Raw genomic sequence first — 115,343 nt, forward strand, 5'->3', positions numbered from 1 at the left:
ATCAATTTTAGTAGCACCGGCATCGATACAGTTCTCAACTAGCTCTTTAACAACTGAAGCTGGTCTCTCGACTACCTCACCTGCGGCAATTTGGTTTGCTAGTTGTGGTGGTAAAATTTGTATAGGCATCTAACTTGCCCTTTGTCTTTAAGTTCTTGGAATGGTTAAGCGCTGACCTAAACGAACAACATCAGATTTAAGGTTATTCGCTTTTTTTATTTTAGCTACAGATACATTATAACGTCTAGCAATTCGGGTTAACGAATCCCCTTTCGTGACTTTATGAATTTTAGGTGCACTCTGATTGGCAATTAATGTATCTGAAGGTGCATGCTTTTTAAAATAAGAGACAATACCTGTTTTTATAGCATTAGCCAGTTTTTGTTGATGCTTTGTAGAACGTAACAATCGCTCTTCTTGAGGATTTGAAATAAAGCCTGTTTCAACTAATAAAGATGGAATGTCTGGTGATTTTAATACACCAAAACTCGCTGACTCAGGGTGACGTTTATGCAGTTTGGTTACTCGACCAACTTGGCTAAGCACTCCATCAGCAATTTGATGACTTATCGCAAGCGATTTATCAGAAACCATGTCAATCAACGTCATTGCCAGATATTGCTCACTATCTGTATTTTCAATCGCATCTCCAGCACCACCTAATAGCTCAGAATGACGCTCTTTCTGCTCCAACCAACGTCCCATTTCTGACTTAGCTCGACGTTTAGATACTAACCACACTGACGCACCGCGAGGTTTAGGAGTAGTAAAAGCATCAGCATGAATCGATACTAATAAGTCTACTTTTTTCTTCCTCGCAATTTCAGTACGCCCATTTAAAGTGACAAAATAGTCACCTCTTCGAGTAAGAATCGCCTTCATTCCCGGTACTTTATTGATTAACGCTTGAGTGCGCTTAGCAATTTGTAGTACGACTTTTTTCTCATAAGTTCCTGCTGGACCAATAGAGCCAGGGTCATCGCCACCGTGTCCTGGATCGATGGCAATGATAATATCTCTGAGCTTTTTATTCGGTTTCGTTACAACTTTTACAGAAGAAGACTTACCTTTAGCTTCAATGTCAATAACAAGACGATCGCCATAAGGCTTTGTTGGTTTTAAAGAGAAAACCTTTGCAGATACAGCCTTATTGAGATCAAGTACAACTCTTAAGGTATTTTTTTTACTGGTTTTACTGTAACGAACTCGTTTTATAAGTTTGCTTGAATTTTTAATTTTGGAGAGTGACAACTTTGACTTCGAACCCTTTAAATCAACGACAAGTCGATCTGGTTTCGCTAAGAAGAAATAACTGTACTGAGGGTTATCACTTAAATCAAAAACAATTCGTGTGGAATCAGGCGCAGCCCAAATACGAACACCTTGCAAAGTATTCGCAAATGCAGAATGTATCGGCAGTAACAAAATAAAGACTATAAGCAGTCTTTTAATTAGGGCTATATTGGGCATAAAGTTAGTATTATTTTAATTGGCTTTTATTGTAAATGACTAAGCAATGCCTCACCAACCGGTGTTCTGGCTTCCATGACAACTTCTCTTCCTGAGTCAACATATTGAATCTCAATATGTATATCGGCTTGTGGTAATAAACCTTGACCATGTTCAGGCCACTCCACAATACACAAACTATCGTCTGAAAAATAGTCTCTTATTCCCATAAATTCGAGTTCTTCTGGGTCCATCAACCGATATAAGTCGAAATGAAATACTTTAAGATCATTCATTTCGTATGGTTCAACCAAAGTATATGTAGGACTTTTGACTGCACCTTGATGCCCTAATGCTTGGATTAAACCGCGTGAGAAAGTCGTTTTGCCTGCACCTAAATCACCCTCTAAAAATATCGTCAAAGGCGGCTTAACAACTTTTGCCAGTTTATTCCCAAATGCGACGGTAGCGTCTTCATTTGCAAGAGAAAAAGAGTATTGTTTCATTTGAGTACTTACGACAACTTAATTAGCGCTAATTATACTGAAAAAAAAACCGAAGTCTTTTTAACTTCGGTTTTCAGTAGAAAAATTTTCGAACTAAGATGCTTGTTGTGCTCGCTGCATATTCATTAGCCATTTACCATAAATATAAATACCTACGGCAGAAATTGAACCAATAGCAGCAATGATGTACCACGCAGCTCCAATATTATGAATTTGGTATAAGTATTGAGTTAAAGATTGAGCTGTTTCACCGGTAAATTGTACTGCTGTGGTAAATGCTTCACCTTCAGGAATCGCATCAACCTGGGATGCTGACATTCCTCTTTCGAGCAATAGCTCACGCGAAAACACCTCTTTTGATGCAAACGCTTCATATAATCTAGGAGCGTAACGACTTTCTAAACTCCACCCAATCCCTTGAGGAAGCATTACGAAACCTAAATACATAGCTTTTTTGCCTTTAGGAGCAATATTACCCATAAATTCGTTTTTCTTTGGGCTGATCATCATCTCGCCGATAGAAAACATAGCTATCGCAATCGCCATCATCCAAGCAGCATTGGTATAGCCAATAACAAGGAACGCCGCAATACTTAACAGACACCCTGCTAACATGGCTGATGTCACACGATACTTTGCTGTTAATCCTGCAATTAAGAAGCAACACGTCATGATCAACGCAGCGTTAATATTAATCATACCCTCTGGCATGATTTTAGTTCCAGCAAAGTCCATACCCAAAACAGTTTGCCAGAAGCTGCTTGATGTTCCGCCTTCACCAAATAAGCTGGTAACAATAACGCTGGTGTCCACCCACTCTGAAATATGAATCGGTAAAACATCAAATAACGCATTAAATAAAAACCAAAAACCAGAAAACACTAGCATGTAATAAATGACAATCGGCTTTTTAAGTTCGTGCAGTGCTTCTTTCCAAAGCACTTTTTGTTTAACTTCGCCACTGCGAACTTTGTCCATACGAGCTAAACGTTCTTCTTTACCTGGTTCTTTATAAGTCAGTAATAAGATGAAGTTAAGTGAGATAATAGCAGCACAAGCAAAGAACACATTCTCCCATGCTAACTGGCGCATATGAACAGCTACTAGTGGCCCAATAAAGCCACCAATATTTACTATTTGGTAGAAAATGCCCCACGCCATTGAGGTATTATTACGATTAGTAGATAAAACTAATGTACCTTGAATACCGGGTTTAAATATACCTGTACCGGTCGCAAGCAGCATAGCACCAAAGAAAAAACCCCAATAAGTTGGGAAAAACGCCATGACCATGTAACCAGAAATTTTGATAATGGTCGAAGCGAAAATGGTTTCTTTGTAGCCCACTCGGTCAGAAATACCACCCGTGAATACAGGAACAAAGGTTTGCATTAATGCCCAAATAAGAAGAATATCACTGTATTCTCTTAAGTTAATGCCTAGTCCACCTTCAGAAACTGGAGATTTCGCATAAAGACCAGCACTGGCTTTTACCCCATAATAAGCAACACGCTCAACCAGCTCCATACCACCCACAAGCCAGAATACGTAGCTTAAACTGACAATTGAAGCCCACATGCCTAACTGTTTAACTTCAGTTAAATCGTTTCCCGAAACTGAGCTGTTATTGCTCATATCCCGCTCCTTATTTTTATAGTTATTTACCCTTGCCACTTAGATGCGAGAAACCAAGCAGTTTCAAAGCATATTCAATCTATTTTTTAACAAATTTGCAGCAATTGTATACATAAAGCGGTTACTTTACAGAAATTAGGGAAAAAGGCTAGCAGAGGACGATGAAGGGAAAGATTTATATGTAATGACTCACAAACGTGAAAATTTATTTAGCCAATAGTTTTTGACTATTTTTAAATCTAGACAGATCCCTCGGATGTATGGGCGGAGCTGGCAAAGGTACTGATGGTGGAGCTGGCAACTCTCCAGTCTTGGCCTCAGGCCTATTTCGCACAGCTTGTTTAAATTCCTTATTAACATGTATTGCGAATCTTTCGAGCGAACTGAAGGGTACAGGTTCAAAACCAAATGTCCGTGAAAAAGGCTCTTTACCAACACTGACTACATTAGTTTTTAATTTGAGAGATGAATCTGAAGAGACTTCAGATGCTTCACAATTTTCTTTCTGGTCTTTCGCACTCAATTGAAAGTAATCACTTATTTGAGTTCTATGTAGCTCAGAGGAATGTCCTGAAGAATAACCTGCACTTTGCATACTGACACTATTGTCATCAGTATCTCTCTGTAAGGGTCTACTTTCAGGCAATAAACTAGAAGGTAGTGAATGATAGCCTTGACTTCGCATACTGAGACTCTTTTCATCAGTCGCTTTCGGTAAGAGGCTGCTTTCAGCCGATAAACTGGAAGGTAAGGACTGATGATCTTCTCTTGGTACACTGCGATTCGTTTCATCAGTAGCTGAAGGTGAGAAGTTACTCTCAGACGAAAAGCTGGAAGATACGGAACTATAACCATCATCACTAGAGTCGTTAGTTATGAACTGTCTTCTTATTTCGACAGCTCTAGTTGTTTCATACTTAATCAATGTTGATGAACCAATTTCATCATGCTCTAAGAACTCTTCACTGGTCTCTAAGTGATCTTTTTCATTAGGTGCATGCTCCCTCGCTAAACGATTCTCCAATTTGGGGTAACAATCTGGCTTCGAGGCTTTTAACACTTCAGGATGAAAAGATTTACTATGTTTGTCATTCAATAGCAGCCTTTGCTTTTCAGCAATCTTTAAGGCAGCTATTTGCTGATTATAACTATCAAAAAACACTCTTCCATTTGTAATTTCTGGACCTTCAAAGGTTATAGAGTTATTTTCATACTTTAACGTAATCTTCTTTTTTTCTAACAGGCATGTAAAAAATTCTTCCGTTTCAATTTCTTTTCCTGCAGATACAGTTTGTCCTTCTACTATCAATTGTACTGAATTTGCACTTCTCAGTGACCAACTCAATTTTGCTGCGTATTTTCCAAACTCTTGATTTGTTTTTGCAGAAGCCAGTTTACCAATAGCGTATCTACAGCTGTTTACGTCAGAAGGATGAAGTTTATATTGAAGGTAATTGAAGAGGTTAATTAAACTCTGCTTTAATCTGGTTGTTAACGGGCGAGTACTATGATCAGCTCCTACACTTTTCATGCCAACATCTGCACCTTGGTAATTACTCCAAGCTGGTAAGCTATTTTTTTGAGCTCCTACCATTTCAGTAGACACAGGTGATACAGACATAAACTTATACCAAATCTATAAGCTAAGTAATCGCCCCATGAAAAACTCAGCTTTGCAAACTTGAGTCTTATTCAACTCTATGAATAAGTGAACTGAGTTCCGACTGTATGTCAATTGCAAAGAAGTGTAAAGAAACATAAATTATAATTTACGTTTCCTATATATTTTTAATGAATATCAAAAAGTTAGAGCTTTTACTTTAGTTTGAGTTAGCTTTGATTTTTTATAGCGAAGAACAAAATAAAAAGCAGGTATATTCATCAAAACCCCATAGCACAATGAAATCAAGGCCAGCTCTGACCAGTTTAAAAGATCATTGGCGATATATATGCCCATTGCAGCATTCTGAATTCCAACTTCAATTTGTAAGGTTTTAGTTTCTCTTCTATCTAAATTAGCTTTTTTTGATATATAAAATGTAACCGCAATAGCAAGCACGCATAGGCTCAAGCAAAGAGCAGCCATCAACGCACCGACTTCGATCAACTTTGAGAAATTATTGCTAATAAGCAGGCAAACGATTACAACGAATAACCAAGATGAAATCGCTTCTGCACTGTTCTTATAGCGCTCACAAAACTCACTCGAAATATATTGTGTTGTCATTCCTAGTAATACGGGCAGTACTGTCACTAGCAGCAGCTTCATCGTTGTAGGTAAAATTGGAATTGAGAATCTATCAACTTGCGACCCAAGCAGTGATACTTGAAATATAAATAAACTCGGTAAGATGAACGGTATCACTAAACTTACAAAAGCCGTCATGGATAAAGATAAGGCACTGTTGCCACCCGACAACTGGCTGATAACATTTGATGTTGCCCCACCAGGACAAGCTGCAAGTAAAATTAATCCAACGCTTATCAGTAAAGGAACTTCAATAAACAAATTGGCAACAAGTATCACGCACCACGCTAAAGCAGGCAGTAATAAAAGTTGAAGAGAAACCCCTAAAAAAAATGCTTTAGGTTGTTGTTGTACTCCCTTGAAATCTTCGACTTTGACATTCATCCCGAGCACGAACATCATCAATGCTAAAGCAAGAGGTAAAAAGATTTGAAGCATTGATGTGAAATCTATCATTGAAATTATTACTGTAAGAGCAGAGAGCTGGATAAATTACAAAACATCAAAATAAAAAGCAATGATGTAGCGCAGAAGAAGCTGACTTTGTGTTTGTGTTCGAACAATATAAAGGCGATCAATTTGATCGCCTTATATAAAGTTCGAGACAAGCTTGGGTTAAAATCTATTTAAGCCAGTTTTGCAAACTCAGCTTTCGTCTCGTTAAGCTTGTCCATATCGCGCTCGAGATCAGCCAATTTCGCTTTCTCTTTATCGATAACCGCAGCAGGTGCTTTAGCAACAAAACCTTCGTTAGAAAGTTTACCTTTAATACGGCCAACTTCTTTTTCTAGTTTTTCAAGTTGCTTATTGATACGAGCAGTTTCCGCAGCCACATCAACTAAACCTGCCATTGGAATTAATAATTCCATCTCACCAATCAAGGCGGTCGTTGACATTGGTGCTTGCTCGTCATCTGCTAACACAGTCATTGATTCAAGTTTGGCCAGAGTTGCAAAGAAAGCTTGGTTTGCTTCTAAACGTGCTTTATCTTGCTCAGACACATTTTTCAGCATTGCACTTAGTGGCTTAGACGGAGCAATGTTAAGTTCGGCACGGATGTTACGCACTGCAACGATCACTTGTTTAACCCACTCTATATCCGCCATCGCCTGTTCATCGACTTTGGATGCGTCAAATTCAGGGAAAGCTGCCTGCATGATGGTGTCGCCTTCCACTTTTACTAATGGCTTCACACGCTGCCAAATCGTTTCAGTGATATACGGCATCATTGGGTGCATCAAGCGTTGCATGGCTTCAAGTACTGTCAATAAGGTATGACGTGTTCCACGCTTTTCAGCATCACTGCCGTTTTGCAATACAGGCTTGGTTAATTCTAAATACCAGTCACAGAATTGATTCCACGTGAACTCATAAACCGTGTTTGCAGCTAAGTCGAAGCGATAAGCAGCAATGTGTTCATCAAATGTCTTCACGGTATTGTTAAACAAGCTCATGATCCAACGGTCAGCTAATGAGAATGTCATCTCACCGCCGTCAAAACCACAATCTTCACCTTCAGTATTCATCAATACATAACGTGAAGCATTCCAAATCTTGTTACAGAAACTGCGGTAACCATCAAGACGTTTCATGTCCCAGTTGATATCACGACCTGTCGATGCCATTGCAGCTAGAGTGAAACGAAGTGCATCAGTACCGTGCGCTTCAATGCCTTCAGCAAATTCTTTACGAGTGCTCTTTTCAATCTTTGCCGCCAGTTTTGGCTGCATCATATTACCCGTACGCTTCGTCACTAATGACTCAAGATCGATACCATCGATCATGTCCAGAGGATCAAGCACGTTACCTTTCGACTTAGACATCTTATTGCCCGCTTCATCACGGATAAGACCCGTCACATAAACGGTTTTGAACGGTACCTGAGGTTTACCGTCTTCATCTTTGATGAAATGCATAGTCATCATGATCATGCGGGCTACCCAGAAGAAGATGATGTCAAAACCAGTTACCAGCACGTCCGTTGGGTGAAAGGTTTTTAAATCTTCTAAATTATCAGGCCAACCTAGGGTTGAGAACGTCCACAATGCCGAACTGAACCACGTATCTAATACATCATCATCTTGGCGAAGCACGACAGAATCATCAAGGTTGTTATTTTTACGAGCTTCAGCTTCATTGCGACCGACGTAAACTTTACCTGACTCGTCATACCATGCAGGAATACGGTGTCCCCACCATAATTGACGTGAGATACACCAATCTTGAATGTCACGCATCCAAGAAAAATACATGTTCTCATATTGTTGTGGTACAAATTTGATGTCACCATTTTCAACCGCTTCAATCGCAGTTTTCGCCATAGGCGCAACAGCAACGTACCATTGGTCAGTCAATAATGGCTCGATAACAACGCCAGAACGATCGCCATACGGTACTTTTAAACCATGCGGTTCAATTTTCTCAAGTAAGCCCAGTGTTTCAAATTCAGCAACAACGGCTTTACGAGCGGCAAAACGTTCCATACCCGCATAACGTTCAGGTAAGCTACCGTCAATCTCATTATTGATTGTGCCGTCAGTATTTACGACTTCTGCCGTTTCACGAATTGCCGCATCCATGGTCAAGATGTTGAACATTGGCATTTGATGACGTTTACCAACTTCATAATCGTTAAAATCATGAGCTGGCGTGATTTTCACACAACCGGTACCAAACTCAATATCGACATAATCATCAGCAACTATAGGAATACGACGGTTCACAATTGGTAGAAGAATAAATTTACCAACGAGATTTTGATAACGTTCATCATCAGGATGAACCGCAACGGCACTGTCACCCAACATCGTTTCTGGTCGAGTGGTTGCAACTTCTAGATAATCTTTACCGTCTGCGGTCAATTCACCATCAGCAAGTGGATAGCGAAGATGCCACATTGAGCCTTGCTTTTCTTTGTTTTCAACTTCAAGGTCTGAAATTGCCGTGTGCAGCTTTGGGTCCCAGTTTACTAGGCGCTTACCACGATAAATTAAGTCATCTTCGTATAATCTTACGAACACTTCTTGAACCGCTTTAGACAGACCTTCATCCATGGTGAAACGTTCACGATCCCAATCTACTGATGCACCCAAGCGGCGAAGCTGCTTAGTAATGGTGCCACCAGATTGCTTTTTCCAGTCCCAGATTTTATCAATAAAGGTTTCACGGCCAATATCATGGCGAGATTTACCTTCTTCAGCTTCAAGCTTGCGCTCAACCAGCATTTGAGTCGCAATACCGGCGTGATCAGTACCCACTTGCCATAAGGTATTTTTCCCTTTCATACGCTGGTAGCGCGTCAGGGTATCCATGATGGTATCTTGGAATGCATGTCCCATGTGCAGGCTACCTGTCACATTAGGTGGCGGGATCATAATAGAGTAATTGCCTTGGCTAGTATCACCGTGAGGCTTGAAATAACCTTGCTCTTCCCAGTTTTGGTAAAGCGATTGTTCAATTGACTGAGGATCGTATGTTTTTTCCATGGAATTTGGTCACTAAATTTTTAAAGGTTGCTGAGCGAGGTCGTGAGTGTTTAGCTTCACGCCCATTGCTTTATACTGGCGAAAACGACCTCTTGCGATCGCTTTTAGTTTTTCGTCTGCGGCAACAAAGTCGATAATTTGCCCGAAGTTTACCGCAAAACTGGGGGCTTGGTCTGCAAGATTTATCAGAAGATGACGATTTGTGCTGGGTCCAATTTGATCAAAGCCTATTTCGACTGGCGAACCGCCTTCTAATCCCTCACCTTTAAGGTTATGAGGAACAAAAGATTTCGGGTCAAATTGCCAAAGCGTCTCATCAATATCAAAAGCTGCAGTTCGACTACCACAATGTATGTACACCTTATTGTTTTGTCGATAATGATATTCAGCTAACTTGCAAGCTAACTCATGCACAGCTGTGAGCGCTGAATTTTGATTTGGAGATAATAGGTAGAAAGTTCCTTGCACTTTTTTTCCCTCTTCTGATCAAAAAGGCGAAGCTAATGCTTCGCCTATTTACTCTTGCTGCGAAGCATTATTCGCCTTGTTCGACGCCTGAACGATTCAACAAGAATTGTGACAGAATTGGCACAGGACGACCTGTAGAACCTTTATTCTTGCCACTGTTCCATGCAGAACCAGCAACATCAATATGCGCCCAGTTGTACTTTTTAGTAAAACGAGACAAGAAACATGCTGCGGTGATTGAACCTGCAGGACGACCACCTAGGTTGGTGAAGTCTGCAAATGGACTCTCTAGCATTTCTTGATAATCATCCCACAACGGCATACGCCATGCACGGTCACCACTTTGATCACCCGCATTTAAAATTTCGTGTGCCAGAGGATTATGCGATGAGAATAAACCAGAAGCGTGTTTGCCTAATGCAATTACACAAGCGCCCGTTAAAGTTGCTGTATCGATTACAAGTTCTGGGTCAAAACGCTCAACGTAGGTTAGAGCATCACACAAAACTAAACGTCCTTCAGCATCAGTATTTAATACTTCAACGGTTTGACCTGACATAGTCGTCAGAATATCACCTGGACGATAAGCATTACTGCCAGGCATGTTTTCACAACCTGCCAAAACGCCAATTACATTGACGGGTAGGTTCATCTCACACAAAGTCTTCATTGTGCCGATAACGCCTGCAGCACCACCCATGTCGTACTTCATTTCATCCATGCCTTCGCCTGGTTTCAATGAAATACCGCCTGAGTCAAACGTCAAACCTTTACCCACAAGAACGATTGGCTGATCATCAGCGTTTTCAGCACCTTGGTACTTCATTATCGTCATGATGGACTCGTTGGCACTGCCACGCCCTACGGCTAAATATGAATTCATACCGAGCTCTGCCATTTGCTCTTCGCCGACAGTAGTTACGTTTAAGTTGTCATACTGCTCAGCCATTTGACGTGCCTGTGACGCAAGATAAGCTGGGTTACAGATGTTTGGCGGCATGTTTGCCACATCACGACATAAACGCATCCCATCAGAAACTGCATTACCATGCTCAATCGCACGTTCACCAAAAGGCAATTCACGACGTGTTGGCACATTAAATACAATTTTACGTAATGGACGACGAGTTTCACCTTTTGACGATTTAAGTGCATCAAAACTGTATAAACTGTCATTGGTCGTTTCTACTGCTTGACGTACTTTCCAGTAAATATCGCGACCTTTAACGTGAAGTTCGGATAAGAAGCATACCGCTTCCATTGAACCCGTTTCATTCAAGGTATTGATTGTCTTAGCAATGATTTGCTTATATTGGCGCTCATCAAGTTCACGCTCTTTGCCGCAACCTACCAGCAAAACTCGCTCGCTCAATACATTAGGTACATGGTGCAAAAGTAGCATTTGACCAGGTTTACCCTCTAAATCGCCCTTACGAAGAATGTTACTGATGTAACCTTCACTGATTTTATCAAGTTGCTCAGCGATACCAGATAAACGACGAGGTTCATAAACACCGACAACAATACATGCTGAACGCTGTTTCTCTGGACTACCGCTCTTTACGCTAAACTCCATGAGCACTCCTAGATTCTTAAAGACAAATATTTTTATTTATAAGATAATGTCAAATCTGCACCGCTTATTGGGCTAGTATTACAGTTTAAATTGAATTTCTCTGTAAAAATGACATCAATAGATAATAAAAGCTCTGAAAGCAGACAGTTTACATGAAACTTATTCGTATTCCAGAAAAAAGACAACAACAATAGAGTCTAATACCCAGTGATTGTATTTAGATATTTAGTTAAAGAAGTTTTTAAGGCTCAAGCAGCGGTTTTAACCGTTCTTCTTACCATTTTTGTTAGCCAAAACTTCGTGCGTTTTCTCGGTGATGCCTCAGATGGTGATTTCTCTGGCACATTAGTCTTAAATTTTGTTGCTCTCAATTTGCCTGAGTTGCTCATGCTCATTGTGCCCTTAAGTTTATTCTTGGGCATCTTGCTCGCTCATGGTCGCATGTACGCAGAAAACGAGATGGTGATTTTTCATAGCGTTGGCATCAGCGAGTGGTACGTTACACGTGTCACCCTCATTCTTGCGCTCATCAATATGATTGCTACGGCAACCATCTCACTTTACGTCTCACCTTGGGCAGAAGAACAACAAAATGTTCTTCGAGAAAAAGCGAAAGCTGAGGCTGGTATTTCTGCCGTCATTGAAGGTCGATTCCAAAAAAGTCCTAACGGTCGTGCAGTATTGTTTGTTGAAGATAAAAACAAACAAGGCAACTTATCAAATGTCTTTGTTGCTCAACTGCCTGATGAAGATGACGTCAGTGGTGAAACCAATATCGTTGTCGCTAAACACGGTAAGGTCGTTGAAGAAAAAGATGGTGAGCAGCAGCTTAATTTAGAAGGTGGTACTCGCTATCAATTGAAACCAGATACTTTAGACTATCAGGTTATCCACTTTGGTGGTTACCAGATGCAAATCAAAGATCAAGAAGTTGAGGCTCGTCGCCGAAAACTTAATGCGATGCCTACGGCTCAATTGATAAGTACACCGGGCCCAGAAGCCGCTGCTGAATTCCATTGGCGTATTGCGATTCCGATTGCCATTTTAATGATGACTCTCATCGCTGTTCCAATGTCTCGAGTAAATGTACGCCAAGGAAAGTTTGCCAAAATGTTCCCAGCGATATTACTGTATTTAGGCTATTTCGGGATGCTTGTTGCAGGTAAAAAGGCCATTGCTGATGAAGTATTTCCTTCCTATTTAGGAATGTGGTGGATACACCTATCGGCCTTTATCATGGGTATGCTGTTACTCGGAAAGGAAAGACCAACAGGTGCGAAATTTGCTGGGTTTATTAAACAAAAGAGGGCGAAAAAATGAAGATAATTGATCTTTATATTGCCCGAGTATTAGTGAGTTCATCAGCGTTATGTTTACTCGTCTTGACTGGCCTTTCAAGTATTATTAAATGGGTCGATCAGCTTAGAGTTGTTGGCCGCGGCACATACACTATTGTTGATGCAGGGCTGTATGTGTTGTATCTGGTGCCTCGTGATATTGAGATGTTCTTTCCAATGGCAGTGTTGCTTGGAGGGTTGATTGGTTTAGGCATGTTGGCATCCAACTCTGAGCTTGTAGTAATGCAAGCGTCAGGTATGTCAAAGCTGGATATCAGTATTTCCACACTAAAAACAGCGATTCCATTAATGTTGCTCGTCATGGCGCTTAGTGAATGGGGTGCCCCAATTGCCGAGCAAAAAGCCAACGAACACAAAGCGATTAAAGTATCAGGCGGAAGTTTAATTAAATCTCGCCAAGGTGTATGGGCGAAAGATGGTGACCTGTTTGTCAATATTGGCCAAGTAAACGACGTTAATCGTATCAGTAATGTCACCTTGTACCATTTCGACGATCAACAACAGTTAACTAATTTGGTTTTCGCTAAAAATGCGGACTTTATTGATGGTAGCTGGAAAATGCACGATGTTACCCAAACCTCAATTACGCCAACTAAGGTGACGAAAAAACTTTCCTTCGAATACGAATGGAAGTCCACATTAACGCCAGACAAACTCAGCATCGTATCCGTTGAGCCTAAGTCTTTATCGATTGAGGGACTTTTGGATTATCTTGAATATTTGAAAGTGAATAAACAAGACCCAAGCCGCTATGAACTTGCCCTATGGTCTAAAATCATGCAACCCATTTCTGTTGCGGTGATGCTGCTCGTTGCGCTGTCATTTATCTTTGGCCCGTTGCGAACGGTAACAATGGGGGCAAGAGTATTGTTTGGTGTAATCGCAGGTTTCAGCTTCTATATCAGTAATCAAATTTTTGGTCCTGTCGTTATTGTCTATCAACTACCGCCGATCATCGGTGCAGTGGCGCCAAGTTTGTTATTTACCTGTATTGCAGTGTATCTAATACGTAAACAATAACGTTATTATTATTTGCTGCAATGTTAACCAGCTAACATTGCAGCTTTGATCCACTGCACAAAAATAAATCCATAGTTTTAAGTCACCTACCTACTTCTACTAATCGTTAGCTACATCACATTTATTCCAAATATTTATATCTATGATTCATCTGGAATAAAAAACCACACAGATTACAAGGTTGATGTAATGAAGTTAAAAGCAAGTTTAATTGCGACTGCAGTAAGTGCTATGTTATTAGCAGGGTGTAATTCAGATAACGACGATAACAAACAAGTGATTGACCAAACCGTAAGATTCGCTACTTTTAATGCTTCATTTGACCGCACGGCGGCAGAAGTACTTCCAGCAGAAATGGCTGCAGGTGATAACCAGCAAATTAAAAATGTCGCTGAAGTATTGCAACGTACTCGTCCAGATGTTGTTCTATTAAATGAATTTGACCACGACGGTATCGGTAAAGATGACACTGTTGTTAGAGACTTTATTGCTAACTACCTGAAAAAATCTCAAAACGGTGCTGAGTCTATTGATTACCCACACTTTTACATTGTGCCTACAAACACAGGACTCGCTGAACACGATTTAACTGATGATGGTGAAGTCACAGTGCCGGCTGATACTTACGGCTTTGGTTTCTATCATGGTCAATACGGCTTTATCGTACTATCAAAATATGAGTTAGATACTGAGAACTTACGCAGCTTCCAAAAGTTTTTGTGGAAAGACATGCCTGACGCTGCTTTGCCTAATAAGTTTGATGGTGGTGGTAATGACTTAGAAGAACCGTATTATTCTGACGCCACAATGGAACACTTCCGCTTATCGTCGAAAAACCATGTCGACTTACCCATTAAGGTGAGCGAAGACAAAACCATTCACTTACTCGCAATGCATCCAACACCACCTGTATTTGATGGCGTTGAAGATCGCAATGGCCGCCGTAACTATGATGAGATCCGTCTATTCTCAGACTACATCAGTAGTGATTACAGTCAAAACTCTTACCTCGTTGACGACCAAGGTAACAAAGGCGGTATTGGTGAAGATGCTTCCTTTATCATTGCAGGTGACTTGAATGCAGATCCTGTTGACGGTGACTCTTACGATTACTCAATCAAGCAACTACTTAACCATCCTCGTGTAGCACAAGAAATTGCTGTAGGTAATATGGTCCCAGCTTCAAAAGGTGGTAAAAACTACACTGATGAAAAAGCCGCAGACAACAAAGGCGTTGCTGACTACTGGACTCATACTTACCCGTTGCGTCTTGATTACGTTTTACCATCTAACGATCTAAACGTCGTTGATTCTGGTGTATTTTGGCAAGCTGACGGTGAGGACTACCGTTATTTGTTCATCAACGACGAAGGCGAACAAGGTAAATCAGTGACTTCTGATCATCGCTTAGTTTGGGTTGATATTAAAATTAAGTAGCATTTAGTATTACATTTATCTGTCAGGGGCTTATCAAGCCCCTTTTTTTATTCATTGTTTTCGTAATAAAAATCTAATAATCTGGTCAAATTAAAAGCAACATAAGGATATGTTGATGGGAATTTCCTGCATTTATACTCGTGCTAGTTGTGGTGTTGAAGCCCCGCTCGTCACGGTAGAAGTTCACTTAAGTAATGGATTACCTGCCTTTAACCTCGTTGGTTTACCTGAAACTTCAGTAAAAGAAGCAAAAGAACGCGTTCGCAGTGCCATCATCAATGCTGGTTTCGAGTTTCCAATGCAACGAATTACCGTAAACCTTGCTCCAGCAGACCTCCCTAAACAAGGCGGGCGCTACGACTTACCGATTGCCATTGGTATTTTAGCTGCTGCAAATCAGATCCCTTCTCAGTCACTCAGATTTCATGAGTTTGTTGGTGAGTTAAGCCTTTCAGGAAACGTGCAACCTTGTTTAGGTTTATTACCTGTAATTGTCGCCAGTAAAAAAGCTGATAGAAAACTGATCATGCCTTTAGCGAATCGGCATGAAGCAGAACTTGTTGATTATCATCAGGTGTTTTTTGCGAGCCAGCTTTCGCATATTGCTGCCTATTTGCACGGACAAGATAAATTACCAGGAATTGAACCAAATGCGGAGTGGATAGGTGAGTCAGAGTCAGAAACAAACCAACCCTGTTTGAGCGAAGTTATTGGCCAATACCAAGCGAAACAAGCTTTAGCGATTACCGCCGCAGGTGGACATAATTTACTGATGCTAGGCCCACCAGGAACGGGAAAGACGATGCTTGCAAGTCGCATTATGAGCTTACTTCCTCCGCTAAATTATGAAGAAGCTCTTGAAGTAGCGTCGATTCATTCAGTTGCAGGACTCCATCTGAAGCCACAATCATTTTTCAATCGCCCATTTCGATCTCCACATCATACAAGCTCAGGAGTCTCTTTAGTCGGTGGTGGCAGTATACCTAAGCCAGGAGAAATTTCTCTCGCTCATAAAGGCGTGTTATTTTTAGATGAAGTTGCAGAGTTTCCTCGTAAAGTTTTAGATTGCCTACGAGAGCCGATGGAAACAGGTGAAGTCATTATTTCTCGTGCCGCAGCTAAGCTCAAATTCTTAAGTCAATTTCAATTAGTTGCAGCGCTCAATCCAAGTCCATGTGGTGATGCAGAGCAAAGTAGAGCGACACCTAACGAAATTAAACGCTATCTGGGTCGGCTATCAGGCCCTTTCATCGATCGATTTGATCTCACCATCGATGTTCCCAAACTTCCTCAAGGCACACTCACTCAAAGTACATCTAACAGTGAGACCAGTGAAACCGTCGCTAAACGAGTCCTTCAAGCCAGACAAATTCAACTCAATCGAGCAGGAGTATTAAACGCTCACCTGAATGGGGGATTATTAAAACAAACAGGAGGATTCAAACAACAAGATTTAGAGTTTTTAGAACAAAGCGTCCATCAACTCGGACTCTCTGTTAGAAGTTACCACCGACTACAACGAGTAGCTCGAACGATTGCCGACCTACAAGCTGAAACGTCAGTTAATCGAAGTCATATTGCACAAGCTTTGGGATATAGGGCAATGGATAAGTTATTAAGTCGGCTCAATCAAAATTAAATAGCCTGAACGTACAGGCTATATTGATTTTGACTTATCGCTAGAAGCGGTATAGAACACCGAAATTAACCACCGGATACCACTTATACTCTTTAATGTCTTCTTCGAGCTTATCCTGCTCACTTTTTACATCAGCAAGTAAATTCGTACATAAATCAGCATCCAAAGCAGGGCCACAGGAAACATTAAGCTCAGCTTCTGGCGTACTTTGGTAAAACGCTCCAATTTCTGCAGTGAATGACCAGCTTGAAGTGCTTGTTGGAGCTGAGGCCCAACCTAATCCGATATAAGGTGCGAACTTTTTAAATTCAACCTTACCGTCAGCGCTACCCACATCTTCGACACGATACACATCGCCATTGAATTCATACTCACCATCAATCGCTCTGGCTGTCGCATTAACTTTACTGCCATTGTAATAAGCTCCAGCGCTTAATCGAAAACCTGAATCGCTCCAAGGGTGGTAATCAAAAATTGCAGAAGCGGTTCTTAATTCAAGCTCTGCATCATAGGTAATATCGTTTTCGGTGAAATCATCATCATATTGAAAATTATTGATACCGATTCTGAAATTAAAATTGTCAGAAAGACCAGCGTAATATTCTAAACCAATACCTGTCGCACCGGCTTTTAGGCCTACGCCGTTAGAATGGTCAGCAAGAGTTGGGGTGGAGTATACTAAAGTCGCAATGAGAGCCAGTGGGAGAACTGCAGATTTCATTTTGATGTCCTTAAAATCATTTTCATCTTCATCCTAAAAGCGTCCATAAAAAGTGAAATTATGAAACGCACTTCATCAATTATATCAATCTTTAAATATTATGAAGGTTAATTTTCATTCCTCGTACCACCTTTCATCTAAATATGGTTACAGGTAAAATAGTGCTCTTTTGAGTTTATAGTGAGACAATAAGTGGCGAGAATTAAAGGCAGTTTGGCCTTTCTTTGTTATGTGATTAACACCTTACTTTGGATGATCCCCATCCTGTTTTTTGGTTTATTAAAATTATTACCACTTAAAAGTGCTAAAAACTTAGGTTCTTCCATTCTTGATAATTGTGCTTCTGGCTGGATCAGTGTCAATGGCACTATCGAAAAAATATTCCATCCAACAAACGTTCACTTGTCAGGTAATTTGAATTTCAAGCAACGTGATTGGTATATGGTCATTGCGAATCATCAATCATGGGTCGATATACTGATTTTACAACGAGTACTAAATCGTAAAATTCCATTTTTAAAATTTTTTCTTAAAAAAGAGCTAATTTATGTGCCAGTTTTAGGGTTAGCTTGGTGGGCGCTAGACTTCCCATTTATGCGCCGTTATAGCACCGCTCAAATTAGAAAAAATCCAAAACTGAAAGGCAAGGATATTGAAATCACTCGAAAGGCCTGTGAGAAATTTAAGCATAAGCCAGTAAGTGTGATGAACTTTGTTGAAGGCACTCGCTTTACTACTGAAAAGCAACAGAAGCAGAATTCTCCATATCAATACTTATTGCGCCCTAAAGCAGGTGGAATGGCATTTACACTTGCCACTATGGGTGAGTGTATGAATACGTTAGTTGATGTCACTATCCATTACCCAAATAAGACACCAAGCTTTTGGGACTACATCAGTGGTCAAGTTAACGACATATATGTCCATATCGAACAAGCCCCTATCGGAGACGACTTGAAAGGTGATTATGTTAATGATCGCAGCTTTAAGCAATCTTTCCAGCAATCTCTTACAAAGCTATGGGAACAAAAAGATCGTAATTTTTCACAGTTAATGCGCAACTCAAAGGAAGGCTAGATTCTTTATGCTCAGTTTTTTACCTGCACCAGTTTTATTTATTATCAGTGCCATTTTATTAGTTATAAACACTTGCCTTTGGGCTGGCCTTATTTCGATTGGCGGCATATTAAAAGTATTATTGCCAATCAATGCAGTGAAAACCCAATTAACAAAAGTGATGAACGCTTTTATGTATGCTTGGGCATCATGCAATGGCATGACACTAAAGCTAACCTCTAATGTTGAATGGCAAATCGAAGGCTTAGAGAATGTGCATAAAGATTCTTGGTATCTCATTTTTAGTAATCACCTCAGTGGCTTCGATATTGCTGCTCAATCTTATATTCTGAGAAATCACGCTCCCATGCTTAAGTTTTTCTTAAAAAAAGAATTACTTTATGTACCATTCATCGGGTTAGGTTGTTGGGCTTTAGATATGCCCTTCATGAACCGAACAAGCCCAAAGAAGCTAAAAAAGAACCCAAAACTTCGTGGAAAAGATCTGGAGTCGACTCGTAAGGCTTGCCAGAAATTTAAACACCTTCCGACGTCTATCATGAACTATGCTGAAGGCAGCCGCTTTACTGAAGAAAAGCGTCAACGACAAAATTCTCCATATCAACATTTACTTCGTCCTAAAGCTGGCGGTATCGCTTTCGCACTTTCTGCGATGGGCGATCAATTCAGTAGCGTATTGAACATGACTTTAGTCTATCCTGATAATCCTGAAAATGTACTCGTCGATGCAATGTCTGGTCGTTTAAAACGAATAATAGTAAAAGTAGAAGCATTACCTGTCCCTCAAGTCGATGCAGACAAATACTCTACAAGTAGTGAATATAGGGTCGAGTTCCAAAGATGGTTGAATGATATTTGGCAAGAAAAAGACAAGGTTATTGGAGAGTTCAAACAAAAATAGTCCATTTTCAACCTTTCCAACCGGCGTGTTTAACTTCTGAATGCGCCTTTCAAATTGTCAACAATCTCATATTCAAAAATCAAAAATAGAATTAAAACACCATAAAGATGACGTTAACGTCAACTTATTGTTGACAATATTAAAAATAAACACTAGTTTAAATAGCAATCAACAACTGCTTATTTTAAGTACGCCATGACAGAGAAGTCGAAAACCCTTGTCGACCAAATATTGATTCAAATTCAAAACAGTATCATTACTGGTGAGATCCCTGCTGGCAGTAAAATCAACGAACAGTCCATTGCAAAACAATACGGTATCAGTCGTGGTCCAACTCGCGAAGCATTGCAAACTTTGGAACGTCAACGTCTTGTCGTTCGAGCTCCTCATATCGGTGCCCGTGTTGCTCAACTTTCAGTTAAAGAACTCAATGAGCTATATCAACTGCGCAGTGTTCTTGAAGGGATGGCTTGCGAACTCGCTGCAAACCGAATATCAGCATCAGAGATGCAATCTTTACAAGCTTTGTTAACTCGCCAAGAGCAGGCATTAGCTGACGGCGACCATGACTTTCAGCAGCAGAGTGAAATCGATTTTCATTACCAAATTATACAAGCGAGTGACAATCGTCACCTGCAAGAAACGTTAACAGGCAGTCTGTATCACTTGATCAGAATGTACCGCTTTCAGACAAGCGGTGATGAACGCCCGACCAGTGCCATTGCAGAGCACCGAAGAATTATTGATGCCATTGCCGACGGCGATGGCGAGCTAGCCAATTTACTGATGCGTCGCCATATCGAGCGAGGCAGAAAAAATACCGAAATAAAACTGATTGAGCGGCAAAAACAACAAGCCGCCGCAGAGTCGTTGTTAACCATAAACAACCTTTGATCTCTGCCCTACAAAAGGAAATTAAACATGAAAAAAAGTGCAGGTTTACGCTTCAGAGAAGCGGTCGCAAATGCCAACCCATTACAAATTGTAGGCACAACTAATGCGTATTTTGCATTAATGGCCGAACACACAGGCTTTCAAGCACTTTATTTATCAGGTGCTGGCGTAGCGAATGCCTCTTACGGCATGCCAGATCTTGGTATGACATCAATGAATGACGTAATCATCGATGCAAGCCGCATTACCTCAGCAACCGATTTACCTCTACTTGTTGATATCGATACTGGCTGGGGCGGCGCATTTAATATTGCTCGCACCATTCGTGAGTTTGAAAAAGCAGGCGTTGCGGCTGTACACATGGAAGATCAGGTATCACAAAAACGTTGTGGTCACCGCCCGAACAAAGCCGTAGTCAGTACTGAAGAAATGGTCGATCGCATTAAAGCGGCTGTAGATGCACGAACCGATGAGAACTTCGTCATTATGGCACGTACCGATGCTGTAGCTGTAGAAGGTTTAGAAGCGGGTATCGAACGAGCAAAAGCTTACGTAGAAGCTGGGGCTGACATGATTTTTGCTGAAGCCTTAACCGAACTTGAGCAATATCGCCACTTCCGCAAGCAAGTGAACGTGCCTATTTTAGCGAACATGACAGAGTTTGGTAAAACTGAATTATTTGATAAAGAAGCTTTGGCTGAAGCTGGCGCAGATATGATTCTTTATCCGCTCAGTACTTTCCGTGCGGCAAACCTAGCGGCACTGAATGTGATGAAAGCCCTGAAAGATGACGGCCACCAGCGCAATGTTGTAGACACAATGCAAACACGTGCCGATCTTTATGAACACCTTGGTTATCACGTATTTGAAAATAAGCTGGATGAGCTATTTAGCTCTGAAAAATCGTAACAAATAATTAATCTGTATCCGATACAAATAGACAAGAATAATAATTATAAAAAATTCAATAAATTTAAAGGAAAGATAGTAATGGTAGATAAAAAACTGAGTGGCGCCGGTCTTCGTGGCCAAAGCGCAGGTGAAACAGCCTTAAGTACAGTCGGAAAATCGGGTTCTGGCCTAACTTATCGTGGTTACGATTTAAAAGACTTAGCCGACAATGCGACATTTGAAGAAGTCGCTCACTTAATCCTTAAAGGTGAACTGCCAAATCAGGCTGAACTTGATGCTTATAAAACTAAGCTAAAGACTATGCGTGGTCTACCGCAAGCATTAAAAGAAGTGCTTGAGCGTATTCCTGCTTCAGCACACCCTATGGACGTGATGCGGACAGGTTGTTCAATGCTAGGTAATCTAGAAATGGAAGCTAGCTTTGAACAGCAAGGTGAAGCCGCAGATCGTTTGTTGGCAGCTTTCCCATCTATCATTTGCTATTGGTATCGCTTTACTCACGACAATGTTCGTATTGAAACTGAAACCGATGATGAGCAAATTGGTGCTCACTTCCTACATTTACTCCATGGTAAAAAACCGTCTGAATTACACGCTAAAGTCATGGACAGCTCATTGATCCTTTATGCTGAGCATGAATTCAACGCTTCGACGTTTACTGCTCGTGTTTGTGCATCAACTTTGTCAGACATGCATTCTTGTATTACTGGTGCTATTGGCTCATTACGTGGCCCATTACACGGTGGTGCTAATGAAGCAGCAATGGAGCTGATTGAAGGACTTAAAGACGAGCAACATGCACGTGACACACTTGCAGGTATGCTTGAGCGTAAAGATAAGATCATGGGCTTTGGTCATGCGATTTATCGTGAGTCAGATCCACGTAACTCCATCATTAAATCTTGGTCTGAGCAATTAGGTAAAGACTTCGGTGATGACCGTTTATATCGTGTATCAGCTGCTTGTGAAGCGTTTATGTGGGAGCAAAAGAAACTGTTCTGTAATGCTGATTTCTTCCATGCTAGTGCCTATCACTTCATGGGTATTCCAACGAAATTGTTCACGCCAATCTTTGTTTGCTCACGCTTGACAGGCTGGGCTGCACACGTAATGGAGCAACGTTCAAATAACCGCATCATTCGCCCAAGTGCAGACTATGTAGGTGAAGAGCCACGTGCGGTAAAACCAATCGCACAACGATAGTTCAACCAATCGCCTTGAGCCGTAAGCCTTGCTCACCCACCTTTTGAGCAAGGCTTCGAGGCAACCCAATTCTTAACTCAACCTTAGATTGAGATAAACAACGTGTGTGGATAGACTCATGAACACCAATTACCGTAAATCTTTATCAAATACTCAACTTGATTATTTTGATACTGAGGCAGCCATCAACGACATTACGGCTGACGCTTATAAAAAGTTACCTTACACCTCAAAAATCTTAGCGGAACAATTAGTTCGTCGCTGTAATCCGGAAACCTTAACGGATTCACTTAAGCAGCTTATCGATCGCAAACAAGATCTCGACTTTCCTTGGTATCCTGCTCGTGTGGTATGTCACGATATTTTAGGTCAAACGGCCCTAGTCGATTTAGCGGGTTTACGTGATGCCATTGCAGAAAAAGGTGGTGATCCTTCACTGGTTAATCCTGTGGTTCCGACACAGTTGATTGTGGATCATTCTCTGGCTGTTGAAGCGCCAGGGTTTGACTCTGATGCATTTGAAAAAAATCGTGCTATTGAAGACCGACGTAATGAAGATCGTTTCCATTTCATTGAATGGACAAAAACTGCATTTAAAAATGTCGATGTGATCCCTGCTGGTAATGGCATTATGCATCAGATCAACTTGGAAAAAATGTCACCAGTAGTTCAAAACCGTGACGGCATTGCCTTTCCAGATACCTGTGTTGGCACAGACAGTCACACACCTCACGTTGATTCATTAGGCGTAATTGCACTCGGTGTTGGTGGTCTAGAAGCTGAAACGGTTATGCTTGGTCGCCCATCTATGATGCGCCTGCCGAACATTGTTGGCGTTAAGCTTTCAGGAAAACGCCAACCGGGTATCACTGCAACCGATATCGTATTAGCCTTAACTGAATTTTTACGTGAGCAACGTGTGGTATCGGCTTACCTTGAGTTCTTCGGGGAAGGCGCTCGTGCACTCACTATTGGTGATAGAGCCACAATTTCAAATATGACCCCAGAATTTGGTGCCTCTGCTGGTATGTTCTACATTGACGAGCAAACCATCGACTACTTAAAGCTGACTGGACGCGAACCAGAGCAAGTTGCTCTTGTTGAGCACTACGCAAAAACAACCGGCCTTTGGGCTGATGATATGGTTGAAGCGCAATACGAACGTGTACTTGAGTTTGATATCTCAGCCGTATGCCGCAATATGGCTGGGCCATCAAACCCTCATCGCCGTTTACCAACTTCCGATCTTGCAAGCCGTGGTATTGCCAAAGAATGGCAACAAGAAGATGGTTTAATGCCTGACGGTGCAGTGATCATTGCAGCGATTACGTCATGCACCAATACCAGTAACCCTCGTAATGTTGTTGCTGCTGGGTTGATAGCTAAAAAAGCCAATGAACTTGGCCTCGTTCGCAAACCTTGGGTTAAAACCTCTTTTGCTCCGGGTTCAAAAGTAGCGAAACTGTATCTTGAAGAAGCAGGTTTGCTGCCTGAGCTTGAGAAGCTTGGCTTCGGTATTGTCGGTTATGCCTGTACAACGTGTAACGGTATGAGCGGTGCATTAGATCCAAAAATTCAACAAGAAATCATCGACCGTGATCTTTATTCAACCGCAGTATTATCTGGTAACCGTAACTTCGATGGCCGAATTCACCCTTACGCCAAGCAAGCCTTCTTAGCGTCACCGCCGCTTATTGTTGCCTATGCAATTGCGGGAACCATGCGTTTTGATATTGAGCAAGATGCACTTGGTTTTGATGACAACGGTAACCCAATCACACTCAAAGATATCTGGCCTTCTGATGAAGAAATCGATGCCATTGTGCGTGACAGCGTGAAGCCTGAGCAATTCAAACAAATCTACATCAAGATGTTTGATTTGGGCGAAAACGCACAAGCACCTAGCCCGCTTTATGATTGGCGCCCACAGACCACTTACATCCGTCGCCCACCTTATTGGGAAGGCGCATTAGCGGGTGAGCGCACCATGAAAGGCATGCGCCCACTAGCTGTATTGGGTGACAACATTACGACCGACCATTTATCACCATCAAATGCGATTTTAGCTACTTCAGCAGCAGGTGAATATTTGGCGAAAATGGGGCTACCGGAAGAAGATTTTAACTCTTACGCAACCCACCGTGGCGACCACTTAACGGCGCAACGCGCTACGTTTGCTAATCCGAAGCTGCTTAACGAAATGTGCTTAGATGATGACGGTAACGTCATTCAGGGTTCTCTGGCTCGTCTTGAGCCTGAAGGCCAACAAATTCGTATGTGGGAAGCGATTGAAACCTATATGGATCGCAAACAACCATTGATTATCGTGGCGGGTGCCGATTATGGTCAAGGTTCATCACGCGACTGGGCGGCGAAAGGCGTACGCCTTGCTGGTGTTGAAGCCATTGCCGCTGAAGGTTTTGAGCGTATTCACCGCACGAACCTAGTCGGAATGGGTGTTCTGCCACTTGAATTTAAAGCTGGCACTACGCGTAAAACGCTTGAACTCGATGGTACTGAAACCTATGACGTCATCGGTGAACCTGCACCATTAGCAACGCTCACATTACGTGTGACTCGTAAGAATGGTGAGCAAGTTGATGTGCCAATGACATGCCGACTTGATACAGCTGAAGAAGTCTACGTTTACAGCGCCGGTGGTGTCTTACAACGCTTTGCTCAAGACTTTTTAGAAGCGAACACCTAAGTAATTCTGCCCTTCCTATGAATTAAGAGGGGCATTTTATGAGTAATAAGGAATTAACCATGACCTTTGCTCCACAAATTAAGGTTGCTGCGACTTACATGCGTGGCGGAACCAGTAAAGGCGTATTTTTTCGCTTACAAGATTTACCACAAGCTTGCCAAGTAGCCGGTGAAGCCCGTGACAACTTATTATTGCGAGTGATTGGCAGTCCAGACCCTTACGCTAAACAAACTGATGGCATGGGTGGCGCTACCTCAAGCACATCGAAAACCGTCATACTGTCCAAAGCCGACGATGGCAAACACGATGTTAATTACCTTTTCGGACAAGTCGCTATCGATAAAGCCTTTGTCGATTGGAGCGGTAACTGCGGCAACTTATCTTGCGCTGTTGGTGCCTTTGCCATTCATGCTGGCTTGGTTGATAAAAGTAAATTGCCTAAAGATGGTTTAGCCATCATCAACATTTGGCAACAAAACATTGGTAAGACCATCGTTGCGAAAGTGCCGATGACCAATGGTGAAGTACAAGAAACTGGTGATTTTGAATTAGATGGCGTGACCTTCCCCGCCGCTGAAATTGAACTTGAGTTTCTTGAGCCTGCAGACAAAAGTGCTAACTTGTTCCCAACGGGAAATCTAGTGGATGACTTGGAAGTACCAGATGTTGGCACCTTCAAAGCCACCATGATTAATTCCGGTATTCCAACGATTTTCGTCAATGCTGAAGACATTGGCTATCAAGGCACTGAATTACAAGATGACATCAATAATGATGATACCCAACTTGCTCGCTTTGAGAAAATTCGTGCTTACGGTGCACTAAAAATGGGATTGATTCGAAAATTAGAAGACGCTCAAACTCGTCAGCACACACCCAAAATTGCATTTGTAAGCCCACCTAAAGCTTACTCAGCGTCAAGCGGTAAACAAATCAACAATACCGATATTGATTTGTTAGTAAGAGCGATGTCGATGGGCAAACTTCACCATGCAATGATGGGGACTGCGGCGGTAGCGATTGGTACTGCAGCGGCAATTCCAGGAACTTTAGTGAACCACGCTGCGGGTGGTGGAGAAAAACAAAGTGTTAACTTCGGTCACCCTTCTGGCACGCTAAAGGTCGGCGCTGCAGCATCTTTAGAAAATGGTAAGTGGAGTGTTGATAAAGCGACCATGAGCCGCAGTGCACGTATTCTTATGGAAGGTTGGGTAAGAGTACCGTTTCAATAAAATAAAAATAGGGCTTTCAACCAAGCCCTATTTTAACCTCGCAATGCGTTTATGCTGCACCTGCTGCAGCTCCTCCACCAGCAGATTGACCACTTCCAGTAATGTTCATCATTAATGCATGTAGTGATTGATCGGCATTATTCAGTAATTTGGTGTTGGTTCCTGCAGTAACCAGTTTTCTCACGGCTTCAGGGTTATCCATTTTCGCTGAAATTTGTGCTGCTGTATTACCATTTTGATCTTGGGCATCTAATGCATCTTGATTGGCATGCTTTACTAGAAAATCCACAATATCATTATTCTTTTTCTCAGCAGCAAGGTGAAGCGGCGTTTTACCTGCATCGTTACGAATAAAAGCATTATCACCGACTGCTTTCATCATTGCTTGAACGGTGGACAAAGATCCGCTTTTCACGGCTAAATGGAGGGCATGATTACCATACTCATCAAGCTGTGAGGCTGGAAATCTCGGCGAACGTTTCGCTGCTAACTCCTCAGCAAGTTCGGGATTACCTTTAAGAGCGGTAATATGCAACACATTTCGTCCATGAACATCCAATTCATCTGGGTTTATATTTTTATCTTTCACTCTAAGGAGGTTATGTGCCGTATCAAACTTATTATGATTCACTGCATGGAATATAGGGCTCTTTTCTGCTCGATCAGATTGATGCTTAGCGAACTGTAATGCTTGCTCTTGCGACGCCTTTAACGTTTGCAAAGCTTGTTCCATACAGAATTCAGCCCAAGCAGGATTGTTACCTTGCTCTGGTAAAAACAATATTGTTGAACGAATAATATCGTCCATCGGAATTCTCTCATCTGAATCCGCTAACGCTTCATTGAAACGATTAAAGTTTTTCCGCATTCCCGTATAGACATGATTTTTTAAATCATCATCAGAATAACGCTTGAACTTAGATTTACTGTCATCAAACGCCGCCGACATAAACTCTTCAACTTGCGTTGATAATACTTTTTTGGCGGCGTCGGATATCGGCAATCTGTGTTGAATTTGAGAATGTAAGCGTTTCGCTTGCTGCTTGTAACTTTTAGTAAATGGGACATATTTATCTGATGCTTTAAATTCATCAATGGTCATCCCATTCAGGTCAAAATCGACCTCATCCAAGATCTCTCTTTCTAGAGTGGTTTGCTCAAGCTGGTGCGCATAGTCTTGCCGAGCTAAACGCTCAGATGCAGAAACTCTTGTCGCTGCATTAATGGCTGGCATTATTGGCATACATCAATACCTAGATTTAAAAGCTTAAAGTTTCAAATTAGGCGATTTTTCGAGCATTATCAATAAAGATTAATGAAGTTTAAGTAAAAAAAAGGCGCTATCTGCGCCTTTTCAATAAGTTAATTACCTGCAATTTGTAATTCGCTTAACAAGATTCCGCCTGTTCGAATTGAAGAGCGTAAATCTCTGTCTTTTGCCACGGCTTGAATATTGAGATACATATCTTTTAAATTTCCAGCAATGGTGATTTCTTCCACAGGATGAACAATCACACCGTTTTCAACATAAAAACCAGCAGCACCACGAGAGTAGTCTCCTGTCACTGGATTAACACCTTGTCCCATTAACTCTGTAACAATTAGACCTGTGCCCATTTGTTTAATAAGCTCATCGAACGTCTGACCGGTATGACTTAATGTCCAATTGTATATACCACCAGCGTGCCCTGTATTGTTCATACTGAGCTTACGAGCTGAGTAACTGGTGAGGAGATAGGTTTGTAACTCACCAGCACTGACTATTTTACGCTCTCTTGTCACCACACCTTCTGCATCGAAATTCGCACTGGCTAAGCCACCTAAAAGGTGTGGCTGTTCATCAATGGAAAACCACTCAGGGAACACTTGAGTATTCAATGAATCAAGTAAAAAACTAGACTTACGATATAAAGAACTACCACTGATAGCACCAACAAAATGACCAATAAACCCTGTCGCAATTTCTGGAGACAGTAATACGGGCAATTTGCCTGTTGGAATTTTACGAGCACCGAGTCGAGATACGGTTTTCTCAGCAGATTTTTCACCAATGATATCTGGAGAGACTAAATCAGAATATTTGCGAGCAACGGTGTAATCATAATCACGCTGCATACCGCCTTGCTCATCGGCACCAATGCTGACGCAGCTTAAGCTGTATCGAGAACTGCAGTATCCCTCTAAAAAGCCATGGCTATTGCCGTACACTTTAATACCCGTGTGTGCATTTGCGCTTGCACCATCTGAGGCTTTAATATTTTTATCGAACGCCAAAGCACTGGTTTCAGCTTCTATCGCTAACTCCGTCAGTTGCTCGGCACTTAACTCTTCAGGATAAAACAGTTGTAAGTCTGGATTTTCAGTGGCCATTAAATCCAAGTCTGCAAGGCCATGGCATGGATCACTGCTGGTAAATTTCGCAATACTATCAGCAGCTTTTACCGCTTTCTCAATCGCATCAGGAGATAAATCGGAGGTTGATGAGCTGCCCTTTTTACCATTACGATAAACCGTAATGCCAAGTGCACCATCTTTATTAAATTCGACCGTTTCAACTTCTTTCATACGAGTAGAAACCGATAAACCTTGCTGCTTACTGATGGCCATTTCTGCCGCATCAGTACCTAATTGCTTTGCATAATCTAATGCTGTTGATACAGCATTTTTTAAACTATCTAATTCTTTATCAATTTGATGTGATGCCACGAATCTGCTCTTTGGATATTTATTCTATTGATTGAAGTATATCACCGTTTGTGCCGAAATATTTCCTGACGTGATATCATATGGTCATTGAAGTTTATGAAATGAAATCTTATGAAAATTATTGATGAAGCTGAGTTAAATAAACAGCCTTATGATGACAACGATGATTATATTAGTCGTGGGCATTACAAAAAAGAAAGTGCAGATATTCAAAAGTTCGGTGAGCAACTTGCAGCATTGAGCATGAAACAAATTGATGCACTCGATTTTGATGAGTTTTTTTACGATAACCTAGTAAAACTGAAGACCATTAAACCGAAAACTGAAGCATATCGTCGCCACCAGCAATTTATTGGCAAATTGATGCGTGATATTGATTTAGATGAACTTCAGACAAAACTGAATCAAGTAAAAAACACCTTAGGTAATGAAAGCGTACAAGTCGCTAAATTCGAAAAGCTCCAAAAGCAATTACTTGAAGGTGGTGATTCAGCAATCTTTGAGCTTGTGTCTGAACATCCAAGTCTAGACCGCCAGAAACTGCGTCAATTGGTTAGAAAAGCGAATAAAGAACTAGAGAAAGGGTCTGAAGCTAAGACAGCGAGAGAATTGTTTAAATACTTGAGAAGTGAAATCTAACGAGACTCTGTGAAAATTTCGGGGTAGTTAAGAAATTGTCTCTTAATTGCCCTTATCGCTCAGAGAATTTTAAAGAAGATTTCTTTATTTTAATTATCGAGTTACATTTCGACAAAAGCTCTTTCAGATCATAAGTCCCTTTATCCGCTCGTTGCTCAAAGTCTTCAAGCCCACCTTCAATAGTAGCACTTAACTTAGAATCAACTTCAAACCTTCTTTGTTTGGCTGTTTTGATAGTTTTTATCCTAAATTCTCGCTTTTTTAAATGATTTTTCAGTAGCTCACAAGAATCTAATATGTAACATTCACTTGGCATTCTACCGTTGGAGGCTTTAAATAATTGAAGTAGATTTTCACAATAGAGTTTTAAGGCATTAGATTCTAGCTCAAAGCTGCTTTCAGTTCTGTCGTACCCTTTGACCAAGGCTAAATTTAGTAACCTCTTATACAAAAACAATTTTTCTTGAGGGTTTGAGCTATTCGAATATTTTTCTTTCAACAAAGAAAGCCCTAAATCTAAATGTTTTAAAAGAAGCTCTCTGGCCTCAAACTTTCCTCCTCTGAGAGCAAACATACAGCCATAAATTTCCATATCAGGAACAAATCCCTGTAATTGGAAACTATATTTAGCAAGCCTCTGATATGACACTCCCAATTGTTCCATCTCTTTATAGTCATCTTTACAAAGTCGGTGTAAAGCATTCACTCCCCATAAAAGTGCCTGTTGTTTAGAGCAATTATCAAAATCTAAAAAGGGTAGAATGAAATCGCAGTTTTTATGCAATTTATCTTGTAAAGCAATTAAGAAATCTCTTTCTTCCTTATCAATTTTAGTCCTTGAAACTTCAAGATGCTGTCTTGACACCATTTTAGCAACTTCCAAAGAATGTGTTAGGTGTTCCCACGTTTTTTCACTATCGACTTCAGCATCTGTAAGTCCTCTTTCAATCAAGTCAGAGCTTATGCAAAGTTGCACTCTCTGCCACTCTTCATCTTGCTTTACATCAATGCAACACAAGTGTTTAAGGACACTCATTAGTATTATTTCTGAATCATAAGCACGACTCATTTGAGCTAAAGACACTTTAACAATTTCTTTATGCAAAGCAGCTTTTACAGCATCCTGTTCTTCTCTCGCAAAAGGTTTCACAGCTTTTGGGTTTAATAGATACCAATAAAGTAACTGTTGTTCATTTATGACAGACTTCGGAACCTCCAGTAAAACTTGCTTTCCTTGAACTTCAATAGTTTTCGCCGTAAGTCTTTCTTGTTTTTCCATGCATGTCTTTTTTGTATACTCATCAAATTCACTTAGCTCAATAATATGACCCAACCATAGTTCTCGCTGTGAATCATCAGTCGCCTTTTCTGCTTGAAGTAAACATTCTGTCAAAACGGATTGATACTTTTGTTCCAAAAAATACTCATCAGTTTGCAAACCAGCCCTCTTTGCAACCATCATGAGTTGACAACCTAAAACTGAAAATTCTAAAAATTCCTTTTCAGGGTAACGCTCTGCCATATATTGCCCAAGTTTTAAGTATGCTTGATTCACCTTAATTCGAGCTTTTGAGCTCTTTTCTTTTTCTAAGTTTTCAATGGTACATTTTAGGTTCCAAATTAATAGCTGTTGCGTTAACTCAAGTTCTTGTGCCTTGGCAATCTGTTCCTTTGTATAATTATTACTTGAAAAAGTTACCTTAAATCTATGAAAATCAATATCTGAGTTCTTATAACCAGATAGAGTCATAGCTACGTTTAGCCAATATATACATTCTTCGTATTCATACGTTACATCGCTATTTCCAATTGCAATTTCAAGAGCAGCTAAAACCCGCTCATCAACATTTTGCTCTATGAGTTTTTTACTCTTGGTACATCCAAGCTTTTCTGCTTTATGCCAGTTTTTAAAAGCTAAGACTTGTTTATTTTCAGAGTCAGTTAACGATTTATCAGAATTGAAATAAATACAACCCAAAGCAAAATAACAAGCTTGTAACTGCTTAGATATATCATCTGAAACGGCTAGCTTTTGCTCCGCAAGTTCGAATATTGATATAAACCAATTTAATACATCTACATTAGAAGGTGCTGAAGTAAGAGTAGGCAACTCTGCTTTAACTTTTCGTAATTCAGTTTCGTATTGCTTTGCTTTGCTAAAGGCTATATCCAACTCTCTTCTATTCTTAACATGCTCAAAACTCAACCTATAAAACTTTACATTAGATAGTTCAGATGAGCCCCTGTAGCTATTTTCATGAATACTCAGCGACATTAAACATTCACGTTTACTTGCACTCAATTTAGCGGGTGTAGAGTCCAAGCTTGTAGGCAGTGATTTTGTTGAGTCAATATGGGGAATATCAAATGGTAATGAATTGTTTACTAAAGAGTCTTTTGACAACCCCGTAGTGGCTGAACTTACATTTGATGAAATAGAATTAGAGCATTCACCATGTGAATTAGCTCCATCATGAAAACTTCCTAACAAACTCGCCAAAGGGGGTTGACTTATAGAGCTAGTCCTTGAGGAGTCAGATGGTCTATAGTCACTCGATGATGTAGCATCGTCTGCTTTTGCAACTTCTTCTACTGCAATAGATTCGCTTTCGAAAATATCATGATCAGCTTCAGAGTGTAGTTTTATAATAGGCTGAGCTACACGAAATCTTGAAATTATACTCCAACCTATCTTGCTCTGGGTGAGAGCCTGAACCGATTTGATTATTGTTTGCTTTGCTTCTTTCCTTAAAAACTCTAAATCAAAATCTTTGCTATTACTAAAACAAACAACCTCAGCAACTCTCCAATCTTTAAACTTAAATTGGAATTCTACTTCTCCTCCATCATTTGCTTTAAAAGATACACTGCCCTGATAATCTTTTTCAAGATTATCACCTGTTCCTAATTTTAGTCCTGCTGCACTAAAAGAAGAAATCGAGCTTAAATCAGTTTTAACTTTCGCCATAAAGCCTCAAGAAAGAACAAGCTAGAACATTTAAGAAAATTAAACCTATTAATTAACAGTTTAGATGAGAACAATTATTGAACGATAGAGATTCAAACTAAAGATTGCACGCTATATGAACAATGTTTAAGCTAGGGAAAATGTTGATGCTTTAAAGAAAAGAACAAAAAAAGCATCAACATAGATTTGAAGAGTTGAAAAAAGAAAAGTTAAGCTGTTCCACCTACAGTTAAACGATCTAGCTTCAGCGTAGGCTGGCCAACGCCCACAGGGACACTTTGACCATCTTTACCACAGACGCCAACACCTTTATCGAGGGTTAAGTCATTGCCTACCATACTGATTTGGCTCATAGCTTCAGGGCCGTTACCAATTAATGTTGCGCCTTTTACTGCTTGGGTGATCTCACCCTTTTCAATGAGGTAGGCTTCAGAAGCTGAAAAGACAAATTTGCCCGAAGTAATGTCCACTTGTCCGCCACCAAAATTAGGTGCATAAACACCGCTTTCAACAGACTTGATAATCTCCTGCGGATCAGATCCCCCCGCTTTCATGTAGGTATTCGTCATACGTGGCATCGGTAAATGCGCATAAGACTCACGACGACCATTCCCCGTTGATTTTTCTCCCATCAGGCGAGCATTGAGCTTATCTTGCATATAACCTTTAAGGATACCGTCTTCAATTAACGTCGTTTGCTGTGTAGGTGTACCTTCATCATCAATAGACAATGAGCCGCGGCGATTTACCATGGTGCCATCATCAATTACAGTCACTAAAGTTGAAGCGACTTGCTCACCAATACGACCACTAAACGCACTGGAACCTTTACGGTTAAAGTCACCTTCTAACCCATGCCCTACTGCCTCATGTAGTAATACACCAGGCCAACCGCTACCTAGTACGACGGTCATTTCACCAGCCGGAGCATCGATGGCATTAATGTTCACTTGTGCTTGACGAACCGCTTCTCGTGCAAACTGGAAACACATTGGTAAGCCATCATCAGCACTCGCCATCAACACACTGTAATCATGACGACCACCGCCACCAGAACCGCCACGTTCACGTTTACCATTTTCTTCAAGAATCACACTGCAATTAAAACGAACGAGTGGGCGAATATCGGCACTCAATGTTCCATCTGTCGCAGTTACTAGCACTTCCTCATGCACACCAGACAGACTCACCACAACTTGTGAAATCCGGCTATCAAGGCTGCGAATATACGCATCTGCTTGCTTGAGTAACTCGATTTTAGGCGTTTCGGCCATAGCAGCAATCGGATCATCTGCGGTATAAAGTGATTTAACTTTGCTTGCTTTGGCCACCTGAACTTGTGTTTCTCCACCGGCAGCGGCAATACCACGAGCAGCTAGGGCTGCAGATTCAAGTGCATCAGCGGTAATGTCGTCAGAATAGGCAAAACCCGTTTTCTCACCAGCAATGGCTCTAACGCCTACGCCGCTTTCGATGTGAAAGCTGCCTTCTTTGATAATGCCATCTTCCAGCACCCATGATTCATGACGGCTACCTTGAAAATACAGATCAGCAAAATCAATGTTGTGCTGATGAATCAATTTTAGGTAATGGTCTAAACCATCCAGACTCAGTTGATCACCGAGTAAACTTTTGCCCACTTGGGTTAACATCAAATTCAGTTCTCTTTTTATGATCTTAAACGATCGAATTATTTACTTTAGTGTAGGTGACTCAAAACGTTTTTGAGTCGTGATTGGCATTTGCTGCCTTACTAATTCTAATTGTGCCATATCAGGCGTAGCTTGTATCCAGCCTGTACCTTCTGGCTTTTGGGCGATAATCTCTCCCCAAGGATCAACAATCATACTTTGCCCCCAAGTTTCTCTTCGACCAGAGGCATGCTGTCCCCACTGTGCCGCCGCTAAAATATAGCTCTGAGTTTCAATGGCTCTTGCCTGCAACAATACTTGCCAATGCACTTTACCAGTCACTTTAGTAAAAGCCGATGGCAACGCAATGAACTCAGCCCCCTTTGCACGCAACGCTTGGAACAGTTCAGGAAAGCGTAAATCATAGCAAATTGCGAGCCCTATTTTACCAAAAGGTGTCTCAACTACAGTAACTCTTTCACCTGGACAAAAGGTATCACTCTCGCGATAGGTTTTCGTACCGTCGGCAACATCGACATCAAATAAATGGATTTTGTCATAGCTGCCAAGCACTTCACCTTGATGACTGAAAAAATAACAACGACTGTATACTCGATTGTGAAGCGCTTTTTCAGGGATAGAGCCTGCAATTAAATAAACATCATATTCTTTAGCGATATTAGCCAAGGCCTGCTTTAAAGGGTTTTCAGACCCATCACCTAAAGCAGCCAGCTGCATGCTCTCATGCCCACCAAATAATAAGACACATTCAGGTAAGACGACGAGCTGTGGTTCATCTTTGATTCGGGGTAACAACTCAAGCTGCGAGCGAATAAAGCTCAGGTTTTCCTGAACATCTTTGCTGCTTTGGCATTGCAATAGACTGATCTGCATAACGATACCCTCTCAGATAACTGATGTTCTGTTGTTGATTTTCTTCCAAAGGAATGTTGTTTGGGGATGTATTTTCTTTTTGTTCTTTACCGTTTTCAGCCTCCTTAATGGATGGCTGAAGAGGAGCGATATTCAGAATATTTTCTTTTGGCATAGCTTTGGATTCTTTCTTTTCAGACTGTTGATTCGAGTTATCGGCATCCAAACGACCCGTTTTTGCTCCCTCTAATTTAGTCTGCTTTTTCGCCTCATTTTCTTGTTTTTTCTTTAAGGCTTCTGGATAAGCTTTCTTTAAAACGGCTTCTGGAATTTCTATTTCTTTACTCTTACGTTCTAGCTCTTCCAGTTTTGGCTTAGTCATCGTCCCTGTTAGCCTAAAGCGAATTTCTGAAATCACCTCAATTACAGGTTCAAGAACCTTAGTGAGAGCAAAGGCGCCAATGCCTAACGTCCAAGCACTGGTACTGAGCAGTACCACCGTCGGAACACTAGAAGCCAACTTAGGTGAAAAGCGAATGTCGTAATTCAAGCTTTGTTGCATTAAGTCTGTATAACCACGCACTTTCATTGTGCCTGCTACCGCATCCATATTAGTATTCGTCGTTTTTACAACACCATCGTCTATTCTGAGATCGCCCTTAAACGTATTGTAATAAAGCCCTTTACCAAACACGTCTGAGAAATCAAAAGACAGTTTTCGTAGCAATGAATCTAAACTAAACAAAGAGAAGATCCGCGCCCCTTTGTCACTGACTTCTGATAAGTGACCTTTGTTTAATTTAAAATGAACATCACCATTAAGTCGACTTACATGAAAGTCATACGGTGCACCTTGCCACCTGAGTTTGAAGTCACCATTTAACTCTGAATCTCGAATACCAGGGTCAACATTAAATTGCTTTGCTAAGTCATCAAATTTGTTTGCATGAATTTTGAAGTGCATTTGCGTTGCATCAGTATCACTATTGTCTTTCGCAAACCATGTGCCTGTGCTGGTAATTTTAGTGTCTGGCGTTGCCAGAGTTAAACTTTCTACTTGGTAATCCTGACCGACTTTTCGCCCTTGGAAATTAATACTCCCAAGTTTATAGCCCATAAATGAAAAATCAGATGCTGTAAGCTCAATAGGTGGTATCACATCTAAGACTTCTGAGTTCTTTTTAATATCAATGGCAGGTATCACGTTCAGATTTTCAGAATCAACGGTCTCATCAAGCTTATTTAACTCATCATCAGCAAATAGATATAGCTTTTCTGCGGTTATCTTAATGCCTTGTTGTTCCCAGTCAGGATAAAAGTCAACTTGGCCTTTAAACTCATCCGAGTCAGCATTAAGTTGCCAAGTATTGTAGATTTTTCGTCCAGTCATGGAGAGCTGCTTTAAAGGTTGCCCAAAAACATTGAGTTCATCAGCTTTGACGACTAATTGATTCAAAGGCGGGAAAAAGCCATCACTCGACGCTTCATTATTTCTTTTGGCAGTAGTTTGCTCATTGCCTTTTTTTGATGTCGCAAAGCTATCTAGAATCGGTAACCAATCATTGAGGTTTGTTTGTCCCACATCCATATACAAATGACCATCATTCGTCATTAAACGATCACCCGGCTTAAACAAACGACCAATCATTAAATCGTAAGACTTCAGCTTATCGCCTGTCTTTGGATCTAACTGTCCCCAAAACTCAAACTGGCTACCTAACTTAAAACCTAATGTCGCATTGTCATTATTACTGACAAACTCAGCTTGAAACAGTCGTCGTTCATCCTTTTTCTTTAGGAAGTGATCTGGCAAATTAAGCTGAGTACCTAACAAATCTGAGTGAACATTGGCTTGTAAACTATAACCAGAGTCGTTGAACAAAACCTTTAATTTGCCTTTCCAATCTGCATTACCACGGTAGTATTCTTGCATTGGATTATTTAATGTTACTGGCAGTTTGTCTAAATTCCATTGTCCATCTAAGTTGACCACCAACTTAGTACCCGAGTGCATTGGCCCAGTATCAAATGAAAACTGCAAAGGTTGTTCAAATAGTTTGGCAGTGACATTGTCACCTTCGACGACATCATTATGAAATCGGATTTTCCCAGTTACCTTGACTAAATCAATCCCAGGCTTTGATACATAAACAGGATTATTCTTGAGTTCGACCTGGCCACGAATATTTTCTTTTCCACCTTCATAGAGTGGAATATTAAGATCTAATGTACCTTTGATTGGCCCATTAACTTGAACAACTTTGAGCACTTCACCAACGGAATCCGACAGCGCTGAAGACTGTAATACTTCCGTTGCATCTTCACCTTTCGTATCAAGCTCAGCCTGAACACCAAGCTCAGCTTTTTCATCTAAAGTAGGAATAAATACGTGGGCACCGTCTGCATTAACATGTACCAACTTGCCCTTATTCACCCATAAATCCATGCGTTCATTCTGAAACAAGGCATTCAAATCAAGCTGAGTTATTGCAGGCCAGTTCGGTTGAAAACGGAATTTACCTTCTTTTAACTTAAATCCTGCTTGGAAAATACCTTCATGACCTGCATAAGGAAAATCACTGAAATTACCATTCCAAACTACATTGGCTTGAGGCACTTTACCCGCTTTTAACGCCGATGCTAGATAATCACTTAAATCGTGACCCATCGCTTCAACAGGGAAATAAAGATGTGCCTTACTGACGTCTTTAATATTAACGGATGCCGCTAGCGACATACTGGTTTGCAACTTAAAATCGAGTAACGCTTTGGCATTGAGAACGATATCTGAATTACTAAAATTCAATTCAGGTATTTGTAACTGTAAAGAATCAAAATTGAAACTGGCATTTATCGGCTTACCATTGAACAATAATGGTTTTACAAACATACCACCGAAATCAATTTTATAGTTTTGACTTGGTAACTTAGCTGTTAATTCAGAACCTTGAAGCTCAATATCGGCACTCACTGGACTGCTACCTGGTATGCCTTTAAAAGCACTCCAAGATAACTGCTTAATGTTAGATTTAACATCAAGCCCTTTGTCCGCAGAATAATTTAAGTTGATAGGACCAACTTGGCCTTGCGGTGATAACGAATGCCATTGACTGAGCGTATGCTCGTCTAATAACGGATAAAGAGGCAATAATGGCTCAAGGGCGGCAACATCAATGGTCGATAAACGTGAACTAAAATGACCAAACTGGTAATCTGCATCAAGATAAAAATCCTTCCAAGGCTTGCCATTACTCACAAGTTCAAAATCTTGGCTACGGACACGCCATCGACTCGACTCATCATGTTTCCATGCCAGCAAGCCCTTGTTAATTTCGAACTTTTGCTCATGATTACCTAAGCCCCATTGGAGCCAACTTGGAGAAAAGCTGACTAACGCCGATTGCCATTTTCTCAACGAAAAATCAGCCCAAGCTTGTAAGTTCACCACACCTTGCATGTGGGGGGCATTAACATCTTTGTTCATCGCCTTATGACGAGCACTCCACTGGCCGATATCTAAGGAGTTAGCAGCCAAATATGCATGCCCTTTTACCGTGATAGGTTCATAACCATCACCAGTAAAGCGAAACTTTAACTGTAAATATTCATTCGCAGCTTTTGTACTGTCGAGTAATAATTGTCCCTGACCTTGATGCAACTCGCCTTGATTGAGCCAATGGAAATTTTGTAAATGGATAGGACGAAAATCATGTTTCTGGCTCAAGATTTTTACTTGAATGTTTGACAATGAATACTGATTAAGTTGCTCAAGTAACAAGCCATAAAGCCAATCTAAACTTTCAGGCTCATCACGTGCGTGAGCAACCTCTGCATCGTCAATTTTCTCGCTAGGTTGAGTGAGTCTATCAAGATCAAGTTTAACGTTAACACCATCGACTCTCACATTTTCAATTTGTGGCGATAACGTCAGTAACGTCTGCCAAAAGTCGAGTTTAAATTCCACTTGTTTCAGATCTATCGCAACCGGTAAATGTTTTTGCTCTGGTAAGACTAAATTATCTACGGTAACAACTGGACCATAGGCTTGCCAATGAGCAGAGATTTCACCCACTTGCGCTTTAATTTGATACTCAGCATCAACAAAACTAACGAGCTCTTGGCGAACACTGTCTAAGTGTGGCAATAAGCCACGAATCAAACTGACTGCTAACGCAAACAACACTAAAAATGTCGCTAGTAACTTCCAGCAAAACCGTCCTAGTTTTGAAAGGCTGAAAGTCATAAGTACCTGACCATGAGTTTATTCAGACTTATGTCGATCAGATTAAGTGCAGCACAAGGCGTAACAAAGAGCGCATAGCCGTAGCTATGTAACCGAAGTTGCAACGCCGTAGAGCACTGAAAATGGACGACAGAAAATGTAAGATAATTTGTGGTCAGATACTTGTTCACTAGATCATCACCACATCATATTTATTTTGCGCATACATAGGCTCAACTTGAATACGAATACGTTTGTCGACGTACACTTCAAGCTCTGCAACTAAATGGCTTTCATCGCCTGACAAGCTGTTATGTACCGCAGGAGAACTGTAAATGATAAATTCATCTGCACTATAAGCGCGATTTAAACGAATCACTTCACGGAAAAGCTCATAAGAAACCGTTTCTACCGTCTTCATACTGCCCACACCATGACAAACAGGGCATTCTTCACATAACACATGCTCTAAGCTTTCACGTGTGCGTTTACGGGTCATTTCCACCAAGCCCAAGCCAGAAAAGTCGCTGACGCCCGTTTTAACTCGGTCATTTTCTAGGGCTTTATTGAGGCTGTGTAAAACCCGCTGTTTATGATCATCATTGAGCATATCAATAAAGTCGATGATGATGATGCCACCCAAGTTTCTCAACCTAAGCTGATGAGCAATTGCTTTTGTTGCTTCTAAATTGGTATTAAAAATTGTCTCTTCGAGGTTTCTATGACCAACAAATGCCCCTGTATTGATATCAATCGTTGTCATGGCTTCCGTTTGATCGATGATCAAATACCCCCCTGACTTCAAATCAACTTTTCGCTCTAATGCACGCTGAATTTCATTCTCAATATCGTACAATTCAAAGATCGGTGAGGGTCCAGTGAAGTGCTCAATTTTGTTGGCAATTTCAGGCATAAACTCATCAGCAAACTGGGTGAGTTCCTCAAATGTTGTTTGCGAATCGACTTGTACTCTATCAAGATCAGTGCCCGCAAAATCCCGCACTATGCGAACTTGCAATGGCAAATCTTGATACAACAAACATGCCCCTTTTCGGCGACGACGCTCGATTACTTTCCCCCAAACTCGCCTTAAAAATGCAGCATCCTGTTTTATTTCATCTTCACCTACGCCTTCAGCAGCAGTGCGAATAATAAAACCACCATCTTCATCAACAAATGGTTCAGCAATGGATTTCAAGCGGTCACGCTCACTCTCATCAATACGCTGAGAAACGCCAACGTGGCTGGCTCCTGGCATAAAGACTAAGTAACGAGAAGGTAACGTAATATCTGTTGTTAAACGAGCGCCTTTGGTGCCCAGTGGATCTTTAACCACTTGTACCATAATGTATTGGCCTTGCTTAACCAATTCAGCAATATCGCGAACGACAAAGTTACCCTTTTCATTTTCACCGACGCACTCGGTATGAGGCACAATATCTGATGCGTGAAGAAATGCGGCTTTATCCAAACCAATATCAACAAAGGCGGCTTGCATGCCAGGCAATACTCGACTGATTTTTCCTTTGTAAATATTGCCAACTAATCCGCGCTTCATCCTGCGCTCAACATGAACTTCCTGCAAAGAGCCATGCTCAACCAAAGCCACCCTGGCTTCAGTTGGAGTAACGTTAATGAGCAGTTCCGAGCCCATTTTACTGCTTGCTTTTTGTCTTGCGCTTTGGTTCATGTAAACCGCCTAAGCTCTATTTGAACGCAGTTAATAATTTTTTAGTTGTGGCCAATGGCAGGCCAACTACTGCGGAATAATCACCTTGAATGGACTTAACAAATGTACCACCGATGCCTTGAATACCGTAAGCACCCGCTTTATCCATCGGCTCTTTAGTATTCACATAAGCTACAATATCTTGATGCGTCAAATTTGAAAAGTTAACTTGTGTTTCAACACATTCTACTGATGTTTTATTTTCAGAAACCAATGCTACAGCCGTCATCACTTTATGAGTTTGACCGGATAGTACTGATAATATTTCAATTGCATGCTCGATATTTTTAGGTTTTCCTAAAATAACTTCCCCAAGCACGACAATCGTATCTGAGCCTAGGACCACTGCATCGGTTTCTGCGACTAGTCGCAGACCTTCTTGAGCTTTCTCTAAAGCCAAACGTTTTACGAAAACATCAGCGGCCTCATTATCATACTGACTTTCATCAATATTAGGGGCAACACACTTGAAACCTTGCTGTGGTTCAAGCTGCAATAATTGCCCGAGCAACTCTTTGCGCCTCGGAGACGTTGAGGCCAATACTAAATTCATATCAATTCACTTTATACTTCAAGGCAATCCTTCGAATCACCCAATAGGCCCAACGCCAAAAAACCACGCCAATGATGGCTGGATAAAATAATGAAAAATCAAAAACCGCATTACCGAGAATAAACTCTACCCAAAACACAATCAGGTGATAAATGATCATAATCACCATGACTACCAACGCTTGTTGCCATCTTGGGAAGTTCACTAAACGTTGCTGATAAAACAACACTAAATAAATACAAACTGAAAATGCGAGCGCTCGAATACCGAGGGTGGCTCCTAAGAGAACATCAAGCAGTACACCGAGAACAAAAGCTGTGAGTACGCCATAACGATGTGGTCTATGTAGCGCCCAACAAATCATGACCAGCAATAACCAATCAGGACGCCACTGTTCAACCACTTCAGGTATTGGCATCAACTGTAAAACCATTGCTGCAAGAAACGTTAGCCAAGCAAAAAATCGCCCCGTCGCCGTATCATATATCATTGTTTCTCCTCCATACTGTTAGAAGTTGAAACCGTTTTATTACCCGGCCAAATTAATAACACATACCGAATGCGATCTAATGCAGCTAAGGGTTGAGCCAATACCTGTGCATAGTTTTGCCCAGCATTTTTTTCAACTGTTGTGACTCGAGCTACTGGGTACCCTTCAGGGAAACGATGTCCTAAACCTGAAGTAACTAACAAGTCACCCACTCGCACATCGGTACTTTTAGCCACGTGTTTAAGCTCAATCACATCGAGCTCACCAGTACCGTTCGCAATCAAACGCACATCATTACGAGTAATTCTGACCGGAATGCCGTGAGTCGTGTCAGACAGCAATAGCACTCGACTGGTAAATTTATCAACTTGAACGACCTGACCAACTACACCTTGACCATCAATGACAGGTTGACCGATAAATACACCATCATCACTGCCATTATTGAGCACCACATATTGGTGAAATGGATCATTGGCAACCTCTATCACCTCAGCCACTTTTTTTTGTGTATCCATACGGATAGGCGATTTAAGCAACATTCTCAGCCGCTCATTTTCCTGATACAGATGCTCATAACGTTGTAGTCGTTCACTCATCATCAACTGCTGCCGTAAAAGCTGTTTATTTTGCTTTTCCAGCATGTCACGTGTAGCAATGCTTTCTGCTGAGTAATCAAGTACTTTACCAGGGACGCTAGCAAGATATTGTAAGGGCGTAAGTAAGGTTGAAAGTGAGTTTCTGAGTGGTTCTAACAGATGGTTAGAACCAATCAACATGATCGATAATACGACGGCAATAAGCAGTCGTGTTTGATGTGAGATTCCACGAACAAAAATAGGCTTCATAAGCGCAAGGCGGCATCAAACCGCCAACAATCCAATTGTATTAACTGTCTTCAGAGAACAGATCGCCGCCATGCATATCGATCATTTCAAGGGCTTTACCGCCACCACGAGCAACACAAGTTAGTGGATCTTCTGCTACCACAACTGGAATGCCCGTTTCTTGCATTAATAACCTGTCTAAGTCACGAAGTAATGCACCACCACCTGTCAGCACCATACCACGCTCAGAAATATCAGAGGCTAATTCTGGTGGAGATTGTTCCAGCGCAACCATTACCGCACTCACGATGCCAGATAGAGGCTCTTGAAGTGCTTCCAAAATTTCATTGCTATTCAAGGTAAAGCTTCTAGGTACACCTTCCGCTAAATTACGGCCTCGTACTTCGATCTCTAATACTTCATCACCAGGATAAGCAGTGCCAATAGTATGTTTAATACGCTCTGCTGTTGCTTCACCAATTAAACTGCCGTAATTGCGTCGTACATAGTTGATGATTGCATCATCAAACTTGTCACCACCAATACGTACTGAAGAAGAATAAACTACGCCGTTTAAAGAGATAATAGCAACTTCTGTGGTACCGCCACCGATATCTACAACCATAGAGCCTGTTGCTTCAGAAACAGGTAAACCCGCACCAATTGCTGCCGCCATCGGCTCTTCAATCAAGTACACTTCACGTGCGCCTGCACCCATTGCAGATTCTTTAATCGCACGGCGCTCAACCTGAGTAGCACCAACAGGTACACACACTAACACTCGTGGGCTTGGTCTAAAGAAACTGTTGCTGTTATGTACTTGCTTAATGAAGTGTTGAAGCATTTTTTCGGTAACATAGAAATCAGCGATAACCCCGTCTTTCATAGGTCGAATTGCTTGAATGTTACCAGGTGTTCTACCGAGCATTTGTTTCGCTTCAGTACCTACAGCTGCAACCGATTTTTGGCCAGAACTGCTTCTCTCACCACGTATTGCAACCACTGAAGGCTCATTTAAAACAATGCCTTGCTCTCGAACGTAAATTAATGTGTTTGCTGTTCCCAAGTCGATTGAGAGATCGTTTGAAAAAACACCGCGCAGCTTTTTGAACATGTATCCTGCCTGTACTCGATGAAACTGAAAATTAAAAGTCCGTTAAATAATACCAATTTGCATAAGTTAGTGTTTACTTAGCAAGCATTTAAACTCGCCTTAAGGAGGGTTGTTAACAACCCAACAATTGCTCAAAACTGTCTCTTTACAGAGCAACCAGCATTGCCAATATTGATTGTTAGCCCGCTGATATAGCTTTGAGCTAAACACACCCCAATGCAAATGAGTATAGATGCAGTTACCCAACAAATTAGAGAGTAATAAAAAGAATTGCTTAACCAAAGCTTAAGCTTTTGTGCCTTACAGACCAAATCATTTTGAAATTAGATTCAATATCGATATGGTTAAGTCAATAGAGCATCATTCTGCATATTTTGCACTAACTTTATCAATGCCCTGCTAATTCCACAAGGGCATTACGGACAACAAATGAAATAGACGCAATATATTTATAAATCGCTCAAAATCAAAGCGACCAGATAACTAAAAGGTGAATAAAGAAATGCGTAAATGGCTTTTTTTCATCCTACTTTCAATTTCGTTTTATAGCGTTGCAAAGCTCCCTGTGGGCTTTGACTACTGCTCGCTCACTATACCGTCGCTAAAAGTTGAGCTTAAATACTTAAGCTCTGATAATTTTACTGGTAAGAAAGTTCCCGGTTATCTTGCTAATAAGTGTATTTTAACGAAACCGGCCATTAATTCATTGGCTCTGGTTCAGCAAGACTTAACACCTTTGAATCTTGGGTTGAAAGTATATGATGCTTACCGCCCTACTAAAGCTGTAGATGCATTCTTTGCTTGGTCAAAATCAAAAAATACCGCCACTAAGCAAGAGCATTACCCAAATTTAAAAAAAAGCCGTTTATTTCCCCTTGGCTATATCGCAAAAAAGTCAGGGCACAGTAGAGGTAGCACAGTTGATTTGACCATCATTGATTTGAAAACTGGCGAGGCGTTAGATATGGGGACAGGGTTTGATTACTTTGGTCGTAAAGCTTGGCCAAGTGAGCACTCTATTACTACGCAACAAAGAGCCAATCGCTTATTACTCCGAACATTAATGACCAAGCACGGCTTCATTCCATTAAAAGAGGAATGGTGGCACTTCACGAAAAAGCACGAACCATTCCCCGACACTTACTTCAATTTTCCGGTTGAGTAACAAAAATAAAATTACTTTTCATAACCAAATGGATCATCAATAGAATGCGATGGTTCAGTAAACCATTTGGGACCGTTTTCAGTCATATAGAAATGATCTTCTAATCGAACACCGAACTCACCGGGAACACATAACATTGGCTCGTTACTGAAACACATACCTGCGGCTAATACCGTAGAGTCGCTAGCAACGAGGTAAGGCCATTCATGAATATCTAAACCAATGCCATGACCGGTACGGTGTGGTAATCCTGGTAGCTCATATTCAGGACCGAAGCCAGCCGCAGCAATAACATCACGAGCAGCCTTATCAACGCTAGCACATGACTGCCCTAACTGAGCAGCTTCAAACCCAGCTTGTTGCGCTTGTTTCTCAACTTGCCATATTTCACGCTGCCTTGTACTTGCGTCACCAAAGACATAAGTACGAGTGATATCAGAATGGTAACCATGCAACTCACACCCTGTATCAATGAGTACAATATCATTCAATTCTAATCGTTTTGGGTTTTTAACACCATGAGGATAGGCACTATCTTCACCAAACAGTACAATACAGAAATAGGACCCAGATGCAGCACCTACCGCTTTATGAGCTTGATTGATAAAAGATTCGACTTCCTGAGTTGTGATCCCAAGATATAGGATCCGAGCAACCGCTTTATGAACTTCTAAAGTCATGTCTTTAGCACACTGTAAAATAGTGAGTTCAGACTCTGACTTTTGAGTACGACATCCCGCCGTTACAGGTTTAGCATTAACAAAGGTCATTTGTGGGCTTACTTGCTTTAACCCATCATAAAAGAAGAATGAAGCAGATTCATCAATTCCAATCGTCCCTTCAGCAAGCCCTAACTCAGCGAGAACCTTATGACAAAGTTGATATGGACTTTCATTCTCATGCCAAGTTTCAACACGACCTTTTACCAACATATAATCGGTTAATGTACCTAACTCAAATGCAGGCGCAATATAAATTAGCTCACCACTAGCTGTTAATAATGCAGCGACCATACGCTCACTGGCATACCATTGAGTGCCCGTAAAATAATAAAGATTGGTACCAGCATTTAAGTAAACTGCATCGATGCCATTAGCTTGCATTAACTGTTGTGCTTGAATAATTCGTTGATTGAACTCATCCAGCGAAACAGGCGCCAGTTTTTGGGTCATATCATGCAGTTTTTCCAGTTCAACCTTTGCCGTTGAACCACCTACTCCGATTGTCATTATTATTCTCCTATTGGACACTTGTGAGGATAAAGTATACAAAACCACTCTAAATGTCACTTTTTAGATTTTGGATGACTTGCATTCATTGTTCGCAAAGAGCGATAATCCAAACACTTACCCTACCTTATGATGGAGAGACTATGGCTGCGAATACTGCCATTGCTGAACGTCTGTATGCCGTCCGCACAGAGATGCGCAACCAAAGCATTGATGCTTTTATTGTACCTAGAGCTGATGAATACCTAGGTGAATACGTTCCTGCACACAATGAACGTTTACTATGGACAACAGGTTTTACTGGTTCAGCCGGTGCTGCCATCATTTTAAAACGTACAGCGGCGATCTTTACTGATGGTCGTTATACCGTTCAAGTTCGTCAACAAGTAGACGCTGAGCATTTCGATTTTGAAAGCCTAACTGACACCCCTCAAGTTCAGTGGTTGATTCAACATCTAAAAGCAGGCAGCAAGGTTGGCGTTGATGCTAAGTTGCACACTTATCAATGGTTCAAAAATGCCGAGCTTGCACTTGCAAAGGCAGATATTGAACTGGTTTCAGTTGAAAAAAACCCTATCGATGCATGCTGGCAGTCACGCCCAGTAAAGCCTACCGATACAATTCATATTTTTGCTAATGAAAAAGCAGGAAAAACCAGTCAAGAAAAGCGCACTCTCATCGCAGAAAAAATTACTGAGCATCATGCTGATGTTGCGTTAATCACAGCACTAGATTCTATCTGTTGGTTACTCAACATTCGTGGTAACGATGTGCCACGCTTGCCTGTAGTGCTATCAACGCTATTAATCGATAACGAAGGTAAAGTTAAGTTATTCGTTGACTTAAATAAGTTGCCAGACAATATCGAAGCGCATGTGGGTAAAGGTGTCACCTTTTACGCAGAGACAGAGCTTCAAAATCACTTAGCCTTGCTTGAAGGTAAAAAACTACTGGCCGATCCAAACACAGCCAATGCTTGGACACAGTTAACAGCTGAAAAACACAGTGCTCAGCTCGTTGCTACGGACGATCCTATCGCCATCATCAAAGCGCAGAAAAACGAATCTGAATTATCAGGAATGAAAGCTTGTCATATTCGTGATGGTGTTGCGGTTTCTAAATTCTTAGCCTGGCTTGATAGAGAAGTCCACTTCGGTAACCTTTACGATGAAGGCCAGCTAGCGGATAAATTAGAAAGTTTCAGAAAGTTAGATTCCCTTTATCAACAGCCTAGCTTTGACACTATTTCTGCCGTTGGCGGTAATGCAGCCATGTGCCATTACAACCATATGAATGGCAAGCCCGCTATCATGCCAATGAATTCAATTTATTTGGTAGATTCAGGTGCACAGTACCTTGATGGCACAACCGACATCACTCGAACGGTAGCCATTGGTAAAGTCACAGCTGAACAAAAGCAAATGTTCACTTTGGTACTGAAAGGCCACATAGCATTAGATAAAGCTCGCTTCCCTAAAGGCACATCTGGTCAGCAGCTCGATACGCTTGCGCGTCAATACTTATGGCAATATGGATTCGATTTCGATCACGGTACAGGCCATGGTGTTGGCCACTACCTAAACGTACATGAAGGACCGCAGCGTGTTGCCTCTAAAGGCAATGCCGTACCATTACTTGAAGGTATGGTCATTTCTAACGAGCCGGGATATTACCGTGCCAATGAATTTGGCATTCGAATAGAAAACCTTATATACGTTACTCAATGCACCAAGCTATTCCAGCCTGAGCGTGAAATGCTGAAATTTGAAGCATTAACGATGGCCCCTATCGACCATCATTTACTTGATAAGTCACTGATGACTGAAGCAGAGATCCGCTGGTTAAACAGCTATCATACAACTGTATTAACAAACCTGTCTTCTCATTTGAATGATGAAGATCTTGCTTGGTTGAAACGCGCAACAGAAGCGATTTAATCAATGTTAAACCCTGAGTACTCATTTATTCAATGACTGCTCGGGGTTTAAAACTTCGTAAATTGTCTCTTACCTCTAATAACCAGCAGCACGGTATGGACCCAAGTCTCTTTTGTACACCAAAAATGTCCTATCGTAGGACAATAAGGGCTTTTCTTCTTTATCAAAGCATTGTGTTTTCGCTTGAACAATACCCTGAGTAGGTCTGGAATTCGAACTGCGCTTACTTAAAATGGTCGATTCCACTCGATAATACTCTTCAGGTACAACATGACGGTTAAGCTTAATATTTGTCCACCCTAAATTCGCCACCACTTTTCCAAAAGTACGTGTGGTACCAGCGGTAATCGCACCTAACAAGTAAGTCTCAGGTAATGGGCAGTCTTTAATGAGTTTGTCGTCGGCAAAGTACGTTTCACAATAATGCGGATCAATATGCATCGGGTCCCAATTCAATGAGCGTAATGCTTGACGATGTGATTCATGTGCCGTCACAAATTTATTAGGAGCATGGCAATAAGTCTCACCTACTTCGAGATCTTCAAAATCAATACCAGCTTGTTCAATCAGACTACCTGTCCCATCCGTGCGATAGGCACTGAATTTAGGAAAATTTAATCCATAATCAAATTGAGGCTGACTGTAATATGGGTGCAATCCTTGTTTGAAAATTAACACTTGATATTGGACTTTCGAAACAAGTGTATGCTCTTGATTAAAACCATTCGCTTCAACCACGACCAATCCATAAGCTGACTCTTTTTCTAACGGATCAGTTTTTACAATTCTACTTTCGCAGTAAAGGGTATCACCACCATAAACCGGATGGACCATTGCAATACTGTCAAATTGGCAAATACGATATTTTCGAGCAAAGGTTTTCCAACTCGAGCCTATCATTTTTTGCAATGTGAGCGTGCTCACTCCTAGGCAACGCTTCCACTCAGTCTGCTCAGCATAATGAGCATCATAATGCAGTTGAGCGGCATTAACGGTATCAAGAGCTTCATCAGTATTATCTTGCTGAGAAACAGTAATACCGGGACGGTGAACAAAATGTTGTCCAACATCGAATTGCTCAAAATCCAAACCAAAAACCTCAGAGTATCGCTTGTCACCTAACTTTGCATAAGCTGAAAACATGTGTCCTCCTAATTTATGCCAGTAATCCCATCGTCTTAGCTTCAAATATTAATTGCTCCCTAAACTCAGGGGCAGCTAGCTGAATCAAAGCCTTAGCTCGTTCATGATTAGATAAACCTTCTAAATTGGCACAACCATGTTCAGTCACCACATATTGAACATCGGTTCGTGCTGTAGTCACAATATTATTGAGCTTTGGTACAATTTTCGAAATCGAACCACCCTTAACAGTTGAATGTGCTGCTAGAAAACTTTTACCATTTTTAGACGCTCTAGCGCCCCTGACAAAGTCAACTTGGCCACCCGTCCCTGTAATTTGATGCCAAGCAATGGATTCAGAGGAGACTTGACCAAAGAGATCAATTTCTACAAATGAATTCACCGACACCATATTGTCATTTTTAGCAATTGTATTTGGGTCATTCACATAAGATGCGGGGTAACATAAGATTGTTGGATTAGCATCCATAGCATCATAAAGTTCTTGGTTAGGCATCATCGTGATGTTAAACACAGTATGGTGACGGTTAATCTGCTTATATTTATTCGTCACATTGCCATTCATAATGAGTGTGAGTTGAGAGTCACTTAAAAGCTCTGTGTGAATGCCTAAATCATTTTTATCTTTCAACTCTTCACCTACGGCATTGGGGACACCGCCAATACCAAGTTGGATACAAGAATTATCATGAATAAACGGCAAGATATAATTGGCAATATCTTTATCTACACTGGTAGCAGGCTTAGTAGGAAGCGTCAGTAAATCACTCTCATGTGAAACAATACCAGCGATATCTGAAATATGGATTAACCCATCACCATAAGTAAAAGGAAAATTGGGATTTTCCTCCACAATAACTTGTTTCGCACACTGAGACATTGGGATAGAAAAACTGCCATCCAACCCAAAACTAAAATACCCATGCTTATCCATTTTAGAGACTTGAAACATATGAACATCGGGCACGCCATAATGACTTAGCAAACCTTTTTCCATCAAACTAAAATGACTGGGTGTGTATTCAGGATACTGAATTTCGTTCCTGTGTTGCTTTGCGAGTTCAAATAACTTTCCTATTTCAGAACCGATAAAAGGTAAAATTAAATGAATGTGTTTAAGTACATCAACATCCCTGTACATACTGATGATTTCAGCTGCACTTCGAAATAAAAAAGCCTTTACAGGCTTAGTTAAAAAGCCTGACTTTGCAGCTTGAGTCAGTGCTTTGGTTAATGCAACTGGAGTTGCAGCGTAACAACCGAATGTCAAAAGTTCGGCATCTCGCAAATGTTGCTCTATCGCATCTTCTGGTGACATGAGTTTTGCTTGATATAACTCTTGTATCTCTTCGAAGCCAAAACGATGATTCATTATTAACTCCTAATTGTTATAGCGCTGAAGCAGCACAATACTATTTTTAACTACGGCTAAATCGAGCATTTTGCCATTCAATTCGCAGGCTCCTCCATGGGCAGATTCAAAGACAGACACCACCCTTTTGGCATGTTCGATTTCGGCTTCTGAGGGGCTAAAAACTTGATGGATAACGCTAACTTGATCGGGATGAATTGCAAACTTTCCGTTAAAACCAAGATCTTTGACTTGCCTAGTTTCAAGCTCTAAACCTTTTGTATCTTTAAAATTAAGATACGGTACATCTAAAGCCTGCTTTCCCGCTGCTTTCGCAGCTTGAACAACACGAGCACGATAACTTTGTGTGCAATCAAATGTGAGCTTTGCACCTAAATCTGCAGTTAGATCTCCCCCCCCAAAAGCAATGGACGCTACTCGTTCATGTTTTGCAATATCGTAGGCGTTCTCTAAACCTTTGGCTGTTTCGATCAACGCAATAAACTCTGAACTAACCTGATGTTTTGTCGTTAGCAACTCAATGTAAAGTTCCACCTGCTGAACATTTTCAACCTTTGGTAACACAATGACTTTGGGAATGATGTCAGAATCGATCATTGCCAGTACATCTTGTAAACCTGAATATGTAGAAATCGGGTTTATCCTTATGGCTTCTATAAAGCCTTTTTTATCAACACCGTTATTTTGTTGTAAATATGAAAATAACTGCTTGCGTGCTTCTTCTTTATGCTCTTTAGAAACCGCATCTTCAAGATCAAGCACAACACCGTCGGCATATTGTATAGATTGTGCTTTTTTAAAACGTTCAGGTTTATTTGCAGGGGTAAACAACAAACTGGTACATAAATGGGTAACGTAAGAAATCATATGGAAAACTCCAAACCGATACGGACAGTGAAACGAAAAGTAAAAAATCGCCAATATCAACTCTTGAGGAAGTAGTCGTCATCTATTTGTTGCGTATTAAACTAGCATTGAGAATGTGTATGAGTGCTGTATCAAAACAGTGCAAAATAAATAATTCATAAAGCCTTCACTTAAATAAACTATTCTTGGTTCATTAGTTTTTTTCACCGCAGCTTTTATTTTGGGGGCTAAATCTTAATGACCCTTTTTGATAGTACTAACAAACCGACGGGGCTGGCCCGGCTTAAACTTGCTTTTGTTAATTCAATAAAAGGATTTAAATGGCTGATCGCCAATGAATCCGCTTTCAAACAAGAAATGCTCTTGCTTATCGCAACGATACTGATTGTATGCATTTGGAACATTTCCGTTTATGAAAAGCTCCTACTTTTGAGCACGGCGTTATTAGTGATATTTGCTGAAATCATTAATACTGCAATTGAAGTCGTGGTTGATAGGATCAGTTATGAAATAAACCCTCTATCAGGGCTTGCCAAAGACTTAGGCTCAGCAGGCGTACTGGTATCCTTAATCATCTGTGGGATATCTTGGCTAGCCGTAGTCTACAGTAATATTCTTTAAAGGTTATTTGATGTTCTAAATAGCCATATCTGGCGCTATTCTGGTATAATCCGCCGCCGTTCTGGTTTTTGGGTTATTTTAAGGTTATTGCTATGAACTTTGAGTCATTTAGTTTTCCATCTGAATTGTTGCAAGCAGTAGCTGATTGCGGCTATAAAACGTTGACGCCTATTCAACAAAAAGCGATTCCAGCTATTCGTCGAGGCAATGATGTTATTGCGAATGCTCAAACAGGAACAGGCAAAACAGCAGCCTTTTCTCTGCCTATTTTGCAAAAGCTTGTCGAGAACCCTAAGCCTGTAGAAAAAGCCAATGCCAGAGCATTAGTGCTTGTCCCTACCCGTGAACTCGCTGCTCAAGTAGCAGAAAATATTGCGGCTTATAGCAAGCATTTACCTTTGAGTTTAGTAACCGTCTATGGCGGTATAAAGTCAGCCCCTCAAACGGACAAATTACGACAAGGTGTTGATATTATTGTCGCAACACCGGGTCGTTTACTTGAGCATTTGACAGCAGGTAATATCAGTCTGGCGAATATTGAGTTTCTTGTTTTAGATGAAGCTGATCGCATATTAGATATGGGGTTCAGTGCTGATATTCAAAAGATTCTGCAAACTACTAATAATGAAAAGCAAAGTATGCTGTTTTCAGCGACTTTTTCGAGTGCAGTAAACCGTCTTGCCAACGAACTAATGAATAAGCCACAGGTTATTAGTGTTGATAAGCAAAACACAACGGCAGAAACAATTAGCCAAGTTGTATATCCAGTTGAGCAACGTCGTAAACGCGAACTTCTCTCTGAGCTTATTGGTAAAAAGAACTGGAGTAAGATTCTCGTTTTCAGTGCAACACGTGAAGACTCTGACCGCTTAAACAAAGAGTTAAACCTTGATGGAATTCCATCTAAAGTGATTCATGGCGAAAAAAACCAAGGCAGCCGCCGTCGCGCTTTACGTGAATTTGAAGAAGGTAAGTTAAAAGTATTGGTGTCAACGGAAGTTGCAGCTCGTGGCCTTGATATTCAAGAACTTGAATACGTAGTTAACTTTGATATGCCATTTTTAGCTGAAGATTACGTACACCGAATCGGCCGTACAGGTCGTGCAGGTAAATCTGGCGTCGCAATTTCATTTGTGAGCCGCGAAGAAGAACGCATTCTAAAGGATATTGAAAAGCTCATCGGCCAAAAAATTCGCCGTATCATGGTGCCAGGCTATGAAGTCAGTAACCGCGACTTGTTATTGAAGCAACTGCAAAAACGCCGAAGCTTCAGTAAGAAACGTGAACGCACGGATAATGTTCGTGAACAAGTTGTTGCTGAGAAAAACCTTTCAGGGCGCCGTGTAAAACTCAATGCGACTAAAAAAGCGAAATAAATGAAATAAATGCTCTATTGGGCAGGTCTTTGTTGATGATTTCGAAGTCAACAACAAAAAAGGATCTGTCCCATGCTACGACAAATTGTTGCAGCTTTTGCAATTATAATGAGCTTTAGTCTCGCTGCAAAACCTGTTGCCCTCTCTGATAATGATGTTGCGCCATTGCTTAATGGTCACGATATTCCAAATGTTACTCTGCAAGGTTTAGATGGCAAGCACGTCAATCTTCAAAACCTTGTTCAACAAAAACCAACCATATTCTTTTTCTATCGTGGCGGTTGGTGTCCATTTTGTAATATGCAAATGGGACAGTTACAAGGTATTCAACCAAAGCTTATCGAAATGGGTTTTCAATTAGTCGGTATTTCTCCTGATTCACCAGAAAAGCTGCGTAAATCGATGACCAAGAATAAGCTTGATTATATGTTGCTCTCTGATGCTGATAATAAAGCGGCACAAGCATTTGGCGTGGCGTTTTACACCAGCAAAAAGGTTACGGCTCGCTATGCACGTGTGCCTGATTTAAAAGAAAAGCTCGTTGATATTGGTAATGGCGATATGCGCATTATTCTGCCAGTTCCTGCTATTTTCTTGAGTGATAAATCGGGTCTGATTCACTTCCAATATGTGAACCCTAACTTCCGAGTTCGTGCAGAACCTGAATTGTTATTAACGGCAGCTAAACTCGTTGCAGACAAGCAAAAGTAATCGCTTTATCTTGCCATTTAAAAGATAATTGGCGTATTTTCTGTAACCTATAATTAATATGAAAATACGCCAAGCAACGATAAATGATCTCGCAACACTCGCTCAGCTAGAACAAACTCATCTTAACGCCGAACTGTCATCTAATTCAGAACAAATGCATGGCCAAGGGTTTAGCTTGAATGATCTTAAATCATTCCTAAATTATGGCTGGATAGTCGTTGCAGAGGTTAATTCAAACATCATTGGGTATGTCATAGCAGCAGATTGGAAGGCATTTAAACATTGGCCTATCTATAAAAGCATCCTCAAACACATATTACTTGAGCACCCTCAGTTTTCAGACAAAAACAGCTGCCAATATGGTCCTATCTGGATACATCAAGATCATCGAGGTCACTCTATCTTCGAGCAACTCGTGACTGAGATAAAACGGTTGAGCTCTAGCAAGTACCATCACATGATCACCTTTATTGCAGAAGAGAATCAACACTCTTACTTTGCTCACACTAAAAAAGGAAAAATGCAGGTACTGGACTTTTTTGAATTTAAAGATAGAGGTTATTATCTATTGTCCCTATAAAAAATAAATGTTTTAAAAACAACGTTATAAGCAGCTTTAATTTTACTCCAAAAAACGAATACCCCATACTGATCAGCACGATGGTAAGGTATAAAAAGCTATGGATTAAAGTATTATTATGTCTTTAACTTCAGATTATGTAACAAAATATTTAAGTGATAATCCTACAAGTTTATTTTCCAGAGGGACTGGTGATGGCGTGTATGTCTTAAATATTAATAATGAATACCTTTTCAACATTTTCTGCAGCAATAAAGAACATGATCGAGTAAATTCCGATTGGTTTGAGTATAAACCTATCTACGTCGAGCAAATGGTAGGCCCAATACAAGGATGGCTTAACTCTATAATCGATTTAATTAATGCTACCCCAAGTCAGAACAGCCAAGCTGTAAAAAAAGCATTAGAAGGATTTTATCCAATGAATTTAAAACAAAAAAGCTTTGCAAAAATCCATTCTGTTATAAGTAACCCTGATGAGATTCGAGAAACTAAATTATGAACACTGATGCTGTAATTGTTAAAGAACTGATTAATATTGAAACCCATGCAGTGCCTGATTATTTAGCCATTATTTCGCCAACCTATTAAGCTTGCCCTCATTAAAAAAATAGTCATTGTCTGTACTATTTAGTATGAATTTAATTTCAAATTGTCAAAGCCATCCATTCTGTTAATATATGTATAAATTCACAGTACTTGGATGCGAATATCTTGCAGCGATTGGATCAAATCCCAATAACCGAGCTCAAAGGAGTTGCAAAAAAGGTTGCCGAAAAACTCGACAAACTGAGTATCCACACGGTTCAAGATCTGTTGTTTCATTTACCTTTGCGCTATGAAGATCGCACTCGAATCTATCCGATTGTAGATTTAATGCCAGGAATGCACGGTACAATTCTCGCTGAAATTCAATCTTCTAAAATCATTTATGGGCGCAAACGTATGCTGACCTGTGATGTGAGAGATGAAACAGGTAGTTTGACGCTACGCTTTTTTAATTTTTCAGCCGCTCAACATAACTCCATGCTTAAAGGCCGTATGATTAAAGCCTATGGGGAGTTAAAAACAGGGAAATATCAGGCCGAAATCATCCACCCTGATTATCGAATTCAAAGCCCTGAACAACCCATTGATTTGGCAGAAACCTTAACGCCGATTTACCCTTCTACAGAGGGATTAAAACAGGCAAGTTGGATAAAGCTTACTGATCAAGCACTCGATATGCTTAAAGACGGTGGTCTTACTGAGTTATTACCTCCAGAATTAAGACCGAACCAAGTATCCTTAGCCGATGCGATTCGAACATTGCACCGACCGACCTGTGATGTATCACTACTTGATCTAGAAAACGGTACTCATCCAGCGCAACAACGTCTAGTGCAAGAAGAGTTGTTAGCGCATAACCTCAGTATGCTGAAACTGAGGCACAAAAGTAATCAAGATGCAGCGAAACCTCTTAGTGCTTCAGGCCAGTTACTAAATCCGTTTTTAAAAGAGTTACCATTCAAGCCGACGAATGCCCAGCAACGAGTCGTTGCCGAAATATGCCGGGACTTAGAACAAACATCACCCATGATGCGTTTAGTCCAAGGTGATGTGGGCTCTGGAAAGACTTTAGTCGCTGCACTAGCTGCATTACAAGTTATCGAAAATGGTTATCAAGTTGCATTGATGGCACCGACAGAACTGTTAGCAGAGCAGCATGCCAATAATTTTAAAGAATGGTTTGAACCTCTCGGATTAAGTGTCGGTTGGCTTGCAGGTAAATTAAAAGGAAAAGCAAGAGAGCAATCCTTGGAGAGCATTAAGAGTGGTAGTGCTCATATCATTATTGGCACTCACGCTATCTTTCAAGACTCTGTTGAATATAAAAACCTCGCCCTAACCATTATTGATGAACAACATCGCTTTGGTGTTCACCAGCGATTAGGCTTGAGAGAAAAGGGCGTACATCAAGGATTTTACCCTCATCAATTGATCATGACGGCGACACCAATCCCAAGAACCTTGGCCATGACAGCTTACGCCGATCTTGATACTTCCGTTATCGATGAGTTACCACCTGGGCGTACACCAGTGACAACCGTAGCCATCGCCGACAGTCGACGCCAAGATGTGATTGAACGAGTAAGGATTGCAGCAACTCAAGATAAACGCCAAGCCTATTGGGTTTGTACTCTGATTGACGAATCTGAAGTGCTCGAATGTCAAGCAGCTGAAGACACGGCAGAGGAACTAAAACAGCAATTGCCGGAACTAAAGATAGGACTGGTTCACGGTCGCCTTAAAAGTAGCGAAAAACAAGCGATCATGGATCAATTCAACACGGGTGAAATTGATTTACTCGTTGCTACAACCGTAATTGAGGTTGGTGTAAACGTGCCTAACGCAAGTTTAATGATTATTGAAAACCCAGAGCGATTGGGATTAGCACAATTGCACCAATTAAGAGGTCGTGTAGGTCGTGGTGCTATCGAAAGTCATTGTGTGATGCTTTATAAATCACCATTAACTCTAACGGCCAAGCAGCGTTTAGGCGTACTGAGACAAAGTAACGATGGCTTTGTTATCGCACAAAAAGATCTTGAAATACGAGGTCCTGGTGAAGTTCTTGGTACCAAACAAACAGGTCTAGCGGATATGAAAGTCGCTGATTTAACTCGAGATCAAGCACTGGTTCCACAAGTGCAAAAATTGGCTGGCCACGTTTTGAATCAAGTACCAGAAAATGTCGATGCGCTTATCCAGCGCTGGCTTGGTGATAGAGATAAATACGTTCAAGCGTAATCAAATGAAACAAATGGCGGATTGACATTCATATTCAATTCAGCATGATTGAGAGCATGACGCTCAGGAAGTAGGAAGAGATATGCAAGCAAATCAAGAAGACAGAATTACCCAATCAGAGACGACCAAGGGCGGCAAAGGTGTTGTTATTGCCGTTGCTGCCTTACTCGCGATTGCTGCTGTTGGTGGGTATTACTATTTAAATCAACCTGAAGAACCAACTCAAACTCAAACTCCGGAAGATACGACGGTTCAAGTGCCTGATGCGCTTCCTGAAAAACCAATTCCTACAGAGACTATCCCTGAGCCAGAGCCTGAACCACAAGTCAAAGCACCAGAACCTGAGCCTCAGCCAGAGCCTGTAAAAGAAGAGCCAAAACCAGCTAAACCTGAGTTACCGAAGTTGAATCAGAGTGATGCTTTTGTTCGTGAACAAACTCTCGAGGCCTTTAAAGGACTTTCGATCAACAATGTGTTGTTGAATAAGAACTTAGCTCGCCAGTTTGTTGTTTTTGTTGATAACTTGGCTCATGGTGAACTCGCTCGCAAAGCCAGCCCATTAATTGGCCCTAATCAAAGTTTTGATGCATTAGACGTTACTGACAAAATTTACTTAGATCCCGACAGTTATCATCGATACGACATGTACGCTGACTTATTACAAACAATGAACACTCAATCTATAGTCAGTTCGTATAAGCTGTTATTGCCGATTTTAAACGACGCATTTGCGGAATTAGGTTATGAAGACGTAACGTTTAATCAGCGCATTAAAGCGGCAATCAAAGAAATGCTCAATGCACCGATTATCGAACAACCGATTGAACTGACTTCAATCAGCGTTAATTACAAATTCAAGAATGCAGATTTAGAAACTTTGCCAGATGCTCAAAAGTTGATGATCAGGATGGGGCCAGAAAACACCCGAAAAGTGAAAGCGGCACTAAGAGAAGTACTTAAAAAACTGCCTTAATCCGTTATATCAATTACCGTAATCAGTAATGCTCCATAAGCAATGCTTCTTTCTCCATAGAAGCATTGCTGTATTTTCCATTATTTAATCTCATCTAAATTCAATTTAAAGCATAGAATATTAATAACTGTCTTTGTACAAAGACCCTATCGATGAACTACACTCCGTAATAGTTATCTATTTATTCAGCACATGTATAGATTATCAAGGTGTAAGGGCACTCTATGAAGTTACTTACTATAGGAAAATCGTTATCTTATTCTAGCCTCATATTCATTATTGCTCTTTACTACACCGCAATTGTAAATATCCCCGTGTATGCCGAATTAAAAACAATCTTTGAGCATTCTCAAGAGGTAAAAATAGGTTTTATCATTTCCATACCTATTCTTTTCATAGCTGCATTCAACTTAATTTTTAATCTATTAAGCTGGCCTTATGTTACAAAACCTATCTTTGTGTTGTTATTAATTTCATCTTCAATGGTGAGTTATGCAAGCTTCAATTATGGCACGCTATTCGATAGAAGCATGATAGTGAATATTTTTGAAACAAACTCGGGGGAGGCTCTGAGCTATCTTAGTTGGAATTCAATTGGCTGGATATTTTTAATGGGCGTTATTCCCACTCTAGTACTGATAAAAACTCCTATAAATAAAAATCAAACCGTCATAAAGTTTCTATTATCAAAGTTTGTTTCAATAATTATTTCAATTGTTACAATAGCTCTGATTGCGATCTTATATTATCAAGATTATGCGTCTGTCGGCCGAAATCATAAGTCCCTAAATCGGCTTATTATTCCGACTCAATACGTTTACAGTACGATAAGGTACCTAACTAAAACGTATTTTCTGTCTCCCCTTCCATACAAAAAGCTAGGCACAGATGCAATCCAAGCTCCGACTGCTTTGATAACCGCAAATAAAAAACCGACATTACTTATTTTTCTGGTTGGTGAAACCGCAAGAGCTCAAAACTATCATTTGGACGGGTACAAGCGAAATACCAACCCTTATACCGAAAAACAAAACGTAATTGCGTTTCAACATGTGACCTCCTGTGGAACTGCCACGGCAATTTCAGTACCCTGCATGTTTTCAGCATTACCCAAAGCGGACTATGACGCCAGACGAGCATTACAACAAGATAATCTCATTGATGTATTGAATAGAGCCAAAGTAAGTACTTTTTGGCTTGATAATGATGAGGGCGATAAGGGCGTAGCCAAGCATACTCTTGAAAAAGAATTAAATACTTCTCAAGTTAATAAAGAATGCAATGGTCACTCATGTCACGATATTGCATTACTGGAGGGTTTTAAAAAATATGTTCAAACATTAACAGGAAATCGAGTCTTCTTTATGCATATGATGGGAAGTCACGGCCCAACCTATTTTCAACGATACCCTAAAAGCAGAGCAAAATTTCAACCAGACTGTCAGCGCTCAGATATTGAAAACTGTAGCATCGAACAAATCACCAACTCCTATGACAACACTATTTTATATACCGACTTTTTTATATCTCAGGTCATCAATCAATTGAAAACGATGCAAAATCAATTTAACACCGCTTTGTTCTACATTTCTGATCATGGAGAGTCTTTAGGAGAAGATGGACTCTTTCTGCATGGTACGCCTTACTCTTTAGCCCCAGACTATCAAACTCATGTTCCACTGATTTTTTGGGCATCGCAAGGGTTTGAACAAACTAAACATTTGAATCGAGAATGCTTACTTCAGCAAGCAAAAACACAGCACTTATCTCAAGATTATGTCTTTCACTCTGTTTTAGGGATTATGGATATCAAAACTAGGGTCTACAATTCCAAGCTCGATATTTTTGCAGCTTGTAGAAAATGAATGCTGGAATACTTTGCCTTAGCTTTTCGCAACAAAACCAATAAGCATTTGTGGGTATACACTCATGTAGGCATTTGCATTAAGCAGGCGAAATCAAGCACATAAGCTCATCGACGGACTTGAAAATCTGATCGGGTTGCTCATCTTCAATTTCTTGTTTTGATCCATAACCCCACAAAACCCCTGCAGTTTTCAATCCAGAATATTTTGCGGCAGTTATATCTACCGCACGATCACCAATCATTATCGTATCTTCGTCAACTAGTCTTTGGCGTTTTAGATCTACAATTTGCTGCCACTTTTCGACACCAACATCACCGCCACTGACAAACTCGAAGCAATCTAGTAAATCAAAGTGTTCAAGGATTTTAATAGCGAATCGCTCTGGCTTTGATGTACAGATCGCTAAGGAGGTATTTCTCTTTTTAAACTCAAGAAGAACAGATACAACGCCGCCATAAAGTTGGTTTTCTTTGTAACCTAATACAGCAAAACGTTCTCGATATTTATTGATTAAGGCTAGGATATGCGCCTTTTCATCAGTCTGGGTGATATCACTGAAGGTTTTATCCAACGGCGGGCCAATATATTTGGCCAGTTCAACTTGCGAAAACTGTGGATGATCAAAAACATCTAAAGCGTAATTGATGCACCTAGCGATCCCCTCTAAGGGATCACTAATCGTTCCATCCAAATCAAACAGTAACTTAATCGCCATTAAGCCAACTCAGGCTGGCGTAATTTAAGAATACTGACAAAACTGCGATACGTTAAACAGCGCCACAACCATTCCATTGGACCATACTGAAAATACTTCAGCCAAACACTGGCGATACTTAATTGTGTAACCGCAATACACAAAGTGATGAATACAAGTTCAGTCCTATCAACATACCCAAACCACGCTAAACCAACACCCCAAAATAAAAACACACCGATAACTGATTGCATCAAATACATGGTTAATGCCATTCGTCCTACCCTTGCAACAGCCTGTGCCCAACGAGCAAGCCCTGAGCCGTTCAGTAGAAGTTGTACAAATGCGATGTAACCTAACACCATAAATGGAGAGCTAATCACAATGAATGTATTTCCTAGACCAAAATATTGTTGAGGATCACTGTAATCATGAGCATAGTTATAAATAAGCCCGACACAACTTACAATGGCTCCGAATGCGATACCGATCACGGCCGATACTTTGTAAGCTTTTTGAGGCCACTTTCCGGTTAAAAAACCATTTTTATAAAGTAAAAAACCAAGCACAATCATAGCGCCTGCTCTGGCTAAAGCTGAAATACTATCCATCATTAATATCAGCAGCACCCCCATTCCCATTTCTTTACCATCTAAGGTTAAAGACGATTCAAAATCAGCAATATCTGACATAGAACCACGATAAATTTCAATAAGATGTTCGGCTTGTTCTACTGTCGGCTTAAAGAAAACAGAAATCTGTGACAACTCGGTTTGAGAAAGGTCCCCAGCCTCAAAACGTGTGCCTAATGCACCGAGTATGGCGATTGAATACAGTACGACAAATAAAATAGTGAGCCCTTTTTTTGAACTCCCAATAAACGGAAATAACACCATACCCCAAGCGGCATAGAACATTAAAATATCACCAGACCAAAGGTAATTTAGATGAAGGTACCCGAATATCAGCAGGACAAAAAGTCTGATATAAACCGTTCCTGCACCTCTCTGCTTTTCAACACAAGGCTCTGATTTAAACTTTTCATAAAGTAGAGCCAAGCCAGCACCAAATAGTACTGAAAAGATCCCCATGAATTTTTGATCTGCGAAAATATAAAATACACTAAACCAAAAGTGGTTCAGCGTATTATCGCCATGAAAAGCTTGTGGGTTGATATAAGCCGGGAATGGCATAGAAAACGCCACTAGATTCATTAAAGGCAAGCCTAAAAGTGCGAATCCTCGCAAGACATCGAGAACGTCAATCCGTTGCATAGTATTATTTTGTTATAAATTTGTGACATTACCTTAAGGTTTTCTGCTCTTAAAATCAAAAGCGAATAATAAAAAGCCTACCTATCTCACTGACGAAAATACTTCGTTTCATACAATAGCGTTAATACAAAGCGAATGTACTAATCTCAATGTCAATTAATTACTTAACGGTTAGAGGTAATAATATGCACTATGAAGAACCTAAATCGACGCGGAATGTCCACTAACAGCCGATTAAACTCTTATTAAGAATAATTTTGGTCTCAAGTTCTCCTTGGTAAACTTAGTTCACAGCACTCACTGCCTGATTAAACGATTTTCTCTTTATCAAAACCATTGATAATCCAGTCATCGCCGAAGCGATGGCAAAACAAAATAAAAGTCCAAAAAGCACTTTGAAATGACTAATAGGATCATAAGTCGAGGCTAATAACCAATAAGCTGCAGTAGCACTTCCCAAAGATAAGGTATATTTCAAAGCATAGAAAAGAGAACGCCACTTATCATGAGCATGCTTTCCAATAATAAAATCATTAATAGGAAGCTGGGCCATAATAAAGAACACACTAATACCAAGCACAACGAGTGAAATTGGAAATATGGCCAAAATGCCAAATGTAATCGCTTGTACTGTCACAATGGTAAATAAAAGTTTTTCAGCCTGAAAGCGATGTAATAACTCACCGATCACAAGCTGGGCTAGCGAAGCCACAAATAAAACCGTTGTTGCGATACCACCAATTTGCACGAGTGAATATGTTTTAAGTGTATCCTCAACACTGAGTATCTTAGGTAACCCCGTGGTTAAACTATTAAATGCTAATCCACCACAAGTAGCTACAACTAAAATACACGCAAAAATAGCTTTCATATTCACTGACTCAGTTTCAAGCGTATTTTGTTTAGTGAGACTGTTGCTATTGTTATAAGTCTTAAAGCCTTTTAAATAAAACATCCCAACGATAAAGCAAACGACTCCTGGAATAATAAAAGCCCATCGCCAGCCGAATTGTGTCGCAAAAAAACTGCTGCATACAGCTGCAATCGCCAACCCAAAGTTTCCATACACCCCATTCACAGCCAGCAGTCGTCCTGACTTTTTTGATAAGCCATAAATAATAGATAAACCCACAGGATGGTAAATCGCAGAGAATAAGCCAATAAACCCAATAGACACCATTAAGGCAAATGGTGATTGACTCAAACCAGCTGCAATACAGGCGAGCGCTGAACCAAAGAAAAAAATCGCCATTACTTTAGCTCGGCCAAGTTTATCGGCTAACCAACCTGAAGGTAAAACACCTACACCATACATGAGTGCGCCAAAACTACCCAATTTCAATAATTGTGGATAACTCATTTCCCAAGGTTTCACTAAAAATAGAGCAACGGTCGGGAATATTAAAACTAAATAATGTGTCAATAAATGGCCGATGTTCAGCAGTGAAAAGTGTTGTCGGTGATCTCTTTCCATATCCATACAATGCCTCTCTTTCAATTTATGTTTAATGTAAATTTAGAAAGAAAATGCAATCAACTCTAGCTACAATTAAGACATTAAATGGTAGTTATCGGACAAGATGAAAATTAACAGTGAACGCTATCGGTTCCAGCTACTAGGGCAGCATCATAGTGTTCAAGTAACTGGCACTCTGTATAAAACAGAACAACAAGTCACTTGGCATCAACACGATACAGCGCAATTTTTATATGCTTCAAGTGGCGTAATTAGAGTCAGGACGCAGCAAGGCTGCTGGGTTGCCCCTCCGTTAAGGGCAATTTGGATTCCCCCCAATACTGAACATCAACTCGAAATAGTAAAAACCGCATCAGTAAAAAGCCTTTATATATCAGAACAATACCAACAAAGTCATTTACCGACACAATGCCAAGTTATTACCGTATCACCATTGTTGAGAGAAATCGTTTTACATTGCCATTCACAAGAATGGCCTGTCGACACACCACAAAACCAACGACTAATTGAGGTCTTTTTTGATCAAATTACAATGATGTCAGTTGAACCACTTTTATATCCTAAAAGCGATCACCCTAAAATAAAGCTCATCATCAACCATTTTTTAGAACAACCACATGTAACGAGCTCAATTGAGCACTGGGCCAATAATTTTCATATGAGCGTGAGAAGTTTATCTCGATTGTTCAGTAAAGAAATGAATATGGGGTATCGTCAATGCCGCTTGCAAATCCGCTTAATCAGAGCCATCGAATTACTCGCACAAAATAAATCGGTAACCGAAGTGAGCTACAGTCTGGGGTTCAGTAACGAAAGTAACTTCATTCGATTATTCAAGTCTGCTTTTGCCGTAACACCAAAACAATACTTTAACTCGAACCGCTAATGCGACTCGATGATGCTAATCGATATATAAATATAGTGAAAATCATTGAAACTACGGTTACGGCACAAAGAAGTTGATACATGAAAATGAAGTCATTTGAATGCTGCAAACTTAAAGCCACCAGCCAATATGCGACAGCGGCGACTCCTAGAAAAACCGTATATTTCACTGCATAGACAGTGGAGCGCCAACTATCGTGAGAGCGTTGCCCAATAATGACATCATTAATGGTAATTTGAGCAAAAGTAAGAAAGAGTATTGCCGCTATTAATAACATAGATTGCGGCACTATGTTGAGCATTACCAACGTACCCACTTGCAACAAAACAACGCCTAACAGTAACTTTTCAGGCCGAACTCTGTCTAATAACTCCCCAATGACGACTTGTGATACGGATGCAAATAATAAAAGCCCAGTGACGATCGAACCAATATGCGTCAATGAATCAGCTTTGAATTCGTCAAACCGAGTTAGAATTTTTGGCAACCCTGTAATAAATGCATTAGAACTCAATCCACCACAAATTGAGGTCACAACGATACAAGATAAAATCTTAATGACCGCTTGTGGAGTCTGTTCATGCTCAGAGTGTGATTCAACTGGCGTTGCCTGGCGCTTGCCCTTTCCCACAGCAATGAAAACGACTCCCGCTAATATCGCAATCACACCAGGTAAAATGAATGCGATACGCCAACTAAAATAGTGTGCCAAGGCGGCAGTCCCAATCGCAGCCATGGATAAACCAATATTTCCAGCAATCCCATGTAACGCAAGTAAGCGTCCGGGTTTATCCGATAATCGATAAACTAATGCAATTCCAACTGGATGATATATCGCACCGAAAACCCCGATAGCAATCAGCGCCATACCTAACTGAGTGGGCGCTTGGCTCAAACCCGCAGCTACAGACGCAAGTCCAATCCCAATGAAAAAAATATTCAACATTTTATGGCGACCAATTTTATCGGCCAGCCACCCTGCCGGAATAACGCTCACGCCATACGCCATAGCGCCAAAACTTCCAAGCTTTAACAATTCTGGATAAGTGATATTCCATGGTTTAGTTAAAAACAATGCAGCAGTAGGAAAGATAAGAACTAGATAATGGTTTAGGGCATGCCCAAGATTAAGAAGTGCGAATTGCCGAATGGCAGCTTTTGATTTCATAGATATGCTAAATGATAAACAGTATTTATAACTGTATTGTAGAACATGTAGACCTAAGCTGAATGCTTAATCAATTACATGATTTAAATAAGCATGTAACAGTGCAATTAAGAACGTCCGTGACACAACAAACAACTGCGATTTTTATTCACAAACATATCAAACATAACTTGTTTATATGGACCAGACTTTGCAAATTGATTTAGGAACTTATCAGGATTTTTCAAGGCATCTTTAACTAAAAACTTAAATCGCCAATGGTCAAAATTAGGCGCATTTTGGCTTTTGAGCAAATAGTTCACTGCTTTTTGCTTTTGTCCCACCCTAGCGTAGGCTTCGGCAACCGTAAAGTTAACACCTGGAACAGCAAAAGGCGCAACTTTAGGATTATATGTACAGCCAGGTACCGCTTTATTACAGCCATAGCGGTCGTAAAATGCCATTATCTTATTAGGTATCGTGGTAGAAAGCGGCAAGCCTGAATAAACAGCAAGAGTGCCATAAATATTTAAACTTAAACCTGTAAGATCGCCCATATCCTCCAAATACTTCATTCTAGAAATTGTTTCATTTCCTGTATTTAACACATTTTTCCAATTATTAAACAGAGACTCTCTGGTGATGTCTAAAGTATCCTTAAAAAAAATCGTTGGGATATAGTCTGGTTGGAGCTTTAGCGAGTTTTCAAAGTCCTTTTTCATCGTAAGGTCACTTGAAATAAAAAAGTATGGCATGTTATTTTCAATCGCCATCGCCATTTCAATCATGCCTCGGTGCAGGTATAACTTCGAGCGACTCTCATCATCACTGCTGTATTGAGTCAACTTTATAGCTTGTGAAGTAACATCTAATGCATGTTGCCGCTTATCTTTTCGCCCATCGCCCAAAGCATCCCAAAGCGTTGCGTTGGCACAACGGAAGATGGCAACATCAGTCATCGAAGTCATATCAGCAGGACAAACATCATTAATCCATGGACTTTTTGACTTCGGAGGTATTATCTCTTCATGTTTATAGTAGGCAGGAAAAGTGTTATTAGCACACTTTAGTTTCTTAATATCAACATGGTATGGGTCATAAGGCGTGTTTAAATCAACACCTTGACAATTTAGTATCGGATTTTTCTTACAACTTGATAATAAACATGCAGATATTATGGCTACTAGAATGTAACCAGCCCAAATTAGATGGTGAAACTTGGTGTTTTTTTTTGAATAATTCATAGCTAATAGTATCAATATTCATTTAATTACTTTGATATTAGCTAACTCAATCTCTTATATATAAATAATAATTATATTTTATCAGTAATGGTTCAGGCTTTTCTGTAAACAGGCAGCTCAACTCGAATCGATAATGCAAAGTCTTTCGTTTTATCTAGAGCTATGATCTGCTCTATTCCATCAGCATGTTCATCAACTTGATAACCATTATTTTTGATGAACATTAACAGTGCTTTCCAAGCAGCATCGGCACCGACTAACGACTCGATAAGCACTTCCATGGAAGCGTAAAACCCCTCTTTTAATGCTGTTGACGAGGCTGTGCACTTTGTCCATGTACCCAACTTATAGTCCGTTTTCGCCCACGAATACTCAATGTCTTTCGATGCGAATAATTCAACAGCATAAAGCAATTTTTCACTGATATTGTCGGGTTCTTGTTCTCGCTTTTTTTTCAGTTTGTCACTCATTAAGGCTAAAAACCGTTGCGGATACCAATCGATTCGAAATGACAGGTTTTGAGCGAGTTGGTATTCGCTTGCATTACTCGATACAGGATGACATAGCTGAGAAAATATTTTAGAAATCTCAGCTGCACTTCCACTTTTACCTACAGCTTTAATTTGTTTAGCGGTAAGATTCAGCTCTCGCATTAACGCCTTTGCCAAAGCTTGAGATGAAGAGTACCCACTGTGTTGTGCCACTTCAGTGATAGGGATATAACCAGCAAATAATAAAATCTCGACGGCCAACCTGAGTTTTTTCCGAGTAATGAATTGCCCTGGTGTTTCAGCAAACAATTCCGAAAATTGCTTGTGAAAATGCGCCTCTGAGATCTGACACTGTTTTGCAATGTCTTGCCATCTGCACTTTTCAAGCATGGATTCATCAATGAGCTTTATCGCCCGATCAAACCGCTCTCTAACATTCGGCTCCAAATTTTCAAATAAGGACTCGATAGGCACCAGCTTTTGTGTGACGAGTTCTTTAACATCCATTTATTCATTAATTCTCTGAGTAATTTCCGATAGTCGTGACAGTGTCTGTAACACCATAGGTAGCATAATGGCGGCATCCATAAATTCAAGAGAATAGCTCATTACTGAAAAAATTGATCCTGAAGTCATCGCTTCAATGTCTGTTGCCCACACCAAGTTTATTAAGACAAAGCTAAACATGACAAAAAAGATGCTTCCATACACCCAAGCCTCAGTATCGGAGATTTTAACCTCGAAGTGATTAAGTCTTACTAAGTGCGCTTTAAGACCAGACAGAGGTAGCGTTGAAAGCACAGACACTTGTTGCTCTTTCTGATTATTCACCTTTGCGTTCAATTTATGGAATTGTTTGTGAGAGCACGCATAAATGGTAAGCATCAATAAACAGGCAATTACCGGCGTCACACCTAACTGCCAACCAAAGCTAGACAATATTACCACCGAAGCGACAAGCTGTATTACAGCGGTAAATAAAGGAGGCACCTCTTGCTCTAAAAAATCCACTAACTCTCGAGACATATCTAATCGAGCATTACGAGTCGCCACTGACTTTTCCTGCAATCGATTATCAACTTCAACGCCGAGTTCGATTCTAATTTTACCGTAAGCACGAGTATCGTAAACCCGCCTTAGAATTGAAACCGTTATCAATAGAAATATGATCGTTGCCAAAGTAATTAAGTCACTGAACTCTTTTTTTAGTAGGCTATCGATGGCAAACCCGATAAATAGAGGAATGGAGACCATCAATGCGTTCTCAATCGCCACCAATGCCCAAGTGATGATAATTTTCGCTTTGAAGGTTTTAGTGATTGACCATAGTGTGAGTTTATCTAATGATTCCATTGAATACTCCTCGAATTGAATGCGTGAGATTATTCAATGGAAGCATTAGAAAAACGTGTCCAAACCTGTGATATCAGATAAAAATTAAACTCAAGTGCAGAGTTAATTGATAAATGGATAATGAAATCAATAATCGTGATTTAAAAATAAAAATCAAAGCTTAAATAAGTCGCAGCAAAATCGCCTTCGAACACTTGACCATTTCTATCGACATACCCATTTTGATCTAAGTATTCGAGATATATCCAACCGGGACCATAGTTATAAGTAATACCTGGAGCCCATGCCGTAACGGTATCTGCCGTTGAACCTTCAGTGTCAGGTTTTGCTTGAGTCACATCAACATAAAAATTCCACTCATCCCACTTATAGCCCATTTCAAATGCTAATCTTTGATTTTTGATTTCTGAAACGGTTAAGTTTTGCTGCTGAACGTAGCTTTCAGGCAGTGTTCTTTGAGCATCAATATATTCGGCTTTAGTATAAAAATTACCAAACTCTCCGAGATAATAAAGCGCCCATGCTGAGTGTTTACCGTCCGCTTGGTTTGAAATAAGATCTTCAAGTTTCCCAGATTGAATTGAAGCGCCTATTCTTTGATTTTCAGTAAGTGGATATTGAACATCCGCAACTCCCGTTTTGACTTTACGGTAAGTGGTACTGCTTCCCCAATGGCGGTTATCATCCATGGTATCCGTTGAGGTTTTTCCCCAATCATCAGCAAGAAAATAAGCTAAACTAACATCGACCCCTTTTACTGATGATATCAATTTAATCCCTGTATCCATTTGATCACCATAACCCGCCTCTAGCATGTCGCCAGGCCAAAAATTGATGGTTTTCCACCCAAACGGTACTTGGCTTTTACCAATAAGAATTTTATTATTTTCATTTAAATCAAAGCCAATCCATGCTTTGTGCAGAGCAACATTATCGCCAGTACTGTTGTTATCCACATCAGTAAAACTTCCTGGCCCCACTCTTAATTCAGCTGAATAAGACCAGTTACCCTTATCTTTATCAGCCTTACCATCCGCATAAAGCACAAAAGCTTCATTACCTAAATTTCCGTTTGAGTCTTTGTCATGCTTTACATTCTCGTAGTTAAACCAAACCCCCCCGCTTATTTGGTTAGAACAAAATGCAACAGGCGCAACAAACAGTGCACCACAAATCATCAGTGTGCGAGAAAACAACTTCATATCTCAATTCATCATTTAGTTAGAGGGCGAATCATTTTAATGAAATTGCCTTTTGAGTTTGTGATTAGCCTCTCAGTTGCTAAAAACTTCACTTTCAATTAAACCATTATATTCCCAGTCACTAGTGACTTTCAGTATGCATTTATATACCATCGGCTCAAAGTTCATACTCAAGTCAACTTAATTAGTGTTGTGACTAATTACTCTTCTTTCAAAGCGCTTATTACTTTTTAAATTAGATAATTTTTCATTTCCACTTAAAGATGTAATGACTTGTACTCTTATCGAGATACATAATGAGTAAAAAAATTGATCGGTACAGTATCGATAATACTGACTACACCATTGGCCAAGACAATGTGCAGAAGTGGGGATTCGATGTTCACAATCCTGTTTTCGGATTCAGCATTGCTATTATTGCTCTGTTTCTAATTACCGCCGCACTTGTTGAACCAACAACAGCAAAACAGTTATTAGACGGCGTAAAATGGGACATCATCAACAACTTTGACTGGCTCTTCATTTGGTCAGCCAATTTCTTTTTGGTATTCATCATCGCCATTGCGCTTTCACCGTTTGGAAAAATACGCCTAGGCGGTAATGAAGCAACCCCAGAGCATTCAACTTGGGCATGGTTAGCCATGCTCTTCGCCGCTGGCATGGGTATTGGCCTTGTTTTTTGGGGTGTTGCGGAACCCGTTGCCTATTTCACAGGCTGGTTTCATACACCTTTGAATGTGACGCCCAATACACCAGAAGCCGCAAAATTAGCTCTAGCCGCCACCATGTATCATTGGGGGCTGCACCCTTGGGCTATTTATGGCATCGTTGCACTAGCATTAGCCTTCTTCACTTATAACAAAGGCTTACCGTTATCTATGCGCTCTGTTTTCTATCCAATTTTAGGTGATAGAGCTTGGGGCTGGATGGGTAATGTTATTGATATTCTCGCAGTGATCGCCACGCTATTTGGTTTAGCGACATCTTTGGGACTGGGAGCTCAGCAAGCTGCAGGCGGTATCAACTATGTATTTGGCATTGAAAATGGCCTTGGTTTACAAGTCGGTATCATTTCTTTCGTCACCTTAGTTGCAGTGTATTCTGTGTGGCGTGGCATTGATTCAGGCGTTAAGTTGTTAAGTAATATCAATATGATTATTGCTTTTGCTCTGCTCGCTGTCGTAACCATCATTGGCTATCATGTTTCTTTCGCATCTATCTGGACAACCTTAACAGGCTATATCGAAAACATTCTGCCGTTAAGTAACACCTTTGGCCGTGAAGATACTGACTGGCTTCATGGTTGGACAGTCTTCTATTGGGCATGGTGGATTTCTTGGTCGCCATTTGTTGGTATGTTCATTGCCCGAGTCTCTAAAGGCAGGACAATCAGAGAATTTGTGGTTGCTGTTTTATTAATTCCAACGTTGGTAACGCTCATATGGATGTCAGTATTTGGTGGTTTAGCTATCGATCAAGTGATGCATAAAGTCGGAGAGTTAGGAACCAATGGACTCACTGATATCTCACTGGCGATGTTTCAAATGTTCGACCATTTAATTTGGGGCAAATTTTTATCTGTGATTGCCGTTGCTCTGGTTCTGGTGTTCTTTGTTACCTCCTCAGACTCTGGCTCACTGGTTATTGATAGTATTACTGCTGGAGGTAAAATGGATGCGCCAGTGACTCAACGTGTGCTTTGGGCATTAATTGGTGGCCTGATTGCCGTTGCTTTGTTGTGGATTGGTGGTGCTAATGCTTTACAAGCCATGCAGGCTGCGATTATCTCAACCGCTCTGCCATTCACACTTATCTTATTGTGTATGTGTTTAAGCTTGTATCTCGGCTTAAAAACAGAAAAGTTCTAGAATTTACCTCAGTTGTTTTGGGTTTAAAGTGCGACTTTAAATCCAAAACTCTTCAATAAATGCACTTTCTGAATGATGCTTCGCAACTTGAGCTTGCAGTAATTCTGCGGTTGCAATGGCATCCGTTAATGCATGATGTGGCGTATAAGTAGGTAAGCCATAACGTTTTCGGCTTTGTTGCAACCGAACTGACGGTACTTTTTTCCCTCTCAAACGGTTCAAGAATCCAGAGGCGATTTGATGCTGGATCTGATGTTCCAATTCCAATGTATCAATAACTGGAAACTCGATACCTTCTTTCAATGCATGTAATAAGGCTCTATTAAGGAATTGCCGCTCGATGGGGTGATAATGAACCACAATCACCTTACTTTTCATCGTTTCAAGCAGTTCTGGAATCACTTTAGAAAAATCAGGTGCATCTGCAATATCATTATGCGTGATGCCGTGAATAACAATGGAGTCTGACGTCAGTTTTGTTCTTGGTTTTACTTCCCACTGCAGAGCATCTCTGAGGTAAATACGCTGTAAATTAAACGGCACTGTGCCTACGCTGATTATGGAGTCTTTCTTTGGATTCAGGCCTGTTGTTTCGAAATCCATCGCTAAGAATTCGCACTCGGATAATGGCGTATTTAGCTTGGGTAATATTGAATCAGAGTAGTACTGTTTTAGTAATGGGTGAACACAATCAGCACTTGCCGCTTCAAAACGTGTCATCCAATCGAGCTGTGGCTTTTTGTGCGTAAAACCAAACATAGAGACCTACCGATATCACTTCAAGTTCGCATTGTAGCGATACTTTAAAAAATTCTGCGCATTACTTAATATCTGAAATGCATCTTTTAAATTTCGTCGTTCAAAGTCAGATAAGTTCTCAGGCTCAATGTTATTGTCAGCTTCAATTTTACTTTCAATGTCTTTTGCTTGATGGCGTATTCTCACCATAGAAATGAACTCTAATGCGTCTCTAAGATCTTCTCCTTTCCCTTCTGGCAACACATTAGCCTCAATAACTTCATCAAGTCGCTCAAAAGAGTTATTGATTGTTGAGCCGATTGCTAACGCATGCACTCGGATAAGATCTGCTAAAGGCGCAGTTCCACGCCGCTTAATGTTAATCGAGTTATTGTGGCGACCATCTTTTTCCATCACAAAGTCTTTAAAAAACCCTAAAGGTGGGGTTCTATTGATGGCATTTCTTGCTAAACAGGCTAAGAATCGATTGTTACCTTTAGCACGACGCGAAATAAAGTAGCTCAGTTGATCTGCCCATTTTATTCGTCCATAAACACCGTCTATATCGAAAAAAATTGAAGCATTGAGTAAAGCTTGAGGTTTAGGATCATCAATCCAATTCGCAAAACGCTCTTCCCATTGTGATTTTGTCATTCTCCAGTCAGGATTGGATGCCATAATTTGCCCTGTGCAATGAGGGTAGCCACACTCATTAAGTGCATCACAAACAAAAGTCGAAAACGCTGAAAAATAGGCACCGTGCTCAGACTCTCGATAATGCTCATCAAGTATTATGGCATTATCTTGATCAGTTACGATCGTTTGTTCATCCCTTCCCATCGAGCCTAGAGCGATAAAGCAATACGGAATAGGTGGTTTGCCAAGTGATTCTTCTGCTAACTCAATAATACGTTGCTTGATGCTACGCCCAATCACTGACATTGCGGTACCAATCATGTGACTATTTGCATCTTCATTTACCAAGCGCACAAAGCTTTCTTTTACTTGATAAGCAACGTCTTTGAGCTCTTCAACACTTTGTTGCACAGAGATATTATTCACCAATAACAAGGTGTTTTGAGACTCGTAATGTACGATGTCCGCTGTCGTCACAATGCCTATCGGTTTTTTATTTTTGATAACAGGTAAATGATGTACTTGATTACGGAGCATCATCATCATTGCCTCGTAGACATATGCATTATGATCCAGTGTCACAACTTCTGTTGTCATTACTGTGGCGATTTCGTTATCAATACAAACCCCTTTAGCTAAAACACGAGTACAGAGATCTCTGTCTGTAATGATACCAATCACAGAGTTTTGTTCAGTATCTTGCGCTTCAATCGTTGGATCAAGAACCAATAATGCAGACTCATTATCATTGGCCATTTTCTCTGCCGCATCACGAATACTTTGATGCTTGTTGATGTATGCGGCTTCATGAGTCAACAGGGTTTTGACTTTGGAATTGGTTAGATCATTTTGCTCATTGGATTCAATAACCGCCTGCCGCAATCGAGTGTTATCTTCAACTTCAACAAAATCAGCAAAACTATCAAACTCATCATAGAGTTCTTGAAAAAGTACCTCTGGAATACAATAAATAAGTGTGTCATCGATGGCTTTGGCTGGAAAACGTACCTTATTATGGGTCAGTAACCCCATCTGGCCGAATATCGCCCCTTCATCCAAACGATTATACAGCTCACCACTACGGCGATAGACCTCTACAGCACCACTTCTCACCAAAAATAGATCATGAATGTGATCGCCAAACTCAATAATTTTTTTACCTTCACTGAAGTATGCAATTTCAATTTGGCGTGCGATGTTCGTCACTGTGCCCTCGGGTAAGGCATTGAAGGGTGGGTACTCATTTAGAAAATTAGAAATTTCTATTAATTCAGCTTCCATGGGCGTCTGAAATACTGGGGAAGATAATGTGAGTGTGAGCTTTTAAAGGTAAAAAAACAAGCTAAGGTACTTGATAATATAGGGATCTGAGATGGACAATACAGTTGTTCCACTTTTTAGCGGATGCATCAATAACATTGTCATTTAGCAAATTATTATTTGAGGATTAAAGCTTAAGAATTTGAGAGTTTGAGAGTTTGAGATTGGAGCGACATATCAGGTTCGAACTGATGACCTATACCTTGGCAAGGTATCGCTCTACCAACTGAGCTAATGTCGCATCTCGGTTTGAATTTGATTGGAGCGACATATCAGGTTCGAACTGATGACCTATACCTTGGCAAGGTATCGCTCTACCAACTGAGCTAATGTCGCAATCAAATTTGTTTAGAATTGGAGCGACATATCAGGTTCGAACTGATGACCTATACCTTGGCAAGGTATCGCTCTACCAACTGAGCTAATGTCGCAATCTTTTAATTCTAAACTCTATCGAAGTATTGGTGTATCCCCGAAAGATGAGGCCGCATTATAGGGCTATTTTAAAATGACGCAAGCCCTATTTTAATACTTTTTACTGTTTGGCTAAATTTTAAATACTTTGCTGCGATAATAAACTAATTCTGCGATGGATTCTTGAATATCCTTTAACGCTTGGTGTGTATTTTCTTTTTTAAAGCCTTTTTGGATATCTGGCTGCCAACGATTCACTAACTCTTTAATCGTGCTGACATCGATATTGCGATAATGGAAATAATCTTCGAGTTCGCGCATGTATTTATTCAAAAAACGGCGGTCTTGGCCAACACTGTTACCACAAATAGGTGACTTACCTGCTGGGACAAAAGCTTTCAGAAACTCAATCGTCTCCTTCATTGCTTGCTCTTCAGTATACTTACTGGCTTTTACACGCTCAATTAATCCAGACTGGCCATGATGCTTTTGATTCCAATCATCCATTGCATTCAAAACTTCATCACTTTGATGAATCGCAATCACTGGACCTTCACCAATAATATTTAATTCTTTGTCCGTCACTAAGGTCGCAATTTCAATAATACGATCCGTTGCTGGCTCTAAGCCTGTCATTTCCAAATCAATCCAAATTAAATTGCTGTCATTTAGTGACATTCTTGCTACTCCAAGTCGGGAAATATCTTAAAAAAAAATGTATCATACGCTTTTTTGAATAAACTAAAAATCACCTTAGGAATCTTGTGAGTAAAAAGAAGCCCCTAAGCAAAGGTCAATTACGACGTATGAAGGCGAATCACCAGAAGCGCCTACAACGTAATAAAGAAGCACCTGCTGCGGAGATTGAAAGCGAAAAGTTAGGCCCAGAGCAACCAGGTCGAGTGGTTTCTCGTTTTGGTCAACATGTTGATATAGAGATTGCTGGCGGCAATGTCTACCGCTGCAATATTCGTCGTAATATTACTAGCCTTGTTACAGGTGATGATGTCATTGTGCGTATAGCCGATGAAACTCAACAGTCTCAAATTGCTGGTGTTGTAGAAGCAGTTCAGCCTAGACGTTCGAGTTTAAGTCGTCCCGATTTATACGATGGTGTTAAGATCATCGCTACCAATATCGATCAGATCTTAATTGTCAGTTCAGTGGTCCCCGTATTCAGCAGCCAAATCATTGATCGCTACTTGGTTGCAGCAGAAGATACTGAAATACAACCCGTTATTGTACTCAACAAGATTGATTTACTGGATGGTGAACTTAAAGAACTTTTAGAAGAGTCACTGCAAGTTTATGAAGATTTAGGTTATCAGGTTTATCAAGTTAGCAGTCAAACTGGTGAGGGTGTTGATGAACTAAAAGCACTACTCGCAGACAAAGTTAACGTATTTGTAGGCCAATCCGGGGTTGGTAAGTCCTCACTTATCAATGCATTATTGCCTGATGCTGATTTACTCATTGGTGATGTTTCTGAAAACTCTGGCTTAGGTCAGCATACGACTACCGCAGCAAAGCTTTTGCATTTAGAAGGCAGCGGCGACTTAATTGATTCGCCAGGTGTACGTGAATTTGCATTATGGCACTTACCTGCTGAAAGAGTCGCTTGGGGTTTTATCGAGTTTCGAGAATTCTTAGGTGGTTGTAAATTTCGTGATTGTAAACACCAAGATGATCCAGGCTGCGCTATCCAAGAAGCCTGTGAACAAGGTAAAATCGACGAAGAACGTCTTGAAAATTTCCATCGAATTATCGCCAGTTTAGATGAGCAACGTCATGCTCGTCAATTCAGAACTGGAAAAGAACTATAAAGGAAAGTACAACAGTGGATAAAGTAAAAATCGCACTTCAATATATTATGCCTAAGCATCTGATTTCGCGCTTAGTCGGAAAGTTGGCTGCGGCTCAATTGGGTAAAGTCACTACGTTTTTTATTTCGTGGTTCATCAAGCAATATAAGATTGATATGAGTGAAGCTCAACAATCCGACCCAAAGGCTTATAAATCATTTAATCAATTCTTTACTCGCCCTCTTAAAGTGGGTATTCGTCCACTTTGTGAAGATGAAAATATGCTGGCACACCCAGTAGATGGTGCAGTGAGCCAATTAGGTCCGATTGAGGCGGGTGAGATTTTCCAAGCAAAGGGGCATTCTTATTCAACGTTGGCTTTACTCGGCGATCAGCCACAAGACGCTGAGCGCTTTGAAGATGGCGATTTTGCAACCATTTATTTGGCACCTAAAGACTATCACCGTTTACATATGCCGATTAAAGGTACGTTATCTAAGATGACCTACGTTCCGGGTGATTTATTTTCAGTAAATCCATTAACTGCAGAAAATGTTCCTGGGCTGTTTGCTCGTAACGAACGTGTGGTAGCCATTTTCGAAACCGAAGTTGGACCAATTGCAATGGTATTGGTTGGTGCAACGATTGTTGCCAGCATTGAAACCGTTTGGGCTGGCACGGTAACGCCACCAGCGGGTAAGCAAGTATTCACATGGGAATACCCAACGGAAGGTGAAGATGCGATTACCCTAGAAAAAGGCGCTGAGATGGGCCGATTTAAACTAGGCAGCACCATTGTGATGTGTTTTGAAAAAGGCGCTATTGAAAAGTTCGCTGACGATGTTGAGCCACAGTCAATCACTCGAATGGGCGCACCTTTTGCGCATATTGCTAGATAAAACCACAATGCCACACCAGTAAAAATGGTGTGGCAAACATAAAAAATGTTCTACTGAGTATTATTCAATGTCCCAGCCTTTTGTTGCTATCGGCTTACAGAACCCTAAAACACCAATTAATGTTGATGGCATTATGCGGGCTTGTGGTTGTTATCAGGCGAATGCTGTTTTCTATACGGGTCGTCGCTATGAACTGGCGCTAAGATCAAGCCCTCAGTATCAGGTTGATACTAAAAAAGCCGCACAACGTATCCCAATGAAGAAAGTCGAATCGCTGTTAGAAGCCGATATACCTGAAAATTGCAGCTTTATCTGTGTCGATTTTGTCGAAGGCGCTACGCCACTTCCTGAGTTTGAACACCCAGAGAATGCATTTTATATTTTCGGCCCCGAAGATGGTACGGTTCGACAAGAGTTAGTCGATAGAGCGGATGCTGTGGTTTATGTACCAACAATAGGTTGTATGAACTTGGCGGCTTCAGTTAATGTTTTACTTTATGACCGCTTGTCTAAAGCATCAAGTAAAAGCTCAGATTCACTGAATCACAAAAAACACATCCAACAAAATCGCGATACCAATAACAGGGTGAAAGTTCGTAACTAAATTTAATGAAATATACTTAAATTAGTCATACCAAATTCATGCTAAGTTATCTAATATTAAGGCAGTTTTTTATTTGAATTAAATGCCGTAAATGAAACGTGTATATTGGTTGTGCACTCTACTTTCACTCTTTCTGATTTTTACTTCTGCTACCGAAGCAAAAAATGCTTTGGGCATTAATAAGCAGTTGGGTATAACTTCCCAACAAGGTGACAAAACCGCTTCTCCTGACAACATGCAGCATTCCATTGAGCAAAGCATTGCTCAACTTGAAGCGCAAGCAAATGACTTTGAGCAAGTACAAGTGAGCTTTGAACAACAAAAAAGCGAACTCGAAAAGCAAATTGTCCATGCTAATAAAGGGATTTCGATTAAGCGAAATCATGACCTTAGCCAACAAGCTTCTCAAGCTAACTTTGACTTAACGGATTTAAAGCAACAGGAGTCAGACTTATCCCAGAAAATTACTGAACTGCTTGATAAGCGCAATGAGCTTCCAAATGAAATTCTTAGTGCCAAGAATAATCTAAACCAGCATAAGAAAACCATTCTCGCCCCAATTGGCACACCTACAGGCCAACTGCAACAAAAGAGACGTGAGTTATATCTACAAAGTATTGATACTTTAGAAGCTGATTTTGCCAGCTTACCTGTTCGTCTGACATTAACTCAGCTAGAGCTGCAAATGGTCAGAATAAAATTAACGAATCAAGAAAAGCTGATTGAATCGCTTAATCAAAAGTTAAGTCAACAAAGACAACAGAAAACGGCAGAAACGATAGCGAAAGCCATTAATGTTAAGACGGACATTAACGACCCGGTTGCCGAACAACTTAACACTCAAAATCAATCTCTTGCGACTTCTTTAATCATACTAACGGACAAAATAAACCAGACTGTCAAGCAACAAGAAAAAGCTGAAAATTTATATCAACTACAATCGAAGCAGTTAGCCAATATAAAAGAACAACTTTCTTGGGTAACCTTAAATTCGACTTTTGGTGAGCATTTTTTAAAAACGCTAGAATCGCTTCCAAAACCGCCGAACATAACAAAGTTACAAACTCGACTGTCGGATAACCGCTTAAAGCGTTACAACTTGAGTCAGAAACAAGCTCAAAATAAGGATCGCTTGGCCGCCAGTTTAGCGCTTACGCTACCGCAACGAGAATTATTGGAAGCACAAATCTCACTGACGACGAAACTCTTGCTTGAATACGACCAGTATTTAAGTGAGCTCAATCGTCTCAAAGTGAGCTACAACCAATTGATTGCCCAGCATCAAGAGCTCGCCAGTATCCTAAATGAGCAACTTTTTTGGGTCCCAAATGCCAGTACGATTGGCAAACAGTGGTTCATCGATATTGGTTTGAGCTTCCAATGGTTATTAACTCAAGCTCCCTGGAATGATCTCAAGTATTCTTGGGAAGAGCAGCAAAGTTATTGGCTGTTGTGGATGCTCATTTTAACTCTCTGCACCGTCAGCCAAGATTTAAATCGAAGCCGTTTCCGCCGTGTTTTAAGAGCGAATATGGATCATGTAGGGAATGTAACTCAAGATACTTTCAGCGCTACGTTTAAAACCTTATTGACGACGATTGGTTACAGTCTTTTAAAGCCAACATCGGTTATTTTAGCTGGTGTGCTTATGCTGCATTCAGAGCGTAATATCGTTTACGCAACAGGTGGGGCACTGTTCGGCATTGGACTCTTTTATCTTCTGCAAAGGTTAGTGTATGTATTTACTTTGCCTGAAGGATTACTGGTTGGTCACTTCAAACGACCGCAAGAAATGGTTGCACGTGGTTATCAATACATTAAGCGTTTTTATTACATCAATATCGTACTCATCGGCACCCTTGCTTTCACCCAATTGATCGATGAATCTCTACTGCGTAACAGCCTTGGCCGTGGTGCTTTTATCCTAATTTGTTTGCAACTCTTCTTTCTTGTTCGTCACTTGAATCGTTTAATGGAAGACTATAAGCAACAAAGCGATAAAACCAACGCCAGACTGTTGCAAAAAATGCTCTGGAGGGCGCTATCCGTAGCCCCTCTTGCCGCAACGGTATTATCCTTTATGGGGTATTATTTTTCTGCTTACCAAATGATGCAGCAATTAGTGCTCTCGGTGGTCATTGCGCTTGGTTTCTTAATGCTATACCAACTGATAAAACGTTGGATGTTGATCGAGCGTCGCAGAATCGCTTTTGAACGGGCCAAAAACAAACGTGCAGAAATACTGGCACAACGTGAAAAAGGTGAAACCGTTAACCAAACTGAGAATAGTGAGTTTTACGAAGAGCCTGAAGTCGACCTTGAAACCATTTCAAGCCAATCGTTAGGTCTAGTCCGCTCTTTGCTATTACTTGGCTTACTCGCCAGCTTGATTGGTTTGTGGACCCAAACTCATACCGCATTATTCTCATTTTTTGACGGGATCACATTGTGGAGTTCAACTGCGACGATAAATGGTATTGAGCAACAGATCCCGATCACCATCAAGTCCCTACTCTATGGCATCATCATCTTTGGATTCTCGATGATGATAGCCACAAACCTACCCGGCTTATTAGAATTAACGATTCTACAGCGGCTTGAGCTCTCTTCTGGCACTGGTTATGCGCTCACGACTGTTACTCGGTACTTAGTTCTGTTTTTCGGAAGTTTAATTGGCTTTAATACATTAGGCGTCGAATGGTCAAAACTGCAATGGTTAATTGCCGCACTCTCGGTAGGATTAGGTTTTGGCTTACAAGAAATCTTCGCCAACTTCATTTCAGGTCTGATTATCCTATTTGAAAAACCAGTACGCATTGGTGATACCGTTACCATTCGAGAATTAACCGGCACTGTCAGTAAAATTAAGATCAGAGCAACAACGATCATCGATTGGGATAGAAAAGAAATCATTGTCCCCAATAAAGCGTTTATAACTGAACAGTTAGTGAATTGGTCTTTATCTGATCCCATCACTCGTGTCACCATTCAAGTTGCGGTGGCAAGGGATTCCGATCCCGCCAAAGTAGAAGCAGCGTTATACCAAGCGGTTGAAGAATGCCAACATACGCTCAAAACGCCAGAACCTGAAGTCTGGTTTGCAGGCTTTGGCAAGCACACCCAAGATTACGAGATCAGAGCTTACGCCACTGACATGACAACGCGTTGGCCATTACGTCACGAACTTCATAAAAAGATCACCAAAAAACTCAAGGATAATCATTTAGAATTGGCGTATCCTCAGATGGAAATTCACCTCAACACAGGCATTCCCAAAGAGGCCAGTTTGGCTCAAGGGATGATTAAAAGCTGATGAAGATATATGCGCATCGTGGTGCGAGTGGTTATTATCCAGAGAACACCCTTTTGGCTTTCGAAAAGGCGGTTCAAATGGGTGCGTCTGCCATTGAGTTAGATATTCATAATGTTGATGGTGAACTGATCGTATTTCACGATAGACGTATTGATAAGCTCACTCAGCAACAAGGCTTACTTTCTGACTTAACTACGAAAGAGATTTTAAGTCTCAGTATTGAAGATCAAACCATTCCAACACTCTGGCAAGTATTAAACCTTGTTGCTGGACGATGTGAAGTCAATATTGAGTTAAAAGGTTTTAACACTGTAAAACCACTTATTGATCTCTACCCTAAGGTATTGTCCAAACTAAATTTTCAGGCGAAAGATTTGTTATTCTCATCGTTCAAGCATTTTGAATTACAACAGCTCAAACAAGCCATACCGGAAGCCAATATTGCACCATTGATTGACGGCGTTCCATTGGATCTCGCACAAGCCGCAACTACACTTAATGCTACAGCCGTCAACTTATCACTAAACTTTGTCCATCAAACAATGGTTGACGATGCTCATCAACGTGGAAAATTCGTTAACGTGTTTACCGTGAACCATAAAGAAGATATGCAAATGCTTGCGGACATGGGCGTAGATGGTATTTTTACCGATTATCCAGACAAAGCTTTGGCTTTCTTTAAGTAAGTACTCTCTAGAATAGGATCGATCAATGTCCAATAAATTGTTATTGCTCACTCAAAGTAACGAAAAATACATCGAGCTATTAACAAAGCAAAATTTACCCGAATTAGAGATTGTCGATGATACGCCTGAGCATATTGCTCGCACCAACATTTGGCTTGCTGACCCACCTTTAGCAGCCCCGCTGCTGGGTATTGGTAAAAGCCTAAAATGGCTTCAGGCTACCTATGCGGGTGTTGATAAGTTAGTTTCAATCAAACAACGTTCAGACTATTTACTCACCAATGTGCGTGATATTTTTGGTCCAATGATGAGCGAATATGTATTTAGCTATTTGATTTCGCACTTACGGCACCACAGCTCATACTTTAACAATCAAAAAGAACAAATATGGCAACCTTGTTCTGATCAACAATTGCGAAATAAAACGATGCTGATCCTCGGCACAGGATCGATTGGTCAACACTTAGCTCAAACAGCAAAGCTGTTTGGTATGAAAGTCATTGGAGTCAGCCGCTCTGGTGATAAAAAAGCCAACTTCGATGAGTGCGTGAATATTTATCAACTCGATGAGCAGCTCCCTTATGCAGATGTAGTGGTATCCGTTTTACCAAGCAGCCCGCAAACTTACGACATTTTCGATTCCGCTCGTTTTTCAAAGATGAAAGAGAGTGTCATTTTCTTTAATGTTGGGCGCGGCAATGCCGTTGATCTAAACGATCTCAATGTAGCGCTAATTGAGCGATCAAATATGCTTGCAGTGTTGGATGTGTTTAAGACTGAGCCTTTAACAAAGCAAGATGAGATATGGCAAAGAGATAATGTTGTCATCACACCTCATATTGCAGCTCCAAGTACACCAGAGCAAGTCGTCGATATCTTTGCCGAGAACTATCGTCGCTGGTTAAAAGGTGTAGATTTACAATACCAAGTTGATTTTAAGTTAGGCTACTGACCAAACAGCTTCAACCAGCTTTTGATCTCCGTTAAACACAGTACCAATGAAGCTATCACCTTGATGTACAGCGCCGACACCTTTCGGCGTTCCTGTCATAATGATGTCGCCATCGAGTAACTCGAAATCTTGTTTTATCGAATCCAAACATTGGTGCGGTTTAAACATCATCAAATCAACAGTTCCATGCTGTATAAGCTTGCCATTGATATGAAGTGTAAAGCTGAGTGTTGAAAGATCTTCTGGCAGACTCACAAATTTACTGAATACTGCAGATGCATTAAATGCTTTTGCCCTTTCCCATGGCAGCCCTTTTGACTTAAGTTGCGACTGTAAATGACGTTTGGTTAAATCAATACCAAAGCTCACCGCAGCAAACTTGCCATCTTTAATCAGAAAGCAAAGCTCACCTTCATAGTGCAAATCATCACACCATTGTATTTCAGTGCTCAATGCGGAATTGGGTTTAATGAAAATAACAGGCTCGTCGGGGATTTCATTATTCAATTCATGAATATGCTCAACATAGTTTCGACCAATACAAACAACTTTAGATGGGGCAATATGCTGATGCTTGAATTTAATGAAATGCAAAGAGTTATCTCAATTGAGCCAAAAGATATCGCATAATACTACAATAAAAGTTAAGAAAAACAGCATGAAGGTGATTTTTAGTAAAGGAAACCGTAAACACAGTTTCCTGAAATGCACTAGAAAGGTGGTACATTAACCTATAAAAACTCATTCATTAAACTTGAGCTTTGCGGCTTTCACCAGGTCCATAACCAAAGTGACGTTTATAAGCCTTAGCGAAAGAAGCATCACTTTGATAACCAACATCAATGGCCACTTCAAATACACTATCTCCTTGCCTTAAACGCTTTTGAGCTTCAGAAAGTCTTAATTGAGTGAGGTAGTCCATGACACTGGTACCAAAATACTCTTTAAAGTACTTTGCAAAACTGGCTCTAGAGTAACCGCCAGTGTCGGCTAAAGATTGCGTTGTCCAATTATTCGCAATATCTTGCTGAATCGCTGCTAATACTCGACTCATTTTCGCATCTTGCAACGCTTTGAAGTAGCCAGTTTGATTGTCTACTTGCGCTAACATTCTCAAGACGGCGATAAAAAAAGCTTCACTCAATCGTGACAGTAAAATACTGCTTGAATCCAGTCCTGACTCTGCTTCAGCGACCAACGCTTGAATTAAATGGCTGGTTAAGCCATTCGTGTCTTTTGCCTTTAATACGATACAACTTGGTAACTGCATCAATAATGGATGAGCTGAATCTTCCGCAAAATCAAAAAAACCGCACACCAAGCCAGTGCTATTGTCGATGGACTTTTCAATAGGATGACTGATGAAAGGAGCACCTAATTCAGTATCAGGGGTATCAGCAATAACATGTTGGGCATCATGGGGGAAAATAACCATATCGCCAGCAACAAGTTCAATGCCTTTTAACTCATGAGCGTGTAAGTAAGCTTTACCGCTAGAAATAAAGTGAAAACTCGCAAGCCCAGAACCTGAAGTATCTGTAGACCATGTATTGCACATCCGTGCACGATGAAAAATCGTTGCATTGAGATGAAAACGATTCAAGACTTGTTCCAGTAATTTCATCGATTAATTTATCCCTAGACACTCGAACATAATTTGCAGACGGATGAGCATACCGCACTCATGATGCTTTATCTAATATGTACTCAACAAACATCAACCCCACTAAATTTGAATTGTTAACTTTGAGGTACATTGAAATGTTTAAATCTATCACTAAATTTGCCAGCGTTGCCCTACTTGGTCTAGCTACATTATTTGCCGGTTTTGCCAGCGCAGGAACACCACAAAAAAATGAAGATGGAGTTACTGTCATCTACCTAGACCAACACGGCGGTCATTTCTCAGCGAAAGACACTCTTGCAGGTTTAAAAGAAGGTAAGTATCAGTTTGAAATTACAAACAAAGCTGGCAAGCTTGTTGGTTTTCAATTACAAAACTTTACCACTCGTGAGCAATTAGACATGTTTCCAATTGAAGCCGGTGAAACAAAACGTACCGATGTAATCACAGTGACTAAAGAAGGTGTACGTTTCCGTTGCCCTATCAACCCAACACCTTGGTACGATATGGACGTAATTAAGTAAACATTAATGAGTTTTCATCAACCTTATTCACTTCCCTAACGTTCAAAGTGAAGCCCAAGCCCTCTGTTTAGAGGGCTTTTTTAATTTTGTCACCCTGAAAAAATAAACTTCAGCTTAACGGACTTTAACTTACTTTATAAGCTAATTTCACTCATATTAGCGTAAACCTTTTAAGAACTTATAATCTGTGGATAAACTTGGTTCTGTATATCAACAATTATCTGAAATTGTTAAATATGACGACAGTGGTGAAATTATTCCTATTGAGCCTAGAAATACAAAGGAAAATCAAATTGCAGGTCATCATTATAATATTGACTCTGATACAGAAATCACCAATCCAAGTTGCGATTTTTTTAGTCATAGCGACAATAGCTTTATCATTCGGGAAGCTGCAACTTCGCTAATTTCAGTCATTCAACAAAAAACTATAAAACCTGAACCTACAGACGGCAATTCTGTTAGTACACAGCTCACATCAGAAACGAACTCTATCAAACAAGAATCTAGCTCTATTAAAAAAGAATCTAAAACTGGTCCATTATTAAAAACTGGTGGCACACCACCTTTAAATGAACACGTTAAGAAAGGACCAGATGTAGAGTGGGCATTCGCTGAAGTAAAAGAGCAACAACGTCTAGGTGAACAACATAAGATCTGCAGTGACTTACACAACGCACAGCAAACAGATATTGATACCAATTTGCCAGTAAGTGTGTATATAGCTGGCTTAAGTCAGTTCATTCAAGAGGTCTCTGGTGAATTATCTCAGACTCAGCAAGATGCTTTGTGGGAATGTGTTTCTTGGCTTAACCATGCAGCTCAGTGCACTATACCTAAAGACTGTATTCCTATGTCTAAGCTAGCTTCAATATTTAACATCAAGTGTCAGTATATTGAATCGAAGGAAGAATATAGGATGATAACAGTGCCACAATTTTTTAAGTATGCGGCTTTTTTCGGTGTGGTAAGGTCAACGAGCTGTTTGCACCTAGGTATTTATGATCATTTTAGTGAAAAGTACGCTGAAGATGTATGTAGAATTACTGGGAAATTAGGCTTTAATTCAGTTATTGAGCTTGCTGCTGGTAACGGGCAACAAACAGCTTGTTTCAATGCTATCGGTCAAAAAGTTGCAAAAACAACTGATCCAATTATTCCTAAAAAGCCTTATCCTAAAGTAACAGTAATTGAACAGGATGGGAAAGATTGTGTTTATCAAAGGGAAAGCTCAAAACCTAATCAAACCCTTTATTTAGCCTGTCATCCAGTAAAAGACATGTGGGCAGACTTACTATTAAATATAACATTACCCTTCGTGGTTTTATCAGTTGGCCCTGATACCTCTGGCTTTCTTAAAGACGCTAATAAACACGTAAAACGTTTATTTAGAGGCGCCTCAATAGATTTAAATTTAAAACATTACTCTGCACTTCATGATGCAGATAAAGCGCAACTTCTGCTTTTTAATATGCCAGCTCAAAAGGCTCAAGAACTGGTTCGCCAACTTCCCCCTAAATATGCAAAAGTTGACGAACTCCAATGTTATAAATCCGAAAAATAACCCTTTAGATGTAATAAAGTGTTCTGCCTATTTTGTCTCATAGCAACAAGCACTTATTTAAATAACACTCTCAGCCTCTACACCACCCACTTCAACAAGATCAACTCGCTGTAAGCCACGTGGTAATTTAGCACCACGGCGACCACGCTCGCCTCGATAATGCTCAAGATCACTTGGTTTTAACGTTAACTTGCGCTTACCAGCCCATAAGGTCACAGGCGTATCAGCAGGGATCACCTGTAAATGGGTTAGTAGCTCTTCTCTGTCTTTTGCCTTGGCACTCGGAATACCGATGATCTTATTACCTTTACCTTTGCTTAACTGAGGTAATGCATTAATAGAGAACAACAACATCCGGCCTTCATTGGTAATCGCAATCAATGAAGCGCCATCAGAATTATCAATTTTACGTGGTGGTAATGCTTTTGAGTTTACTGGTAGAGATAACAAGGCCTTGCCTGACTTATTTCGCGAAACCATATCCGCAAAGTTACAAATAAAGCCATAACCTGCGTCACTTGCCATTAAGTAACATTGCTTGTCTTCTCCCATGACCACATGCTCCATTTGCTCACCTTGAGCAACATTGAAGCGGGTTGTAATCGGTTCACCCTGACTTCGAGCCGATGGCATGGTATGAGTTTCAGTTGCGAATGCTCTACCAGAAGAGTCAATAAATACGGTTTGTTGGTTACTTCGGCCAATAGCACTGCTTAGGTAAGCGTCACCCGATTTGTAATTTAATGCGCTTGCATCAATGTCATGCCCTTTAGCACAACGTATCCAACCTTTTTCAGACAGTACGACCGTTACCGCTTCACTTGGCACAAGATCTTGTTGGGATAACGCTTTAGACTCTTGGCGCTCAACAACAGGTGAACGTCTAGCATCACCAAATGTTTCACCGTCTTTAACTAACTCTTTTTTAACGAGAGTCTTTAAGCGTCGTTCTGAGCTTAAAGTCAACTGCAAAGCATCACGCTCTTTTGCTAATTCATCTTGCTCTGTACGGATTTTCATCTCTTCGAGCTTGGCTAAATGTCGCAATTTAAGATCAAGTATCGCTTCGGCTTGCTTATCAGATAAATTAAAGCGAGACATTAACTCCGCTTTCGGCTCATCATGAAAGCGAATGATCTCAATCACTTCATCAATGTTGAGAAAAGCCACCATCAAAGCGTCAAGCACATGCAAACGAGCTAACACTTTGTCTAAGCGGAATTGTAGGCGACGACGAACGGTTTCGGTTCTGAAAACCAGCCATTCTGTCAGTAATGTGCGCAAACCTTTTACTTTTGGACGACCATCAAGCCCGAGTACATTTAAATTAACTCTGAAACTTTTTTCTAAATCTGTCGTAGCAAACAAATGCGCCATTAACTGTTCACAGTCAATACGGTTTGAACGAGGCACTATCACCAACCGCACAGGGTTTTCATGATCAGATTCATCTCGAATATCTGAAACCATCGGCAGTTTTTTAGCTTGCATTTGTGATGCAACTTGTTCAATTAACTTGGCACAACCAACCTGGTGAGGCAAGGCTGTTATGACAATTTCACCATGCTCGACGCCATACACCGCTCGCATTTTAATTGAGCCACGTCCAGTGTCATAAATTTTACGCAAGTCAGATGTAGGAGTAATGATTTCAGCTTCAGTCGGGTAATCTGGCGCAGGTACAAACTCCATCAAACGTTCAGTATCCGCTTTAGGGTTGTCTAAAAGCTCTACACTGGCATTGACGAGTTCTCGCACATTATGTGGAGGAATATCGGTCGCCATGCCAACAGCAATACCTGTAATACCGTTTATCAATATGTGCGGCAGACGCGACGGTAACACTAACGGCTCTTTCATCGTGCCATCAAAGTTAACACCCCAATCAACTGTACCTTGACCAAGTTCGCTTAATAAAACTTCAGAAAACTTAGATAATTTCGCTTCGGTGTAACGCATTGCTGCGAATGATTTTGGATCGTCTGGCGCCCCCCAGTTTCCTTGACCGTCAACCAATGGGTAACGATACGAAAACGGCTGTGCCATCAACACCATTGCTTCATAACAAGCACTATCGCCGTGAGGGTGATATTTACCGAGCACATCACCTACAGTACGAGCTGATTTTTTGTATTTTGCCGCAGCTGATAGCCCGAGCTCGCTCATTGCGTAAATAATACGACGTTGTACTGGTTTTAAACCGTCACCAATATGCGGTAACGCTCGATCCATGATGACGTACATGGAGTAGTTTAAATAGGCATCTTCGGTAAAACGCCTCAGCGGCATTTGCTCAACGCCATCAAGGCTCAAGTCAATGGCATCACTCATTATCTAAATCCTGTTCTTGTAAAGATTGTTGTTCTTCTTTTTGACCTTTATAAAACAGGCGATATAAATTGCCTTTGAGATCATCAGAAATATACATCGCACCGTCTTGAGCAATCGCCAGTGAGTAAGGTCTTGCAACCGGGAACTCACCATCTAAAAAGCTCACTAATGTATTGCGACCGATCACTTTATTATTTTCTAGCTGTAGCCAAACAATTTGGTAACCCACCTTACTCGAACGGTTCCAAGAGCCATTTTCAGCGACAAAAAGTTGATTATGATACTTTTCAGGGAATTGTTTTGCTCTATAAAACTTCAGCCCAACTGGCTCAACATGTGCAGGTAGCTCATACTCTGGCAAGGTAATTTGTAAGTTTTTGGGTTTGATATAGGCTCGCTCTTTTACTGATGCACCATGTAAATACGGGAAGCCAAAGTGCTCGCCTTTATAAGTCACACGGTTAATTTCATCAGCTGGAAGGTTATCTCCCATCCAGTCTCTGCCACTATCAGCAAACCACAAAGCGCCATCCGTTGGCGACCAGTCGAAACCTCTAATACGGCGAATTCCAGTTGCGATTTGCTCCGTTGAACCTGTATTAACATCAATGGCAATAATACCACCGAAAGGCTGCTCAGCTTCACAGACATTACAAGGCGCACTTAACGATACATACAGACGCCCATCATCACCAAAATGCATGGCCCGATGTGCACGCTTTTTAGGTTTTGGTAATTTGTCATAAATGATTTGTGGACGCCCAGGGCGACGCAACCTTTGCTCAATTGAGCGATATTTCAAAATGCGATTTTCGACCGCAACATATAAATCGCCATCATAAAAAGCAATTGCTTCAGGAGATTTCAGCCCCTTAGCAATAACATAACGTTTTTCAACACGACCATCATGATCGCTATCAACCAGAGCGGTAATTGTGCCAGCTTTACCGGAACCAACAAATACAGTGCCTCTCTCACCAATGGCCAACTGCTTAGCATCACCGAGATCTGAGGCATATAAACTAACCCCAAACCCCTTTGTAACGGTGATATGTAATGACTGGGAAGCCACTGCTGTCGTCGTCACCAATAATGTAAAGGCGACAACACAATTTCGAAATTTATTTAGACTGCTCAACATAAATCATCCATTTTATAAATCGGCCAAATCCCCTTTAGTCTCCAGCCACGTTTTGCGGTCGCCAGAGCGTTTCTTCGCAAGTAGCATATCCATCAGTGCTAATGTTTCTTCAGCATCATCAATGGTTAGCTGTACCAAGCGACGAGTATTTGGATCCATGGTAGTTTCACGTAACTGCAGTGGGTTCATTTCACCCAATCCTTTAAATCGCGTTACTTGTACTTTGCCTTTCTTATTTTCTGCAGCGATTCGATCAAGAATACCTTGTTTCTCACCTTCATCGAGTGCATAAAAAACTTCTTTACCAATATCAACCCTAAACAGCGGCGGCATCGCAATATAAACATGGCCTTTTTCAACAAGAACTTTGTAGTGTTTTAAGAAAAGCGCACATAAAAGCGTGGCTATATGCAATCCATCGGAGTCTGCATCGGCAAGAATACAAATTTTGCCGTAGCGTAATTCACTGATGTTGTCATTGTCAGGATCACAACCAATGGCCACCGAAATGTCATGCACTTCTTGCGATGCTAACACTTGCGAAGCATCAACTTCCCAAGTGTTCAGAATTTTACCCCGCAATGGCATGATGGCCTGAAACTCACGATCGCGCGCCTGTTTGGCACTACCTCCTGCCGAGTCCCCTTCCACTAAAAATAACTCGCCTCTCATCGGCTCTTGTGAGCTGCAGTCCGTCAACTTTCCCGGTAATGCAGGACCTTGAGTCACACGTTTACGTGCTACTTTTTTAGCCGCCTTCAAACGTTTCTGTGCATTATTAATACACATTTCTGCTAAAGACTCAGCGTACTCCGTATTTGAATTCAACCAAAGAGAGAATGCATCTCTCACAATACCAGAGACAAAAGCAGCACTTTGACGGCTTGACAGTTTTTCTTTGGTTTGTCCGGCAAATTGCGGATCTTGCATTTTTATCGACAGTACATACGAACTGCGATCCCAGATGTCTTCTGGTGATAATTTAACCCCTCTTGGTGTTAAATTACGGAACTCACAAAACTCACGCATGGATTCTAATAATCCCTGCCTAAATCCGTTGACGTGAGTACCTCCCAGAGGCGTGGGGATTAAGTTCACATAACTTTCGTTTATGCATTCACCGCCTTCTGGCAGCCATGTAATGGCCCAGTCTGCGGCTTCTAATTTAGAGCTTAAACTGCCTACAAAAGGCTGTTCTGGTAGCATTATTGAGTCTTTGACTGACTCTTTAAGGTAATCTTCTAAGCCCGCTTCATAGTGCCACTCTAGCGTTTCATTCGTTTGTTTATTAACAAACTTTATCTTTAACCCTGGGCATAAAACAGCTTTAGCTCGAAGTAAGTAAACCAGCTTTGAAACAGAGAAATTAGCAGAATCAAAATAGCTCGCATCAGGCCAAAAATGAACTCGTGTACCGGTATTACGACGACCACACGTGCCAACTTCTTGTAGTTCTTCGACTTTATCGCCATTTTCAAAAGCAATTTGATAAACTTTGGCATCTCGCCTAACGGAGATCTCTACACGCTTAGACAAAGCATTTACTACAGAAATACCTACACCGTGCAAACCACCTGAAAATTGGTAATTCTCGTTTGAAAACTTACCACCAGCGTGAAGTTTGGTTAGAATTAACTCTACTCCTGAGATTCCTTCTTCTGGGTGAATGTCTACTGGCATTCCACGACCATCATCTGTCACTTCCAAGCTGTTATCGGTATGCAGAATAATATCAATTTTAGTAGCATGCCCAGCTAACGCTTCATCGACACTATTATCAATGACTTCTTGACCCAAGTGATTTGGTCTTGTGGTATCCGTATACATGCCCGGTCTTCTTTGAACCGGTTCAAGTCCGTTTAGAACTTCAATGGCATCTGATGTGTATTGATTCATTGTCATTTCTTATTTTGGGTCAATCGAAAATCTAGTCGTAAAACTAGCCATGTTGCGTTTCTGTGTGTCAATTTGTCAACTCTAAAAAATGGCATATTTGCGGTAATTTGTCATCATAACCTACAAAACTATGGTTACCGCCCGCTTCTATAGTCATTTTACAGCAATGGTATTTATTTACAGCTTCTTGATAATCCAAAACCTCATCACCGGTTTGCAGCAAAACATAAAAGCGATCTGGATTACAGATGGCAGGAGTATCATAGTCTTTCAGCCACACCTGATGCTCTTGAGTGACTTCAAAACCTTGTTCAGTATAAGGATTAAATTGTGGGCCCAGTAATTCTTCCATTAACTCGTATGGTTTGACAGCAGGATTGATTAACACAGCCTTGCCACCATACTTCTCAGCTAAATACGACGCAAAATATCCACCTAAAGATGAACCCAAGTATCTGAGTGTTTCTCCGTTTTCTGCTGCACGTTCAGCAATGCTACACAGTAATTCTATCGCTTTTTTCGGACAGTTAGGTAATTGGGGCTGATGAAAAGGAAGATTTGGAAAATGTTTCTCAATATAAGTTCGAGTTAACACACCTTTGTCTGACAATGGAGAGCTATTAAATCCATGAATGTAGAGCAGCATATATCCTCACGCTGCGGCCAAGCACAGCGTGAACGTCTGTACTTAATATCCGCTAACTTCATTTTCAGGTGAAAAACGATCGCCTTGAACACGATAAACTGTAGAGTAAATGCTACCATCAGCTTTCAGTTCCAGCAAACGATAACCTGGTTGCAAGCCATCTAAAGCAAAATGATTGGACTTTGGCGTAAACTGAATACAAGTTGAAGGTGAAGCCAGCATCTGGATAGGGTGATGTTTCCCCTCAAAAGTACGCTCAAGTTCTTGATGGATATGCCCCCACAACAAGCCTTTAACTTGAGAGAACTGGTTAATTCGTTGTAAGAACTCATCACCATTTTGCATCCAATGCTGATCCAGCCACTTACAGTTCACTTTGACTGGATTATGGTGCATGGCGATTAACACATGCTTTTCTGGGTGTTGAGTAATTGCACGTTCAATAAAAGCAAACTCATTCTCTTCAATGTAACCGGACGGCTTTTTAGGGATAGTTGAGTTCAGCAATAGAATTTGCCAGTTATCGAAGATAATTTGGTTTTCTGATGCCATAGGAGCAGATGCGAGTTGAGTCTGCATCATTTGCCATTCGTCATGATTTCCAGGTAAAAAATGACATGGTGTCTGTAGTTCTGAAATAGATTGAATGAAATTCTGATAGGACTGTGATGTGTAGTCTTGACTAATATCACCTGTTGCCAACAGTGCATCCGCTGAATGAGAATTTTGTTTAATTAACGCTACGACTGCGTTGAGACTGTCATTGGTATTGACGCCCAAAAGCTCACCCGTAGGCTCACCAAATAAATGAGTATCCGTTATCTGCACTATGCAAACATGATTTTCACTTTTTGTAGGGTAGTGAATCTTTGCCTGTCGCACGATTTCGTTCCAGAGTTTAGTTTATACGATCACTTTATCGTGATTGCCTATTTTTAATAGCTCTTCCAAAAATGCATTTATTTGATATTTTTCATTACGCTGATACATTTGTGGATTAGGGTAATCATACACTGGATAAAGCCGATAAATCTGTTGACTGCTTAACACTTCTGCTAATTGAGCATCATGATAAACTCGGACTAACATCTTAGGTTGATTAACAAAATCATCGCTTAGAACAGGTCTTCGTATTTCAATAAGTTGTGTATATTGCGTGTTTTCTATCAACGAAATATCTAAGTGTCCGACTTGCCCAGTTACCTTCCATTGACTTCCAGCCATAACGTCTTGTGGCAACCACAATTGAATCTTGTGATAGTTTCTTCCACATAAAGCCAGAAATTCACTGACATTGGGCTGATATCGTTTACTCTTTTTTACTGACATCAAATTACAGGTTTTATTTTGTGATAGTTTAATTGTAGCCATTGTAACCCAATGATGGTCGAGGCATTATCGATATAACCCTGTTCAAGCATCTCAAAAGCTCGCTCTCTTCCAATTACATGTACTTTTATATCTTCATGTTCTTGTTCAAGTCCATGAATTCCTTTAGCTTGAGTCGCGTCTACTTCCGCCCAATAAAAATAAAAGCGTTCAGAAGTACCACCCGGACTCGCTAAAATACTTTGAATAGGAGTAATGTTTTTAGCATCTAACCCCGCTTCTTCCATAAGCTCTGCTTTAGCGACTTCATCTGCGTTTCGGTTTTTATCAATCATTCCTGCCACCAGTTCAAACAACCATGGTGACTCACTGGATCGTAATGCAGGGAAGCGAATTTGTTCAATCAAAACCACTTGATCTTTGACTGGATCATAAGGAAGAACAACTACGGCATCACCACGCTCAAAAACTTCCCTTTCAATGAGGTCGCTCCACCCTCCTGCGAATAATTTGTGCTTAAAGGTATACTTGATGACTTTAAAAAAGCCTTGGAAAACGGTTTGCTGTTTTAACAGCTCGACATCGGATTGAGAAAAGCGCTTCATAATCAGTTTTTGTCCAAAAATATGGAACGGTAGATTTCAAATTTACTTTCAGCATATCACACAGTTGCAAAATAAAATCTGTTACACTTCCGAGTTGACTGTTAGAGGTTTGATTCTTAATATCGAACCACATTACTCAATTTTTTGAGAGTAAAAAGCTGTATCGGGAAGCGTCGGGAAGCGCAAACCGCAATATTTTCAAGGTTCACTTTGCTGTAATACCAATTTTTTATTGGTGTATTACTTTGAAAATATGCATATTTCGAAGTTAATTAGTTTTCTATTGAAAACTCGGTGTCTAAAAGGACAGCACATGAAATTTAAAATGAAATCTGTTTGTGCCGCACTAGCGTTGGCCGTTTCTTCCACGGCCGCATATGCAGACGATTTACTACAAATTTATCAGCAAGCACTAACCAACGACCCGGTTGTTTTGCAAGCAAAAGCACAACGTGACAAATTGTACGCAGCGATTGAACAAAGCCGCTCCGGTTTAATGCCGACCATAAGTGGTAATGTGGCTTACAGCAAAACTCATGATAATACTGCCAATAACCCTTCAGGTTACACTGCAGGTGTATCGTTAACTCAGTCTCTTTATGATCATAGCGTATGGGTTGGCTTAAGCTTATCTGAAAAAGTGGCATCACAAGCTGACTCTTCTTATGCCGGCGCACTGCAAGAGTTAATGATTCGTGTTACTTCAGCTTATTTTGATGTGTTAACAGCTAAAGATAATTATGAGTTTGTTAAAGCAGAAAAGCGCGCTATCGATCGTCAGCTTGAACAAACAAAACAACGTTTTGCCGTTGGTCTGACAGCAATTACAGATGTACACGAAGCGCAAGCTCAATATGATTTAGCGTCAGCCTCTGAAATTCAAGCACAGAACACGCTGGATAACAGTTATGAAGCTCTCCGTGAAATCACAGGTATCGATCATTTAAATATTGATCCATTAGACACCAAACGTTTCACTGCAGTGACGCCTGCTCCGCAATCTTCAAACGATTGGTTGAAGATCGCAGAGAATAAAAACATTGCCTTAATGGGCGATAAATTAGGTAAAGATATTGCAAAAGAAACGATTGATGCGCAAGAAGCTGGACATCTGCCAACGCTTTCTTTAAACGCAGGTTACAACTCAAACTTTGATCAAAAGCTCAGTGGTAGAGATTCGCATCCCGCGGATCGTGATACAACGAATGTTGGTGTAACGTTAAGTGTACCAATCTTCCAAGGGTTTGCAGTCAGCTCTCAGGTTAAGCAAGCACAATATGATTATGTTTCTGCGAGCCAAAAGCTTGAGCAAACTTATCGTGGTGTTGTGAAAAGCGTGCGCAACAACTTTAATAACGTAAAAGCCTCAATCAGTTCTATTAAGGCTTATGAGCAGTCAGTACTCTCTTCTGAAAGTGCATTAAAAGCGACTCAAGCTGGATTCGAAGTTGGTACCCGTACCATTGTTGACGTATTAAACCGTACTCGTGATTTGTATAACTCTAAGCGTCAGTTGTCTGATGCGCGTTATAGCTACATCCAATCAGTTTTAGCGCTAAAACAAGCTGCTGGTACTCTAACTGAAGACGACATTATTGGTATCAATAATGGCTTGATGAAATAAACGTTTTTTTGAGACATAAAAAAAACCGCTGATTGCGGTTTTTTTTATGTCTACTTATCTGTAGTTTAGAAATCTAATTCTACGCCAACAAAATAACCATCTGCTTTGGTGTTGGCATTAATGCCTGAAAACTTATTTACATCAAAAGTGAAATCACGATAACCAGCACGAAGATTAACATCGAAAGCAGCAAGATCAAACTTATAGCCTAGCCCCGCTGAATAATCGTAAACATCACGCTCATTAATACCTGCATTCACATCAACAAAACCATAAAAATCAAAGCCAGGTAGACTCAACTCAGCATTTGCGTATCCCATAAAAATACCACTATCGATATCTTTTGTGCCTGACAAATTACCGGTTTTATAATCTAACTCACCGTTCATCAAACGATATGCGGCACCCGCATCCAAAGATAAAATATCGTTATCCAGCAATTCATAATACAACACCAAATCAGCATGGCTTAGATTGTAACCTTGGCGTCCAGTTTGAGCACCAACAGTATAACTTCCAGAGGTATCAACTTGACTCGCTCTAAGCATGACATTTGGAATAAACGGTAACGGATGTTCTAATGCAACCCAAACTCTGCCTTGAGTCTTAGCGTCAAAGTCACCAGAAGTTGAGCTAGCGCTATTTGCAGCAACGGAACCTTGAGTATCCACTCTCCATACGTCAACACCAACTTTACCACCCAAAATCGTATCGGCATTTGCAGCACAGGACACTAACAGCGCTAAAGGTAAAATTATTTTTTTCATCGTTATCCTTGAGATAATAAGTTGTTTAAATCAATTACTGCGGCATTGGCTCTGGAAACATAATTCGCCATCACTAAAGAGTGATTAGCTAAAATGCCAAAGCCACTGCCGTTTAAAATCATTGGACTGTACACGGTCTGCTGCGTTGCTTCTAATTCACGAATAATTTGCTGAACGCTCGCCCTAGCATTCTTCTTTTCAAGCACGTCAGCAAAGTCCACCTCAATCGCACGCATAAAATTCAACAATGCCCATGAACTTCCACGTGCTTCATAAAACACATTATCAATGTCCAACCATGGAGTTTTGATGCGTCTAACTGGTGCAACTTCAGTAGATTGTTGCGCCGCCGAGTCACCTGCTAGATCGGTATTCACTCGCTCAGTTTCAACACTCGCAGACAAGCGTTGAGATAAGCCGCCTAAGCGCTTTTGCACTTCCTTAAGCCATTCATTTAAATTATCAGCACGCGCATAAAATTGAGCGTTACTGTTTGCAGGATCACTGATCCTTAAACGATAGAACTCAAGTAGCTTAACGGCTTCTTGATACTCATTTTCCGCTCTTGGGATCAGCCAACTGGTATGATCAATATTGAACTTTGCTTGTGCCTCGCTTAAATCTTTATCTTCAAGCGACTGGGATTGAGAACGGCTGAAATCTTTTCTCATGGCTCTGGCTAAATCACGAACTTGCTCAAGTGCACCAAATTCAAAAGAATGCATATTATCAAGAAATACACCTGGTGGAAGCGTATCATTTGATGTCCAGCCGCCAGGCTTATTAAGCAATACTTCTACAGTATTAATTAATGCACTGGTCGTCGAATACCCAATAATCGGTTTACCATTGGCTTGCACTTTAACTTCAGGTGCAATCGGATCAGGATCCACACTCCACCACATTCCAAAACTGGTTAACACCACAAAAATAACACCTACTGCAATGCCAACATACTTGCTCGCACGTGCACTCCAAGTAAAATTCATTACGACTCCTAATGATGATGGTGATGATGATCCATCTCTTGTTTCACTTTTTCTACGGGTAACTTAATGAGCTTTTTCGTTCCATCAGAAAAATACAAGGTTAAAGGCACAATTTGTCCAACTTTAAGTGGTTGCTTTAATCCCATCACCATAATGTGATTTCCTGAAGAGGTTAATACTAACTGACTGTGTGCTTTCAAATTATAACTTGGCACTTGGCGCATTTTTACAACGCCATTCTCTTCGATTAAAGTATGTAATTGTGCTTCTTTAGCAACCGGAGTTTCAGCTTTAACAAGCTTTACATCAGCACCTTCGTTATCAAGCGTAAAATACGCTGCAGTATTTGGTACCGTTGGAGGCAGCGCTCTTACATGTCCTGAAACTAACGAAACTTGGGCTGCAAAGGCGTGTAAACTGAAACCAGAGATGATTAATAATGAGGTTGAAATTTTCATTAATTTTTTCAATGTCCTAAACTCCATATACTTAAGTATTCCCTATTTTGAGGAACCCGATTATGAGTGCTCTTTTGGTCAATGATGCAAACGGCGTTAGAACCCTATGTTTTAATAAACCTGATAAGCTCAATGCCATCAATCTTGATATGTACAGACAGCTAACAGAATACCTTATTCAAGGTGAGAGCGACAATGACATTCGTGCATTTCTGATCAAGGGTTCCGGCGAGCACTTTACTTCCGGAAATGACATTGCAGATTTTCTCAAAGGAGGTAATTTACACAACAACCACCCCGCAGTTCGATTTTTGTATTGCTTACTTGAAATTAAAAAACCTTTAATCGCTTCAGTAGCCGGAACCGCTGTCGGCATAGGAGCAACCATATTGCTGCATTGTGATTTAGCTTATGCTGAACCTAACGCTAAATTTCAATTTCCATTTTTAAACTTGGGACTGATCCCTGAGGCTGGCTCAACCATGTTATTGCCTGAATTAGTTGGCCATCAAAAAGCGGCTGAGCTTTTTTTACTTGCCGAACAGTTCAGTTCAGAAGAAGCGTTAGGCTATGGTTTAATCAACAAAATTATCGACACTTCAAACCTTCATGAATATTCAGAAAAAAAAGCCATTCATATTGCGAGTCAACCTGTAAAAGCAGTAAGAGAAACATTACGATTGATGCGCCCAAATAAGCACAAAATACAACATCAAATGCATCAAGAATTAGAGGTTTTCAGTGAATGTTTAAAAAGCGAAGAGACCCAACAGCGGTTTAGTCATTTTTTAAAAAAATGAATTAGCGGACTTTGAGAAAGAATGTAAGTACACAGCAAAGCAAAATAAGCGTAATGGCGCTGCCAAAGAAACTTAACGTATTTAACGCAAGAAGCGCCATTGCTGTCGAGAGTACAGCCAAAATCACTTGTGAAATGTTTAAGTTAAAAATCACAAAATAGATCACTGCTAGTGCTACGCTTGAAAGTCCAAACATCACCCAAGGCGACATACCGAATAAAGCCACAGACTCTAAAACTGAGTTAAAATGCTCTACAGCTTCAACATCAATAATTTGAAAATGCTCCACTGGTACCAGTAACCAACCAAATGCTGCGACAAAAGCGACCAGTCCTCCAAAACTTCCAAGCGCACTGATAAAGTTTGATTGCATGAATCTCATCGTCAATCCCTTATGCATTCTTATAAACGAACTGCGCAAGCACTAAATAAATGATTGCTGTAGTCAAAGGCGCAAAGACTAGACACAGGCCCCATACAATCCGTGTTCCCAGTGTTGACCAATCAAACTGCCTCGCCATTGATGAAGCAACACCACAAACCAGTTTTGATGATTTTTTAATTTCATATTCCCAACGTTGCATGGCTTACTCCCAATTAGAAACTTTTGTTAATACCAGTAAAACTAAAGCGCACAATCCAAAACTTATTACTGGTAACATTAGAACTCCTGCAATACTGTTTGCTAAGAATTCCATTATTCGATATCCGAGTTATTTTGATCTTCCTGCTTCTCGTTGTTAGCAACTTCAGCTTTATCTTGGCTTTCATTAACCTCTGATTTTATTGATAACTCATGCATCATTTCAGCAAGTTGCACTTCAAAACTTAACATTACTTCTTTTTTAGCAACTTCAATTAATTTAGCCGTTTGATCTGTCATGGTTCTTTCTAGCGAAGTAACAATATCAGTATTAATATCACTTGCTTGAGCACTCATACTCATGCCAGAGATCAAAATTGTTGAACCAACTAAACCAAGTGTGTTTTTCGAGATTTGCTTAAACATAATGTTTTCCTTGTTAAAAAATATCCAAATGACAACTTAGATATAACAAGGTGCGTGCCAAGTTTTAAACAACTTCATAAGCAGTTGATTTAATAAGGAATAAATTAAATGAAACGAAAGGAAAGTAAATTTTTAATTTAAGTAAAAAAATAAGATTGGTGAAAATAACCACTACATTTAGCTATTTTCACCATTGATATAATTAAGACTCAATAAATAATAAAGCTTGAGTAATAACTTCGATACCCGCCTCTTTTTTATGGGCGTTTTCGCTCAAGTGGCGACGCCAACCTCGAGAACCAGGAAGCCCTTGGAATAAACCAATAATGTGGCGTGTCACATGATTTAATCGTCCACCTTGTTTTAGGTGTTGCTCAATATAAGGCAGCATCATCTCTGCAACTTGATGACGAGTTAAATTACATGGCTCCATTCCACACAGCTGCGCATCAACCTCACTAATAATAAAGGGGTTACTATAAGCTTCTCGCCCAACCATTACGCCATCTAAGTGCTGTAAATGATTTTTCATCTCCTCGATGGTCTTGATGCCGCCGTTAATACTAATATGTAAATCAGAATAATCTTTTTTTAACTGATATACCTTCGGATAGTCCAAAGGTGGGATCTCACGGTTCTCTTTTGGGCTTAAACCAGATAACCAAGCCTTACGCGCATGAATAATGAATTCATCACAGCCTTTATCTTTCACCACGTCAATAAACTGGGTAAGAAATTCATAACTGTCTTGTTCGTCAATCCCTATCCGTGTTTTCACCGTTACTGGAACATCTGCAACCTGTTTCATCGCATCAACGCATTCAGCGACAAGTTCAGGCTCAGCCATTAAGCAGGCACCAAAGCGACCATTCTGAACTCTATCTGATGGGCAACCTACGTTAAGGTTTATTTCATCATATCCACGCTCTACTGCAATTTGAGCACACTTTGCTAAATCAATGGGATTAGAGCCACCTAACTGAAGAGCTAGCGGGTGCTCTTCTTCATTGTAAGCAAGGTAATCACCTTTACCATGCAGGATAGCTCCAGTCGTCACCATTTCTGTATAAAGCAGTGCTTGCTTTGACATTAAGCGCGCAAAGTAACGATAGTGTCTGTCAGTCCAATCCAGCATTGGTGCGATTGAAAATTTACGGTTTGTTGGAGTGATGGAAGTATTGTGAGCCATTAATTTTCTTAACAAAAAGCTCCTTTATGCACATGATTTACTTAAAGGAGTAACTAAATTTGTTTTTATTCTACCTTAAATCATGTTTTTAAATCTAAGAATGCCGAAAATCAATTGTGAAACTGATAGTCATTTTCAGGAAAGATGAACAAAAGTTAACTTGTGTTACTAACTGTTAATACATTAATTTCAGTCATTCACATCTTACACATCTAATTTACTTGATAACTGAGAGGTTAAAATGGCATTGATTCAAACTCAGCCTAAAACTTCACCAGATTACAGTGTTGGAGCCTATAAATCAGCAAGTGCAAGTAAAAGTGAGCCGCTTGATTCTGAAAGTCCTAGAGATTTGGCTAAAATAGGTTTGATGCTGTCAACACTACCACCCCGTGATTTAGTTAGACTCAAAAGTCGACTAAATCAGCAAAATTGCGTGTCATTGATGCAATTGGCTGACACATGGTTACAATCAATCAATAGTGGGGGGACAAGCGTACCTACTCAGCATCAGGCTCGAACATTTGACTGCATTATAGAAACAATATGCGGTATACCACAAGCAACCAAACACAAGGAAAAATTGGCTAATATCAGCCAATTGCAGCTAGAAAAACCTAGACACGAATATCACAGTATCAATTCAGGTGATAAACAAAAAGTAATAGAGTACTTAAACGCTATTGAAAATTTTGATAGGGATAAGGTACAGCTACTTTCAGCAATTTTAGGTTTGGATCTGACAATCATTCGAAGATTAGAAACAGTTGAACAATTACCAGTTCACATCACCACTAGTGAATTAGCTTCTCAAGAGAATAATCAAATAGCTGGTTCGATTGATTGGTTTGAATTTTCTGAAGCCTTAAAATTAATGGGGTATACAGATATTGCTCAAAGAGTTTTAACAGAAAACTCAAGCTCTAACCAAGCTGAAAGTTCTGATTCATCTTCAGACTCAACGGGAGGTGTTAATCTAGAAAAAATGAAAGCACATATAGAGTCTCGTCGCAATTCAAGTATTGATCCCAAAAAAATGAGAGAGCATTTCAAAAAAAGCCATCCTTCGCATGTTAACCCCGAATCAAGTGTTCAAATGCAGCAACACAGTCAACTGATACACGGAAGCCTTGGGTTAAGCGTCGGTAAAGGAAGTCCATTCCCTGAAAAGACAATACCCCCTAGGCCTAAATCAGCTTGCCCATCCTTGCAGCAAAGTCGAAAAGCATCCGGTGAGGACAAACCTGAAAAAACTGAACAGCAAAGAAGACCTTTATCTGCTAAGCCAAATTTAAAAGGAAGTATCGATCCCGCAAAAATGCAGGAGCACCTGCGTAGAATAGGAAAATTGCCTCCAACTTAATCTTATAAAAGCTAGATGATTATATGTTACAAATTCACAGCTCTTCGGATTTCACTCATCAGATCTCCGGCTAGCATACCTCTTTCGCCACCGCTGATGGCTACTCGGTCACCAGCATAACCGTGTGCTACAACGCCTAATGCAGCCGCTTTTAATGGTGATAAACCTTGAGCGAGTAATGAACCAATCACACCGGCGAGCACATCCCCGCAACCACCGCTCGCTAGACCAGGGTTACCGACAGTAGCAATGTAGGTTCTGGTTCCATCAGTGATAATGGTGCCAGCACCTTTTAGAACAATCACCCCGCCATACTTCTCATGCAACTGTTTAGCGGCTTCAAAGCGATTTTGATTCACCAGCTCTACATCACATTCAAGTAAGCGTGCCGCTTCACCGGTATGTGGTGTTAACACCCAATTATCTTGCTTTTTAGGCTGCTTGCTTAAAATGTTTAACCCATCGGCATCGACGACCATTGGTTTGTCGGTCATCATAGCGGCTTTAAATAAATTAACTCCCCAATCATTGCGACCAAGTCCAGGCCCTAATACCAGAACATCCGCCCAACCTAAGCGATGATAAACATCCATATCAATAAATTCGGCGCCACAGAACATCAATTCAGGCCTGCGAACAATCACCACAGCTTGATGTTCAGGGCGACTCACTACAGCAACTAAACCGCTACCAGCTCGATAGCTAGCCTCTGCACACAACGTTACAGCACCGGGCATACCGACATCACCACCAATCACGGCAACTTTTCCAGAATCACCTTTATGGGCATGACGCTGTCGTTTACCTAAAACTTTGCCGAACATTGAGTAATCCACTCGTTTGATATTTGTTTCTGGCAAAAAATCAGCAAAACCAATATCGGCGAATACAAGTTCACCGCAATAGTGTCGCGCTTGGTAAGTACATAATCCTGCTTTCAATGCTCCAAAAACAATCGTTTTGCTCGCTTCAATTGCTGTAATAGCAGTACCAGTATCAGCATTTACACCTGATGGCACATCGAGTGAAATAACTTTTACGCCAGAATTGTTCACCTTTTTTACTAGCGCAGCGTAATCATCAACGAGCGGCCGTGTTAAACCGACGCCAAACATAGCATCTACAATCAAGTCAAATTCAGCTAAACGCTCAACTGCTATTGATTCGATCTGACCGCCTTGAGCTTCAAAAGCGGCTCTTGCTTGTTCATGCTCAGCTGTTGATACTGGCTTATCGATTGCCATCACACAAACAGACAACTTCTGTCCAAGTAGTTTTCTGGCCACAACAAGTCCATCAGCACCATTATTGCCGTTACCAACGAGAATACAGATCGTTGAATCTGCTTGGCATAATGGGAACATAATCTCATAAGCGGCTTGACCTGCTTTTTCTACTAGTTCGTACAGCCCATTGTCTTTCCCTAGACAGGCTTCATTTTCAGCCTGACGTACCTGTTCAACACGATATAGGTTTGAAGGTAAGTCATTTGACATTGCTGATCTCTCCATAATAAAACTTCGAACGGTTTAGCCAAAAACCGTATGGATTGTACAAAGTACAACCCATACGGATACAGCATTTTTTTCCACACTAGCAAATGCTTTCTAACCAGTTCATGACCTAAATCAGAAATTATTGATAAAACGTGATCTGAATGCCTTTTTATTGGGCGTTTAACGTATAAATTGTTACAGTGATATAAAAAATAAGCCTTAATGCAATATGGACTGGTTACGCTTTTATACTCAAGAATACATTTCCTCATGGATAAACCGTAGAGTTGGCGAAGAGAAAATTGGCGAGAAAGCTCAATTTCCTAATGCTCACCAATCACTCAATGCTCAATTAATCACCTTTAAGAGCCAAGGCGGGCGATTTGTTTTACTTGGTATTAATGAAGACCTCGGCCCTCAAGGAAATCTCGGTAGAGGTGGTTCAGGCAATGGTTATGAAGCAACGGTTAAGCAATTCGTTAATTTTCAATCGAATCAGTTTCTAACTGGTAGCGATACCTTTATTCTCGGCGAGATTCAGGTTCAAGACATTCAATTAGATACAAGCAACACTGAGCAAATACGCCAAGCTGTAGCCCTGCTCGATGAAAGAGTCATTGAGTTAACGTCGTTAATTGTATCCGCAGGGCTGGAGCCAATTGTAATTGGCGGTGGCCATAACAATGCGTACGGCCTTCTAACTGCGTGTCACCGGACACTAAACACGCCTATGGCAGCGGTGAACTTAGATCCACATTCTGACTTTCGAGCATTGGAAGGTCGACACAGCGGAAATGGTTTTAATTATGCAGCTTCGGAAGGTGCCCTCACTAAATATCACGTACTTGGTTTACACGAATTAAAAAACAATGCGACCAATTTAGAGCAGTTAAAACAGTTCGGTGGAACTTGGCATACCTTTCAACAAATTTGGGTAAGAAGAGAGTTAACCTTAGAGAAGGCGATGCAAGATATTGCACAAAGTATCAATGCTTGTCAGCAACCTTTAGCCGTTGAACTTGATCTGGATGCCATTGCACAATTTCCATCCAGTGCAGAAACCAGTGCCGGAATTTCATTACTCGACGCCGCATTTTACATTTCTTATCTTGCTAGACACTGTCGCTGTCAGTATTTGCATTTGGCTGAAGCTGCACCAAAGTGCCACCCTACTTCTGAACAAGCTGGTTACCGACAAGTTGGACAATCACTAAGTGAATTAGTCTATGCTTATCTTCAAGGACGACAAGGTAGTATTTAAGGTTTAATGATTGATGTTGAAGTATGACGGCTTACTATGCTTCTAAGCCGTTTTCTTTGAGTTTCGTATGAATGATCAAAATCATTAATTTACTCGACTATCCTAATAATTTTATTCATTTGCGTTAACGAATATGGTCTAATTACCACTTTCCAGAACGATTTATTGGTTGATACTCATGTATGAGATGAGCCGACACACAGGAATTTTCAATGTCTGATAATGGATCAAAGCAAACTCATTTCGGCTATAAAACCGTTGATGCTGATAAAAAAGCAGATTTAGTGGCCGATGTTTTTCATTCAGTTGCGGCTAAATACGACATTATGAATGATGTGATGTCATTTGGTGTTCATCGTTTCTGGAAACGATTCACCATTGAAACTGCAGCGGCTCGACCTGGCATGAAAATCCTTGACCTTGCAGGTGGTACAGGCGATTTAACGGCAAAATTCTCTCGTATTGTTGGACCACAAGGCTCAGTAACTTTAGCTGATATTAATGACTCAATGTTAAAAGTGGGCCGTGACAAGTTGCGTGATAGAGGCATTGTAGGCAACGTAAGTTATGTGCAAGCCAATGCCGAAGCTTTGCCATTTCCTGATAATCACTTTGATATTATTACTATTGCGTTTGGTTTACGTAATGTAACAGATAAAAATGCAGCGTTGCGCTCAATGCAGAGAGTGCTCAAGCCTGGCGGTAAGTTATTAATACTCGAGTTCTCAACACCTAAGCACGATATTATGAAAAAGGTGTACGATTTATACAGTTTTAAAGTGATCCCGCAAATGGGAAAACTGATCACTAATGATGCAGACAGCTATGAATATTTGGCCGAATCCATCCGCATGCACCCTGATCAAGAAACCTTAAAACAGATGATGATTGATGCAGGTTTAGAACAAGTCGACTATACCAATTTGACCGATGGCGTTGTGGCGCTTCACCGTGGTTATAAGTTTTAAGGTAGGCTAATGCAGCAAAAAATGGCTTTACTGTGCACTTCTGTAATTGAAGCGTCTTTAGCACAATTAAACAAACTCAATCCGCACTTGCAAGATGAGTTGCAGGTGTTGAATAACAAAGTCATTGAAATTCGCTTGAACCAGCTACCTTGGCCATTATTCTTTATTTGTAACGATGAGATTTTGGTGCTGTCTCACTATGAAGCTAAGCCTGATGTCTCTTTAAAAACAGATTTAAGTACTTTATCCAAAATTCGTCAAGGCCAAAGCCTGACTGATCTAATTAAAGCCGATAAACTCACAATCGAAGGTGACATCAATATCCTTCAACAATTCAGCGCTTATCTAGAAAAGCTCGACTTTAATCTTATCGAACCTATATCGAAGTATATTGGTGATGTACCTGCACATTTTTTGCAAAGTGGCTTCAATCAATTTACGGATAAACTGAAATCCATTTCCAAAGGCACAACAACGCATCTCACAGAACTCGCAGTTGAAGAGTATCAATTAGCACCACATCGTCTTGAGTACATTCAACACTGTGATCAACTTGAAGATTTAACTGCTGATGTAACCCGTTTAGAAAAGCGCATAGCAAGCTTAAGGGACAATAACTCAGTATGAGCATATCAGGGATCAACCGCGGCTATTTTGTCATCAAGACCTTTTTACAATACGGTGTTGACGAACTCTTACCGAGTAAACTCAAACCATGGTATTTTAAGCTGCTTCGGGCAATGTTCTTTTGGTTACGCAATCAACACAAAGAGCTTTCCGGCGGTGAACGATTTCGTTTAGCAATGATTGCGCTAGGCCCTGTTTATATCAAACTTGGACAAATGCTTTCGACTCGACGAGATCTTCTGAGCGATGAATGGGCCGAAGAGCTGGCAGTTTTACAAGATCGAGTACCACCATTTGATTCAAGCCTTGCGAGACAAGCCATTGAAAAAGAACTTGGCGAGCCTATTGAGAACTTATTTGATGATTTTGAAGCAAAACCTCTAGCTTCAGCCTCTATTGCTCAAGTACATTGTGCCACCTTAAAATCAAACAGAAAATCTGTCGTTCTAAAAGTGCTTCGCCCCAATGTTGAGTCGCAAATTAAAGCGGATTTACAGTTGATGGAACAAGTGGCAACGACGCTTGAGAAGCTATTAAAAGACAATCGTCGTTTTCGCCCTGCTGAGGTGATTGCTGATTATAAAAATACCATTCTAGGAGAGCTTAACTTAAAGCTTGAAGCCCTGAATGCAATAAAATTACGGAATAACTTCTTAAATTCTGATGCTCTGTATATTCCGTATGTTTATGAAGAACTGTGTCATAAACGTTTGATGGTAATGGAACGTATCGATGGTATTCCAGTATCCAATATCGAAGAGCTAAGCGCTCAAAACACAAATTTCAAACTATTGGCTGAGCGTGGCGTTGAGCTATTTTTCACTCAAGTGTTCCGAGATAACTTTTTTCATGCTGATATGCACCCTGGAAACATCTTTATCTCAAAAGAACATCCCGAAAACCCATACTACATTGGTTTAGATTGCGGCATTATGGGGACATTGAGTGAAGCTGATAAGAATTATCTCGCCCAAAACTTCCTCGCCTTTTTTAATCGCGATTATGAACGAATTGCTCAGCTTTATATTGAATCTGGATGGGTCTCAAAGAATACCGATATGGTTGCATTTGAACAAGCTGTAAAAGCCATGTGTGAGCCAATGTTCAATAAACCTCTGGATGAAATCTCATTTGGACATGTTTTATTGGAATTATTCCGTACGGCACGACAATTTGAACTGGTTGTTCAGCCTCAATTAATTCTTTTACAGAAGACCTTGCTGTATATTGAGGGGTTAGGAAGACAATTATATCCACAACTTGATTTGTGGCAGACAGCAAAACCATTTTTAGAGAAATGGATGTCTGAGCAAGCTGGGGCAAAAGCTTTCGCAAAAAAAACCAAAGCGAATTTTCCATTTTGGGTTGAAAAGCTTCCTGAGCTGCCCGAATTGGTATATGACAATTTAAAATTAGGGCGAAAACTCGTTGGTTCGCAGCAAGATATGCTCAATCAATATCTGAGTCATCAACGCCAGTTACACAAAAGTAACTTTTTGTTGATCACATCTGCAGTTTTATTGATCTGTGGCACGATTTTGTTTAACCAAGATGTGACACCATTAGTGTCACAAATCAGTTTAGGTGCTGGAGCAGTTCTCTGGATAGTAGGATGGTTCTCTAGACCACGAAATTAAATTAACCGTAGAAAGAGGAAACATTTCATGGGTGGTATCAGCATTTGGCAGTTACTAATTATTGCGGTAATTGTAGTGTTATTATTTGGAACTAAGAAATTACGCAACATCGGCGGTGATTTAGGTGATGCAGTAAAAGGGTTTAAAAAGGCAATGGCTGACGATGACAAAAAAGCCATTACTGACGAGACAGCTTCAGCTGAAAAGACAGTAGAAACTGAAGCTAAAGCTGAAACGAAAGAAAAAGAACAGGTGTAACTTATCATGTTCGATGGCATCGGCTTTATGGAGCTGTTGCTGATAGGCATTATTGGTCTTGTGGTATTGGGGCCAGAGCGTCTACCGGTCGCAGTGAAAACGGTAGCTAGCTGGATTAGAACCATAAAGCGCATGGTTAACTCTGTAAAAGAGGAACTTGAGCATGAGCTTAATGTCGAGCAGTTACACAAAGATCTTAAAGAGGCTGAAAACAAGGGGCTAGCTAACTTGTCCCCTGAGCTTCAAGAGTCTATTGATAAATTGAAAGAAGCCGCGGAGTCAGTAAATCGCCCTTATAAAGCGACTGAAGAAGCGACTTCAACGTCAGAAGCTTCAACAGAAAAAACTGACGAAAAAATAACGGCAATCTCTTCTGAAAAAGAGACCAAAAAAAACGGATAAACTATGGCAGAGCAGCAACCTCTAATTAGCCACTTGCTGGAGTTACGAACTAAAGTTTTACGTGCAATTGGTAGTATTTTATTGGTGTTTATCTGCCTCGTTTACTGGGCGCAAGATATCTATCATTTTTTGGCCATCCCATTAATGAGTAACATGCCCGCTACTGGGAGTATGATTGCGACTGATGTTACCGCTCCGTTTTTTGCACCTTTTAAATTAACCCTCATTTTATCGTTTTTTATTGCCATTCCTTATGTGCTTTTTCAAATCTGGTCATTCATTGCCCCCGGATTGTATAAACATGAAAAAAAGCTCGTAGCACCGCTTTTATTTAGTAGTACCTTACTGTTTTATCTTGGGATTGCCTTTGCCTACTTCGTAGTATTCCCAGTTGTTTTTGGTTTTTTTACCAGTGTAGCGCCTGAAGGCGTTCACATTGCAACTGACATCAACAGTTACTTAGATTTTGTTCTTAAGCTTTTCTTTGCTTTCGGTTTAGCTTTTGAGATCCCAATTGGTGTAGTACTACTTTGCTGGGCTGGTGTCACGACAGTTGAAGATTTGAAAAAGAAACGACCTTATATCATTGTAGGTGCTTTTGTTGTTGGCATGCTGCTAACACCACCAGATATTATTTCTCAAACAATGTTGGCTGTACCTATGTTACTCTTGTTTGAAGGTGGTTTGTTGGCTGCTCGTTTTTATAAAAAGAAGCCTGATGAAGAAACGTCTTCTGACGATTCAGATCAAGACTCAAATAACAGCATCTTGCCTCGATAATTACGTGGCATGAGAAGGAGAATTAAAATGAATAAGATATGGATCCCTACTCTATTTTTATTATCGACGTCAGCCTTTGCAGGTGTTGAACAAGATATCCAAAAATGCGCTACAGTTTCAGACAAATTAGACAGATTAATTTGCTTTGACAACTTGGCCAAAGGTATAAGCCCTAAAGTCAGTTCGCCTGAAGCCAGCTTTGGTAAAACCAATTCTGAAGCAGAAACGTCGTCTTCAGATCAGTTTGAAACACGTGGACAAACAACCGAGTCATTTGGCATCACTAAACCAACAGGTAAACAATTAGAGCGAGTAGAATTGACTGTTGCAAAAGTTTCTAAAAATCTGCATGGAAAACTGACTATTACATTTGAAAATGGTCAAGTTTGGAAACAAAGTGAAACTAAACGATTCAAACTAAAATCAGGACAAAAAGCTTATATCAAGAGAGGAGCACTCGGCTCGTTTATTTTAGGCACACCTGAACGAAATTCGACGATTCGCGTAAAACGCGTTAAATAAAGTGTAATGACTCGTTATATCGACATTGCTGTCAACTTGATTAGCAGCAAACTTGAGCATCAAATCGAAACCGTACTTCAAGAAGCTCATGATGCAGCCGTTGAAAAGCAAATCATTGTTGGTAGCAACCTTGATGAAAGTGCGAAAGTAGCAGCTTGTTGCAAACAGTATCCTAATACTTTATTTGGAACAGCGGGTGTACATCCACATTATGCCAGTCAATGGTCTGATCAAAGTTCAGAAGAGCTCTTAGCGCTTTTAAGGCATGATTCCATTATTGCAGTTGGAGAATGTGGCTTAGATTTTAATCGCAATTTTTCAACACCAGACCAGCAACTCAAAGCATTTGAATCTCAACTCGAAATTGCGGTTCAAACTCAAATGCCAATATATATGCATTGCAGAGATGCGCATAATGAATTTATTCAATTAATAAAACAGTATCGACCTCAACTTTCTAAAGCCGTTTTACACTGCTTTACAGGCTCAAGATCTCAACTTGAAGACTGCCTTGAACTCGATCTATTTATCGGTGTAACAGGTTGGGTATGCGATGAACGCAGAGGGCAAGCACTTGCTGAGTGTGTTAAGTATATTCCTAACGACCGTTTGATGCTTGAAACTGACAGTCCATATCTGTTGCCAAGAAATTTAAAACCCAAGCCTAAATCGAATACAAACTATCCAAAATACTTACCTCATATTGCTGACACAGTAGCCAACCTGAGGCAACAAAACAAAGAATTCTTGGCTAAACAATGCTTTGACAATACAATGGATTTTTTTGGGTTGGAGTAATTTCAAGTATGAGTCGTTTATTCCTATTTTGTTTACTATGTTTGACTCAAACTCTTGCCTTTGCCGCTAATATTACGCCAATATCAGTCTCTGGCAATGAACCATTAGATTTAGACGGTAAAACGTACGTGCTTGAGCATAACGATATCAAAGATATCGAACAAGTCATTGCTGAATCGAATATTTATTGGCGAGCAAAACAAACCTCTGATACTCAAATGATTGGCGCCCATAATTATTGGCTTCAATTCAAATTAACTACTCCTGAAGACTCAATTAAACGGATTCTTGAAATTGGTAATCCACACATTGATCACATTGAAATTTATCATTACATCAATGGTCGGCTTTCAGATAAACAAGTGATGGGAGACAGTTACCCATTCTCAGATCGTCCAATTAAAAAAATTCAATTTTATTATCCAATTGAACTTAAAAGAGGACAAATTCACGATATCTATCTGAAAATAAATACACAAGGTAGTGCTCATATACCGTTAGTATTAGGCTCTGCAGAATACTATTTTGAAAAGTTTGATAACCTACCAATTGCCGTTGGTGTTCACTTAGGCTCACTAGTCGGTATCGGGATTTTTAGCCTATTCTTCGCTTTCGTGACTCGCTCATTCAGCTACGGATATTTCTCTGGCTATGTGTTGAGTATGACCTTAGTTATTGCCACGATAGATGGGCTTTCGTATAAATACTTATGGCCAGAATCTCCTTTTCTCCAAGCTCACTCATTACCGGCACTTATTCCCATTGCACTGGCCTTTGCTTTATTGCTGACAGAAAAAATCCTTAAGCTTAAAAAACAAAATTATTTTATGCTTAAATTCTGCAGAATTGGGGCTTTAGTCAGTATTTTCATTGCAACCTTATCGCAATTTATCAGTTACAAGTTAGCACTTTTGATCGAAGTAAACGCCGTCTTAGCTGTCGTTATCGTGCTGATGGTCCTAACCGTTATTCAAGCAATCAAAGGCCATAAACTTGCTAAACTTTATTCCCTAGGATGGTCTGCAATTATGTTCGGTGCAGGCGCTACTTGCCTAGTGTATTTAGGAATAATTTCTTTATCTGTTGCACCTCAAGTTCCCGTTATCTATGGCTTAACCGTAGAGATACTTGTGATGACTCTGATTCTTGCGATTCGGTATCATGACGAACGTAAAGAAAAAATGAGAATTCAGCAAAAAGCACTAGTACAAGCTGAGCGAATTAAGCAAGCACGAGAAGATGCGCTAAATTCAGAAATCCAAAATAAAGATCAATTAGAACACATGGTTCAAGAGCGTACCCTTGAGCTTGAGTTTGCATATAGAGAGCTCAATGAAGCTCATGACAGACTTAAAGAACAATCTTCAATTGATACATTAACAGGCGTTAAAAATCGAAACGCTTTTGATAAGAAGCTACTTGCTGAAGCTAAATTGAGTCGTCGCCAACAAACGCCACTTGCGATTATGATGCTTGATATCGATAAGTTTAAACTTATTAATGATACTTATGGTCATTTTGCTGGTGATCAGGCTCTAAAATATGTTGCCGATTCAATAAAGTCAGAATTGCTGCGCCCTTCAGACATTGTCGCTCGTTATGGCGGTGAAGAATTCGCATTACTGCTACCAAGTACCGATGCTAAAGGTGCAAAAGTGGTGGCTGAGAAGATACGCCGCAACATTCATGATCATGCGATTCGCTGGCAGGATAATAATATATTTCTTACAGTGAGTATTGGTTTAGTCGCCGATATCGTCACTGACGATGCTCATGCTAGAGTGATGTTCGAGCAAGCTGATAAAGCCCTTTATCATGCAAAAGATAATGGTAGAGATCAGGTTCAAGAGTTTACTTTTAAGCTTGAACAGTTCGCTGAAGTTGAAGCTGAAGTTAATAATTAGGAGTTTACCGTGAATATAGTTTCAAGCGCTTTCCCTAGACGTAGAATGCGTCGCATGCGCAAACACGATTTTAGTCGACGTTTAATGGCCGAAAATCAACTTACGGTCAGTGACTTAATCTACCCAATGTTCGTTTTAGAGGGCGAAAACCGCACTGAAGATGTAGCTTCTATGCCAGGGGTTAAACGTTACACGTTAGATCTGCTATTAAAAGAAGCTGAAGAACTCGTCGAATTAGGTATTCCACTGATTGCAATTTTCCCTGTCACCCCTGCCGATAAAAAATCACTCATGGCTGAAGAAGCTTATAATTCTAACGGTTTGGTTCAGCGAACCGTTCGAGCACTTAAAGCTGCTCACCCTGAATTGGGCATTATGACTGATGTTGCTTTAGACCCATTCACGACACACGGCCAAGACGGCATCATTGATGAGGAAGGTTATATCATCAATGACGTGACTACTGAGGTGTTGGTAAAACAAGCTTTATCGCATGCTGAGGCCGGTGCCGACATGGTGGGTCCTTCAGATATGATGGATGGTAGAATCGGAGCAATTCGTGAGGCCCTAGAATCTGCAGGCCATGTAAACACACAAATCATGGCTTACTCAGCTAAATACTCTTCAAATTATTACGGACCATTTCGTGATGCAGTTGGTTCTGCTGGCAACCTTAAAGGTGGCAATAAACATAGCTACCAAATGGATCCAGCCAATATTGACGAAGCGTTACATGAAGTCGCTATGGATATAGAAGAAGGTGCAGACATGGTTATGGTAAAACCAGGTATGCCATATCTTGATGTCGTCAGAATAGTGAAGTCTGAATTCAAAGTGCCAACTTTTGCTTATCAAGTCAGTGGTGAATACGCAATGCATATGGCGGCAATTCAAAATGGTTGGCTAGCAGAAAAGCCAATTATTATGGAATCTCTACTTTGCTTTAAACGTGCAGGTGCTGACGGTATCCTCACCTACT

General features: G+C 40.5%; 99 protein-coding genes and 3 tRNA genes (2 of these 102 only partly in view). 46 read left to right on the plus strand and 56 right to left on the minus strand.

Going from position 1 to position 115,343, the window contains the following annotated elements:
* From mutL to pepA, 9 genes are all read right to left on the minus strand, one after another.
* A protein-coding gene (mutL, locus tag AC1EU2_RS04335) for a DNA mismatch repair endonuclease MutL (RefSeq protein WP_480296763.1) crosses the window boundary here: on the minus strand, positions 1-129 show its start. The gene continues 1,764 nt to the left of window position 1, outside the view; 129 of the gene's 1,893 nt are visible here — the first part of the coding sequence; the start codon lies at positions 127-129; its stop codon lies beyond the left edge, outside the window.
* An 18-nt stretch (positions 130-147) separates the two neighbouring features.
* On the minus strand, positions 148-1,470 hold the full coding sequence (locus AC1EU2_RS04340) for an N-acetylmuramoyl-L-alanine amidase (protein WP_480296764.1): 1,323 nt from the start codon (positions 1,468-1,470) through the stop codon (positions 148-150).
* Between the two features lie 26 nt (positions 1,471-1,496).
* Positions 1,497-1,955: a tRNA (adenosine(37)-N6)-threonylcarbamoyltransferase complex ATPase subunit type 1 TsaE gene (tsaE, locus tag AC1EU2_RS04345; protein ID WP_480296765.1), complete on the minus strand. Its 459-nt coding sequence runs from the start codon at positions 1,953-1,955 to the stop codon at positions 1,497-1,499.
* Between the two features lie 93 nt (positions 1,956-2,048).
* On the minus strand, positions 2,049-3,590 hold the full coding sequence (locus AC1EU2_RS04350) for an MFS transporter (RefSeq protein ID WP_480296766.1): 1,542 nt from the start codon (positions 3,588-3,590) through the stop codon (positions 2,049-2,051).
* 205 nt (positions 3,591-3,795) lie between these two features.
* A complete protein-coding gene (locus tag AC1EU2_RS04355) occupies positions 3,796-5,211 on the minus strand; it encodes a hypothetical protein (protein ID WP_480296767.1) in 1,416 nt (471 codons plus the stop codon).
* 177 nt (positions 5,212-5,388) lie between these two features.
* Positions 5,389-6,294, minus strand: coding sequence for a bile acid:sodium symporter family protein (locus AC1EU2_RS04360; protein ID WP_480296768.1), 906 nt, complete (start codon positions 6,292-6,294; stop codon positions 5,389-5,391).
* A 170-nt stretch (positions 6,295-6,464) separates the two neighbouring features.
* Positions 6,465-9,323 carry a valine--tRNA ligase gene (locus AC1EU2_RS04365; protein WP_480296769.1) on the minus strand — a complete coding sequence of 953 codons (2,859 nt, stop codon included), beginning with the start codon at positions 9,321-9,323 and terminating at the stop codon, positions 6,465-6,467.
* 12 nt (positions 9,324-9,335) lie between these two features.
* Positions 9,336-9,791, minus strand: coding sequence for a DNA polymerase III subunit chi (locus AC1EU2_RS04370; protein WP_480296770.1), 456 nt, complete (start codon positions 9,789-9,791; stop codon positions 9,336-9,338).
* Between the two features lie 67 nt (positions 9,792-9,858).
* On the minus strand, positions 9,859-11,367 hold the full coding sequence (gene pepA, locus AC1EU2_RS04375) for a leucyl aminopeptidase (protein WP_480296771.1): 1,509 nt from the start codon (positions 11,365-11,367) through the stop codon (positions 9,859-9,861).
* Positions 11,368-11,574: 207 nt separating this feature from the next.
* Here pepA and lptF point away from each other — a divergent pair, with 207 nt between their 5' ends.
* From lptF to AC1EU2_RS04395, 4 genes are all read left to right on the plus strand, one after another.
* Positions 11,575-12,687: an LPS export ABC transporter permease LptF gene (gene lptF / locus AC1EU2_RS04380; RefSeq protein WP_480296772.1), complete on the plus strand. Its 1,113-nt coding sequence runs from the start codon at positions 11,575-11,577 to the stop codon at positions 12,685-12,687.
* Positions 12,684-13,745: an LPS export ABC transporter permease LptG gene (gene lptG / locus AC1EU2_RS04385; protein WP_480296773.1), complete on the plus strand. Its 1,062-nt coding sequence runs from the start codon at positions 12,684-12,686 to the stop codon at positions 13,743-13,745. The genes lptF and lptG overlap by 4 nt, the downstream gene beginning before the upstream one ends.
* 189 nt (positions 13,746-13,934) lie before the next feature.
* Positions 13,935-15,182: an endonuclease/exonuclease/phosphatase family protein gene (locus AC1EU2_RS04390; protein ID WP_480296774.1), complete on the plus strand. Its 1,248-nt coding sequence runs from the start codon at positions 13,935-13,937 to the stop codon at positions 15,180-15,182.
* Positions 15,183-15,297: 115 nt separating this feature from the next.
* Positions 15,298-16,821 carry a YifB family Mg chelatase-like AAA ATPase gene (locus tag AC1EU2_RS04395; protein WP_480296775.1) on the plus strand — a complete coding sequence of 508 codons (1,524 nt, stop codon included), beginning with the start codon at positions 15,298-15,300 and terminating at the stop codon, positions 16,819-16,821.
* A 40-nt stretch (positions 16,822-16,861) separates the two neighbouring features.
* Here the strand turns inward: AC1EU2_RS04395 and AC1EU2_RS04400 are convergent, their stop codons facing one another.
* Positions 16,862-17,542 carry a hypothetical protein gene (locus tag AC1EU2_RS04400; protein ID WP_480296776.1) on the minus strand — a complete coding sequence of 227 codons (681 nt, stop codon included), beginning with the start codon at positions 17,540-17,542 and terminating at the stop codon, positions 16,862-16,864.
* Positions 17,543-17,734: 192 nt separating this feature from the next.
* On the opposite strand from AC1EU2_RS04400, the gene AC1EU2_RS04405 reads away from it, so the two are divergent.
* The 7 genes from AC1EU2_RS04405 (at position 17,735) to prpF (ending at position 26,468) form a co-directional block, all read left to right on the plus strand.
* Positions 17,735-18,619, plus strand: a complete 885-nt coding sequence (locus AC1EU2_RS04405) for an acyltransferase (protein WP_480296777.1) — start codon at positions 17,735-17,737, stop codon at positions 18,617-18,619.
* Between the two features lie 7 nt (positions 18,620-18,626).
* Complete coding sequence (locus AC1EU2_RS04410; protein WP_480296778.1) at positions 18,627-19,520, plus strand: acyltransferase; 894 nt, start codon at positions 18,627-18,629, stop codon at positions 19,518-19,520.
* 195 nt (positions 19,521-19,715) lie between these two features.
* Positions 19,716-20,414, plus strand: a complete 699-nt coding sequence (locus AC1EU2_RS04415; protein WP_129948483.1) for a GntR family transcriptional regulator — start codon at positions 19,716-19,718, stop codon at positions 20,412-20,414.
* A 27-nt stretch (positions 20,415-20,441) separates the two neighbouring features.
* Positions 20,442-21,323: a methylisocitrate lyase gene (prpB, locus tag AC1EU2_RS04420; protein WP_480296779.1), complete on the plus strand. Its 882-nt coding sequence runs from the start codon at positions 20,442-20,444 to the stop codon at positions 21,321-21,323.
* 81 nt (positions 21,324-21,404) lie between these two features.
* Complete coding sequence (gene prpC / locus AC1EU2_RS04425; protein ID WP_480296780.1) at positions 21,405-22,529, plus strand: bifunctional 2-methylcitrate synthase/citrate synthase; 1,125 nt, start codon at positions 21,405-21,407, stop codon at positions 22,527-22,529.
* Between the two features lie 118 nt (positions 22,530-22,647).
* Positions 22,648-25,236 (plus strand): Fe/S-dependent 2-methylisocitrate dehydratase AcnD, encoded by a 2,589-nt coding sequence (gene acnD, locus AC1EU2_RS04430; RefSeq protein ID WP_480296781.1) that lies wholly within the window; start codon positions 22,648-22,650, stop codon positions 25,234-25,236.
* 38 nt (positions 25,237-25,274) lie between these two features.
* Complete coding sequence (gene prpF / locus AC1EU2_RS04435; protein ID WP_480296782.1) at positions 25,275-26,468, plus strand: 2-methylaconitate cis-trans isomerase PrpF; 1,194 nt, start codon at positions 25,275-25,277, stop codon at positions 26,466-26,468.
* Between the two features lie 49 nt (positions 26,469-26,517).
* On the opposite strand, the gene AC1EU2_RS04440 is transcribed toward prpF, so the two are convergent.
* Positions 26,518-27,711: an ankyrin repeat domain-containing protein gene (locus tag AC1EU2_RS04440; protein ID WP_480296783.1), complete on the minus strand. Its 1,194-nt coding sequence runs from the start codon at positions 27,709-27,711 to the stop codon at positions 26,518-26,520.
* Between the two features lie 119 nt (positions 27,712-27,830).
* Positions 27,831-29,174: a metalloprotease PmbA gene (gene pmbA / locus AC1EU2_RS04445; protein ID WP_480296784.1), complete on the minus strand. Its 1,344-nt coding sequence runs from the start codon at positions 29,172-29,174 to the stop codon at positions 27,831-27,833.
* A 111-nt stretch (positions 29,175-29,285) separates the two neighbouring features.
* On the opposite strand from pmbA, the gene yjgA reads away from it, so the two are divergent.
* On the plus strand, positions 29,286-29,813 hold the full coding sequence (gene yjgA / locus AC1EU2_RS04450; protein ID WP_480296785.1) for a ribosome biogenesis factor YjgA: 528 nt from the start codon (positions 29,286-29,288) through the stop codon (positions 29,811-29,813).
* A gap of 52 nt (positions 29,814-29,865) precedes the next feature.
* Here yjgA and AC1EU2_RS04455 read toward each other — a convergent pair whose 3' ends face one another.
* The 9 genes from AC1EU2_RS04455 to AC1EU2_RS04495 form a co-directional block, all read right to left on the minus strand.
* A complete protein-coding gene (locus tag AC1EU2_RS04455) occupies positions 29,866-32,781 on the minus strand; it encodes a hypothetical protein (protein ID WP_480296786.1) in 2,916 nt (971 codons plus the stop codon).
* Between the two features lie 209 nt (positions 32,782-32,990).
* Positions 32,991-34,433, minus strand: coding sequence for a metalloprotease TldD (gene tldD, locus AC1EU2_RS04460; protein WP_480296787.1), 1,443 nt, complete (start codon positions 34,431-34,433; stop codon positions 32,991-32,993).
* 42 nt (positions 34,434-34,475) lie between these two features.
* Positions 34,476-35,306 (minus strand): carbon-nitrogen hydrolase family protein, encoded by an 831-nt coding sequence (locus AC1EU2_RS04465; RefSeq protein ID WP_480296788.1) that lies wholly within the window; start codon positions 35,304-35,306, stop codon positions 34,476-34,478.
* On the minus strand, positions 35,230-39,528 hold the full coding sequence (locus tag AC1EU2_RS04470) for a YhdP family protein (RefSeq protein WP_480296789.1): 4,299 nt from the start codon (positions 39,526-39,528) through the stop codon (positions 35,230-35,232). Before AC1EU2_RS04470 ends, AC1EU2_RS04465 begins: the two co-directional genes overlap by 77 nt.
* Positions 39,529-39,697: 169 nt before the next feature.
* The gene (gene rng / locus AC1EU2_RS04475; RefSeq protein WP_480297077.1) at positions 39,698-41,161 is read right to left on the minus strand and encodes a ribonuclease G; all 1,464 of its coding nucleotides are present in this window, start codon (positions 41,159-41,161) and stop codon (positions 39,698-39,700) included.
* A gap of 52 nt (positions 41,162-41,213) precedes the next feature.
* On the minus strand, positions 41,214-41,789 hold the full coding sequence (locus tag AC1EU2_RS04480; RefSeq protein ID WP_480296790.1) for a Maf family protein: 576 nt from the start codon (positions 41,787-41,789) through the stop codon (positions 41,214-41,216).
* A gap of 1 nt (position 41,790) precedes the next feature.
* Positions 41,791-42,279, minus strand: a complete 489-nt coding sequence (mreD, locus tag AC1EU2_RS04485; RefSeq protein ID WP_480296791.1) for a rod shape-determining protein MreD — start codon at positions 42,277-42,279, stop codon at positions 41,791-41,793.
* Positions 42,276-43,127, minus strand: a complete 852-nt coding sequence (mreC, locus tag AC1EU2_RS04490; protein WP_480296792.1) for a rod shape-determining protein MreC — start codon at positions 43,125-43,127, stop codon at positions 42,276-42,278. Before mreC ends, mreD begins: the two co-directional genes overlap by 4 nt.
* A 40-nt stretch (positions 43,128-43,167) precedes the next feature.
* Complete coding sequence (locus AC1EU2_RS04495) at positions 43,168-44,220, minus strand: rod shape-determining protein (protein WP_129948498.1); 1,053 nt, start codon at positions 44,218-44,220, stop codon at positions 43,168-43,170.
* 502 nt (positions 44,221-44,722) lie between these two features.
* Between AC1EU2_RS04495 and AC1EU2_RS04500 the strand changes: the two genes are divergently transcribed.
* Complete coding sequence (locus AC1EU2_RS04500) at positions 44,723-45,385, plus strand: M15 family metallopeptidase (RefSeq protein ID WP_480296793.1); 663 nt, start codon at positions 44,723-44,725, stop codon at positions 45,383-45,385.
* 11 nt (positions 45,386-45,396) lie between these two features.
* On the opposite strand, the gene AC1EU2_RS04505 is transcribed toward AC1EU2_RS04500, so the two are convergent.
* Entirely contained in the window at positions 45,397-46,614 is a 1,218-nt protein-coding gene (locus AC1EU2_RS04505; protein ID WP_480296794.1) for a M24 family metallopeptidase, read from the minus strand.
* Positions 46,615-46,757: 143 nt separating this feature from the next.
* On the opposite strand from AC1EU2_RS04505, the gene AC1EU2_RS04510 reads away from it, so the two are divergent.
* Entirely contained in the window at positions 46,758-48,551 is a 1,794-nt protein-coding gene (locus tag AC1EU2_RS04510) for an aminopeptidase P family protein (protein WP_480296795.1), read from the plus strand.
* A gap of 75 nt (positions 48,552-48,626) precedes the next feature.
* Here AC1EU2_RS04510 and AC1EU2_RS04515 read toward each other — a convergent pair whose 3' ends face one another.
* The 3 genes from AC1EU2_RS04515 to AC1EU2_RS04525 are packed head-to-tail and all read right to left on the minus strand — an operon-like array spanning position 48,627 to position 51,933.
* The gene (locus tag AC1EU2_RS04515) at positions 48,627-49,694 is read right to left on the minus strand and encodes a hypothetical protein (protein ID WP_480296796.1); all 1,068 of its coding nucleotides are present in this window, start codon (positions 49,692-49,694) and stop codon (positions 48,627-48,629) included.
* Between the two features lie 13 nt (positions 49,695-49,707).
* A complete protein-coding gene (locus tag AC1EU2_RS04520) occupies positions 49,708-51,066 on the minus strand; it encodes an acetyl-CoA hydrolase/transferase family protein (RefSeq protein WP_480296797.1) in 1,359 nt (452 codons plus the stop codon).
* A 9-nt stretch (positions 51,067-51,075) separates the two neighbouring features.
* Complete coding sequence (locus AC1EU2_RS04525) at positions 51,076-51,933, minus strand: HpcH/HpaI aldolase/citrate lyase family protein (protein WP_480296798.1); 858 nt, start codon at positions 51,931-51,933, stop codon at positions 51,076-51,078.
* A 237-nt stretch (positions 51,934-52,170) separates the two neighbouring features.
* Between AC1EU2_RS04525 and AC1EU2_RS04530 the strand changes: the two genes are divergently transcribed.
* The 8 genes from AC1EU2_RS04530 (at position 52,171) to AC1EU2_RS04565 (ending at position 60,849) form a co-directional block, all read left to right on the plus strand.
* Complete coding sequence (locus AC1EU2_RS04530; RefSeq protein ID WP_480296799.1) at positions 52,171-52,554, plus strand: diacylglycerol kinase; 384 nt, start codon at positions 52,171-52,173, stop codon at positions 52,552-52,554.
* A 92-nt stretch (positions 52,555-52,646) separates the two neighbouring features.
* Positions 52,647-53,930, plus strand: coding sequence for a DEAD/DEAH box helicase (locus tag AC1EU2_RS04535; protein WP_480296800.1), 1,284 nt, complete (start codon positions 52,647-52,649; stop codon positions 53,928-53,930).
* A gap of 72 nt (positions 53,931-54,002) precedes the next feature.
* A complete protein-coding gene (locus tag AC1EU2_RS04540; protein WP_480296801.1) occupies positions 54,003-54,641 on the plus strand; it encodes a peroxiredoxin-like family protein in 639 nt (212 codons plus the stop codon).
* A 58-nt stretch (positions 54,642-54,699) separates the two neighbouring features.
* On the plus strand, positions 54,700-55,221 hold the full coding sequence (locus AC1EU2_RS04545) for an N-acetyltransferase family protein (protein ID WP_480296802.1): 522 nt from the start codon (positions 54,700-54,702) through the stop codon (positions 55,219-55,221).
* A 118-nt stretch (positions 55,222-55,339) separates the two neighbouring features.
* On the plus strand, positions 55,340-55,723 hold the full coding sequence (locus tag AC1EU2_RS04550) for a hypothetical protein (protein WP_480296803.1): 384 nt from the start codon (positions 55,340-55,342) through the stop codon (positions 55,721-55,723).
* A 212-nt stretch (positions 55,724-55,935) separates the two neighbouring features.
* Positions 55,936-58,011, plus strand: coding sequence for an ATP-dependent DNA helicase RecG (gene recG, locus AC1EU2_RS04555; protein WP_480296804.1), 2,076 nt, complete (start codon positions 55,936-55,938; stop codon positions 58,009-58,011).
* A gap of 82 nt (positions 58,012-58,093) precedes the next feature.
* On the plus strand, positions 58,094-58,984 hold the full coding sequence (locus AC1EU2_RS04560) for a DUF3014 domain-containing protein (protein WP_480296805.1): 891 nt from the start codon (positions 58,094-58,096) through the stop codon (positions 58,982-58,984).
* Positions 58,985-59,208: 224 nt separating this feature from the next.
* The gene (locus AC1EU2_RS04565; protein WP_480296806.1) at positions 59,209-60,849 is read left to right on the plus strand and encodes a phosphoethanolamine transferase; all 1,641 of its coding nucleotides are present in this window, start codon (positions 59,209-59,211) and stop codon (positions 60,847-60,849) included.
* 79 nt (positions 60,850-60,928) lie between these two features.
* Here the strand turns inward: AC1EU2_RS04565 and AC1EU2_RS04570 are convergent, their stop codons facing one another.
* From AC1EU2_RS04570 to AC1EU2_RS04580, 3 genes are all read right to left on the minus strand, one after another.
* Complete coding sequence (locus AC1EU2_RS04570) at positions 60,929-61,567, minus strand: HAD hydrolase-like protein (RefSeq protein ID WP_480296807.1); 639 nt, start codon at positions 61,565-61,567, stop codon at positions 60,929-60,931.
* Positions 61,567-62,760 carry a DUF418 domain-containing protein gene (locus tag AC1EU2_RS04575; RefSeq protein WP_480296808.1) on the minus strand — a complete coding sequence of 398 codons (1,194 nt, stop codon included), beginning with the start codon at positions 62,758-62,760 and terminating at the stop codon, positions 61,567-61,569. Before AC1EU2_RS04575 ends, AC1EU2_RS04570 begins: the two co-directional genes overlap by 1 nt.
* A gap of 343 nt (positions 62,761-63,103) precedes the next feature.
* Positions 63,104-64,300: an MFS transporter gene (locus AC1EU2_RS04580; RefSeq protein ID WP_480296809.1), complete on the minus strand. Its 1,197-nt coding sequence runs from the start codon at positions 64,298-64,300 to the stop codon at positions 63,104-63,106.
* Between the two features lie 100 nt (positions 64,301-64,400).
* Between AC1EU2_RS04580 and AC1EU2_RS04585 the strand changes: the two genes are divergently transcribed.
* The gene (locus AC1EU2_RS04585; RefSeq protein WP_480296810.1) at positions 64,401-65,183 is read left to right on the plus strand and encodes an AraC family transcriptional regulator; all 783 of its coding nucleotides are present in this window, start codon (positions 64,401-64,403) and stop codon (positions 65,181-65,183) included.
* On the opposite strand, the gene AC1EU2_RS04590 is transcribed toward AC1EU2_RS04585, so the two are convergent.
* From AC1EU2_RS04590 to AC1EU2_RS04610, 5 genes are all read right to left on the minus strand, one after another.
* Entirely contained in the window at positions 65,167-66,351 is a 1,185-nt protein-coding gene (locus tag AC1EU2_RS04590) for an MFS transporter (protein WP_480296811.1), read from the minus strand. The two genes, AC1EU2_RS04585 and AC1EU2_RS04590, sit on opposite strands and share 17 nt — an antisense overlap.
* Positions 66,352-66,458: 107 nt before the next feature.
* Positions 66,459-67,574 (minus strand): hypothetical protein, encoded by a 1,116-nt coding sequence (locus tag AC1EU2_RS04595; RefSeq protein ID WP_480296812.1) that lies wholly within the window; start codon positions 67,572-67,574, stop codon positions 66,459-66,461.
* 92 nt (positions 67,575-67,666) lie between these two features.
* Positions 67,667-68,572 carry a helix-turn-helix transcriptional regulator gene (locus AC1EU2_RS04600; protein WP_480296813.1) on the minus strand — a complete coding sequence of 302 codons (906 nt, stop codon included), beginning with the start codon at positions 68,570-68,572 and terminating at the stop codon, positions 67,667-67,669.
* Positions 68,573-69,418: an ABC transporter six-transmembrane domain-containing protein gene (locus tag AC1EU2_RS04605; protein ID WP_480296814.1), complete on the minus strand. Its 846-nt coding sequence runs from the start codon at positions 69,416-69,418 to the stop codon at positions 68,573-68,575.
* 140 nt (positions 69,419-69,558) lie between these two features.
* On the minus strand, positions 69,559-70,620 hold the full coding sequence (locus AC1EU2_RS04610) for a hypothetical protein (RefSeq protein WP_480296815.1): 1,062 nt from the start codon (positions 70,618-70,620) through the stop codon (positions 69,559-69,561).
* A gap of 296 nt (positions 70,621-70,916) precedes the next feature.
* On the opposite strand from AC1EU2_RS04610, the gene AC1EU2_RS04615 reads away from it, so the two are divergent.
* A complete protein-coding gene (locus AC1EU2_RS04615) occupies positions 70,917-72,488 on the plus strand; it encodes a BCCT family transporter (RefSeq protein ID WP_480296816.1) in 1,572 nt (523 codons plus the stop codon).
* A 36-nt stretch (positions 72,489-72,524) separates the two neighbouring features.
* On the opposite strand, the gene AC1EU2_RS04620 is transcribed toward AC1EU2_RS04615, so the two are convergent.
* The 6 genes from AC1EU2_RS04620 to orn all read right to left on the minus strand — a co-directional run bounded on the left by AC1EU2_RS04620 (position 72,525) and on the right by orn (position 76,274).
* Positions 72,525-73,247: a 3'-5' exonuclease gene (locus AC1EU2_RS04620; protein ID WP_480296817.1), complete on the minus strand. Its 723-nt coding sequence runs from the start codon at positions 73,245-73,247 to the stop codon at positions 72,525-72,527.
* 15 nt (positions 73,248-73,262) lie between these two features.
* Positions 73,263-75,143, minus strand: a complete 1,881-nt coding sequence (locus AC1EU2_RS04625; RefSeq protein WP_480296818.1) for a DUF294 nucleotidyltransferase-like domain-containing protein — start codon at positions 75,141-75,143, stop codon at positions 73,263-73,265.
* A gap of 204 nt (positions 75,144-75,347) precedes the next feature.
* Positions 75,348-75,423 (minus strand) — tRNA-Gly (locus AC1EU2_RS04630).
* Between the two features lie 19 nt (positions 75,424-75,442).
* A tRNA-Gly gene (locus tag AC1EU2_RS04635) sits at positions 75,443-75,518 on the minus strand.
* A 19-nt stretch (positions 75,519-75,537) separates the two neighbouring features.
* Positions 75,538-75,613, minus strand: a tRNA-Gly gene (locus AC1EU2_RS04640).
* A gap of 115 nt (positions 75,614-75,728) precedes the next feature.
* Entirely contained in the window at positions 75,729-76,274 is a 546-nt protein-coding gene (gene orn / locus AC1EU2_RS04645) for an oligoribonuclease (protein WP_480296819.1), read from the minus strand.
* An 86-nt stretch (positions 76,275-76,360) separates the two neighbouring features.
* Between orn and rsgA the strand changes: the two genes are divergently transcribed.
* The 6 genes from rsgA (at position 76,361) to AC1EU2_RS04675 (ending at position 83,852) form a co-directional block, all read left to right on the plus strand.
* Positions 76,361-77,419 (plus strand): small ribosomal subunit biogenesis GTPase RsgA, encoded by a 1,059-nt coding sequence (rsgA, locus tag AC1EU2_RS04650; RefSeq protein ID WP_480296820.1) that lies wholly within the window; start codon positions 76,361-76,363, stop codon positions 77,417-77,419.
* 14 nt (positions 77,420-77,433) lie between these two features.
* Positions 77,434-78,297 (plus strand): archaetidylserine decarboxylase, encoded by an 864-nt coding sequence (gene asd / locus AC1EU2_RS04655; protein WP_480296821.1) that lies wholly within the window; start codon positions 77,434-77,436, stop codon positions 78,295-78,297.
* Between the two features lie 67 nt (positions 78,298-78,364).
* On the plus strand, positions 78,365-78,901 hold the full coding sequence (locus AC1EU2_RS04660; protein WP_480296822.1) for an RNA methyltransferase: 537 nt from the start codon (positions 78,365-78,367) through the stop codon (positions 78,899-78,901).
* A gap of 91 nt (positions 78,902-78,992) precedes the next feature.
* Positions 78,993-82,214: a mechanosensitive ion channel domain-containing protein gene (locus tag AC1EU2_RS04665; protein WP_480296823.1), complete on the plus strand. Its 3,222-nt coding sequence runs from the start codon at positions 78,993-78,995 to the stop codon at positions 82,212-82,214.
* Positions 82,214-82,900, plus strand: coding sequence for a glycerophosphodiester phosphodiesterase (locus tag AC1EU2_RS04670; protein ID WP_480296824.1), 687 nt, complete (start codon positions 82,214-82,216; stop codon positions 82,898-82,900). The genes AC1EU2_RS04665 and AC1EU2_RS04670 overlap by 1 nt, the downstream gene beginning before the upstream one ends.
* A 25-nt stretch (positions 82,901-82,925) precedes the next feature.
* The gene (locus AC1EU2_RS04675; RefSeq protein WP_480296825.1) at positions 82,926-83,852 is read left to right on the plus strand and encodes a D-2-hydroxyacid dehydrogenase; all 927 of its coding nucleotides are present in this window, start codon (positions 82,926-82,928) and stop codon (positions 83,850-83,852) included.
* Here AC1EU2_RS04675 and AC1EU2_RS04680 read toward each other — a convergent pair.
* A complete protein-coding gene (locus tag AC1EU2_RS04680; protein ID WP_480296826.1) occupies positions 83,841-84,446 on the minus strand; it encodes a fumarylacetoacetate hydrolase family protein in 606 nt (201 codons plus the stop codon). The two genes, AC1EU2_RS04675 and AC1EU2_RS04680, sit on opposite strands and share 12 nt — an antisense overlap.
* A gap of 154 nt (positions 84,447-84,600) precedes the next feature.
* Complete coding sequence (locus AC1EU2_RS04685; RefSeq protein WP_480296827.1) at positions 84,601-85,476, minus strand: AraC family transcriptional regulator; 876 nt, start codon at positions 85,474-85,476, stop codon at positions 84,601-84,603.
* Positions 85,477-85,613: 137 nt separating this feature from the next.
* Here AC1EU2_RS04685 and AC1EU2_RS04690 point away from each other — a divergent pair, with 137 nt between their 5' ends.
* The gene (locus AC1EU2_RS04690) at positions 85,614-86,000 is read left to right on the plus strand and encodes a hypothetical protein (protein ID WP_129948533.1); all 387 of its coding nucleotides are present in this window, start codon (positions 85,614-85,616) and stop codon (positions 85,998-86,000) included.
* A 187-nt stretch (positions 86,001-86,187) separates the two neighbouring features.
* Complete coding sequence (locus AC1EU2_RS04695; RefSeq protein ID WP_480296828.1) at positions 86,188-87,564, plus strand: hypothetical protein; 1,377 nt, start codon at positions 86,188-86,190, stop codon at positions 87,562-87,564.
* Positions 87,565-87,621: 57 nt separating this feature from the next.
* Here the strand turns inward: AC1EU2_RS04695 and parC are convergent, their stop codons facing one another.
* From parC to nudF, 7 genes are all read right to left on the minus strand, one after another.
* Positions 87,622-89,895: a DNA topoisomerase IV subunit A gene (parC, locus tag AC1EU2_RS04700; RefSeq protein WP_480296829.1), complete on the minus strand. Its 2,274-nt coding sequence runs from the start codon at positions 89,893-89,895 to the stop codon at positions 87,622-87,624.
* Positions 89,888-91,036 carry a PQQ-dependent sugar dehydrogenase gene (locus AC1EU2_RS04705; RefSeq protein WP_480296830.1) on the minus strand — a complete coding sequence of 383 codons (1,149 nt, stop codon included), beginning with the start codon at positions 91,034-91,036 and terminating at the stop codon, positions 89,888-89,890. The genes parC and AC1EU2_RS04705 overlap by 8 nt, the downstream gene beginning before the upstream one ends.
* A gap of 12 nt (positions 91,037-91,048) precedes the next feature.
* Positions 91,049-92,932: a DNA topoisomerase IV subunit B gene (gene parE, locus AC1EU2_RS04710; RefSeq protein WP_480296831.1), complete on the minus strand. Its 1,884-nt coding sequence runs from the start codon at positions 92,930-92,932 to the stop codon at positions 91,049-91,051.
* A 67-nt stretch (positions 92,933-92,999) separates the two neighbouring features.
* A complete protein-coding gene (locus AC1EU2_RS04715; RefSeq protein WP_480296832.1) occupies positions 93,000-93,578 on the minus strand; it encodes a YqiA/YcfP family alpha/beta fold hydrolase in 579 nt (192 codons plus the stop codon).
* A gap of 42 nt (positions 93,579-93,620) precedes the next feature.
* Positions 93,621-94,460 (minus strand): 3',5'-cyclic-AMP phosphodiesterase, encoded by an 840-nt coding sequence (gene cpdA, locus AC1EU2_RS04720; RefSeq protein ID WP_480296833.1) that lies wholly within the window; start codon positions 94,458-94,460, stop codon positions 93,621-93,623.
* A gap of 21 nt (positions 94,461-94,481) precedes the next feature.
* Positions 94,482-94,907: a DUF1249 domain-containing protein gene (locus tag AC1EU2_RS04725; RefSeq protein WP_480297078.1), complete on the minus strand. Its 426-nt coding sequence runs from the start codon at positions 94,905-94,907 to the stop codon at positions 94,482-94,484.
* The gene (gene nudF / locus AC1EU2_RS04730; RefSeq protein ID WP_480296834.1) at positions 94,907-95,512 is read right to left on the minus strand and encodes an ADP-ribose diphosphatase; all 606 of its coding nucleotides are present in this window, start codon (positions 95,510-95,512) and stop codon (positions 94,907-94,909) included. Before nudF ends, AC1EU2_RS04725 begins: the two co-directional genes overlap by 1 nt.
* 313 nt (positions 95,513-95,825) lie before the next feature.
* Here nudF and tolC point away from each other — a divergent pair, with 313 nt between their 5' ends.
* Positions 95,826-97,136 (plus strand): outer membrane channel protein TolC, encoded by a 1,311-nt coding sequence (tolC, locus tag AC1EU2_RS04735; RefSeq protein WP_480296835.1) that lies wholly within the window; start codon positions 95,826-95,828, stop codon positions 97,134-97,136.
* A gap of 65 nt (positions 97,137-97,201) precedes the next feature.
* Here the strand turns inward: tolC and AC1EU2_RS04740 are convergent, their stop codons facing one another.
* Genes AC1EU2_RS04740 through AC1EU2_RS04750 form a run of 3 tightly spaced genes read right to left on the minus strand, consistent with a single transcriptional unit; the run spans position 97,202 to position 99,377 of the window.
* On the minus strand, positions 97,202-97,903 hold the full coding sequence (locus AC1EU2_RS04740; RefSeq protein ID WP_480296836.1) for a TIGR04219 family outer membrane beta-barrel protein: 702 nt from the start codon (positions 97,901-97,903) through the stop codon (positions 97,202-97,204).
* Between the two features lie 2 nt (positions 97,904-97,905).
* Positions 97,906-98,892: a DUF2333 family protein gene (locus tag AC1EU2_RS04745; RefSeq protein WP_480296837.1), complete on the minus strand. Its 987-nt coding sequence runs from the start codon at positions 98,890-98,892 to the stop codon at positions 97,906-97,908.
* Positions 98,893-98,900: 8 nt separating this feature from the next.
* A complete protein-coding gene (locus tag AC1EU2_RS04750) occupies positions 98,901-99,377 on the minus strand; it encodes a copper chaperone PCu(A)C (protein WP_480296838.1) in 477 nt (158 codons plus the stop codon).
* Between the two features lie 35 nt (positions 99,378-99,412).
* Between AC1EU2_RS04750 and AC1EU2_RS04755 the strand changes: the two genes are divergently transcribed.
* Positions 99,413-100,150 (plus strand): enoyl-CoA hydratase-related protein, encoded by a 738-nt coding sequence (locus AC1EU2_RS04755; RefSeq protein WP_480296839.1) that lies wholly within the window; start codon positions 99,413-99,415, stop codon positions 100,148-100,150.
* A gap of 1 nt (position 100,151) precedes the next feature.
* Here AC1EU2_RS04755 and AC1EU2_RS04760 read toward each other — a convergent pair whose 3' ends face one another.
* The 4 genes from AC1EU2_RS04760 to dusA all read right to left on the minus strand — a co-directional run bounded on the left by AC1EU2_RS04760 (position 100,152) and on the right by dusA (position 102,348).
* Positions 100,152-100,532, minus strand: a complete 381-nt coding sequence (locus AC1EU2_RS04760) for a hypothetical protein (protein ID WP_480296840.1) — start codon at positions 100,530-100,532, stop codon at positions 100,152-100,154.
* 10 nt (positions 100,533-100,542) lie between these two features.
* Positions 100,543-100,734 (minus strand): PspC domain-containing protein, encoded by a 192-nt coding sequence (locus AC1EU2_RS04765; RefSeq protein WP_480296841.1) that lies wholly within the window; start codon positions 100,732-100,734, stop codon positions 100,543-100,545.
* Between the two features lie 113 nt (positions 100,735-100,847).
* A complete protein-coding gene (locus tag AC1EU2_RS04770) occupies positions 100,848-101,159 on the minus strand; it encodes a hypothetical protein (protein WP_480296842.1) in 312 nt (103 codons plus the stop codon).
* Positions 101,160-101,361: 202 nt separating this feature from the next.
* The gene (dusA, locus tag AC1EU2_RS04775; RefSeq protein WP_480296843.1) at positions 101,362-102,348 is read right to left on the minus strand and encodes a tRNA dihydrouridine(20/20a) synthase DusA; all 987 of its coding nucleotides are present in this window, start codon (positions 102,346-102,348) and stop codon (positions 101,362-101,364) included.
* 241 nt (positions 102,349-102,589) lie between these two features.
* Here dusA and AC1EU2_RS04780 point away from each other — a divergent pair, with 241 nt between their 5' ends.
* On the plus strand, positions 102,590-103,711 hold the full coding sequence (locus AC1EU2_RS04780; RefSeq protein ID WP_480296844.1) for a hypothetical protein: 1,122 nt from the start codon (positions 102,590-102,592) through the stop codon (positions 103,709-103,711).
* A 26-nt stretch (positions 103,712-103,737) separates the two neighbouring features.
* Here AC1EU2_RS04780 and AC1EU2_RS04785 read toward each other — a convergent pair whose 3' ends face one another.
* Positions 103,738-105,207 carry an NAD(P)H-hydrate dehydratase gene (locus AC1EU2_RS04785; RefSeq protein ID WP_480296845.1) on the minus strand — a complete coding sequence of 490 codons (1,470 nt, stop codon included), beginning with the start codon at positions 105,205-105,207 and terminating at the stop codon, positions 103,738-103,740.
* 229 nt (positions 105,208-105,436) lie between these two features.
* On the opposite strand from AC1EU2_RS04785, the gene AC1EU2_RS04790 reads away from it, so the two are divergent.
* The 11 genes from AC1EU2_RS04790 to hemB all read left to right on the plus strand — a co-directional run.
* Positions 105,437-106,468 (plus strand): formimidoylglutamase, encoded by a 1,032-nt coding sequence (locus AC1EU2_RS04790; RefSeq protein WP_480296846.1) that lies wholly within the window; start codon positions 105,437-105,439, stop codon positions 106,466-106,468.
* Between the two features lie 212 nt (positions 106,469-106,680).
* Entirely contained in the window at positions 106,681-107,436 is a 756-nt protein-coding gene (ubiE, locus tag AC1EU2_RS04795) for a bifunctional demethylmenaquinone methyltransferase/2-methoxy-6-polyprenyl-1,4-benzoquinol methylase UbiE (protein WP_480296847.1), read from the plus strand.
* Between the two features lie 9 nt (positions 107,437-107,445).
* Positions 107,446-108,063, plus strand: a complete 618-nt coding sequence (locus tag AC1EU2_RS04800) for a ubiquinone biosynthesis accessory factor UbiJ (protein ID WP_480296848.1) — start codon at positions 107,446-107,448, stop codon at positions 108,061-108,063.
* Complete coding sequence (gene ubiB, locus AC1EU2_RS04805; RefSeq protein ID WP_480296849.1) at positions 108,060-109,700, plus strand: ubiquinone biosynthesis regulatory protein kinase UbiB; 1,641 nt, start codon at positions 108,060-108,062, stop codon at positions 109,698-109,700. The genes AC1EU2_RS04800 and ubiB overlap by 4 nt, the downstream gene beginning before the upstream one ends.
* Before the next feature lie 27 nt (positions 109,701-109,727).
* On the plus strand, positions 109,728-109,958 hold the full coding sequence (gene tatA / locus AC1EU2_RS04810) for a Sec-independent protein translocase subunit TatA (protein ID WP_129948556.1): 231 nt from the start codon (positions 109,728-109,730) through the stop codon (positions 109,956-109,958).
* Between the two features lie 6 nt (positions 109,959-109,964).
* On the plus strand, positions 109,965-110,360 hold the full coding sequence (gene tatB / locus AC1EU2_RS04815) for a Sec-independent protein translocase protein TatB (RefSeq protein WP_480296850.1): 396 nt from the start codon (positions 109,965-109,967) through the stop codon (positions 110,358-110,360).
* Between the two features lie 3 nt (positions 110,361-110,363).
* Positions 110,364-111,140 (plus strand): twin-arginine translocase subunit TatC, encoded by a 777-nt coding sequence (gene tatC, locus AC1EU2_RS04820; protein ID WP_480296851.1) that lies wholly within the window; start codon positions 110,364-110,366, stop codon positions 111,138-111,140.
* A 27-nt stretch (positions 111,141-111,167) separates the two neighbouring features.
* Entirely contained in the window at positions 111,168-111,662 is a 495-nt protein-coding gene (locus AC1EU2_RS04825; protein WP_480296852.1) for a hypothetical protein, read from the plus strand.
* 6 nt (positions 111,663-111,668) lie between these two features.
* Positions 111,669-112,460 (plus strand): TatD family hydrolase, encoded by a 792-nt coding sequence (locus tag AC1EU2_RS04830; RefSeq protein ID WP_480296853.1) that lies wholly within the window; start codon positions 111,669-111,671, stop codon positions 112,458-112,460.
* A gap of 8 nt (positions 112,461-112,468) precedes the next feature.
* Positions 112,469-114,364, plus strand: coding sequence for a sensor domain-containing diguanylate cyclase (locus AC1EU2_RS04835; RefSeq protein WP_480296854.1), 1,896 nt, complete (start codon positions 112,469-112,471; stop codon positions 114,362-114,364).
* A 9-nt stretch (positions 114,365-114,373) separates the two neighbouring features.
* Positions 114,374-115,343, plus strand: partial view of a porphobilinogen synthase gene (hemB, locus tag AC1EU2_RS04840; protein WP_480296855.1) — the 5' portion only. 41 nt of this gene lie beyond the right edge of the window; only the first 970 of its 1,011 coding nucleotides appear in the window; the start codon lies at positions 114,374-114,376; the stop codon falls past the right edge of the window.

Source organism: Parashewanella sp. 2304DJ23-3 (assembly GCF_056591695.1).

Excerpts from the sequence above, each read along its gene's own strand:
- AC1EU2_RS04440 (WP_480296783.1), bottom strand. The coding sequence starts at position 27,711 with ATGCCAATAATGCCAGCCATTAATGCAGCGACAAGAGTTTCTGCATCT.
- AC1EU2_RS04675 (WP_480296825.1), top strand. The coding sequence starts at position 82,926 with ATGTCCAATAAATTGTTATTGCTCACTCAAAGTAACGAAAAATACATC.
- AC1EU2_RS04725 (WP_480297078.1), bottom strand. The coding sequence starts at position 94,907 with ATGTCAGTAAAAAAGAGTAAACGATATCAGCCCAATGTCAGTGAATTT.
- tatC (WP_480296851.1), top strand. The coding sequence starts at position 110,364 with ATGGCAGAGCAGCAACCTCTAATTAGCCACTTGCTGGAGTTACGAACT.
- ubiB (WP_480296849.1), top strand. The coding sequence starts at position 108,060 with ATGAGCATATCAGGGATCAACCGCGGCTATTTTGTCATCAAGACCTTT.
- prpC (WP_480296780.1), top strand. The coding sequence starts at position 21,405 with ATGGTAGATAAAAAACTGAGTGGCGCCGGTCTTCGTGGCCAAAGCGCA.
- mreC (WP_480296792.1), bottom strand. The coding sequence starts at position 43,127 with ATGAAGCCTATTTTTGTTCGTGGAATCTCACATCAAACACGACTGCTT.
- AC1EU2_RS04465 (WP_480296788.1), bottom strand. The coding sequence starts at position 35,306 with ATGCAGATCAGTCTATTGCAATGCCAAAGCAGCAAAGATGTTCAGGAA.
- AC1EU2_RS04620 (WP_480296817.1), bottom strand. The coding sequence starts at position 73,247 with ATGTTTGGTTTTACGCACAAAAAGCCACAGCTCGATTGGATGACACGT.
- AC1EU2_RS04470 (WP_480296789.1), bottom strand. The coding sequence starts at position 39,528 with ATGACTTTCAGCCTTTCAAAACTAGGACGGTTTTGCTGGAAGTTACTA.
- AC1EU2_RS04580 (WP_480296809.1), bottom strand. The coding sequence starts at position 64,300 with ATGGATATGGAAAGAGATCACCGACAACACTTTTCACTGCTGAACATC.
- tldD (WP_480296787.1), bottom strand. The coding sequence starts at position 34,433 with ATGTTAACCCAAGTGGGCAAAAGTTTACTCGGTGATCAACTGAGTCTG.
- AC1EU2_RS04750 (WP_480296838.1), bottom strand. The coding sequence starts at position 99,377 with ATGGAGTTTAGGACATTGAAAAAATTAATGAAAATTTCAACCTCATTA.
- AC1EU2_RS04835 (WP_480296854.1), top strand. The coding sequence starts at position 112,469 with ATGAGTCGTTTATTCCTATTTTGTTTACTATGTTTGACTCAAACTCTT.
- parC (WP_480296829.1), bottom strand. The coding sequence starts at position 89,895 with ATGAGTGATGCCATTGACTTGAGCCTTGATGGCGTTGAGCAAATGCCG.
- AC1EU2_RS04600 (WP_480296813.1), bottom strand. The coding sequence starts at position 68,572 with ATGGATGTTAAAGAACTCGTCACACAAAAGCTGGTGCCTATCGAGTCC.
- AC1EU2_RS04515 (WP_480296796.1), bottom strand. The coding sequence starts at position 49,694 with ATGTTTTCAGCTTATGCAAAGTTAGGTGACAAGCGATACTCTGAGGTT.
- AC1EU2_RS04755 (WP_480296839.1), top strand. The coding sequence starts at position 99,413 with ATGAGTGCTCTTTTGGTCAATGATGCAAACGGCGTTAGAACCCTATGT.
- tolC (WP_480296835.1), top strand. The coding sequence starts at position 95,826 with ATGAAATTTAAAATGAAATCTGTTTGTGCCGCACTAGCGTTGGCCGTT.
- AC1EU2_RS04410 (WP_480296778.1), top strand. The coding sequence starts at position 18,627 with ATGCTCAGTTTTTTACCTGCACCAGTTTTATTTATTATCAGTGCCATT.
- AC1EU2_RS04625 (WP_480296818.1), bottom strand. The coding sequence starts at position 75,143 with ATGGAAGCTGAATTAATAGAAATTTCTAATTTTCTAAATGAGTACCCA.
- AC1EU2_RS04535 (WP_480296800.1), top strand. The coding sequence starts at position 52,647 with ATGAACTTTGAGTCATTTAGTTTTCCATCTGAATTGTTGCAAGCAGTA.
- AC1EU2_RS04455 (WP_480296786.1), bottom strand. The coding sequence starts at position 32,781 with ATGGCGAAAGTTAAAACTGATTTAAGCTCGATTTCTTCTTTTAGTGCA.
- AC1EU2_RS04510 (WP_480296795.1), top strand. The coding sequence starts at position 46,758 with ATGGCTGCGAATACTGCCATTGCTGAACGTCTGTATGCCGTCCGCACA.
- AC1EU2_RS04365 (WP_480296769.1), bottom strand. The coding sequence starts at position 9,323 with ATGGAAAAAACATACGATCCTCAGTCAATTGAACAATCGCTTTACCAA.
- dusA (WP_480296843.1), bottom strand. The coding sequence starts at position 102,348 with ATGGCTCACAATACTTCCATCACTCCAACAAACCGTAAATTTTCAATC.
- AC1EU2_RS04560 (WP_480296805.1), top strand. The coding sequence starts at position 58,094 with ATGCAAGCAAATCAAGAAGACAGAATTACCCAATCAGAGACGACCAAG.
- AC1EU2_RS04495 (WP_129948498.1), bottom strand. The coding sequence starts at position 44,220 with ATGTTCAAAAAGCTGCGCGGTGTTTTTTCAAACGATCTCTCAATCGAC.
- nudF (WP_480296834.1), bottom strand. The coding sequence starts at position 95,512 with ATGAAGCGCTTTTCTCAATCCGATGTCGAGCTGTTAAAACAGCAAACC.
- AC1EU2_RS04565 (WP_480296806.1), top strand. The coding sequence starts at position 59,209 with ATGAAGTTACTTACTATAGGAAAATCGTTATCTTATTCTAGCCTCATA.
- AC1EU2_RS04575 (WP_480296808.1), bottom strand. The coding sequence starts at position 62,760 with ATGAATCTAGTGGCGTTTTCTATGCCATTCCCGGCTTATATCAACCCA.
- AC1EU2_RS04530 (WP_480296799.1), top strand. The coding sequence starts at position 52,171 with ATGACCCTTTTTGATAGTACTAACAAACCGACGGGGCTGGCCCGGCTT.
- AC1EU2_RS04605 (WP_480296814.1), bottom strand. The coding sequence starts at position 69,418 with ATGGAATCATTAGATAAACTCACACTATGGTCAATCACTAAAACCTTC.
- AC1EU2_RS04545 (WP_480296802.1), top strand. The coding sequence starts at position 54,700 with ATGAAAATACGCCAAGCAACGATAAATGATCTCGCAACACTCGCTCAG.
- AC1EU2_RS04595 (WP_480296812.1), bottom strand. The coding sequence starts at position 67,574 with ATGAATTATTCAAAAAAAAACACCAAGTTTCACCATCTAATTTGGGCT.
- mreD (WP_480296791.1), bottom strand. The coding sequence starts at position 42,279 with ATGATATATGATACGGCGACGGGGCGATTTTTTGCTTGGCTAACGTTT.
- AC1EU2_RS04540 (WP_480296801.1), top strand. The coding sequence starts at position 54,003 with ATGCTACGACAAATTGTTGCAGCTTTTGCAATTATAATGAGCTTTAGT.
- AC1EU2_RS04660 (WP_480296822.1), top strand. The coding sequence starts at position 78,365 with ATGTCCCAGCCTTTTGTTGCTATCGGCTTACAGAACCCTAAAACACCA.
- AC1EU2_RS04520 (WP_480296797.1), bottom strand. The coding sequence starts at position 51,066 with ATGAATCATCGTTTTGGCTTCGAAGAGATACAAGAGTTATATCAAGCA.
- ubiE (WP_480296847.1), top strand. The coding sequence starts at position 106,681 with ATGTCTGATAATGGATCAAAGCAAACTCATTTCGGCTATAAAACCGTT.
- AC1EU2_RS04400 (WP_480296776.1), bottom strand. The coding sequence starts at position 17,542 with ATGAAATCTGCAGTTCTCCCACTGGCTCTCATTGCGACTTTAGTATAC.
- AC1EU2_RS04690 (WP_129948533.1), top strand. The coding sequence starts at position 85,614 with ATGTTTAAATCTATCACTAAATTTGCCAGCGTTGCCCTACTTGGTCTA.
- tsaE (WP_480296765.1), bottom strand. The coding sequence starts at position 1,955 with ATGAAACAATACTCTTTTTCTCTTGCAAATGAAGACGCTACCGTCGCA.
- prpB (WP_480296779.1), top strand. The coding sequence starts at position 20,442 with ATGAAAAAAAGTGCAGGTTTACGCTTCAGAGAAGCGGTCGCAAATGCC.
- AC1EU2_RS04760 (WP_480296840.1), bottom strand. The coding sequence starts at position 100,532 with ATGAGATTCATGCAATCAAACTTTATCAGTGCGCTTGGAAGTTTTGGA.
- AC1EU2_RS04500 (WP_480296793.1), top strand. The coding sequence starts at position 44,723 with ATGCGTAAATGGCTTTTTTTCATCCTACTTTCAATTTCGTTTTATAGC.
- AC1EU2_RS04665 (WP_480296823.1), top strand. The coding sequence starts at position 78,993 with ATGAAACGTGTATATTGGTTGTGCACTCTACTTTCACTCTTTCTGATT.
- tatB (WP_480296850.1), top strand. The coding sequence starts at position 109,965 with ATGTTCGATGGCATCGGCTTTATGGAGCTGTTGCTGATAGGCATTATT.
- AC1EU2_RS04670 (WP_480296824.1), top strand. The coding sequence starts at position 82,214 with ATGAAGATATATGCGCATCGTGGTGCGAGTGGTTATTATCCAGAGAAC.
- AC1EU2_RS04705 (WP_480296830.1), bottom strand. The coding sequence starts at position 91,036 with ATGTTGAGCAGTCTAAATAAATTTCGAAATTGTGTTGTCGCCTTTACA.
- tatA (WP_129948556.1), top strand. The coding sequence starts at position 109,728 with ATGGGTGGTATCAGCATTTGGCAGTTACTAATTATTGCGGTAATTGTA.
- AC1EU2_RS04525 (WP_480296798.1), bottom strand. The coding sequence starts at position 51,933 with ATGATTTCTTACGTTACCCATTTATGTACCAGTTTGTTGTTTACCCCT.
- AC1EU2_RS04800 (WP_480296848.1), top strand. The coding sequence starts at position 107,446 with ATGCAGCAAAAAATGGCTTTACTGTGCACTTCTGTAATTGAAGCGTCT.
- AC1EU2_RS04685 (WP_480296827.1), bottom strand. The coding sequence starts at position 85,476 with ATGAAATTACTGGAACAAGTCTTGAATCGTTTTCATCTCAATGCAACG.
- orn (WP_480296819.1), bottom strand. The coding sequence starts at position 76,274 with ATGTCACTAAATGACAGCAATTTAATTTGGATTGATTTGGAAATGACA.
- AC1EU2_RS04785 (WP_480296845.1), bottom strand. The coding sequence starts at position 105,207 with ATGTCAAATGACTTACCTTCAAACCTATATCGTGTTGAACAGGTACGT.
- lptG (WP_480296773.1), top strand. The coding sequence starts at position 12,684 with ATGAAGATAATTGATCTTTATATTGCCCGAGTATTAGTGAGTTCATCA.
- AC1EU2_RS04610 (WP_480296815.1), bottom strand. The coding sequence starts at position 70,620 with ATGAAGTTGTTTTCTCGCACACTGATGATTTGTGGTGCACTGTTTGTT.
- AC1EU2_RS04790 (WP_480296846.1), top strand. The coding sequence starts at position 105,437 with ATGGACTGGTTACGCTTTTATACTCAAGAATACATTTCCTCATGGATA.
- AC1EU2_RS04360 (WP_480296768.1), bottom strand. The coding sequence starts at position 6,294 with ATGATAGATTTCACATCAATGCTTCAAATCTTTTTACCTCTTGCTTTA.
- AC1EU2_RS04415 (WP_129948483.1), top strand. The coding sequence starts at position 19,716 with ATGACAGAGAAGTCGAAAACCCTTGTCGACCAAATATTGATTCAAATT.
- acnD (WP_480296781.1), top strand. The coding sequence starts at position 22,648 with ATGAACACCAATTACCGTAAATCTTTATCAAATACTCAACTTGATTAT.
- AC1EU2_RS04745 (WP_480296837.1), bottom strand. The coding sequence starts at position 98,892 with ATGAATTTTACTTGGAGTGCACGTGCGAGCAAGTATGTTGGCATTGCA.
- AC1EU2_RS04350 (WP_480296766.1), bottom strand. The coding sequence starts at position 3,590 with ATGAGCAATAACAGCTCAGTTTCGGGAAACGATTTAACTGAAGTTAAA.
- AC1EU2_RS04390 (WP_480296774.1), top strand. The coding sequence starts at position 13,935 with ATGAAGTTAAAAGCAAGTTTAATTGCGACTGCAGTAAGTGCTATGTTA.
- AC1EU2_RS04590 (WP_480296811.1), bottom strand. The coding sequence starts at position 66,351 with ATGAAATCAAAAGCTGCCATTCGGCAATTCGCACTTCTTAATCTTGGG.
- prpF (WP_480296782.1), top strand. The coding sequence starts at position 25,275 with ATGAGTAATAAGGAATTAACCATGACCTTTGCTCCACAAATTAAGGTT.
- AC1EU2_RS04570 (WP_480296807.1), bottom strand. The coding sequence starts at position 61,567 with ATGGCGATTAAGTTACTGTTTGATTTGGATGGAACGATTAGTGATCCC.
- AC1EU2_RS04480 (WP_480296790.1), bottom strand. The coding sequence starts at position 41,789 with ATGAATTTAGTATTGGCCTCAACGTCTCCGAGGCGCAAAGAGTTGCTC.
- parE (WP_480296831.1), bottom strand. The coding sequence starts at position 92,932 with ATGAATCAATACACATCAGATGCCATTGAAGTTCTAAACGGACTTGAA.
- pepA (WP_480296771.1), bottom strand. The coding sequence starts at position 11,367 with ATGGAGTTTAGCGTAAAGAGCGGTAGTCCAGAGAAACAGCGTTCAGCA.
- AC1EU2_RS04780 (WP_480296844.1), top strand. The coding sequence starts at position 102,590 with ATGGCATTGATTCAAACTCAGCCTAAAACTTCACCAGATTACAGTGTT.
- AC1EU2_RS04395 (WP_480296775.1), top strand. The coding sequence starts at position 15,298 with ATGGGAATTTCCTGCATTTATACTCGTGCTAGTTGTGGTGTTGAAGCC.
- yjgA (WP_480296785.1), top strand. The coding sequence starts at position 29,286 with ATGAAAATTATTGATGAAGCTGAGTTAAATAAACAGCCTTATGATGAC.
- AC1EU2_RS04770 (WP_480296842.1), bottom strand. The coding sequence starts at position 101,159 with ATGTTTAAGCAAATCTCGAAAAACACACTTGGTTTAGTTGGTTCAACA.
- AC1EU2_RS04585 (WP_480296810.1), top strand. The coding sequence starts at position 64,401 with ATGAAAATTAACAGTGAACGCTATCGGTTCCAGCTACTAGGGCAGCAT.
- AC1EU2_RS04505 (WP_480296794.1), bottom strand. The coding sequence starts at position 46,614 with ATGACAATCGGAGTAGGTGGTTCAACGGCAAAGGTTGAACTGGAAAAA.
- AC1EU2_RS04550 (WP_480296803.1), top strand. The coding sequence starts at position 55,340 with ATGTCTTTAACTTCAGATTATGTAACAAAATATTTAAGTGATAATCCT.
- AC1EU2_RS04765 (WP_480296841.1), bottom strand. The coding sequence starts at position 100,734 with ATGCAACGTTGGGAATATGAAATTAAAAAATCATCAAAACTGGTTTGT.
- AC1EU2_RS04825 (WP_480296852.1), top strand. The coding sequence starts at position 111,168 with ATGAATAAGATATGGATCCCTACTCTATTTTTATTATCGACGTCAGCC.
- AC1EU2_RS04715 (WP_480296832.1), bottom strand. The coding sequence starts at position 93,578 with ATGCTGCTCTACATTCATGGATTTAATAGCTCTCCATTGTCAGACAAA.
- AC1EU2_RS04830 (WP_480296853.1), top strand. The coding sequence starts at position 111,669 with ATGACTCGTTATATCGACATTGCTGTCAACTTGATTAGCAGCAAACTT.
- AC1EU2_RS04340 (WP_480296764.1), bottom strand. The coding sequence starts at position 1,470 with ATGCCCAATATAGCCCTAATTAAAAGACTGCTTATAGTCTTTATTTTG.
- AC1EU2_RS04740 (WP_480296836.1), bottom strand. The coding sequence starts at position 97,903 with ATGAAAAAAATAATTTTACCTTTAGCGCTGTTAGTGTCCTGTGCTGCA.
- AC1EU2_RS04355 (WP_480296767.1), bottom strand. The coding sequence starts at position 5,211 with ATGTCTGTATCACCTGTGTCTACTGAAATGGTAGGAGCTCAAAAAAAT.
- rng (WP_480297077.1), bottom strand. The coding sequence starts at position 41,161 with ATGGGCTCGGAACTGCTCATTAACGTTACTCCAACTGAAGCCAGGGTG.
- AC1EU2_RS04615 (WP_480296816.1), top strand. The coding sequence starts at position 70,917 with ATGAGTAAAAAAATTGATCGGTACAGTATCGATAATACTGACTACACC.